This window comes from Prevotella corporis DSM 18810 = JCM 8529 (assembly GCF_000430525.1).
In the GTDB taxonomy this organism is placed as follows: Bacteria; Bacteroidota; Bacteroidia; order Bacteroidales; family Bacteroidaceae; genus Prevotella; species Prevotella corporis.
Map to the genome: position 1 here is coordinate 30,185 of NZ_KE387157.1, position 96,353 is coordinate 126,537.

At 48.2% G+C, this 96,353-nt stretch carries 75 protein-coding genes and 3 pseudogenes; 32 read left to right on the forward strand and 46 right to left on the reverse strand.

Annotated elements, in window-relative coordinates; genetic code table 11:
- Window positions 1-1,955, reverse strand: a 1,955-nt coding sequence (locus tag H515_RS0111530; protein WP_036891932.1) for a RelA/SpoT family protein, incomplete at its 3' end; no start/stop codon positions are given.
- 109 nt (window positions 1,956-2,064) lie between these two features.
- Between H515_RS0111530 and H515_RS0111535 the strand changes: the two genes are divergently transcribed.
- A complete protein-coding gene (locus H515_RS0111535) occupies window positions 2,065-3,582 on the forward strand; it encodes a DUF4301 family protein (RefSeq protein WP_028901979.1) in 1,518 nt (505 codons plus the stop codon).
- Between the two features lie 625 nt (window positions 3,583-4,207).
- Here H515_RS0111535 and H515_RS14650 read toward each other — a convergent pair.
- Window positions 4,208-4,360: a hypothetical protein gene (locus H515_RS14650; protein ID WP_154653706.1), complete on the reverse strand. Its 153-nt coding sequence runs from the start codon at window positions 4,358-4,360 to the stop codon at window positions 4,208-4,210.
- A 221-nt stretch (window positions 4,361-4,581) separates the two neighbouring features.
- Between H515_RS14650 and H515_RS0111545 the strand changes: the two genes are divergently transcribed.
- The gene (locus tag H515_RS0111545; protein WP_025874917.1) at window positions 4,582-5,790 is read left to right on the forward strand and encodes an L-serine ammonia-lyase; all 1,209 of its coding nucleotides are present in this window, start codon (window positions 4,582-4,584) and stop codon (window positions 5,788-5,790) included.
- Between the two features lie 147 nt (window positions 5,791-5,937).
- Here H515_RS0111545 and H515_RS0111550 read toward each other — a convergent pair whose 3' ends face one another.
- Window positions 5,938-6,696, reverse strand: coding sequence for an SDR family NAD(P)-dependent oxidoreductase (locus H515_RS0111550; protein WP_025874919.1), 759 nt, complete (start codon window positions 6,694-6,696; stop codon window positions 5,938-5,940).
- Window positions 6,697-7,116: 420 nt separating this feature from the next.
- On the opposite strand from H515_RS0111550, the gene H515_RS0111555 reads away from it, so the two are divergent.
- Entirely contained in the window at window positions 7,117-7,338 is a 222-nt protein-coding gene (locus H515_RS0111555) for a hypothetical protein (RefSeq protein ID WP_154653707.1), read from the forward strand.
- Between the two features lie 22 nt (window positions 7,339-7,360).
- Here H515_RS0111555 and H515_RS0111560 read toward each other — a convergent pair whose 3' ends face one another.
- The 3 genes from H515_RS0111560 to H515_RS0111570 form a co-directional block, all read right to left on the reverse strand.
- Window positions 7,361-7,729: a MarR family winged helix-turn-helix transcriptional regulator gene (locus H515_RS0111560; RefSeq protein WP_025874922.1), complete on the reverse strand. Its 369-nt coding sequence runs from the start codon at window positions 7,727-7,729 to the stop codon at window positions 7,361-7,363.
- A gap of 42 nt (window positions 7,730-7,771) precedes the next feature.
- On the reverse strand, window positions 7,772-8,272 hold the full coding sequence (gene trxA, locus H515_RS0111565) for a thioredoxin (protein ID WP_028901980.1): 501 nt from the start codon (window positions 8,270-8,272) through the stop codon (window positions 7,772-7,774).
- Window positions 8,273-8,529: 257 nt separating this feature from the next.
- Window positions 8,530-9,759, reverse strand: a complete 1,230-nt coding sequence (locus H515_RS0111570; RefSeq protein ID WP_025874924.1) for a BaiN/RdsA family NAD(P)/FAD-dependent oxidoreductase — start codon at window positions 9,757-9,759, stop codon at window positions 8,530-8,532.
- A gap of 35 nt (window positions 9,760-9,794) precedes the next feature.
- On the opposite strand from H515_RS0111570, the gene H515_RS0111575 reads away from it, so the two are divergent.
- Window positions 9,795-10,013: a hypothetical protein gene (locus tag H515_RS0111575; RefSeq protein WP_025874926.1), complete on the forward strand. Its 219-nt coding sequence runs from the start codon at window positions 9,795-9,797 to the stop codon at window positions 10,011-10,013.
- Window positions 10,014-10,184: 171 nt separating this feature from the next.
- Window positions 10,185-11,141: a glucosaminidase domain-containing protein gene (locus H515_RS0111580; RefSeq protein ID WP_025874928.1), complete on the forward strand. Its 957-nt coding sequence runs from the start codon at window positions 10,185-10,187 to the stop codon at window positions 11,139-11,141.
- A 487-nt stretch (window positions 11,142-11,628) separates the two neighbouring features.
- Here the strand turns inward: H515_RS0111580 and H515_RS0111585 are convergent, their stop codons facing one another.
- Complete coding sequence (locus H515_RS0111585) at window positions 11,629-12,315, reverse strand: peptidylprolyl isomerase (RefSeq protein ID WP_028901981.1); 687 nt, start codon at window positions 12,313-12,315, stop codon at window positions 11,629-11,631.
- Between the two features lie 345 nt (window positions 12,316-12,660).
- On the opposite strand from H515_RS0111585, the gene H515_RS0111590 reads away from it, so the two are divergent.
- Window positions 12,661-13,155, forward strand: coding sequence for a gamma carbonic anhydrase family protein (locus H515_RS0111590; RefSeq protein ID WP_025874930.1), 495 nt, complete (start codon window positions 12,661-12,663; stop codon window positions 13,153-13,155).
- 172 nt (window positions 13,156-13,327) lie between these two features.
- Here the strand turns inward: H515_RS0111590 and ahpF are convergent, their stop codons facing one another.
- The 3 genes from ahpF to H515_RS0111605 all read right to left on the reverse strand — a co-directional run bounded on the left by ahpF (window position 13,328) and on the right by H515_RS0111605 (window position 19,315).
- Window positions 13,328-14,887, reverse strand: a complete 1,560-nt coding sequence (gene ahpF / locus H515_RS0111595) for an alkyl hydroperoxide reductase subunit F (protein WP_025874932.1) — start codon at window positions 14,885-14,887, stop codon at window positions 13,328-13,330.
- 66 nt (window positions 14,888-14,953) lie between these two features.
- The gene (gene ahpC, locus H515_RS0111600) at window positions 14,954-15,520 is read right to left on the reverse strand and encodes an alkyl hydroperoxide reductase subunit C (protein WP_025874934.1); all 567 of its coding nucleotides are present in this window, start codon (window positions 15,518-15,520) and stop codon (window positions 14,954-14,956) included.
- A 684-nt stretch (window positions 15,521-16,204) separates the two neighbouring features.
- Window positions 16,205-19,315 (reverse strand): C10 family peptidase, encoded by a 3,111-nt coding sequence (locus H515_RS0111605; RefSeq protein ID WP_028901982.1) that lies wholly within the window; start codon window positions 19,313-19,315, stop codon window positions 16,205-16,207.
- A gap of 399 nt (window positions 19,316-19,714) precedes the next feature.
- Between H515_RS0111605 and H515_RS14655 the strand changes: the two genes are divergently transcribed.
- Window positions 19,715-19,882 (forward strand): hypothetical protein, encoded by a 168-nt coding sequence (locus tag H515_RS14655; protein WP_154653708.1) that lies wholly within the window; start codon window positions 19,715-19,717, stop codon window positions 19,880-19,882.
- Between the two features lie 47 nt (window positions 19,883-19,929).
- Here H515_RS14655 and H515_RS0111615 read toward each other — a convergent pair whose 3' ends face one another.
- The gene (locus H515_RS0111615) at window positions 19,930-20,631 is read right to left on the reverse strand and encodes an SIMPL domain-containing protein (protein WP_028901983.1); all 702 of its coding nucleotides are present in this window, start codon (window positions 20,629-20,631) and stop codon (window positions 19,930-19,932) included.
- Window positions 20,632-21,050: 419 nt separating this feature from the next.
- Here H515_RS0111615 and H515_RS0111620 point away from each other — a divergent pair, with 419 nt between their 5' ends.
- The 3 genes from H515_RS0111620 (at window position 21,051) to H515_RS14660 (ending at window position 23,283) form a co-directional block, all read left to right on the forward strand.
- On the forward strand, window positions 21,051-22,034 hold the full coding sequence (locus H515_RS0111620) for an aminodeoxychorismate synthase component I (RefSeq protein ID WP_028901984.1): 984 nt from the start codon (window positions 21,051-21,053) through the stop codon (window positions 22,032-22,034).
- The gene (locus H515_RS0111625) at window positions 22,018-22,620 is read left to right on the forward strand and encodes an aminotransferase class IV (protein WP_028901985.1); all 603 of its coding nucleotides are present in this window, start codon (window positions 22,018-22,020) and stop codon (window positions 22,618-22,620) included. Before H515_RS0111620 ends, H515_RS0111625 begins: the two co-directional genes overlap by 17 nt.
- Before the next feature lie 522 nt (window positions 22,621-23,142).
- Entirely contained in the window at window positions 23,143-23,283 is a 141-nt protein-coding gene (locus H515_RS14660; protein ID WP_154653709.1) for a hypothetical protein, read from the forward strand.
- Window positions 23,284-23,660: 377 nt separating this feature from the next.
- Here H515_RS14660 and H515_RS0111640 read toward each other — a convergent pair whose 3' ends face one another.
- Both H515_RS0111640 and H515_RS13575 read right to left on the reverse strand, forming a co-directional pair.
- The gene (locus H515_RS0111640; RefSeq protein ID WP_025874942.1) at window positions 23,661-24,725 is read right to left on the reverse strand and encodes a relaxase/mobilization nuclease domain-containing protein; all 1,065 of its coding nucleotides are present in this window, start codon (window positions 24,723-24,725) and stop codon (window positions 23,661-23,663) included.
- Window positions 24,715-24,967: pseudogene (locus H515_RS13575) on the reverse strand (plasmid mobilization protein); the annotation flags it as partial. The gene H515_RS0111640 and the pseudogene H515_RS13575, both read right to left, overlap by 11 nt.
- A gap of 72 nt (window positions 24,968-25,039) precedes the next feature.
- Between H515_RS13575 and H515_RS0111650 the strand changes: the two are divergent.
- The gene (locus tag H515_RS0111650) at window positions 25,040-26,215 is read left to right on the forward strand and encodes an IS256 family transposase (protein WP_028901986.1); all 1,176 of its coding nucleotides are present in this window, start codon (window positions 25,040-25,042) and stop codon (window positions 26,213-26,215) included.
- 86 nt (window positions 26,216-26,301) lie between these two features.
- Here the strand turns inward: H515_RS0111650 and H515_RS0111655 are convergent, their stop codons facing one another.
- From H515_RS0111655 to H515_RS0111735, 17 genes are all read right to left on the reverse strand, one after another.
- Window positions 26,302-27,000, reverse strand: a complete 699-nt coding sequence (locus H515_RS0111655) for a Sir2 family NAD-dependent protein deacetylase (protein ID WP_025874944.1) — start codon at window positions 26,998-27,000, stop codon at window positions 26,302-26,304.
- Window positions 27,001-27,006: 6 nt separating this feature from the next.
- Entirely contained in the window at window positions 27,007-27,360 is a 354-nt protein-coding gene (locus tag H515_RS0111660) for a hypothetical protein (RefSeq protein ID WP_025874946.1), read from the reverse strand.
- 21 nt (window positions 27,361-27,381) lie between these two features.
- Window positions 27,382-30,714, reverse strand: a complete 3,333-nt coding sequence (locus H515_RS15255; protein WP_081410173.1) for an ADP-ribosylglycohydrolase family protein — start codon at window positions 30,712-30,714, stop codon at window positions 27,382-27,384.
- 11 nt (window positions 30,715-30,725) lie between these two features.
- Complete coding sequence (locus H515_RS0111670; RefSeq protein WP_025874955.1) at window positions 30,726-33,710, reverse strand: helicase-related protein; 2,985 nt, start codon at window positions 33,708-33,710, stop codon at window positions 30,726-30,728.
- 8 nt (window positions 33,711-33,718) lie between these two features.
- The gene (locus H515_RS0111675; protein ID WP_025874957.1) at window positions 33,719-35,464 is read right to left on the reverse strand and encodes a phospholipase D-like domain-containing protein; all 1,746 of its coding nucleotides are present in this window, start codon (window positions 35,462-35,464) and stop codon (window positions 33,719-33,721) included.
- Window positions 35,465-35,467: 3 nt separating this feature from the next.
- A complete protein-coding gene (locus H515_RS0111680) occupies window positions 35,468-36,697 on the reverse strand; it encodes a DUF6361 family protein (RefSeq protein ID WP_025874959.1) in 1,230 nt (409 codons plus the stop codon).
- A 270-nt stretch (window positions 36,698-36,967) separates the two neighbouring features.
- On the reverse strand, window positions 36,968-37,435 hold the full coding sequence (locus tag H515_RS15160; protein WP_051274784.1) for a phage integrase SAM-like domain and Arm DNA-binding domain-containing protein: 468 nt from the start codon (window positions 37,433-37,435) through the stop codon (window positions 36,968-36,970).
- Window positions 37,436-37,608: 173 nt separating this feature from the next.
- Complete coding sequence (gene mnmE, locus H515_RS0111690; RefSeq protein ID WP_025874960.1) at window positions 37,609-39,000, reverse strand: tRNA uridine-5-carboxymethylaminomethyl(34) synthesis GTPase MnmE; 1,392 nt, start codon at window positions 38,998-39,000, stop codon at window positions 37,609-37,611.
- Window positions 39,001-39,876, reverse strand: a complete 876-nt coding sequence (locus H515_RS0111695) for a nucleoside phosphorylase (protein ID WP_036890522.1) — start codon at window positions 39,874-39,876, stop codon at window positions 39,001-39,003.
- 146 nt (window positions 39,877-40,022) lie between these two features.
- Window positions 40,023-40,889: a hypothetical protein gene (locus tag H515_RS0111700; protein ID WP_028901988.1), complete on the reverse strand. Its 867-nt coding sequence runs from the start codon at window positions 40,887-40,889 to the stop codon at window positions 40,023-40,025.
- Window positions 40,890-41,110: 221 nt separating this feature from the next.
- Entirely contained in the window at window positions 41,111-42,034 is a 924-nt protein-coding gene (locus tag H515_RS13600) for a DMT family transporter (RefSeq protein ID WP_025874970.1), read from the reverse strand.
- Between the two features lies 1 nt (window position 42,035).
- Window positions 42,036-42,308, reverse strand: coding sequence for a zinc ribbon domain-containing protein (locus tag H515_RS0111710; protein WP_025874972.1), 273 nt, complete (start codon window positions 42,306-42,308; stop codon window positions 42,036-42,038).
- 21 nt (window positions 42,309-42,329) lie between these two features.
- Window positions 42,330-43,037, reverse strand: a complete 708-nt coding sequence (locus H515_RS15165) for a hypothetical protein (RefSeq protein WP_238300063.1) — start codon at window positions 43,035-43,037, stop codon at window positions 42,330-42,332.
- Window positions 43,038-43,419: 382 nt separating this feature from the next.
- A complete protein-coding gene (locus tag H515_RS0111720) occupies window positions 43,420-44,385 on the reverse strand; it encodes a bifunctional methionine sulfoxide reductase B/A protein (protein WP_231728353.1) in 966 nt (321 codons plus the stop codon).
- A gap of 197 nt (window positions 44,386-44,582) precedes the next feature.
- Window positions 44,583-45,524 carry a thioredoxin-disulfide reductase gene (gene trxB, locus H515_RS0111725; RefSeq protein WP_028901990.1) on the reverse strand — a complete coding sequence of 314 codons (942 nt, stop codon included), beginning with the start codon at window positions 45,522-45,524 and terminating at the stop codon, window positions 44,583-44,585.
- Between the two features lie 56 nt (window positions 45,525-45,580).
- Window positions 45,581-46,201: a deoxynucleoside kinase gene (locus tag H515_RS0111730; RefSeq protein WP_025874976.1), complete on the reverse strand. Its 621-nt coding sequence runs from the start codon at window positions 46,199-46,201 to the stop codon at window positions 45,581-45,583.
- Between the two features lie 34 nt (window positions 46,202-46,235).
- Entirely contained in the window at window positions 46,236-46,850 is a 615-nt protein-coding gene (locus tag H515_RS0111735) for a deoxynucleoside kinase (RefSeq protein WP_028901991.1), read from the reverse strand.
- On the opposite strand from H515_RS0111735, the gene H515_RS14665 reads away from it, so the two are divergent.
- On the forward strand, window positions 46,845-47,018 hold the full coding sequence (locus H515_RS14665; RefSeq protein ID WP_154653710.1) for a hypothetical protein: 174 nt from the start codon (window positions 46,845-46,847) through the stop codon (window positions 47,016-47,018). The genes H515_RS0111735 and H515_RS14665 overlap by 6 nt on opposite strands.
- A gap of 15 nt (window positions 47,019-47,033) precedes the next feature.
- On the opposite strand, the gene H515_RS0111740 is transcribed toward H515_RS14665, so the two are convergent.
- The 6 genes from H515_RS0111740 to H515_RS0111765 all read right to left on the reverse strand — a co-directional run bounded on the left by H515_RS0111740 (window position 47,034) and on the right by H515_RS0111765 (window position 57,699).
- Window positions 47,034-48,500: an alkaline phosphatase family protein gene (locus H515_RS0111740; protein ID WP_025874978.1), complete on the reverse strand. Its 1,467-nt coding sequence runs from the start codon at window positions 48,498-48,500 to the stop codon at window positions 47,034-47,036.
- A gap of 106 nt (window positions 48,501-48,606) precedes the next feature.
- On the reverse strand, window positions 48,607-48,861 hold the full coding sequence (locus H515_RS0111745; RefSeq protein ID WP_025874980.1) for a hypothetical protein: 255 nt from the start codon (window positions 48,859-48,861) through the stop codon (window positions 48,607-48,609).
- A gap of 46 nt (window positions 48,862-48,907) precedes the next feature.
- Entirely contained in the window at window positions 48,908-51,355 is a 2,448-nt protein-coding gene (tamL, locus tag H515_RS0111750; protein WP_028901992.1) for a translocation and assembly module lipoprotein TamL, read from the reverse strand.
- Window positions 51,352-56,466, reverse strand: coding sequence for a translocation/assembly module TamB domain-containing protein (locus H515_RS0111755; RefSeq protein ID WP_028901993.1), 5,115 nt, complete (start codon window positions 56,464-56,466; stop codon window positions 51,352-51,354). Before H515_RS0111755 ends, tamL begins: the two co-directional genes overlap by 4 nt.
- 196 nt (window positions 56,467-56,662) lie before the next feature.
- On the reverse strand, window positions 56,663-57,262 hold the full coding sequence (locus tag H515_RS0111760) for a nitroreductase family protein (RefSeq protein ID WP_025874984.1): 600 nt from the start codon (window positions 57,260-57,262) through the stop codon (window positions 56,663-56,665).
- 143 nt (window positions 57,263-57,405) lie between these two features.
- Window positions 57,406-57,699, reverse strand: a complete 294-nt coding sequence (locus H515_RS0111765; RefSeq protein ID WP_025874986.1) for a hypothetical protein — start codon at window positions 57,697-57,699, stop codon at window positions 57,406-57,408.
- Between the two features lie 405 nt (window positions 57,700-58,104).
- Between H515_RS0111765 and H515_RS0111770 the strand changes: the two genes are divergently transcribed.
- Window positions 58,105-58,593, forward strand: coding sequence for a ferritin (locus H515_RS0111770; RefSeq protein ID WP_025874988.1), 489 nt, complete (start codon window positions 58,105-58,107; stop codon window positions 58,591-58,593).
- Window positions 58,594-58,795: 202 nt separating this feature from the next.
- Here the strand turns inward: H515_RS0111770 and H515_RS0111775 are convergent, their stop codons facing one another.
- Entirely contained in the window at window positions 58,796-59,716 is a 921-nt protein-coding gene (locus H515_RS0111775) for an IS982 family transposase (protein WP_025874990.1), read from the reverse strand.
- Window positions 59,717-59,944: 228 nt separating this feature from the next.
- Between H515_RS0111775 and H515_RS0111780 the strand changes: the two genes are divergently transcribed.
- Genes H515_RS0111780 through H515_RS0111790 form a run of 3 tightly spaced genes read left to right on the forward strand, consistent with a single transcriptional unit; the run spans window position 59,945 to window position 64,760 of the window.
- Window positions 59,945-62,068, forward strand: coding sequence for an outer membrane beta-barrel protein (locus H515_RS0111780; RefSeq protein ID WP_025874992.1), 2,124 nt, complete (start codon window positions 59,945-59,947; stop codon window positions 62,066-62,068).
- Window positions 62,069-62,103: 35 nt separating this feature from the next.
- Window positions 62,104-64,263, forward strand: coding sequence for a peptidase domain-containing ABC transporter (locus H515_RS0111785; protein WP_407635966.1), 2,160 nt, complete (start codon window positions 62,104-62,106; stop codon window positions 64,261-64,263).
- A gap of 17 nt (window positions 64,264-64,280) precedes the next feature.
- Window positions 64,281-64,760 (forward strand): hypothetical protein, encoded by a 480-nt coding sequence (locus H515_RS0111790; protein WP_025874996.1) that lies wholly within the window; start codon window positions 64,281-64,283, stop codon window positions 64,758-64,760.
- Window positions 64,761-64,994: 234 nt separating this feature from the next.
- Here H515_RS0111790 and H515_RS15170 read toward each other — a convergent pair.
- Together H515_RS15170 and H515_RS0111795 are read right to left on the reverse strand one after the other, a co-directional pair.
- Window positions 64,995-65,141: pseudogene (locus H515_RS15170) on the reverse strand (IS982 family transposase); the annotation flags it as partial.
- A 172-nt stretch (window positions 65,142-65,313) separates the two neighbouring features.
- Entirely contained in the window at window positions 65,314-66,504 is a 1,191-nt protein-coding gene (locus H515_RS0111795; protein ID WP_028901994.1) for a CobW family GTP-binding protein, read from the reverse strand.
- A gap of 240 nt (window positions 66,505-66,744) precedes the next feature.
- Here H515_RS0111795 and H515_RS14960 point away from each other — a divergent pair, with 240 nt between their 5' ends.
- The 4 genes from H515_RS14960 to H515_RS0111820 all read left to right on the forward strand — a co-directional run bounded on the left by H515_RS14960 (window position 66,745) and on the right by H515_RS0111820 (window position 70,853).
- Complete coding sequence (locus tag H515_RS14960; RefSeq protein WP_211231993.1) at window positions 66,745-66,996, forward strand: hypothetical protein; 252 nt, start codon at window positions 66,745-66,747, stop codon at window positions 66,994-66,996.
- A 121-nt stretch (window positions 66,997-67,117) separates the two neighbouring features.
- A complete protein-coding gene (locus H515_RS0111810; protein ID WP_028901996.1) occupies window positions 67,118-68,494 on the forward strand; it encodes a DUF5687 family protein in 1,377 nt (458 codons plus the stop codon).
- 58 nt (window positions 68,495-68,552) lie between these two features.
- Window positions 68,553-69,257, forward strand: a complete 705-nt coding sequence (locus H515_RS0111815) for an ABC transporter ATP-binding protein (RefSeq protein ID WP_028901997.1) — start codon at window positions 68,553-68,555, stop codon at window positions 69,255-69,257.
- A gap of 240 nt (window positions 69,258-69,497) precedes the next feature.
- Window positions 69,498-70,853, forward strand: a complete 1,356-nt coding sequence (locus H515_RS0111820) for a DUF389 domain-containing protein (protein ID WP_028901998.1) — start codon at window positions 69,498-69,500, stop codon at window positions 70,851-70,853.
- A 406-nt stretch (window positions 70,854-71,259) separates the two neighbouring features.
- Here H515_RS0111820 and radA read toward each other — a convergent pair whose 3' ends face one another.
- Window positions 71,260-72,639 (reverse strand): DNA repair protein RadA, encoded by a 1,380-nt coding sequence (gene radA, locus H515_RS0111825; protein ID WP_025875000.1) that lies wholly within the window; start codon window positions 72,637-72,639, stop codon window positions 71,260-71,262.
- A gap of 61 nt (window positions 72,640-72,700) precedes the next feature.
- Here radA and H515_RS0111830 point away from each other — a divergent pair, with 61 nt between their 5' ends.
- The 8 genes from H515_RS0111830 to H515_RS13615 all read left to right on the forward strand — a co-directional run bounded on the left by H515_RS0111830 (window position 72,701) and on the right by H515_RS13615 (window position 80,555).
- Window positions 72,701-73,594, forward strand: coding sequence for an ABC transporter substrate-binding protein (locus tag H515_RS0111830; protein ID WP_028901999.1), 894 nt, complete (start codon window positions 72,701-72,703; stop codon window positions 73,592-73,594).
- Between the two features lie 61 nt (window positions 73,595-73,655).
- Window positions 73,656-75,848 (forward strand): tetratricopeptide repeat protein, encoded by a 2,193-nt coding sequence (locus H515_RS13605; RefSeq protein ID WP_051274788.1) that lies wholly within the window; start codon window positions 73,656-73,658, stop codon window positions 75,846-75,848.
- Between the two features lie 185 nt (window positions 75,849-76,033).
- Window positions 76,034-76,657, forward strand: a complete 624-nt coding sequence (locus H515_RS0111840) for a DUF2284 domain-containing protein (protein ID WP_025875002.1) — start codon at window positions 76,034-76,036, stop codon at window positions 76,655-76,657.
- A gap of 11 nt (window positions 76,658-76,668) precedes the next feature.
- Window positions 76,669-77,019 (forward strand): MGMT family protein, encoded by a 351-nt coding sequence (locus tag H515_RS13610; RefSeq protein ID WP_025875004.1) that lies wholly within the window; start codon window positions 76,669-76,671, stop codon window positions 77,017-77,019.
- A 114-nt stretch (window positions 77,020-77,133) separates the two neighbouring features.
- Entirely contained in the window at window positions 77,134-78,168 is a 1,035-nt protein-coding gene (locus tag H515_RS0111850) for a hypothetical protein (protein ID WP_025875005.1), read from the forward strand.
- A gap of 27 nt (window positions 78,169-78,195) precedes the next feature.
- Window positions 78,196-78,906: a hypothetical protein gene (locus tag H515_RS0111855; RefSeq protein WP_025875006.1), complete on the forward strand. Its 711-nt coding sequence runs from the start codon at window positions 78,196-78,198 to the stop codon at window positions 78,904-78,906.
- 84 nt (window positions 78,907-78,990) lie between these two features.
- Window positions 78,991-79,362: a hypothetical protein gene (locus H515_RS0111860; protein WP_025875007.1), complete on the forward strand. Its 372-nt coding sequence runs from the start codon at window positions 78,991-78,993 to the stop codon at window positions 79,360-79,362.
- A 446-nt stretch (window positions 79,363-79,808) separates the two neighbouring features.
- The gene (locus tag H515_RS13615) at window positions 79,809-80,555 is read left to right on the forward strand and encodes a YczE/YyaS/YitT family protein (protein ID WP_025875008.1); all 747 of its coding nucleotides are present in this window, start codon (window positions 79,809-79,811) and stop codon (window positions 80,553-80,555) included.
- Between the two features lie 11 nt (window positions 80,556-80,566).
- Here the strand turns inward: H515_RS13615 and H515_RS0111870 are convergent, their stop codons facing one another.
- From H515_RS0111870 to H515_RS0111895, 6 genes are all read right to left on the reverse strand, one after another.
- Window positions 80,567-81,019, reverse strand: a complete 453-nt coding sequence (locus H515_RS0111870; protein ID WP_025875009.1) for a YqaA family protein — start codon at window positions 81,017-81,019, stop codon at window positions 80,567-80,569.
- Window positions 80,992-81,936 carry a hypothetical protein gene (locus H515_RS0111875; RefSeq protein WP_028902000.1) on the reverse strand — a complete coding sequence of 315 codons (945 nt, stop codon included), beginning with the start codon at window positions 81,934-81,936 and terminating at the stop codon, window positions 80,992-80,994. Before H515_RS0111875 ends, H515_RS0111870 begins: the two co-directional genes overlap by 28 nt.
- A gap of 66 nt (window positions 81,937-82,002) precedes the next feature.
- Complete coding sequence (gene purD, locus H515_RS0111880; RefSeq protein WP_025875010.1) at window positions 82,003-83,271, reverse strand: phosphoribosylamine--glycine ligase; 1,269 nt, start codon at window positions 83,269-83,271, stop codon at window positions 82,003-82,005.
- A 292-nt stretch (window positions 83,272-83,563) separates the two neighbouring features.
- Window positions 83,564-85,774: a S9 family peptidase gene (locus H515_RS0111885; RefSeq protein ID WP_028902001.1), complete on the reverse strand. Its 2,211-nt coding sequence runs from the start codon at window positions 85,772-85,774 to the stop codon at window positions 83,564-83,566.
- A complete protein-coding gene (locus tag H515_RS0111890) occupies window positions 85,764-87,299 on the reverse strand; it encodes a THUMP domain-containing class I SAM-dependent RNA methyltransferase (RefSeq protein ID WP_025875012.1) in 1,536 nt (511 codons plus the stop codon). The genes H515_RS0111885 and H515_RS0111890 overlap by 11 nt, the downstream gene beginning before the upstream one ends.
- A gap of 1,045 nt (window positions 87,300-88,344) precedes the next feature.
- Window positions 88,345-91,272, reverse strand: a complete 2,928-nt coding sequence (locus tag H515_RS0111895; RefSeq protein ID WP_028902002.1) for a thiol protease/hemagglutinin PrtT — start codon at window positions 91,270-91,272, stop codon at window positions 88,345-88,347.
- A 358-nt stretch (window positions 91,273-91,630) separates the two neighbouring features.
- Between H515_RS0111895 and H515_RS0111900 the strand changes: the two genes are divergently transcribed.
- The 4 genes and pseudogenes from H515_RS0111900 (at window position 91,631) to buk (ending at window position 95,788) form a co-directional block, all read left to right on the forward strand.
- Window positions 91,631-92,734: an Mrp/NBP35 family ATP-binding protein gene (locus H515_RS0111900; protein WP_025875014.1), complete on the forward strand. Its 1,104-nt coding sequence runs from the start codon at window positions 91,631-91,633 to the stop codon at window positions 92,732-92,734.
- A 596-nt stretch (window positions 92,735-93,330) separates the two neighbouring features.
- Window positions 93,331-93,445, forward strand: a pseudogene (locus H515_RS14675) (polyphosphate kinase 2 family protein); the annotation flags it as partial.
- A gap of 361 nt (window positions 93,446-93,806) precedes the next feature.
- Window positions 93,807-94,718, forward strand: a complete 912-nt coding sequence (locus H515_RS0111910) for a phosphate acyltransferase (RefSeq protein WP_025875016.1) — start codon at window positions 93,807-93,809, stop codon at window positions 94,716-94,718.
- Between the two features lie 8 nt (window positions 94,719-94,726).
- Window positions 94,727-95,788, forward strand: coding sequence for a butyrate kinase (buk, locus tag H515_RS0111915; RefSeq protein WP_028902003.1), 1,062 nt, complete (start codon window positions 94,727-94,729; stop codon window positions 95,786-95,788).
- Window positions 95,789-96,353: the final 565 nt, after the last annotated feature.

The following is a 96,353-nucleotide window of genomic DNA, read 5'->3' on the forward strand; positions in this document are numbered from 1 at the left end:
CGTGCTTTCACGATGCGATAGCCGAAGCGTTTGAGCATTTCGGGGGCGTTGGGGCAGTCCTTGCGGTGAATCCTGATGCCACCGTTGACCGTGACGAAGCCGAAGACGGGGTCGCCGTAGATGGGGTGGCAGCATTTCGACAGTGAGAACTCTATGCCCTTGAGGTTCTGGTCAATGACGAGTACGTCGTCGTTGTTCTTCAGCAATTCCTCGGTACCGCTTTCGAATTCGAAGTTCTCGGCGCTCTCGGTCTCGCGTGGCTCGTTCAGGTTGTGGTCGCGGTTGAATATCTTTTGGTATTCGTCGATGACGTAGTTCAGGTCGAGTTTCTCCTCGGCAATCTGTCGGTAGAAATCGGATGTCTCTTTGAATCCGAGGTGTTTTACAAGGTGAGCCATCACCTGTTCCTCGATTTCTATCTTCTTGTTCTTGAACCTACGTTCGAGCATTTCCTTTGCATAGAGGCCTTCTTTTATCTGCGTTTCCTTGAGAGCCTGTCTGATTTTTGCTTTCGCACGGGCCGACTTGACTATCTTGAGCCATTCCTGTTTGGGGCTTTGGTTGGCCGATGTCATGATTTCTACAGTGTCACCACTGTGCAGTTCGGTCTTGATGGAGGCATTCTTGCCGTTTATTTTTCCGCCGACACACTGGTTTCCGACTTTCGAATGGATGTGATACGCGAAATCGAGGAGCGTGGCTCCCTTGGGAAACTTCAGCAAGTCGCCCTTGGGTGTGAACACATAGATTTCCTTGTCGTAGAGGTCAAGCTTGAATTGGTCCATGACTTCGAGGTTGTCGCCAGCCTCAAGCGCCGAGCGGATGGATGCCAGCCAGTTGTCCATGCCTCCTTCGGCCTTCACTCCCTTGTAACGCCAGTGGGCTGCCAGTCCGTGTTCGGCTATTTCGTCCATTCTCTCGGTGCGTATCTGCACCTCCACCCATTTCTTCGCTGGTCCAAGTACGGTGATGTGCAGACACTCGTAGCCGTTCGACTTAGGCACTGATATCCAGTCGCGCAGTCGTTTGGGGTTGGGCTGGTACATATCGGTGACGATGGAGTAGGCCTGCCAGCATTGCATCTTCTCCTTGGCTTCGGGAGAGTCAAGAATGATACGGATGGCGAATAGATCGTAGATTCCCTCGAATCCGCATTTCTGCTTCTTCATCTTCTGCCAGATGGAGTGGATGGACTTGGTCCGGCCCTTGATGTGAAAGCGCAGCCCTGCCTTTTGCAGCTCTTTGCTCACAGGTTCGATGAACTCCTTTATGTAGGCGTCGCGCGCTGCCTTTGTCTCGTTGAGCTTTTCCTTAATGAGATAGTAGGCATCGTGCTCCAGATATTTGAGTGACAGGTCTTCCAGCTCGCTCTTCAGCTGATAGAGGCCGAGCTTGTGGGCGAGCGGGGCATAGAGATAGATGGCCTCCTCCGACACTTCGCGCTGCGCTTCCTTGTTGGGCGTGTCTCGAATCTGCCGCATGAGGTTCACGCGGTCGGCTATCATGACGAGAATGACGCGCATATCCTCGGCAAACGACAGCAATAGATTGCGGAAGTTCTCGCTTTCTATGATGGGATTCTTCTTGTAAAGGTTCTGAATGCGCGAAAGTCCCTGAATAATCTTTGCAACGCCAGTCCCGTAGTCTTTCTCTATGGACGGCAACGACGACACTCCAGCCTCGTAACTGCTGTAAAGCAGAATGGCGATGACCGAGTCGCGCTTCAGACCGATGTTCTCTACTGCTATCATCGCTGTCTGAAGCGAGCACAACAGTGAGTTGAGGCCGAACACATTCCGCTCGATGGCATTCCGTTCCTCAAGCATCTTTATATGGTCGGTTATTTTCTGCTGATCCTCTGCCGTCAGCAGATCGCCCAATGCCAGCTTCAGCTTGCCGGTCAGTTCGTGAAAGGTTTCCCTCTCTTCATCGCTAAAAATAATATTTGCATCCATAGGTTGTTAATATAACATGACAAAGATACAAAAAAATAGACAAACGTTCCCCAAATTAAGAAAAAGTATGTATTTTTGCCGTATGGAGAAACTCAAAACCTTTATCTCTATGCTAACACAACATGATGAAACTCAGCTAAGCAATAAGGGAATCAGTGTATCGGAGCTCAACAAACAGCTCGATAATTTCAAGAATGGATTCCCTTTTCTAAGACTCGAAAGTGCAGCAACGGTCGGCAATGGTATCATTCAACTTGATGAGGAGGATTGCCGAATGTATTCCGGCATCTGGGAGAGCTACCTCAACAACGGTAACAAAGTAGTTAAGTTCGTGCCAGCGTCGGGTGCTGCCAGCCGTATGTTCAAGAACCTGTTTGCCTTCATTGACGCACCGTACAGCCAACCCACAACCGACTTTGAGAAGGACTTCTTCGACGGCATAGGCAAATTCGCCTTCTACACTGCGTTGAATGAGCAGTGCAAGACCAACAACGGCCTTACTATCGACGAACTCATAGCCAAGGGCGATTATAAGGCAGTGGTGAGAAATCTTCTGCAAGCCGACGGGCTCAACTACGGACAGTTGCCGAAGGGGCTGCTCGACTTTCACCGTTACGGTGATGACGTGCGGACGGCCATGGAGGAGCATCTCGTCGAGGCGGCTCTGTATGCTGCAAGCGATGGCTTAGCTAATGTTCACTTCACCGTGTCGCACGACCATTTGGAGCTCTTCAAAGCGAAGGTGGAGGCGAAGAAAACTCAATACGAAGAACGTTTCAGCGTAAAATTCAACATATCTTTTTCCGAACAGAAGGAAAGCACCGACACCGTTGCGGCCAATCCCGACAACACGCCGTTCCGCAACGACGACGGCACACTGCTCTTCCGACCTGGTGGTCATGGAGCACTGATACAGAATCTCAATGATATTCAGACAGATGTGGTATTCATCAAGAATATCGACAATATTATTCCCGACAAATTGAAACCAACCACTACCAAGTGGAAGAAGGCTATTGCTGGCGTCTTGGTTTCGCTTCAAAATCATACTTTCTACTTTATCAAGCGTCTGACGACCAGCCAACCTGACAGAGGCGAGCTGCTTGAGATGCTCCGTTTCCTTGAGACGTCGCTGTGTTGTCGCAATTCTTCGGCGGCATCGCTCAACGACGAGCAACTGTCGGCTTATCTGTTGTCCAAGTTCAATCGTCCGATGCGTGTCTGCGGTATGGTACGAAACAGTGGTGAGCCTGGTGGCGGTCCGTTCTTTGCCTACAATGCCGATGGCACGGTGAGCCTTCAGATATTGGAAAGCTCGCAGATAGACAAGGCGAACCCCGACTATGTGCGGATGTTCAATGAGGGTACTCACTTCAATCCTGTCGATTTGGTGTGCGCCATCAATGATTATCAGCACCGTCCGTTCCAGCTTCCCCAGTTTGTTGATTCGTCAACGGGATTCATCAGCACCAAGTCGAAGAACGGCAAGGAACTCAAGGCGCTGGAATTGCCCGGCCTTTGGAACGGTGCGATGAGCGACTGGAACACCGTGTTCGTAGAAGTGCCGGCCATTACTTTCAATCCAGTCAAGACCATCAACGACCTGCTTCGCAAGGAGCACCAGTAAGTGGTCAGACAACATTCCATAGGGAGGATGAGGCGTCATGCCTTATCCTCCCTTTTTTTTATTTTTCCAAACCACGGCTCACCAACCGTAATGGGGAAGGTGAGTGTTGACGATGCGATAGGTAGGTTTTCCCATGACGAATATTATCTATCTTTTTCTGATAATAATATTTTGAAAATCAGTACTTTATCATTTTCTGTTCGTTCGCTGGTTGATGTCGTGCCTGCTGTTGTCAAAAAACAGAAAAATAGCTGCGGGAAAGCCCTTTGACAGGCAATCCCGCAGCGAAGTTTATCTATTCAGAGTTTTTTAGAATAACAATGGTTATTGATATTCAAGTTTCTCTTTTAATCACCAGACGGAGCTGAAATCAGTTGTACCAAATATCTCCGCCTAAAACGTTCGTTCTCGATTCCGTTTCTTGTAGGTTCTCATCCTTAGGCGAGTAATCCTGATAAATCTGTAAGGTTTGTGAATCAGTCATTTTGAACTCCTTTCTTTTAATACTATATTCTGGATAGTGGCTATGACAAAGTTAACTGTTTTTTCGCAAAAATGCAAATTAATTGACACGAAAACTGAAAAATTAATGTTTTTTGTGCAAACGATTGCCTAATTTTACATTTCAACATGCTTCATCTATAATTATTTTAAAGTCAGTGAGTTGAACGGTATTAGCCAATCGTATGAGAGCGGTCAGTGCAGCCTTTATCGCTGCTTCCGAGTAGTTGACTGGGCTACTGTCGCACGTGCCGTCAGGCTTTTTGCCACGAGCCATTGTCGAAGCATTGGCAGGTGTTTTGTATCTATTAATGACTCGGTGGTGGAATTGTTAGTATTTTTCACTAAATAAAATGTTGTTTGTCTAAATTATTGACTAATTTTGCAACATCTTTGCCAGCAATGTCGTCTGGTGGGGCGTCCGTCGGCTGTCGCACCGCAGAAAAGTAGGACAGTAGCAAGGTGACGGAGGCTTAGGCATTTTAGTATTAACATGATATGGAGTCTATAAAAAATATATTCAGAATAGGGAAAGGACCTTCGAGTAGTCACACCATGGGGCCGCAGAGGGCTGCCCTTGTGTTTTTGGACCGTCATCCCGATGCTAAGGCATTCGAGGTGACTCTTTACGGAAGTCTGGCCGCAACGGGCAAAGGCCACTTGACAGATCAGGCCATTGTCGAGGTGCTGAGTCAAGTTGCGCCCGTCGAGATTGTGTGGAAAGCCAACGAGGTGTTGCCCTTCCACACCAATGGGATGCTCTTCAAGTCGTTCAACGAGAGTGGTGAGACCACCGACGAGTGGAAAGTCTATAGCGTTGGCGGCGGAGCGCTCTCCGAAGGGAAAGGCAAGGACGACTTTTTCTACACCCCACCAATCTATGAGCTCAAGTCTATCAGGGAAATTCAGCAGTGGTGCGAGAAGAATGGCCGTGGTTACTGGGAATATGTGGAGATGTGCGAGGATCGCGATATATGGGATTATCTGCGGGAGGTATGGCACACGATGCAGCAATCCGTGGAGAACGGGCTCGACAACGAGGGTGCGCTCCCTGGTCCGCTGAATTTGAGGTGCAAGGCGTCCACCTATTACATCAAGGCACGTGGCTACAAGGCCTCACTTCAGAGCCGAGGATTCGTCTATGCCTATGCCCTTGCAGTGAGCGAGGAGAACGCTTCGGGTGGCACCATTGTCACTGCGCCCACCTGTGGCTCGTGCGGTGTTATGCCGGCCGTGCTCCATCATATTGCGAATGTACACGATTTTTCTGAAAACAAGATAATCCACGCACTGGCGACCGCTGGCATTTTCGGCAACATCGTCAAGCGCAACGCCTCCATTTCGGGTGCCGAGGTGGGCTGTCAGGGTGAGGTCGGCGTGGCCTGTGCTATGGCTTCGGCAGCTGCCTGCCAACTCTTCGGTGGCAGTCCGTCGCAGATTGAGTATGCTGCCGAAATGGGATTGGAGCATCACTTGGGCATGACGTGCGACCCTGTCTGCGGGCTTGTTCAGATTCCCTGTATCGAACGCAATGCCTTTGCAGCCTGTCGTGCGCTCGATGCGCAGCTCTATTCGACCTTCAGTGATGGTCTCCACCTTGTTTCGTTCGACAATGTCGTACAGGTGATGAAGCAAACGGGGCACGACTTGCCATCGCTCTACAAAGAAACAAGCGAGGGCGGACTGGCCAAAGGTTACGTACTATAAATCTATGGAACGCTAACGACCGACTCTGGTCAACCCAATATCATGAAGCGGAGATGCCACAACCTTGTGACATCTCCGCTTTTTTCATGCGTGACATAGCCACCGCTCATCTTCTCGCCATGTTTCGGGCGGCAGTGGCTGACGTTACTATTTCCTGACGATGACCGAACCGTTGGCTTGGTGAGTCGCCAGCACGAGCACCTCGGCTATCTGCACATGCGCAGGTGCACTGGCTGCGTAGAAAGCCACGTCGGCGATGTCGTCGCCCGTGAGTGGCTTGATGCCCTTATACACGTTCTCCGCCTTTGCATCGTCGCCGTGGAAGCGCACGTTGGAGAAGTTGGTCTGCACCAGACCTGGCTTGATGTTGGTCACCCGCACAGCCGACTCTGCCACGTCGATGCGCAAACCGTCGGTGATGGCTTTCACTGCGGCCTTCGTGGCACAATAGACGTTGCCGTTGGCATAGGCAGCGTCGCCCGCCACCGATCCGATGTTGATGACATGGCCACGGTTTCGCTTCACCATTCCCGGCACGATGAACCGTGTCATGTTGAGCAATCCTTTGACATTGGTGTCGATCATCGTGTCCCAGTCGTTGAAATCGCCCTCGTATTCCTTGTCGAGGCCCAGTGCGAGGCCAGCGTTGTTGACCAGCACGTCGATGTCGGCCCATTCGCCGTCGATACTCTCCACGGCCTTCCGTGCAACCTCACGCTCCCGAACGTCGAACGTCAGCGCCAGAACTCTTGCCCCTTGGGCTTCGAGCTGTGTCTTGAGCGCCTCCAGCTTGTCGTGCCTTCTGCCGGTGATGATTACGTTGTATCCGCCGTTTGCAAACTTCTTGGCGCATGCTTCGCCAATACCACTGGTGGCACCTGTCACCATTACAATTTTCTTTTCCATTGTTTTGTATTTTGATTCTTCAGTCTTTTGTCTTTATTGCTGAGCTGACGGTTGTCGCTAAGGGCATCTCGTAACTTTTACCAGCTAAGGATGACCGTTCGCATCGACTGGTTTCGCAGTCCGTCAGATGGTTTACGGCATCAAAATTAGTAAAAATCATCGAACTCTCAAAGCGCATTCTCCGATTTTTCCTTCACAATGTCATTATTTTATGGTCGATGTGCGAGAACTCTTCGGTAGGCCTTTCGCATTCTCTCATTTGGCTTTTGCCGACAGGTTGTCAGCGGTTTTCTTCCAACGGTGTAGCAATGGTTGTGCGATAGCTCACCTTTCGCCGTGCCGAAGCTGACCTTTTATGCACCGAAAGCTAACCTTTTGAGCATCCATTTCTATGCTATTGATAATCAGGCAGTTACAAATATGATTCTAAAGGGTGTTTTCTGTGGCTTCATTGGCTTGGTGTTGAGTGGCATTTTGGGGGATGGCGACGCTCGGCCAACGAGCCTTTGGCTACACGTATCTGAATGCCCATCACTCTGTAGGATTGCCATTTACAGCCGTCTGCCTACCGAAAAAGCCATGTCGCTGCCCTTGTTGCGGGTGTTGACATGGCTTTTGTCTTATGGTGGTTCTGCCGGCTGATGATGGGCACGGTCCGACGGCATCAAATTGTCTCAATGCTCAGCAGACCTTCGAGGTTGGTCGGCACGTGGAAGCTGTCGCAGTTGATGCGTTTCATCTGTTCTGTGCCCTTTCGTGTGATGTGGAATCGCTGGCATCGGCTGTCGTGCTCGCATGCCTTCCGTCTGATGTAGCCTTTCTTTTCGAGCGAGGCTATCACCTTGGAGGCATTCGAACGCGTCAGGTTCAGTGCATCGGCAATTTCTCCGGAGAGCAGGTTTTCGCACTCCGAGAGGACGCAAAGCAGCATCACCTCGTTGATGTTCATGCCGAAAGCGTCTTCCAATTTCAGTTCAAAGGCACCGATGGCACGATAGATGTTCCTGATTTTACAGATACATTGATTGTCCATGATTTCCTGTTGTTGTAGGGCCGTTCTATTTTCCGCTCAGGCCTATTTCAGCAAATGTTGCTTGACCATCTCCTCAAGTTCGGGCTTCATCTTTGCACCGACCGATGTGACGGGCTTTCCTTCCATGGGAATGAAGAGCAGGGTGGGGATGGTCTGAATGCCAAACATGGCTGCCAGCTCCTCGTTTTTGTCAACATCCACCTTATAGACGTCTATCTTGCCGTCGTAGTCGTTGGCTATCTCCTCAACGATGGGGGCGATCATCTTGCACGGTCCGCACCATGTAGCGTAGAAATCGATGATGGCGGGCTTGTCGCCCTTGAACTCCCATTTGTCAGACATCTTCCCAAAGTCCATCACTCTATCCTTAAACATTGCCGTTGTCATTTCTGTTGTCTTCATTTTCTTGTTCTCCTTCTTGTTGTTTTGTGCTACAGTCTCCTGTGCATTCTGTTGTTTAACTTCTTGTTTCTTGTTGGTCTTTGCGCAGCTTCCCAGCATGAGGGAAACGATGGCAAGACCGATAAAAACTATTTTCTTCATTTTTGTGTCTCGGTTTTTGTCTGTTGATGTTTGTTCCACTGCTTGGTTGACTTCCCGTCAGTCAGTGGGTGTTAATGTTTCCTATGGAAAACATTACAAATATAGTGTTTATCTGTATATAAAACAAATTTCCAATAGAAACAATGTGTAGTTGTAACAGGATTTAACGTTAAGCAGTGGTGGCTTAACGGTTATTGTATAAATTCCAAACTTTCAATCCTTACACGGCAATCAATCGTCGTCTGTTGGTCGGTGGGTCATGTTCGGCTGCTCCGTCCGGCAACGAATCCCGTCGTCCACGCAGCTTGCAAGTTGAAACCGCCCGTGATGGCATCGACGTCGAGCAGCTCTCCGGCAAAGAACAGTCCGGGGCAGACTTTGCTTTCGAGTGTGTTGGGGTTGACACTTTTCAGGCTCACGCCGCCGCAGGTGACGAACTCATCGCGGAAAACTCCCTTTCCGCTTACGTGGTGGACATCGTTGGTGAGCGTTTCGATGAGCTTGTTGAGCCCCTTTTTCCCCAATTCGTCCCACGGTTTCTCCTTGTCGATGCCCGTCCGCTCAAGCAAGTAGTGCCACACTCTGGCCGTCAGCTCACCGGGATGCACGTTTGCCGTCAGCTTCTTGGGGTTCTGCCGTGCTATTTGCCTGATTTGCTCCTCCGCCAGCTGTGCGTTGGTCTCGCCGAGCCAGTTGATAGCCACTTCGAAATGGTAGTCGTGGTCGCTGATGTAGCGTGCCGCCACCGACGACAGCTTCAGTGTCGCCGGACCGCTCATGCCCCAGTGGGTGATGAGTAGTGGCCCGTTGGCGCGGAACTTTGTGCCGGGGATGCCCAATACCACAGGTTCGACCACTGCCCCCATGAGGTCGCGGAAGTTCTTGTCGGCGATATTGAACGTGAAGAGCGACGGAACGGGCGGCTCAATCCTGTGTCCCGTCTCCTGAAGGTAGGCCAGTCCTGCCATGCGTGGCGAACCGCCGGTAGTTAGTACGACCTTGTCGAAGGTGCGGGAGGGCCTGTCCTTGAAGTCCACCTCCAAGCGTCCGTCCGCCCGTGGCGCAACCTTCACGAGTTGATGGCGCAGGCACACCGTCACGCCAGCTTTGGCTGCGGTGCGTGTCAGGCAGTCGATTACGGTCTGGGAGCTTTGCGATCGTGGGAACACACATTGGTCATCTTGTGTCGTCAGCTCAACTCCGTGCTGTTCAAACCATTGACAGGCGTCGTTGTTGTCGAACGAGTTGAAAAGCCTTTTCATCAGTTTGTCGCCCCGTGGATAGACGCTCTTCAGATCGTTGATGCCGAGGAACGAGTTGGTGAGGTTGCATCTGCCTCCTCCCGACACGCTAACCTTGGCCAACACACGGCCGCTCTTCTCGAAGATGGTCACCGTGTCGGCCGGATGGCGTTCCTTTGACTGGATGGCGGCAAAGAATCCGGCAGCTCCTCCGCCAATGATGGCAACGTGTTTCCTGTCTGACATATATATAATAAGGTCTCTTTTCAGGGGCGAAGTTAATGAAAAAGCCTGAATTGGGCAAGTTCTATGCCTTTTTTAGTGGGGCGAACGCCGTATGGTTAGTTACGGCTAAGAAAACGAGTGGAAAGAAAATGCTCGTTTGTGGGCGTATCATAGAGAGGATAATCCAAGGAACAGCACACGGAAAAGGCAAGAATATAACAAGAAACACGAGCAAAGCGGAAAATCATTCTTGCCAGAATTTTAGATCATATTGACAGCCTAGAGATACGATAGGTGGCAGAAGCTACTCCCCATCGCCGACCAACAGAAGGAGTTGACGGAACAACCATTTGTAGATGTTAAATAATTTTAAACCGATAGATTATTTTGCCTATTACGACAAATTATGTATTTTTGCAAAAGAATACGCTTATCCCACGTGCATAATGAAACGATTTTTCCTCTTGTTCCTTACTTCCGTTCTGTTTTTGGGTAGCGCCGTTGCGTCTCCCCGAATCAAATGGAATCAAACCTATCAGAATTATTTTAACCGATATAAGGACTTGGCCATCCGTGAGATGCTCCGTTATGGCATTCCGGCCAGCATAACACTGGCGCAGGGGGTACTTGAGAGTGGGGCGGGGCAGAGCCGTTTGGCCACCTTGGGCAACAATCATTTCGGAATAAAGTGCCACGGGTGGACGGGACGGACCATCTCGCACGACGACGACCTTAACGGCGAGTGCTTCAGAGCCTACGACACGCCTCTCGAAAGCTACGAGGACCATTCACTGTTCCTCACCAGGCGTCAGCGCTACAGCAGTCTTTTTCAACTCTCGTGCAAGGATTATCGTGGCTGGGCTCATGGACTGAAGCAGGCAGGATATGCCACCAACCCAAGTTATGCCTACAAGCTCATCGAAATCATAGAACTCTACCAGCTCTACCAGTACGACAATGCCACGAGCTACGCCTTCAACGACGAGCCGAAGCAGAAAGAGACACGTCCGAAGGCCACCACCACCGAGCGTAGGAAAGGATTCGATGTCAACAGCGTCATTCATCAGTTGCGTCCTTACAACCAAAACTTCTATCTTGTAGCCCGTAGCGGCGACACCTTCAAGAGTCTGGCAAAGGAAATCGGTATGAGTGCCCACAAACTGGCGCGAATCAATGAACGAAGCACGAAAGACATCATCTGCGACGGTGAAATCATCTGGACCTGCAAGAAACAAAAGCGTGCCCCACGAGAGTTCAAGAAGCGTCCGCACATCGTTAGAAGTTCAGAGAGCCTCTACGACATCGCCCAAAAATACGGCATCAGGCTGAAAAGCCTCGTCAAGAAAAACCGACGGCTGGCAGAACAGGGAGTCAAGGTGGGCGACGAGGTGAGAATCTATTGATTAATAACTCGTTCGGTGCAAACGTTTGCGCAACAAAAAGAGTAGAAAAGCACAATTTTTTTTGGCTTCCTTCTGCAGTAAGTCGTATCTTTGCATCGTATTTAAGACATTAAAAACTTAGTCAATAAGGTAATAGATTGTAGGGATATCTAACTTTAAAAATAACTTTTTTCATTTCAATGAATTAAAAGGTATTTTAGCTCTAATAGGTAAAATAGATTGGTAGTTTGAAAATTAGTTTTTGTTGATTTGGTAAACCCCCATTCGCTGTTGAAGCAAGTGGGGTTTTTTATGACCGTTCCCGTAAGGAGCGGTTACGTCTTATCATATTGGTAGCCATCGATTGATGATTATTCAGTCATCGTGGGGCCCACAACGAGAGCGAATGGCAGTAAGGTAGCCGACAACCGAACAGTAATCAGTTCTACCCTGATGCCCCGTTCAGTTTACAGTTACGACCATTCACACAGCTCCCAAAAGTGACTGCTTATTCTACTACTATCGAAGCCTTGCGGATGCGAATGTCAGCAAGAGGCCTGTCGTTGTCATCGACGACGGCTTGTTCAATGCGGTTGACGATTTCGAGCCCCTCCACTACTTCACCGAAAACCGTGTAAGTACCGTCCAGATGGGGAGTTCCGCCCACTGTCTTGTAGAGCTCGCGTGTTTCGGGCGACATCTGCACAGTGCTGTCAGTGTAGTGGTTGAGCCGACTTTGCGCCCAGTCCAGTTGTTTGTCGGAGAACTTGATGCCCCAGACGATGTAGAACTGTGTCGATGACGATGCCCGTTGAGGATTCACCTCGTCAGACTCACGTGCTGCTGCCACGGCGCCACGCTTATGGAGCAGTTGTGGGTAATGTATCTCTGCGGGAATGGTGTATTCCTCCGGAGTGTCGCCCAGCATCTGTCCGGGCTTGGCTGTCTTTGAACCCAAATCTCCCGTCTGAATCATGAAGTCTTTGATGACGCGGTGAAAGAGCACACCGTCGTATGCGCCCGCCTTCACTTGCTTAATGAAGTTGTCGCGATGCTTCGGCGTCTCATTGTAGAGCTGGATTCGTATGTTTCCGCTGTCGGTTTCGAGTAGTATTTCCGGTCGTTTGTCTGCCGTTTGTGCGTGCGTTGTCAACGCTGCCACAGCGAACAATAGGATAGTGATGGTCTTTTTCATTCGGATAATGTGTTGATTTCAGATTATTGCCTGTGCCACGGGACGTGAGTACCGATGCACTATTGGCAACAAATTTACTAAAAATCTTTCAAAAGCTCATTATCTTTTTCGTATCTTTGTGGTGAAATATACTGAAGGTGGATTGTATAGATTACCACCGCAGCAGAAAATTAGTTGGTTACGGGTTACGTCTTGCCTTCTTTTCTGTTCTTTTCAGCCCAAATGGCAAGTAGGTTGAGGTGCAAAAGATATAGATGCGGATAAGCATTCTTACACTTTGACATTGGAAAGAATCAGGAAACCTGACAAGAACAATTTATAGAACCCACGTTAATTTTGAGCTTTATGTTACTGATAAAATCTGTGAGAGGAAAGAAGCCTACATGGGGCGAGCGGTGTTTCATAGCCGAAAACGCCACATTGGCAGGCGATATAACAATGGGCGATGACTGTTCGGTGTGGTTTGGTGCGGTGATTCGGGCCGATGTCGCTGGTGTGACCATCGGCAACGAGGTAAACATACAGGATTTGGCTTGTGTTCACCAGACGGCTGGTAGGCCAGTGACTATCGAGGACGGTGTGAGCATCGGTCATGGGGCTGTGGTTCATGCGGCGACCATCCGCAGCGGTGCGCTCATCGGCATGAATGCCACTGTGCTCGACCTTGCAGAAGTGGGTGAGAACGCTGTGGTGGCGGCTGGATCCGTAGTGCTGGCCGGCACGAAGATACCTCCTTGCGAGATTTGGGGCGGCATTCCTGCGCACAAGCTGAAGGATGCCGAGCCTGGCTTTGCACGAGCGTATGCCGATAGTTATCTCGAAACCAAGAAATGGTATTGAATCGCCGACGCGTTGTTACGACTATTGGCTTTTGATTTCTGATTGATGATTCCCTTTTCCTTATATACTGGTAAGCGGAGAGTATGACTCCAATGAGGCATACTCTCCGCTTATTGTTTGTCGAAGGCCTTGATTTGCCGACAGAAGATAGGCTGTTGCCTTCCGCCGTTCGTCAGATGATGCCTCGCAGACGGTCGTCAAATGCCGACAAAGCGGCCTTTGCTCCCTCGCCCATGGCGATAACGATTTGCTTGTAGGGCACGTTGGTGACGTCGCCCGCCGCATAGACGCCCTCAATGGTTGTGCGACAGAATTCATCGACTTTGATTTCGTGTCGTGGGGTCATATCGAGTTGCTCCTTGAAGGGCTCGCTGTTGGCCGCAAGACCTATCTGAACGAACACACCGTCGATACCGATGCTGCGCTCTTCGTCGTTCGTTCGGTCCTTGACGGTTATCGCCGTCAGCCTCGTACCGTCGCCCTCCACCTTTGTCACCTGTGAGTTGGTGAAAATCTGCAGGTTGTCGAGCGTGGCAGCCTTCTGCTGCAGCACGGTGTCGGCTTTCGGATGGTCGCTGAATTCATAAACGCTCACGCTGTTGCAGATGCCCGACAGGTCGATGGCTGCTTCGAGACCAGAGTTGCCCGCGCCAATAACTGCCACGTTCTTGCCCTTATAGAAGGGCCCGTCGCAGTGCTGACAGAAGTGGATTCCGTGTCCGATGTATTTCTCTTCATCAGCCACGCCGAGTCGTCGCCAACTGGCGCCTGTGGCGATGATGACCGCAGGTGCGAAGAATGTCTCTCTTCCTTTCACGCCGATCGACTTTTCCTTTCCGCTGAAGTCAACATGTGTCAGCTTTCGGTGCTCGAAAATGTCGATGGGATAGGTGCCGATGTGAGCTTTAAGGTCAGCGGCGAGCTGCGTTCCGTTGGTCTGCGGTACGGAGATGAGGTTCTCTATGCCTGTGGTGTCGTTCACCTGACCGCCAATGCGTTCTGCCACGACTGCCACGCGGAGTCCTTTTCGTGCCGAATAGATGGCTGCCGACGCACCGGCAGGACCGCCTCCCACTACGATTACGTCGTGATGGTGTTCCACCGGCTCAGCGTTGTCGTCTGTTTCGCTACCCACCATGTCCTCCAACTTTTGGAGAAGGATTCCAAGGTCGCCCCGTCCGATGTGCAACGACTCACCGTTGCAGTAAACTGCGGGCACGCCCTGGATGCCTAATTCGCTCACCTCCTGCTGAAAGAGACCACCGTCTATCATTTCATGCCTGATGTTAGGATTGATGAGCGACATGAGATTGAGTGCCTGAACCACGTCCGGACAATTAGTACATGTCAGCGATACGTAGGTTTTTAGTGCTATGTTACCCTTGAGTGCCTTGATGCGCCGTTGCGTTGTCTCATCGGGGAAATTCTTTCCCTGACCATCTGCATTGAGAACGGCGAGCAGCAGCGACGTGAACTCGTGTCCGTTGGGAATGCCCCTGAAGCTGATGCCTGTCGGTTGGCCGTCTCTGACCAAACCGAAGCGGAGTTCCTGTCCTTCCACCTCGTTGTACTCAGCCTTCAGCCGATCGGAAACCGACGTGAACTCGTCGATGAACTGACGCATTTCTGCCGTCTTTTCGTTTTCTTTGGCTAAGGCTACGTTGAGCGTTATCTCCGACTTCAGCGAGGCGAAGATGCCCTTCACTTGTTCTAAAATGCTTTGGTCTAACATAAGCAGCTAAGATTTAAAAGACTCCTCCCATGGTGAGGAGGAGCAGTTGTCAAAGTATTTTTTCTCTTAAAGTTTACCCACGAGGTCGATGCTGGGTTTCAAAGTGTCAGCACCCTCGTTCCATTTTGCTGGACAAACCTCACCTGGGTGTGATTCAACGAACTGTGCTGCCTTCACCTTGCGCACCAATTCGTCGGCGTTACGCCCGATACTGTTATCTTGCATCTCCACCAGCTTGATGAGTCCCTGTGGGTTTACGACGAATGTGCCACGGTAAGCCACTCCCTCGTCTTCCTTATAGACACCGAAACCTTTGGCCAGTACGCCCAATGGGTCGGCAAGCATGGTGTAGTTGATTTTCTTAATGCTGTCGGAAGTGTCGAACCATGCCTTGTGTACGAAGTGTGTGTCGCAGCTCACTGAGAAAACCTCAACTCCCATCTTCTTCAACTCCTCGTACTTGCCTGCCAAATCAACCAACTCGGTTGGGCAAACGAATGTGAAGTCGGCTGGATAGAAGAAGAAAATCGCCCACTTGCCTTTGATGTCGTCACTTGAAACTGTCTTAAACTCACCGTTCTGGAATGCCTGAACCTTAAATTCAGGAGCTTGTGCATTGATTATTGTCTGCATAATTCTTTACTGTTTTAAATTTGTTTATTGCAAAGTTAGCTATATTCTACTCTCGCTCCAAATGATAAAATCAATGAGTTAATAGATTAAATCTATAATTATGTATAACCCATTGATTTACAGTCGCTTTGTGACCGAAAACAAATTTTCATCTCACTTGTTTTTTATCGCCAGACGGTCATGCTTCCCCAATCGCTCATTCGACCTCGTGCTCACAATGAATTGATGGGCTGATGGTTTCCCGACTGCTCTCATTCGTTTGTCGGTATCTTTACTGCCGTTCTTTCTTTGCGTAGCCCGCTATTTTTTTAAAGAACGATCAACAAACTGAACGGCAATCAAACAATAGCAGAAGTGACGTTGATGACAGAATAGGGATGAAGCGTTTGTGAGACGGTGGGAGGACTTATCAGGCCTAAAAAACGTGGGAACGAGTGGTTGGCTGTAAGTTGTTGATTTTCAATCAGATATATTTTACCATTCAAAAGGTGAGCTATTACCGTGCAAAAGGTGAGCTTTTGCATTGCGAAAGATGAGCTTTTGCCATGCGTTGGCTTAGATATGGTTGGTGATGGGCGAGGATGGGGCATGAAAAAGGGCTGAAACCCATGTTCGGATTTCAGTCCTTAGTCTGTTATGGATTACCCGTCAGTATTGAGACGGTAATCGGAATCGGTCCGTTGGCTACCTCACAACGACCTTCTTTCCGTTCATCATGTAGATGCCCTTAGGCAGACTGTTGACGGTCTGTCCGGCATTGAGTCTTGCCACCTTGCGTCCCTGAAGGTCGAACACGTTGGCTGGCTGTGTGACAACAGCTTCGTCGATGGCCTGGATGCCATCTGTCGTTGTGCCGATGATTCTGATCAGGAGTGAGTTGGTGGTTGCGTCAGCCATTTCATTGGCAGCAAAGAATGCACGGAAGGAGGCAGGAGCGAAGGCCGACTGATAGTCGAATTGAGAGCCTTGCTCGTTGATGCCGAATGCACGGCTGCTGTTCAGGTTGGTCGCTGAACTGTAGTAGGTGTAGCGTGGCGAGCTTGTCATGCATGGGTTGTCAGCTGTGATTTCCGCATCCTCGGCACTGAATCTTACTTGCTTGTTCACCAGTGCGGCGGGAACTCCGATGAGGTAGGGCAGATCCTTGCTCATTTCAGGTGCATGGCTGAAATAGACGATGTTGTCCTTCTGCTCGCTGAAGCTCATCAGCCAGAATTGCTTACCCTTGTCGGTAGCCGACTTGTACCAGTCGATGTCGTTTCCGTCAGCCGTTATCTTGGTTGCGTCGAACGGTAGCGACAGTGTCTCCCATCCCTTGTTGTTGCTCAGCGCCTGTTTCAAGATGCGGGTGTAGGCTATTTTCTCGGCCTTGAACGAAACTGGGCAGTAGAATGCCTTGCCGTCGGTCAGCTCAATGTTGGCCGCTACCCCGTTGACGATCACGTTTTTGTTCTCCAAGCCCTTGGTGCTGCCGTAGCGCGAGACGTAGTAAAGTGTGTTGGGATTGCTGTTGGGCTTAACGCTCGTATAAACAGCGCTGCTCAAATCGACTGCCGCTGCTGCCTCGTTAACCACGATATTGCTGGTGGCGGGCTGCGTAAGCTCGGTTCCGTCGGCCATATAGCTGATAATTCCCCGCTTGAGGGTCACTATCTTGTAATCCCTCATCTCCTGATAGCCCTTGAATGCGACTAGCATGTATTGTCCGTCGGAGAGGCCGCCGAACGCGAAATCTACGTCGATGCTCTCCCCGTTCTTGATTTTGGCATTGACAGAAGTCAGATTGAGGGGATATTGACTTGATGAATCGAAGATGCCGACGTTGATGTTTCCATTGTAATCGCCTGCCGTACTTGTGATGTGGGCTTTGCCGCTGATTTTGTTGCCATAGACCGTGCCAGCCTGTTCGCCGTTGATGGTGAAGGTAGAGCCCAGTATCACAGAGCTGCTGTTAGTAGATGTGATGGTCACATCTCCTTGTTTGAGCACGTCCTTGCCCTCATCGTCGGACGTTACGTAAAGGGTATGTTTGCCAGTGGATGCCGGAGTGAACTGCATTTCCACCTCGATGGTCTGACCTTCCTTGACAGTGGGCGATATGAGTGCCACCTCTTCGCGAGTGGTTGATGCGGGTTCGGTGACGAACAGATAGAGTGTGCCGTAAAATTCGTGAGTGCCGTTGTTCTTGATGCTGAACTTCACGGGCTGGGGGGTGCGTGTCGTCTTGTCGCCGATGAACTGCAAATCGCCCAACTCAAGCTTGTCGGTACGGGTTATCGGGTCGAACTCGTTGGTTATCTGACCGTTCGCATCAACATGAACGATGACATACATGCTGGGGTCGAACGTCCAGTCGGTCGTGCCATAGACACGGCTCACTGGAGTCAGCTTATAGGTCTTGTTGCGCTCAAGTTTCGAGAGATAGAGTCTGTGTGAATAGGAATACATAAACTTGAGAGTCTTGTTTCTCTCGATGCTGGTCGCCTCGCCTGAGATGTTGCCTTGGTCGTCGATGATTCCGACTGCGTAGTCGAATGTGCCGTCAATGCCTGCGCCATTGCTGAACTCCAACGAGATCAACCTGTTCTCCACGTCCGTGATACCCATTTTAAGACCGTCTTTTGGCAGATTGGCGGGAGCTCCCGGCTGAATGCCGATGACTGCTTGCTGGTCGATGGCATAACCATCGTTGGTCGTACTTGCGCCGATGCCTGACGTGTTGTCCGGGTTCAGTACGGAAATGAGGAAGTATCCGTTGCTCATGCCGCCCCAACCCCAATTGACGTGGTAGAGACCTTGACCATCGTAGCCGTCGATGACGAAGCAATGGCCGCCGCCAGTTGATGCGCCGCAGAAAACTACTGGTCTGTGCGCTTTCATTTCCTTGTAGAGAGCGTTGTCAAAGTCAACGGAAGTCATGTTCTTTCGGTCGATACAGTAGGCGGAATAGTCGAAATACTTGTAGAGAGCAGGTGCGATTGACTCGGTGATAGCTCCCGAACCACCAGCTGCGCTCACGTTGTAGTCCATCTTCACCGCAGCTCCCACCCATGCCATCAGGTCGGCCACGGCATCGACGTTGGCCTTCGGATCGCTTGTTCCGGTGTATTCAGGCAACATATCCTTCCAGCTCAGTGTTGAATTGGCGGGAATTTCTGGTACGGTAACATTCTTCGTGAACGTTGTATAGGTAGGGATGGTCGCCGTGGTCTTCTCCGGCCACTGGTGGTAGTACATCGTCTGTGCCATGGCAGTGGCTACACAGCCCGTGACAAATCGTTTGCTACTGGGCAATTTGCCCGACTTCGGACAGTGTTGGTTATAAGCGCCGTCCTGATTCCAGTTGCATTTGAGCAGCGGGCGTATGGGATTGCGCGTGGCATCGCCCTGTCCAGGAACGGTGGTTGACATATCTGCGTTCTGTTTGTCGAGTTGGTTGATCTGATCAGCGTAACTCTGCAGGAAACTCCTCATGTTCTCAGGAACGGAGGATAGGTTGAATGAGCCCGTATCGCTGTAACCGAGCACTTTTTCGGTGCGGTCGTCGCCCGATACGACAACGAATCCCTGTTCGCTGCCAGCATTGAATACGTAGTAGGCCGACGGTGTTTCGGTTTTAGCATTGCTTTGCTTGCGCGGCGCTGCATAGGCCATGCGCGGTGTTTTCATCTTGATGCCCTTTGTCTGTAGGAATCGCTTTGCCGTACGAAGTGCATCTGATTTTGTTACTGGTGCCGCGAATACTATTTGTGTCGTAAAGAGCAACAGTAACAGTAGGTAATTTTTATTCGCCATAATGAAGATAATATTTAATAGTGTAATTTAGATTATTTGAAATTCGGCCACAAAGATAATGAAAAAGGATGTTATTCTGTGTGAAAGGTAAGATTTTTTTCTCTTTTAGTTGCAAATTGTTTTTTCATTGGTGCATTTCCCCATCTTTTTCGGCATGTTTGGACGGGCGAGAAGGGTGGGGAGAAGTGCGCGGAGCTGTTCTCTTCGTTGTGAATTATTCAGCAACGGTTTCCCGTTGACTATGCCCCTGAATGTGAAAGCTCACCTTTCGAATTCCAAAAGCTCACCTTTTATCGTCCAAAAGCTCACCTTTTAGGCTGCGATAGGTGAGCTTTAGAGAGCAAAAGCGCATCTTCCTGATTATCAGTTTCTTATAAGTGTGGTTGGAAAGGTTTTTTAATGATTGCTATTCCTATGCTTTCTTGGTGGTGGTCTTTCGTGCACAATCGGCCGTTGGGCAGCCATTCGGTGGCAGATGTTGCCCTCATGCCGTTCATATCAGCATCAGCGGCCTATCGGGAGTTGCCCCGATGGGGAATGTTGGACGAAAAAGCCATCCAGCCATGATGAACGGCTGGATGGCAATGCAAAAAGATTGAAACATATTTAGGGAATTAATCCCTCAAAGAGTAGGTTACTGTCGTCACGACTCGCACCTTCTTTATATATGGTGTGTTAGAGTCACGGTCGTCGATGGAGAACTGTCCCTGGTCGGCACTTACTATCTTGTTGAGCGTGCTGTGGCTGTTTTCGGCGAATTGCTTGGCCGTGAGCTCGGCATTCTCTATCGCTTCTTGCATCATCTTGGGCTTCATGGCCTTGAAATTGGTAAATTCGTACTTGATGGGGTTGGCATATCCGCCATCGACGATGGCTACTCCCTGTTTGAGAAGCTCGCCTTGACGCGCTATGATGCCTCGGACGAGTTTCACTTGGTTGCTCGTCACGGTGATGATGCTGGTGATGTTGTAGCGGTAGCCCTTGTTGTTCTCGCTGTATTGCTCGGCATTCAGGTCGATGACAACGGGCGCATTGACCTCAATTTCATTGGGTTTGACACCGTTGCTGATGAGGAAACTGCGTATTTTCTGTTGTGTCTGTCCGATGCTTCCGTAGAGTTCGGGCAGACTGTTGCCGAGTTCTTTCGACAGGATGGGCCATGTTACCTTGTCGGCGGCTACCTCTTTCTCGGCGAGTCCCTTCACACTCACCTTACGATCCTTGTTGGCAAAATTGTCGATTCCGGCCTTGATGCAGAAGCCCAGCACAGCGATGCCGAGAGCAGTGATGAGCGATGAGATGATTCTTTCTTTCATAAGTCTGGGGATTTAGTAGTTACAAGGCGGATCTGCGATGTCTTTCCGCACGAGCAGGTCTGCGATGTCAGATGCCGCTTCCTCTGCCTTTATGTTGACAAAGATAAGAAACAATTATCGAAAAAATATAAATTTTCGTTTAAAAAATGTTTAATCGTGTCGAAGAATTAAGAAATATCGCTGCGCTCGTTGATTCTCCGCACCGCCATAGATCATCATCCTACTCCAATTCCACACGTTTATATGGTTTTCCCGTCTGTCTTGCTGCGCCCGTCATGGACCTCAATAGTCGGCTTTTCATATAAAAGATGTTTAATGATGGGGCGAATTGTCATTAAATAAGAAAATATATGTAATTTTGTGTGTTATTTTTGAAGATGAATAATCCCTGAAATGAACAACTGACACACAGTTAATCAATGAGAACATACAACCAGCGACAGGCCGAACAACGAATGAACGAACTCGCAAGCGAAGGAAAGGAGTTTGTTTTCGTCATCAGTTACGACATGCAACATTCTTATATAGAGGAAGTTGGCAGTGTTAACGACCAAGAGATGCTCTACGCTTTCCCACACATCAACAATCTACCAGAAGGCGAGAGCCCAGCCACCACCCCCGTCAGATGGACGTTTGACGCCCCTGACAGGGCAAAGTATGAGCGGAGCATCAACCATGTGAAGCAGAACCAGTGCGAAGGGAACTGCTATCTGGCCAATCTGACGTGCCGTGTGCCCGTGGAAACCAACCTCACCATGCGTGAGATTTTCCTCCGTTCGGAAGCGAAATACCGCTGTTGGATGAAGAATCGGTTTGTCTGTTTCTCACCAGAGATTTTCGTGCGAGTAGCGAACGGTAAAATCAGCTCATTTCCCATGAAGGGAACTATCGACGCTACGCTCCCCAATGCAGAGGAAACACTGATGAATAACTCGAAAGAGGCGGCGGAACACGCTACTATAGTGGACCTTATACGCAACGACTTGAGTATGGTGGCTGACCATGTGGAGGTGGAACGCTATCGGTATGTTGACCATCTGACGACGAACAAGGGCGAGATACTTCAGACAAGTTCGGAGATTACCGGACGACTGTTGCCCTACTACATGAGCCATGTCGGCGAGATGATTTTCAAACTCCTGCCCGCTGGTTCCATAACGGGCGCTCCTAAGCCCAAGACGGTGGAGATTATCGCCGAGGCTGAGGGCTACGAACGAGGCTTTTACACGGGAATCATGGGCCATTGGGCAGACGGAAGACTCGACAGTGCGGTGATGATACGCTTCATCGACTGCGAGAAGGGCCAACTCTACTACAAGGCTGGTGGAGGAATAACGGCAAGGAGCAACAACGACGACGAATACAACGAGGTAATTGAGAAGATTTATGTGCCGATTTATTGAAACCATACGTGTGGAAAGGGGAGTGGTGAGCAATGCAGCGTATCATCTGCGGCGCATGAACGCCACGCGGAAGCACTTCTGGGGCGATGCCAGAGAACTGCGGATGGAGGACTTCGCCACGGCCATCGACCCTCGGATGGACTGCGCTAAGCTGCGGTTCGAGTATGATGGCACCGACATTTACAACCTCAGCTGCACTCCTTACTCACGGCGCACCGTCCGTTCGCTAAGGCTTGTCACCGACAATGGGATAGATTATTCATACAAGAGTGCCGACCGGTCGGCACTCGACAGACTGAAGGCTATGCGAGACGGCAGCGACGAGGTAATCATAGTGAGAAACGGACTGCTCACCGACACGTCATACACCAACATAGCACTGTTTGACGGCTGCGAATGGCTGACTCCCAAGTTGCCGTTGCTGGCCGGAACACAACGGGCGAGCCTCATTGACCGTCAGCGGTTGAGAGAAGCCGACATCAGGGCTGACGACTTGTGGTCGTTCGACTACATTGCTCTGTTCAATGCCATGATGAATCTCGGTGAAATGATTCTGCCTGTGAGGACGTCCGTCAAACGAAAATAGGGCGGAGGATGGTTACAAAAAAGGCAACCCATGAGAGTTGCCTTTTATTTTCAGACTGTTTCAAATCGCTGACACTGAACAGTTTATGTTTCTTTTCTGATTTTTTTGTCACTCGTCAGCAATCTTTCTGAACAAGCCTATATAGCTTCCGATTACTTATTTCTCTAAATCGATTTTCCCTAATATAATGAGTGCTTCGGCAACGATAGCCGCAACGGTGGTTAAAATTCCGAATGTAAACATAATTTTTTTCCTTTCTTTTCGTTGTGCATGCCCCTTTGGCACGCGGTTATTATTCTTTTCACTTGTTAAAACGCTGCAAAGTTAGGAAGAAAAGTCCATCTGAACAAGCAAAAGCCTGATTTACAGCCCACAAACAGACCTTTTGTTGACGTAGGTCAACTGTCTTGACATGGGTCAAAAAATAAAGGATGAACCATCGAAAATAGCTCCGAAAGGTTGCAGGGTCATTGCGCTAAACTTAACTTTGCGGTGGAAACAAAGATTTAAAACAGAAACATTATGGACGAGTTAATTACTAAGAATCAGGCAGTTGAAACGACTTTCGACTTGCGATTTAAGCAAATTCAAGCCAGTCGCAGAGCGGCTCTTGCCCGTAAGGAAGATCATCAGGGTGCCCCCGATCATCGAAAGCTTGACTGAACCTTGCTGACGGAATGCCGAAGCAGGTTGAAGGGTGACAGAAGCAGTACGGAAATCAACTGAAACCAACGTCAGAAAAGATGGTTAGTAACTTGTTGATATTCAGTGAAATATATTTCCGTTTGCAAAAGCTCACCTATCGCTATACCAAGACAATGATTAAAATGTATCTAATTGAAAATAAAGAAGTTGCATTGTTAGTGAAACTAAACAGGTAACGATTTAGAAACGAGCGAGCTACTTGGCTTCGCTGTTTTCTGCCTAACAAAGAACGCTTGTTATTCTGTTTGCAAAGATAAGACTTTGTTACCGAATAACAAGCGTTTTTGATGAAATATTCTTCATTCTGCATTTTTGATTGATTGTCTGGTTGTGGGTTATATTCCTCTTCCTCGTCTTTTCTTTCTGTTGGCTTTGTATCTGATTTTACGCTGCCATGCTGTTTCTGCATAGTCATCACCATGTGCGGATGGTGTAATCAAATCGACCAATCCTTCCACTGCTTCATCGGCTGCGCTAATGGCTGCATCTGCCATTGTATCGATAGCCTGTGCAATCTGCGGAGTTTCTTTTGATGCTTGTGGTATGTATGAACGGCTTTTAGGTACAAGTCGGTAGCCTTTATCAGGTTGTTCTTCCTTTTCTATTGGCTCTTTTATCGTTTGGCGTGATTTCTTCTGTTCTTCCTTGTTGGTTGCTTCAAAGTTCTTTTGCAAGGAACGGTAGCCGAACTCCCTGCCAATTTCAGAAGCCTTGAAGGATTGCCCTGCGTATGAGAACTTCAAGCCATAGACCTTGCCCTGCTTGTTCTTCATGCGCTCTATAGTAATGCTCTTCTTGTTCAACTCGTTTAGGAACATGGAGTGTCCCGTGATACCTGTTCCTTTGTACTTGTCAAGCAGGGAATAACAGATTTGCTGCACCTCTTTCTTGGTTTGCTCTCTCGTTGGACTTGCTTTTGTCTTTTGATATTGCTTTTCTGCCTTGACCTCCTTTGCAATGGTCAAGCCTTTCTCTCTGCTTATTTCCTCCGCCACTTTTGCTGCCCTATTGCTCACAAAGGTGGTGTCATAGACTTCTCCATACAGACTGATACGGTTAGCGATGATGTGAATGTGCCTGTTGTTGGTTTCCTTGTGCGTTACTGCCACCCATTGGTGGTTGTCAAGTCCCATTCGCTTGGCAAACAAATGGGTTATCCGCATAAGTTCGGACACAGGCAGATTTTTCTCGTCATGCGGTGCGATACCGATTTCGATACGGAGAAACTTGTTCCTGCAACGACTGTTGTAGTTACTGACCACTTTCATTTCCTCATAGATAGTCTTTGGATCTCTGCTGCAAAGATTGTGGAAGGCAAGCCGACTACCGAGTTTGCCTTCCCTGAAAATATAGTCCAAAGCTGTGCTTCCGTGCGCTATCGCCTTGCATTTACCTATCATTTCTTGTTAGATTTAAGACCTTATATATTTCATCATCCACCCGAAAATGCGGGTCGTAAAACCGCTTAAATGCTTCTTTGGCACATAGCGAGAGGTTCTTTGTGATATGTAGCCAATCCTCGTCCTTGAAGCTTGATGAGATTGGAAATCTGCCCATAGAACCTTCCTGTATGTTGGAGAATGGCAATGGCTTCCCTCTCAATGTCTGTCATCTTGGGAACGGCTGCTACTTCTCCGTTAAGGGTACTGTCCTATAAAAGTGTGTAAGTCCATATTTTTATTATCTTTGTGTTTGGATATAAAATAAGAAAAAAATGGAACTTACACAATTACAAATTTCGGAAATTATTTCTAATTACACAAGCAGTAGTGAGGGTTTTGTTACTCTTCAGTCTTTAATCATGAACTCATTGATGTTTCACGAGCGTGAATTATTCGTCAATGATAATAAAGCTGAACAATGCAATGGCTTTCGTAGTCGTCGCTGGTATAGTCATGGCTTTGAGTTTTCTCTTCGTATTCCCCGTAGCCGTAGTGGTAATTTCTATCCAGTCCTTCTTGGACTGATACGTAACGAGAGCGAGGAACGCGCGCGTCTGTTCAATCTTCTTTACACTAAGGGGCTCACAACAGAGCAGATAGGCGAGATTTCTGAATGTGTCTATGGTCGTTCTTACAGCAAACAACAGGTTTCCTATTTGGCAAATGGTTGTCGTGATGATGTTGAGCAATGGCTTTGCCGTGATCTTTCCTCTCACTATTTGGCAGTCTATATCGATGCAACTTTTATCTCCACCCGTAGGGACAGACAAGTGTCAAAAGAAGCCTATTATACGATATTAGGCGTACTTGAGGACGGCAGCAGGGAGGTGCTTTCAGTGGTCAACCATCCCACCGAGGGCGCTCTATGTTGGAAAGACGAACTTGATACTCTGAAAGAAAGAGGCGTTGAGGAAATAGACCTGGTTATCTCTGATGCACTAACAGGCATAGAGAACGCCGTCTGTGCAGCTTTCCCTTGTGCTGCGCATCAGTTCTGTGTGGCACACCTCAAGCGTCAGGTTATCAACAGTGTTGCTCACAAGGATAAACCCACCATTGCTAGTAAACTCTCAGAAGTCTTCCGTATGGAAGATAACAGTGTGGATTCCTTGTGGGGATACGAACATTTAGACAGATGGGAAAAGAAGTATCCAACCCTTAGGAAATATAAGGCAGAAAGAAATATGGCATACTTTACCTATATGGACTTCCCAAAAGAAGTGCAAAGATGTATATACACGACAAACTGGATTGAAAGACTCAACAGAAAGTATAAGAGGACTATCAACATGAGAACATCTATGCTATCAGCACAAACGGTCATATTTCTATTGGGGTCAGTGGCAATGGAGGAGACTAAAAGTGCTTACAAAAGGAAAATATACCAATTTAAAAGTTGGAAGAAAATAAAGAAAAATGGAAATAGCAAGGATAAAAGAGAAGAATAGCTTACACACTTTTAAGGACAGTACCTACCTTCTTTTTAATTGCTGCCAGTATTTCACTCTTATTCATATTGCCAATATTATTTTATCTATAATTCCTTGAACGCCTCCAGAAGCATCTTCATGCCCGCTGTGGCTGTAGTCTTGAAATGAGTGAAGCCCAGTTGTGTGCATTGATCCATTTCCCCTGGGTCAATCACGAACTTAGGAACCTCGTGGTGAGCGTAGTTGATGAATCCCGCTGCCGGATAGACCTTCAGCGAGGTGCCGATTACCACAAAGATGTCAGCCTTGCTAACATAATCGATGGCCACATTCATACTGTCGATATATTCACCGAACATCACGATATAGGGTCGCAGTTGTGACCCATCCTCTGCCTTATCACCCACTTTGATAGGCGTTGTCAGCGGATATTCCTTCACGCATGTCGTTTGATTCTCTATCGAGCAGACCTTGTTCAGTTCCCCATGCAAATGAATGACATGAGAGGAACCGGCCCGCTCATGCAGGTTATCAACGTTCTGTGTGATAACAGTCACTTCATGCTCTTTCTCCAGCTCTGCTATCATTCTATGAGCATCATTCGGCTCCACTTCTGCAAGTTGTTTACGTCGAATATTATAGAAATCCAAACATTTCTGGGTGTCATTGTATAGTGCATCGGTGCTGGCAAGATATGCCCATTCCTCATTCGTCCACAATCCGTTCTTTCCACGGAATGTACTTAAACCGCTTTCAACACTTACACCAGCACCTGTCAGGAACACTATATGTTGTCTTGTCATAATCAATCAAAAAACAGTAATTGTATATTCTATATCGTCATCTTCAGCCATGTTGTACATTTCCATATGTGAAGCTTCAGGACAATCTTCCATATAGGTGGCTCCCCATGGAAGTCTCTTCTCTTTCTTTCCGTCATCAGGGTTCAGTCCTTCTTCCTGCATATTCTCACGGATGGCCTTTAGGATTTTTCTGTGAATACCGGGCATTTCTTCAGAGATGTAATCAGAATCCAAATACGCTCCATCTTCTTCAGCATTCTGCAGTTTGTAGTATAGGTTATCGGAAACATCCATGTCAAATGATGTTTCTCCTGCTTCGTCAAAGCCAAAGACCGTGTAGGTGACTTCTATTTCATTCATAGGTTGTTGTTGATTTTGAATTTAGAAACAAATACCGCAGTTGTACTCATAGAGCACTTCTTCTTTAATTCTCTTGATGGAAATAATGCTTTCGTTGGCATAGGTCACTTTCAGGGTTTCGCGTACGAGACCCTGCCATTCACTCCAATAGCAACACTCAATAGTTCCTTCTGTACCTCTCATTTTCACCTTTGGCGAGACCATATCTTTGATACCATATAGTGGAGCTTTTTCGTGTGGGTACAGAGCATGAATCGTTTCAAGGTCTTTATGACTGAATATATATGTACGTCTGATATATCCGCCATGCCAGAATGTTGGAAGGACAGTGGGAGCGATGTCGTACAGATAGGCTTGCCATATTCCCATTGCATTCCGATTGACCTTAATGTGATTAAAAGTGTCATCTTTTGATAGGGTGAGCGGTTCTGGCATGTCATCCAGATTGTTCTCCTTCTTTTCCTTGTCTATGGGGTATGTATAGAAACTGGATTCGTCACCCATACCCACATTAGTAGGAAGTTTCAGTCCAAGCGCATATCCCTTTTCAAGGCTCATGGCATCCAGCGTCTTGAAAAGATATGATTTGTCTTCATTCCTCTTGTCCTCCACAAGTTTGCTGATAGCCTTCAAAAAAGCATATCCAACTTTGGAAAACTCATTTTGCTGTTCCTCTTCTAACATCTGTTCAATATGGTATTTCATTGCGAGGTTTTCTTGTCCAAGAGCCTTTTTCAGTTTCTTGACAATGAGTTTGCTTCGTTTGTGGACAAAAGACTCCATGAACGTGCAATAGTCATCAACGGCTTTGAAATAGACATCTCGTTTTATGAACTTCATCAGGCACCATATCTGTGGAAGTACATCGGTAGGCTTGCCGTAATAGTCAAGGTAGTCATCCAGGAATAACCCTCTTGCCATTTTGTCGAAACCTTCAGAACCCTGTAGATGCCCCATCTGTTTACGCGCATTATACAGAGTTCCCTTTAATGACGGGTCAACCTTACCTTTGCCTGTCATCACATTATACACAGCTTTCAAGAACAGGTCAGTATATCCATGATAGTGGTAGGTGTCCTTGTCTGTATCTATGCTTTTCGGGAGAATCCACAAGTTTCCGATAGTGTCAAGCAAATGACTCACTTTGACTGCCCGTTTGTGTTGTTCCTCCGTAGGGTGGAAGTTCTGCATGCCCTTGAAGTATTGGTCCAAGATATTGGCACCGAACAGGTAGTGCATGTGATTCACATGAGTGACATTGTAGGTGTAATCCTCAATGCTGGCTAAATTCAACCCTGGCCACAGGTCTCCAAATGTTACAGACATGATAGCCTGTACGATATTGCATTTGTCAACACTGAAGGCGAACCCTTTACTGTCGCCAAAGATTTGGTCATCTTTTAGCGTGTTAAAGTCAAAATCAATTATCCTGTCAATGTCGCCATCCAACTTCTGGCCAATAAAATCACGAATCAGCTTTCTCTCGTATGTGCCGTCTTGCTTGTCAAGTTTCAGCAGTCGCTGTTCCTTGCGATATAGTCTCAGTCTTTCCTCTTCCTCCCTACGTTTCTTTTCCAAAGCCTCTTCTTTTCGCATTTTTTCAAATGCAGAGGGAATGAACAAGTCAATCTTCTTATACTCGCATTCACCAGATGTGTATCTTTGCCGGAAGCTGTTATAGCCCAGTCTTCCACACCCCATGATGCCGCTGTAAGGATCATCTGCCCATCGCCTTATGCCATTCGCATAAATACAAACTTCGCAGACATGATTCTCATATCCGACATACCAGATATCTTGTTGTCTCTTAATCTTTGTGGTTGTTCTTTTTTCCTGTGTGGGAGAAAACGATGGTTCAATAATCTCACGTTCCTCATAGATGTCATCCAAGGTAACATCGTCCTTGTCGTCGTTGGATTCTATACTCTCTGTCTGGGTTTCTTGTTTGGATTGATTTGCATACTTGAAATAAGTTTCCTCCCATTTCTTTAAGTAAGCATCCCATTGTTGAGTCGCATCAGCACCTGTTTCTGCTGTCAACAGATATACGAAAAGATACTCACTTGGCTCATCACCATTTACGCCAAACTCCCCAAGGGCATGGTTTACAGTAAGCCTGTCAATGTGCCAATGGTCATCTTTCCGTGTATAATGAGCCTCATAAGCACACATGCCCGTCCAACTGCGGTAGTAGCGTATAAACTCTTTGTCGCAGTACATGAACCAGTGGTCTTCTTGTGCTTCGGGAATATGTCCTCGACGGATTATTCTCATGTCTTTATCCGACAGGTTGATGTCTGTCAGTAATTTTGAGACATCTTTTTCCGGCATTGTCTCTATCTTCCAGCTATGTTCCGTGGCTAATCTTTCTTTATCAGGCAGAGGATTCTCCCCGTTAAAGAACCTGCCCATGTGACCCAAGCCAAGTTTCCAAAGCATGATGGCTTGAAACTCTTTCATAGGAGTGGAGTTTGGATTCTGCTGTTCTTTTTCTCGCAGTTCTTCTTCTTTTAATATATCCTCAGCAGCACTCTCATCACCATAACCTCTTAGGATGCTGTTTGGTACGTATCTGCTATAAAAACGTAGATCCACTGTCTTCATTTCATCAGGCAGATAATCGAGTGCATCCATCATCATATCTTCAGGAATTCCCCATATAGCTTCAGCTATGCTGCCAACGATTGCCCCTAAGGTGTCTGCATCAGCACCAAGACTTACAGCCCTGCGGACAGCATCTTCAAAGCTGTTACTCTGTGTTATAGTCCATAGCGCGACTGGTACAGTACCTTGACAAGTTTCATCGAATTTATTCTGTACATCCTCCTTGCGTAGGTTGATATTATAGCCAGAGAATCTGAGGCACTCGTCCATTAAAGCTTTCATCTGCTCCTTTCCGAATTGTGGAAAGCAGTTGTTTAGTTCGATGGCTTTATGGATGGCAAGTGCCACCGTCTGTGCACCCTTAATTCCTTCTGGATGATTGTGAGTACATTCTGCGCTTTTAGCAGCCATTGGCAACATTCCAAAGGCATTGAGTTTCGCCCATGCCACAGGACTGACACGCATTGCCGCACCATTACCGAAACTGTTGTATGGCTTTGGTTCAAGACTACAGACCCATTGTTCAAAGCGACCCCCATAGCCACCCATGGGATCTGGATAGCGGCGGCACCATTCATGAATGGTCTTTCCAAAATCTTCGTCACGCAGGATGGCGTCCATAACAGCAACTGTACAGATTGTGTCATCCGTAAAGTCACTACCTGGTGCGAATATTTCAAAATTATAGTCGTTTGTCGGATTAAACTCAAAACGGCTACCTGCTATATCACCTATGATTGCTCCTAACATAATTCCTTATTCTATTTTGTATTTCGGCTATATGGACTTAAATCGAACAATAGTTCTTTCATCTGTTCTTTTGTAACCTTACCTTTAAGTAATTGAAGCAGTTCTTCTTGTCGTGGCTGCCCCATTGTCAGTCGGTATAACGACAGGATGCCTATCAAACGTTGGTATCTTTCGTTCTCCTCGCTCATTGGGTAGATTGGTATAATACGTTCAATAAACTCAATGTCATTTCTGTCTCTGAATAGCTCATTATCCAATGGCAAGAACCAGAAAGGAACCATTTCCGGATAATCTTGTTTCAGAACCTGACTTGCTTCATCAAACATTTCATCCCAGGCAAACTTCTCAGAGAAAGCCTTTGCAATATTTCTTCTGACGGAAAGGCACTTGTACCTGTTGATACGACCTTCTCTTTGTTCAAGATTCTGAGGGTTCGAAGGCAGGTTCCAGTGAATCATTTTCCGACAATACCAATGGAAGTCCAGCCCTTCCTGGCCGATTGATGTTGAAGCGAGCAGGAAAGGACGGAACGGGCTGTTGAATGCGGAACGGACGCTTGTTGCATGAGTCACCGCTTGCTCCGTCTGCTTAGTATTGCCAAAATCTACCGCGAAATGCTTTCTCATACGTATCTTATCATCTTCCGAGAATCCTTGTAAGGTTCCTACTGGCTGTGGATAAGCAGACACGAGTGATTCCTTGATCCTTTTATTTACTTGTGTCAATGGCTTGTTCTCTCCAATCATATGGACAAACTCGTCAAGTGTTGCTTGGAGGTTGCCTAAAGCGCAGTATTCCAGCACTCTCAGGAAATAATCATCTTTCGTCTTGCATGTCAGTTTAACGGCTGCAATGCCATATCGATTGTTAAAGATACCCACAAGTTCCTTTGCGGCATCTTCAGCCAGGCTCTTGACCAAATCGCTATTCTCTTTTGAAATCTGTCTAAATGCTCTATATAGGCATGATGCTGGCGATGCTATTGCTATGTCTGCCAGCACATTGGCAGCATCTGTATAGATTTTTCCGGTTGTATCAGTCCCGTTATCCAGGGCTTGCATTAATAGCATGATGTCCACGGAACTGACTCTGTTTGTCCGTTCTGCCTCCATATCTGAAAGCCTTTTCTCTATCTTCTCCTTGATAGACTCCCGTATTTCGGCAAGACTTATTCCGTAGGTGGCTTTTGGTTCATAGAGACTAGATAAGTAAGTTGATACAGTATTGAATATGGACTCACCTTTGGTTTTGTTGTCATCGCGAAGTAGCCTCTTTACGTCATCTGAATATGTTGCGCCATGATATGCTCTTTTGTACAAGCGACGTTCTGATTCGTAGGAAATTAGCGAAGCCAGCATTTTAGGTACCATTCCCCATGAGGAGAATACAAGATATTTTGAGAAGTCTTTGTTTCTTGTAAATATACTCTCACCAGTCGTATAATATGGATGAGAGGGGGGTATCCATAGCAACTGCTCTACATGTGTTGGGTGCTTCTTGTCGCCAAATATGTCTTCAATGACAAAGTTCAGCCTGGCATTATTATATTGGGACAGGCTGTAGTTCTCAATGATATTTTTGTCGAGTAACAGGCAGTCAACTTTTGATTTCCTTTTTGCACCGGCTTTCCAACCATTTTGGATTTCCTCTTTTAACTTGTAGTTTTCCATAAAAGATAGCTGGAAGGCTGCCGATTTAGTATAATCCGTAGGAGCTGTGAAGACTCTCCGACCATAGCTACGGCAATGGTCTATCAGCTGCTGCATTTGGATGTAGGAGCGTATGTCACCTTCGGTCAGACAATGGCTGAGGTCGGGCATAACCTCCTTGATAATGCCGGTGTTCTGCCTTTCTGTTCTGCCCATTACGTGATATAGCATGTCTTCTGCCGCATGATGTTTTTGAACAAGCTCTCCGAAATCTGTATTGCCAAGATGGGGTAGTGCTGAAGAGTAGTTCTGCCAGATAATCTTGATGTCAGGAGCCGCGTCTGAGTTTTCATAAAGGAAGTTCAGTAATCGATGGAAGTCTTTGTATTGCTCATCGTTTTTGTTCTCGTTCAGTTCCTCAATGGTCGTATATGGTTTGTAGGGAGTTGCCGAAAGCAGTAAAATGAATGTGTCCCTGTTTGCAAAGAACTTTCTTGCCACCATATTTTCCTCGGAGTCCTTGGAAGAGTTCAGTTCTGTGGTAATCAGGGAGCTGAACTTTTGGAACTCATCCATTATGACCAGGTCTGGCTTCAGTACTTCTAGACTGATGTTGGCGAACATCTTTCTGAGAGCGATAATAAGATAATAGCCAGCATTGCTGCGATTCTCCATTTCCTCACCAGATGTCAGTCGCATCAGCTCATCTTTGATGGTTTTACCATTTTTGTATGTGCTGCTAAGATGTGAAAGCATCGCTTTTTTAATGACCATTCTATAGTCATCCATGTCTGGCTCTTGAACATATCCAACATAGCGGTCCCGAACCCCTATCCATCCCTTATAGGCATCTCTTTGCAACATTTCAGATAACGCTGTCATCCTGTTTCCGTCTTTGAATTCACATAGAAGTGTCAGACAAGCATATATCAGAGCACGTTCATCTGCGCTACCAGTTCCAAATGTCATTTGAAATGAAGTGGCTGGAGTCAGGGACAATACCAAGGTGTCTTTTTGGTTCTTCAGAAGATCCGTTTTCATCCTGTGATAAACGTAGTGTTGCATTGACAAACGGCTTTGAGCCAGGTCAACAGTCTCTCCCTCGTCAGAAAGCGTGTCAATGTTCTGTTGAGCGATCTGAAGGTTGCAGCACACATAGACGATGCAGTATATGTTATCATCCAATACACCATCCAGGCCTTTCACCTGCCTTACCACCTCAGATGCCACAGTCGTCTTTCCGAGGCCCGCCTCGTCAGCCACCAGCACCCTTCTCTGGCCATTTCGGAAAGCGTTAAGCACATGACATGCTGTTGCCCTTTGAAAGTCCAATGGATTATTCTTCATACGCCTGACTACTTTATAGCGTTAGCAAATTGTTTGAATATCTGGCTGAACTCTTTGGGAACAGTCTCAGAGTCGAGTTTTCTCAGTATTTTTTCTACTTGGAATATCTGTCCTGGGTTTACAGCTGCTACCCGGAGCATCTTTTCATAGACCTGTGGAAAGGCATGGCTGTCTTCCGCAGAACCGCCCTGACCAAAATCTTTAAAGATGCTTTCGTTTGACAGATATTGTACTGGAGTATCACTCAGCATCAGTTCAAGGAACCTAATGAAGTCATGCCTATTCTTGATAATGCTTTTGTAGATAGCTGTATCACGTTCATTTGGCATCCCTTCTGTATATATCCGGATGATTGCTTCATGATGTGTGCCTTCTTCTGACTGAGCGCTAATAATGTAAAACTCGGAGAGTTCATCTGCCGTTAGCCCTTTGAACACGGCTCTGCCTTTCCACTCCATAAGCATGTCACGTTTCTGTAACGGGGCAATAGAAACGGCATTCTCCAGCTTTTTTAGCGATGAGGAAACAATAACAGAAAAACTTCCGTCGCGATGCTTGGTAATCTTTGCTGTCAGGTCATCAGAGCACATCAGCTCTTTCATGGCCAATTCTGCCTTATCCCATCTGATGACTGTCGATGCATTCTCTGTCGGCTCATTCAGCCGCACAAACTTACTGTCCTTGTTGTCCTTCTCATAGAAATCCTTCAAGAATTGGTAGTATTTGCTATTACCATATTCGAATTTCAGACGCAACAAGAATTCCCCGTTTCGCTCAAATGCAGATTTCGTGGCATTGGCAGACCCCAGATACAAGTAGTGTTTGTCCCTGCCCATCCAAACGAGGTACATTTTAGCATGAAGATCCATACCACGGCTGGCTAAGTCATCTAATGCAATGAACACACCACCTTTTGAATCAAATGAATTGAAGATTTCGGGTATAACATATTCTTTTCTCGTGATAAGTGCCCGATGGTCTTTTCTATTGGGGTTGATTTTGTCTAATAATGACTTATCAATGAAGGGGGATATGATGATGCTCTCTGTTCCGCAAAGGTATTCCTCTACCTTGCCAAGGCCAAAATCTTCTTCGAATAGATAAGGATAGAAGTCATAATCTTCAAATGGACTGCTAATGTCGAATTTTTCTATACGTTCAATGTCTCTAGCAAGGGCTTTTACCTGCTTGGCTTTTTCCTCACTGATATTGGAATATGAAATGACCTTCTCGACGAACGTGCGAAGCCTCTTGTGCTTTGGATTGTCAATAGTGTTGCTTCCCACCTTTCCTGTCAGTGCCACAACGCAGTCGATAGCGTCAGAGTAAGCCATGTTTCTGCTTGAAACAATGAGTTTCATCAGTATATCCTTTCTATTGTCATTGTTGATTTCCCTGATGAGCCACATCTTAGGATGGAAATTGGCAGTCTTGTTCTTGGGGTCGAACACTTCAAAGATGTTCTTTTCCAAGAGCGAATACACGTTCCTGATTGTAGGAGGAACGGCAATGCCTCCTTTGTTGCAGAAAATCACCATCTTGTCACTGTTCTTCAGGATGGCTTCAAGCAATAGATGTGGGGCTTGCATGGCTTTTTCATCCGTATCCCCAAGCATCCCGAAAGCGAGGTGTGCTGTCAGCAGTGTATCAAAGCCAAGTGAATAGGTCATTCCCATGGCAAAGTCGGTGTGATAGTCCAGTGTAGGGGCTAACAAATCACCATACAAATGTTCTTGCATTATATTTTGTGCCATACTCTACTTGGGGTTTCTTATTTCATCAACCATAGTCCTAACGGTATTCCACCTGAACTCGTTATAGCCAGGATTACCTCTTTTGATGTTGTGATAGGCTTTATTTCCTATTTTGCTCCTTTCACGCTGGACGCTCCTTTCTCTGCTGGTAACAAGTGCATCAAGGCGGCTCAGTGCATTTATCCCTTCTTCGATTAGTGCTTTATGGCAATTCTCACAGAAGTCTGTCAGCATCGGGTCTTTCTCCCTTGTATAGTCGAATAGTGACGAATAGGTAGCTTGGTTTTTTATTGTCACTTTGTGAATTTCATACTGCTTTTCAAATGCAAGCTTGCATGCCTTTTCACCTTCTTCATTGTTAAAGCTGCTATAATAGGCATGATTAAAGCTCCAGTCCACAAGATTTATCAGTTTTGAGAACAAAACAGATTTCTCATATACATCCCTAATGTCTTCATCGAGTCCATCGAGTTGTTCTGAAAGGTCGTAATAGCTTACATCTTCTGTCAGAGTTAGTCTGGCTTTTTTCAGCAGATATGCAAGTAGCGTTCCCTTACAATATGGAGATTCAAGTATCTTGTCTTTTACGAATTTTGCTTCTGTAGCTGTCAGTGACAACGGCATGGAAGTTCCGCTCATGAAGTTGTATTGTTCGCCAGAAGTGAGTATTAGCTGTTTTTCGCCAGTCATTTCTTGTGCATCTCCCGTGTTGTCTTCTCCCTTCAATCGACGCTTGTTGTACGGTTCCTCAGCATCGATTTTGCTGATTTCCTTAATCAGCTGGTAAATGCTGGTGTCGGGAATCATGCCGTATGTGGCCATTCCGCTCCCATAGATATAGGTCGGGTTATACTTAACGAATTTTGTATAGTCAGACAGTGCATCTTTATATGTGTTGATGCCAGTAATACCTTTCTTTGAACTCCCGTCATCATGTTCTGCCAACTGACGAGTTATTTGTATTTCCCTCTCAATTATGAACCGCTCCACTTCGCGTACACTATTGAATTTCCTGCCGCAGTGGGCAGCATGATAGTATAAAGAGGGCAAGACGGCAAAGTACTTGGCATGATGCTGAAGCGTTGATGTGCCAGGGAACAAGGTGTCGGAAAAGTGGTCACGCACCCTTCCAATCCCCAATTCCTCAATTGCTCCCGGTTCAGACAGCAACTGCATCATCTTGGAAATACGTTTTTTCTCTTCTGTATTGAAGTTTACAAATCCCAACTGCATAGATTCTTCCTAATTATATTTATTAAAAGCCTCTTTTCCAAGCTGCCACAAATATTTGTCAATCTGTTTGACAGAGAAAGCTTGCAACCCATAGAAAGACTTAAAGGACTGGATAATATTGTAATAACTACTGTATTCTTTCAAGTTTGATTCTTTAAAAGCCATGAAGCCATCTCTATTACGGAAGTACTTCAGCAATTTGTTGAAATATGACACCTTACTATTGCGGGCAAGCGGGTTATCCTTTATCCTCTTTCGGTAGTCATGCCCTCAAGCGACAGCCTCGTTTTCGAGATAGTCCTTGAACCCCTGCACCCATTCGGGCGTTATGTCGGAAAAAGTTATATTTTCCCGCTTTTCATATTTCTTCAAATGGTGTAGGCAAGAATACCAATTACCCCAATTACCTCTGCTCTCCGTCCCAAGACGCTTTTCGCATAACGAACGGTAGTAATCGAAGAAACGGGTATTGGAGGCAAACTGTGATTGAAAGCCATATTGTCCGTTACGGAGTTCCACGACACGCTTTGCTCGGATAGCGTCGGCGAGCAGGAGCGTTTGCTTGTTTTTCTCTTTGTCCGCCCGTGTCCGTTCAGGAACAAGATACATTTTCAAATACTCATACGACTGCTTACCATTCAGGTATATGTCGAGATAAGGCTTATCAACCCCGATGATGTGCGCCTTTGACGTAAGCGAATAGGCTCTTTTGATTTCCCCATAATTTTTGTTGCGCATTTTGTTGTTTTATCATTTCAAGCAACAAAGTAATAACAAATAAACGACAAAACCAATACAATTATCGCGAAATTACGATTTATTTTCTGATTTTATATCTCATTGGTTTATAATAGTATATTTCGCAATAATTGTATTGGTTTTGTGTTTGAATTGCTCGTGAATCTATATGCTTACTTACCGATGCAGAAGTGCTTGAAGATATTTCCTAAGACTTCGTGAGGAGTGATTTGGCCGCCAGTGATTTCTGCCAATTGCTCAAGACAGATGCGGAGATCTTCGGCTATGAGGTCGCCAGAAAGACCGTGGTGCATGGCATCGATGATGCGGACGAGGGTGTCGTGGGCGGCTGTCAAAGCAGCGTAGTGGCGGGCAGAAGTGATGATGACGTCGTTCTCGGTTATTTCCGGAATTTCGGCCGCGTCATACACACGCTGCTCCAGTTGAGAGATGCCAGTTCTGTGCTTTGCGCTGATTGTCTGTTGGGCAAAGGGCTCGCAGTTGGTGAGAATTATGGGGCTTGCTGTGGGGCTGAGGTCTATTTTATTCTGTACGACGATTATTTTTTTGTCCGCCGCATACTGTTTCATCTCTTCCGTTTCTTGCTGTGAAGGCTGTTCATCGAGAAGCCAAAGGACGATGGCGGCCTCGTTCAGCTTCTGATAGGTGCGTTCGATTCCGAGATTTTCAATGGTGTCGTCGGTCTTACGGATGCCTGCTGTGTCGATGAAGCGGAAGGTGATGCCGTTGATTTGCGTTGTGTCCTCTATGACGTCGCGGGTGGTTCCGTGGATATCAGACACGATGGCTTTGTCTTCGTGCAACAGGGCATTGAGTAAGGTGCTCTTGCCTACGTTTGTTTTTCCGATGATTGCTACGGGAATGCCTTGCTTAATGGCATTTCCCGTCTCGAAGGAGTGGGCGAGGGTGGTGATGCGGTTGTCAATTCGCTGTGCGAGTTCTAATAGTTCGGATCGATCGGCAAACTCCAATTCCTCGTGATCGGAGAAGTCGAGCTCCAGTTCGAGCAGCGATGTCATTTTGAGCAGTTGTTCTCTCAGTGTGGTCAGTTCAGATGAGAAGTGCCCTTTGAGCTGACTTATGGCCATTTTGTGTGTGGCCTTGTTGGTGGATGCTATCAGGTCAGCCACGGCTTCAGCCTGACTGAGGTCCATTTTCCCGTTCATGTATGCCCGCATGGTGTATTCTCCGGGTTCGGCCTGTCGGCATCCGTTGGCAATGAGGGTTTGAATGATTTGCGTAACGATATACTGTGAGCCGTGGCATGCTATCTCAACGGAATCCTCTCCTGTGTAGCTGTGTGGCGCGCGGTAAATGCTCACCATGACATCGTCTATCGTCTCTTGTCCATTGTTGAGCAACTGCCCATAATGAAGTGAGTATCCCTTGGCCTTGTTGAGCGGTTTGTTGCTTTGGGGGTTGAAAACCGAGTCAACGATGTCTATTGCTTTTTCCCCCGAAACTCTGATAACGGCAATTGCGCCCCCGACTGGTGTTGCGAGGGCGCAAATGGTATTGTTATCTTGCGATATAAGTTTGTTCATTTAGATTCTGTCCAAAACAGTCTTGATGAGTCCGTCGATGGAGTTCTTATATCCGGTATTGGCTTCCTTTGCCCGACGGTTGGCAATCACCATGCAACAGGTGAGCGCACGGTGTCCCATGAGTTTCGCCAGTCCTGCCAATGCCGACGACTCCATTTCAAAGTTAGTGATGCGGTGTCCGTTATATTCGAATGCCTCGACCTTGACGTTCTGTGTTGGATCGGCCAGCGGAATGCGTAGCTCTCGTCCCTGTGGGCCGAAGAAACCTCCGCAAGCGATGGTCACACCTCTGACCATGTCGTCGGCAGCGATGCGGTCGAGTGTCTCCTTGTCTGCGTCGATGACGTAGGGTGCGCCCTTTTGTGGATTCCAGTCCATGTGTTTCTTGAATGCTTCCTCAAAATCGAGGTCGCATGCCTCATTTCTGCCAGCATAGAAGTTGAGCAATCCGTCGAATCCGATGCTCTTCTCGCTTGCGATGTATGTTCCTACTGGTGTGTATTCCTGTAGTCCGCCACATGTTCCGATACGGACGAGTGTGAGAGAGCGCAGTGGCGATTTCTGGTGTCTTGTCTTGAAGTCGATGTTGGCCAGTGCGTCGAGTTCGTTGACTACGATGTCTATGTTGTCGCAACCAATTCCCGTGCTCACTACCGTGATTCGTTTTCCTTTGTATGTACCTGTTATGGTGCGGAATTCGCGGCTTTCCACCTCGCATTCCTTTGTCTCGAAGTGTGAAGCGACCAACGAAACTCTTCCTGGGTCGCCAACCAGTATCACCTTGTCGGCAAGAAATTCTGGTTTCAGGTGTAGGTGGAAAATACTTCCATCCTCATTGATGATTAGCTCTGATGGAGCAAAAAATTTTTCTTCCATAATGATTAATTATTTGATTGACTCGTACTGTTATCCCACAAAGTTAGTCGTTTGGGGTGAGACTGACGAATATGGTCTCGTTTTTCTTGTCTTTTGCCTTGCCTTTTGGTGTCAGCTTGTGTTGTCTGCTCAAAGCTGCGAACCCGTCAGGACTGTGCGCCTTTTCTTGCTGTGTTGGCTGTTGCTGGCTGGTAGCTGTAATCCTGGTTGGTCATCAGTTTCCTAAGCATCCTGTAGTTGGCATTTCTCGTGGAACGGTGGCGCATGGTGTCGATGCGTGATCTGTCGATTTGGCATGTGGTTTTCCGTCTTTGCGTCGCCTTTTTCTCTACATTGAAATCCTTGACCTGCTGTATGAGCGGTTTGACGATATCCTTGAACTTCTCAGGATATGTCAGGCGTGCTGTGTACCATGTGTCGTTCACGAGCAGCGCCTTGGTATAGTAGAGTGTTTCCTCGTCTTCGTGTCCTGCCAGCACATAGTAGTTGCCGTGAACCTTGGTGTATGTGCTGTTTTCCTTCATCATCTTCATGGCCGTTTCCACATCCCATTCCAGATTGTTGTTGCTTCCCCACACCGAGAGTGTGATGCCGTTGTAGCTGAAGTCCTTTCCCTCGCCACTTTCAGCCTCTTCCTGTGGCACGAGCACATTGAGGTATTTCATCTTGTAGCCATATCGCAGGTTGTGATAGGTGCTTACTTTTGCATGGTCGATTTTGTCCTTCATGCTCTTCAGCTCCATCTTTTCCTCTGGTCCCAGCTCTTCGGGCGTCATGGCTTTGATGCTGTTGATAGGATCGGTCTCGTAGGAATATTGTTCTTTCTCGTTGCCGTTGAAGCGTGGTATCTCCCGTTCGTCCGCATCACGTTCGATGTTTGCCTGTGCGTCAGACTTCTTGCCGCCCTGTTGGCACGCTGTTCCTACGAACAGCATGACGAAGAGCAAGATGATGTTTCGCATCTTTTTAGCCGGTATTCCCATTGCTGGTTGATAGTCATTTAGGTGCTTCATACTCACGTTTGCATTGCCGACGCATGCGGTTGTCTGTTTCTTGTAATTGTAACAGTGCTACAAAGATAATAAAAAAACGCAGACAAATCTCTTATTCTTTTGCTTTTTTAGCATTTCCGACACGGCAATTCGGCTGATTTTTCCGCTTCTTTGCCTTCGATGTTCATGACCGCAGTGCCTGTGCAGCGTCGCTTCTCACTTTTCAGTTCAGGCGAGGCGGCCTATCGTTTGTGTTGAAACAGTGTCGTTGCCAGTACGCCGATGATGACAAGTGCAGCACCGATGAAATGGTAAGGATGGAGCTGTTCGCCCAGAATCATGATGCCTCCCATGACCGAAATCACAGGCGTGAGGTTGTTGAGCACGGCAACCTGCGACGCTGGGATGTGGGCCAGTGCGTAGTTGTTGAAAAGCGAGGTGACCAACGACGACAAGACGCCGAGGTAGAGGATGGCATAGATGAATTGTAGGTCGAAAACCGGTGCGAAATAGTCCGCCACAGTGCCGTCGGCCATGTGATAGCCCAAGGCAATAACGTTGAAAACCACGTCTGCCAGTATAATCATCACGACGGTGATGTCCATCGAACGGTAGTTGTGGTTGATTTTCCTGCCGAAGATATAATAGAAAACTATCGACAGAACACTCAGCAGAATGAGGATGTTGCCCAGCATACTGTCGCCCTGTATGGCCGTTCCGCTCATCAGGAAGATGTAGCACGTGCCGCCAATCGACACGATGACGCCCACAATCTGCCCGAAAGAACTGCGTTCCTTGAGCATGACCGATGCCAGAATGAGCGTCATCACTGGTGTGATGGCCGACAGAATGCCCGCCTCCGATGCAGTGGTGTATTGCAGTCCGATGGCCTGCAGTGCGAAGAACAGCAACGGATAGAACACCGACACTGACAACAACTGCCACAGTTGCCTTCGGTTGAGTTGTGGTTTCTCGACATAGCCGAGCATGAACACCACGAAAAGGGCGATTGTTGCCGCATTGAAGCGGTGGGCGAGCAGGTCGAGTGGGGAGGAGACACGCAGCGCTATCTTCACGAAAACAAACGACAGTCCGATGATGAGCGTTGACAGTGCCATGCCAATATAGGCCTTTGTGTTACTCTCGTGTGTGGTTATTTTCTTCATTTTACGCCTTTTCCCCTTCTTTCCAACGTTTCAACCGCTTCATGCCACGTGTGAACAGCCAGGCCATGATTCGGTTGTGTCCGCCCTTCATCATTATCTGACGGCAATGTTCCTGAAATTCGCGCACATCGTTGCATTCATCTGTGAACTTGCCTTCTGCATAACAGTAGCTGCAATAGACGTCGCTCCTGCTTCCGTCGGCATTCGTTCCGCCTTGTTGCGGGTCGTGTTTGAGTGGCATTCCGCAACTCTGGCAAATCTTATTCTTTTTCATTATATGTAGTTATGTAAAAAGTCACTCCTTGATATTCGCCACATTCGGCTCCAATCCGTTGAGATAGCGCCATGCATGCAGATATTTGTTCAGTCGGCTGAGGTCGTTTTCCTTCAGATCGGTCAAGCGGGTGAGGGTCATATTGTCCTCCAAGTCGGCTATTTTCACCTCATGCGCCGTGGCATTCCGTTCGCATCGTCTGATGAACTCGGCATAAGTTTCACCCTTTTTGCGTGTCAATGCAACCACGGCCTCTACCGTTTCAGCTGAGAAACCGAGTCGGCGCAGTTCTTCCTCGGTGGTATCAGTGTCCTCAAGAACATCGTGGAGCAGGGCAGCCATCTTCTTTTCGCACACGCATCGTGCCGAAACGCGTACGGGATGGAAATAATAGTCCATGCCAGCCTTGTCTTTCTGTCCGTAGTGCTTGTGCATCAGTAGGTTGAGTGCCTTGAGATAAAGCTCGTGGTTCTCACCTTCCCAATTGTCCATAAAGCGGCATTCGGGCACGAATGTCAGGCGCAAGCCCTCCAATCGCGCAACGGTGGCTGGTTCGTTCCAACCCCAGTGGGTCATGCAATCGGCCATCCCAAGCAGCTGTTTCTCAATGGTTTCGATGTAGTTCTTGCCACATGCGAAGTCAATCACGTCGGCCAGCTCGTCGCACTGTGTGCGATAAACCCCGTTATCCTCGTCGTAGAGCAGACGAAAAGTATAATCTCTGTTCATAGTCTCTTTGCGGTTTGTTTCCGAATACCACTACAAAATTACTCATTTTGTCATGAAAGGACAATAATATGTCAGATTTTCTTCTTCTTTTATTTCCTTCATGGTGGATAGTGGCTGCCCTTGCGTTTTTTTTGAGTGGTCAAAAATATTGACAAAAATCCATTTTTCTCACCTCGTCTGCAACGGTTTGTCTCGCAGTGTGTTAGCGTGTCACTGGCGATAGGTCAGGAATTGTCGTGCAAAACCTGACCTATTGACGTGCAAAACCTGACCTATTGTCGGTTGAAAGCTGACCTTTCACCTTGCGATTGGTGAGCAATGGCAGTGCGATGCTGAAAATATTTTACAATCATCTGGTTGTCATCCCAATGGATGGCTCGACCTATTTTTTCATTTTTGCCTTGCGTGCGTACTCGAAAAGCGACCTTGGCAAGTGGCAGTAGCCCGTCGGATTCTTGTCGAGATAGTCCTGATGATATTCCTCGGCTCTGTAGAAGTTTTTCAGCGGTAGCAGTTCCACTTCGAGAGGAACGGAGTGTTTTCGCTCCTCCTTGTCGAATACCTTGCGGATGATGTCCTTGTCGGCCTTGTCGGTGAAGTAAACGCCGGTGCGGTACTGTGTTCCGTGGTCGTTTCCCTGTCGGTTGAGACTCGTTGGGTCGATGGAGTCGAAGTAAAGGCCGATGAGGAACTCAAGGCTGACTACCGACGGGTCGTAAACGATGTGCACGGCCTCGGCAAAGCCCGTGCGGTCGGTGCAGACTTCCTCGTAGGTGGGATTCTTGGTCGTGCCGTTGGCATAGCCCACCTCTGTGGAGACGACTCCCTCTATCTGCTTGATGTAGTGTTCGGTACCCCAGAAGCAGCCGCCGGCAACATATATTTCCTTCTCTTGCCGTAGGAGTTTCATGTATTTTCCGTATCCTTCCTTTTCCATATCCTCGATTGGTATGAACTTCAGCGATGCGCTGTTGATGCAATAGCGCAGCCCTCCCTTGTCCTTCGGGCCATCGTTGAAAACGTGTCCCAAGTGGGCATTGCCCGTCTTGCTTCTGACTTCGGTGCGCTGCATGCCGTGCGAATTGTCGGCATGCTTGTCGATGAGGTCATCGCTGATGGGTTTCGTGAATGCGGGCCACCCGCATCCGGAGTCGTATTTGTCGGTCGATAGGAACAGTGGCTCGCCCGTTGTCACATCGACGTAGATGCCCTTTCTGAACTCATCGTCGTACTCGTTGGTAAAAGGCCGTTCGGTGGCAGCGTGTTGGGTCACCTCGTACTGTTCGGGAGTGAGCCTTGCACGTAGCGTTGCGTCGTCGGGCCTTGTGAATTTAGTCTTTTCTTCCATGTTTTGTCCTTTCGTTTTCGGGTTGGTTGTTGATGCACGCTGCTGACTGCAAGCAGCAAGCAAAAAGGCCATCACGAGGAGTGACAGGCTTAGGATGATAGTTTTCCCCATCTCCAACGTGATACTGTTGTTCGCTGTTGGTTTTCTCACAGGCTGATGGTTATGATAGTAAACTGATTGGGGATGCTTTCTGACGGTTATTTCTCGCCCTTATCCTGAAGGAATCGCTCTGCCTCGATGGCGGCCATTGCGCCAGTGCCAGCGGCTACCACACCTTGGCGGTAGATTGGGTCGGCAACGTCGCCGGCTGCATAGACTCCTTCGATGTTGGTGGCTGTCGAGCGAGGCTTGGTAATGATGAATCCCTGCTGGTCGAGTTCGAGTTGTCCTTTGAATAGCTCAGTGTTCGGTGTGTGACCGATGGCGAGGAAGAAACCGTCGATGGCGATGTCGTAGTTCTCCTCGTTCTGTTCGCCCTTGTTCCTTACCAAATGAGCGCCCTCAACACCCTGTTCGCCGAAGAGACCGACTGTGTTGGTGTTGAAGAGAATCTCTATGTTCTCCTGTTCCATGACGCGCTTCTGCATGATTTCGGCAGCACGGAGGAACGGTTTGCGTACAATCATATACACTTTCTTGGCCAGTCCCGACAGGTACATGGCCTCCTCGCAGGCTGTGTCGCCACCGCCGACGACGGCCACCGTGCGCTTGCGGTAGAAGAAACCGTCGCATGTGGCGCATGCACTGACACCCTGTCCGCGGTATTTCTCCTCGTCGGGAAGTCCAAGGTACTTGGCACTTGCTCCCGTTGCTATGATTACGGTGCTGGCCTCAATGACGTTGCCTCGCTCATCCTCGCAAATGAACGGGCGCTTGCTGAGGTCGGCCTTGACGATAGCTCCGTCGCGCACGTCGGCGCCTACGTTGACGGCCTGCTGGTTCATCTCCATCATGAGCTGGTTGGCGTCGATGCCGTCCTTGAAACCGGGGAAGTTTTCAATGATAGTCGTAGTTGTCAACTGTCCACCGGGCTGGATGCCACGGTAGAGTACTGGCTGCAAGTTAGATCGGCTTGCATATATGGCAGCTGTATAGCCCGCCGGGCCGCTGCCGATGATGAGTGTTTTTACCTTTTCCATATAGTTGTTATTGCAAAAATTGTTATGTAATTTCGTCGGTGGCTCACCGTCGGTGTCTATTTTATGGGGAATAGGCCGAAGAGACGGTCGTCGATCATGTCTGTAACCTTCTGAAAGTCTTGCGAATTGTTAGCAAAGTCGATGTTGTCGCCATCGACAATCATCAGGTGTCCGTCGTAGGACTTGATCCATTCCTCATATCTCTCGTTGAGACCCCGGAGGTAGTCGATGCGCATGGTTTGCTCATACTCGCGTCCGCGCATCTGTATGTGGTCGATGAGGTGGGGAACGCTGCACCTTATGTAGATGAGCAGGTCGGGGAGCTTGACGAGGCTGAGCATGAGGTCGAACAAATGGGTGTAGTTGTCGAAGTCACGGTCGCTCATGAGTCCCATATCGTGCAGATTGGGGGCAAATATCCTTGCGTCCTCGAATATCGTACGGTCTTGGATGACGGTGTCGGCCGATCGCGATATCTCCACTACGTCGCGGAATCGCTTGTTGAGGAAGTAGATTTGCAGGTTGAATGCCCAGCGGTTCATATCCTCATAGTAGTCAGCCAGATAGGGGTTGTTATCGACGGGCTCGAAATGTGCCTTCCATCCGTATCTTTTTGCGAGCATGGTGGTGAGTGTTGTTTTTCCAGCTCCTATGTTTCCAGCTATTGCTATATGCATATTCGTTATTGTTTTACTTGTTTTTGAAACGTTATTAGAATAGTCCGAAGAGCACACGGTCGATCTTGTCGGTGATGAAACCAAAGTCCTTGGGCTCATGTTCGTAATCAAGCTCGTCAACATCAATGGTCAGCACACGTCCTTTATACTGGCAGTTGATGAAATCCTCGTAGCGCTTGTTGATGTTCTCAAGGTAATCGAGTGGCATTTTCTGCTCATAGTCGCGTCCTCGCTTCTCTATGTTGGCTACAAGGTGACTCACCGGTGCCCGTAGATAAATCATCAGGTCGGGATAGCGCACGATGTCGGTCATGTCCTCGAAGAGTTCCATGTAGGTTTGGTAGTCGCGCTCGTCGAGATTGCCCATGGCGTAGTTGCTGGCGGTGAACACATAGACGCCTTCGTAGATGGAACGGTCTTGGATGATGTCGTCTTTGCTTTCGCTTATTTCAATTAGGTCCTTGAAACGCTCCTTGAGGAAAAATACCTCCATGGGGAACGACCAGCGCTTGATGTCCTTGTAATAGTCGTCGAGATACGGATTGAAGTCCACCGACTCAAACCTTGGCTTCCAGCCGTAACGCTTGGAGAGCATTTTGGTGAGCGTTGTCTTTCCGCTTCCTATGTTTCCTGCTATTGCGATGTGCATTGTCGTATTGTATGGCCACGTCCCGCCACATGGAACGGTGTGAACAACCGTCGGGTGGGTGAGCGGTGGCCGCTTTGTTGTGTGATTACTATTGTTGTTGTGGTCTGTCGTAGCTCGTTGTCAGCTGGCGGAGGGGAGGATGATGCCTCGGCTTGCCGCATGACGTGAGGCAGACACTGCTTGTCAGTGGATTCTTGGTTTGCCGATACAACCGTTGGGCATCTGTATCTTCAGCATGCTGCAGACGGTCGCTGCGATGTCGTTGACGGTCGTTTCGATGGACGATTCGCCGGGGTTGACATGCCAACCATACATGATCCATGGCAGATGGGTGTCGTAGGGGTAAGGCTGGCCGTGCTGAGTGCCAGTGTATGACGGTGAGTCCTTGGCTCCGAAGAATTGCGGACGGGTCACTACGCCTATTGCTCCCGACCGATTGCGGAAATAACCGTTCTGCATGCGTACCTTAAAGAAGTCGGGCATGGTCTGCGTTGCCACTTTCTCCTCATCGAACACATAGAGGTATTGAGGGTCGGACTTGAGGAAATCGATGGCCTCATCAATCACTTCCTGCTTCTCTACTCCGGCTTGCATAATCATTTTGTCGTTGAAGTAGAACTGGTAGTTGTCCTCTCCGAAGACAGGGGCTATGCCGAACTTCGACTGTAGATGGGCATTGAGCTCCCGAACGGCTTTGTTGTACTCGAAAGCACCTGCAGGGATGCGGTGACTCTTCAGGTAATTGTAGTTGTGGGCAGCCCCGTGGTCGGCTGTGAGGAAGAGAAGGTAGTTTCCTTTCCCTACTTTCGCATCGAGGGTGTTGAGGAAATGGGCCAAATCCTTGTCGAGTTGCATATAGACGTCGTGGTTTTCAGCTCCCCTCGTTCCGTATTTGTGTCCGATAGCATCGGTCGATGAGACGCTGACGGTGAGCATGTCGGTGGCATCGCCTTGTCCGAGTTTCTCGTTCTCTAAAGCTGCCTCGGCCATTCGGAAGGTCATCGTGACGCCAAGGTTGGAGGTCTTGATGTTGAAATTAGCTGCTGTGTGGTTCTTCTTGTTGAACTCCTGTACCCAAGAGGGCAGCTCTTTCATGTAGTAGGTTGAGGTGATGAAATGCCCTGCTGAGGTATCCCACCAATAAGCCGCATCTGCCGAGTGACCAGCGGGAAGGATGGAGGCACGGTCCTTAAGGGATATGCCGATGACCTTTGAGCAGAAATTGGACGCTAACTTAAGCTGGTCGCCAATAGTGGTGGTCAGCATGCGCCGTGGGCTCATCTTTCCTTCCTTACTGGTTGAGCCGACGGTCATAACGGTTGAGTCATCGCAGCAATAGACAAACTTGTTGTTATCTGAAAAATAGTTGCCCGCAATGCCGTGGATTGCCGGTATTGAACCAGAAAATATGGATGAATGGCCCACTGCCGTTATGGTGGGGGCGTAGTTGATGTGGGTATTCTCGAAAGAGAACCCGTCGGCAAGAAGTCGTTTCAGACCATCGCTGCCGAACTCGTCATTATACAAATAGAGATAGTCCCAGCGCATTTGATCGACAACGAGGCCAACGATGAGCTTCGGACGTGAAACTTGTGCCTGTGAGACAATGGCCAAAGCCAGCAGCACGATGATTGTGGATAATTTTTTCATCTTAGTGATATGATTACTTTGATTATTGAAAACTGATTGAAATTCGTTTGACCTGCCACAAAGGTACAACTTTATTATGGAATAGATAGCAACGGGGACAGTTAAATCATTTTTTTCGCCTCACTTCCCGCACCATCGCCAGCCGCTCCTCGTAGATGGGTTTCCATTTGTCGATCATGACCTGTAGGTTCTGACTTTGCTGTTGGAGTGTCAGATACTCTTCGGACGATTCGTCGCCAGCCCGTGAGAGTTCGAGCATCCGTGAGAGGAAGAGCTGTTGCTGACTGGCGGCACGCTGTAGCTGGTCGCCGAGCTTCTCAAGATTGTCGAGAAAGTCGATAGCTTTGTCGATATGGTCCATTTTTTGTTAGTGCGTTGGGATGTTGATGATGAGTTGATAGCGGGGGTTAGAACGGCAGACCAATGGCCAGATGCAATGTCTGGGCATCCTTGAAATGGTCGATATTGTAGAATCCGCTCCGTCTTGTATCGTAAGGAACATGCAGACCGATGCCCCAATCGACACGAATCATGAAGAAACCGAGATCGTAGCGTAGGCCGACACCTGTGCCGAGGGCTATCTGTCGGAAGAAACTGTTGAACTTAAACTCTGATTCGGGACGCCCTTCGTCGGCCTTCATCGTCCAAACGTTGCCCGCATCGAGGAATATCGCTCCGTAGAGGTTGCCCAAAATATGAGGACGGTATTCGAGGTTGGCCTGCAACTTTATCTCGCCAGTTTGCTCAACGAATGACCGCATCCGAGAGGTGGAACGATATTTCCCCGGTCCTATTTCACGGGCATTGAAGGCACGGATGCTGTTGGCACCACCAACAAAGAACTGTTCAGTGTAGGGCGCCACGCTGCTGTTGCCGTATGCCCACACCACACCTGCATTGATGCGGGCCGCCACAGAACTCTTTTTGGGCAGCGACCACAGTTTGGTGAAGTTGGTCTCCACCTTTAGGAACTGGGCAAAGGGATTTTTGAACATCGTCTTTTGCTTCTCGTTCCATTTCTGCCCGAAGATGGCGTAGCCGCCGGCGAGGATGTTCGATGCCTCGCTGACCGTTGTCCACCAGTTGATGGGGTTGGCGTAGTTTAATGGACTTTGATAGGTGTATTGGAAACTTGCCTTGGGGATGAATTGGTCGGCCATCGACACTTCGAGGTAAGGCATACTATCGACGAGCGACAAGAAACGGTCGGTCACACTGTGCATGTACTCATACGAAAGGGACAGCGGTTTGAACACGAAAGAATGACGCTCGTTGGGTCGCCAGCTGTAAACAATCTCGCTGGAAACGACGTGCCGCTTGAAGTATTTGGAGCGGTTGATGACATTGGCTGATGCGCTAATGGTGGTCATTGGGGTCTCAAAGTACTGTCGGCGTGGCTTGGGGGCAGGAGGGGTCTCGCCACGGGCAATGGCCGCTGCCAGTTTCTTGCGCCTTCGCTCACGTCTTATGCGTGGGGGAGTCTGGAACGGGTTGAGGATGCGAGGGAACTGAAGGCTCGCCTCGGCACCATATTCGTAATCGTTGATGCCCGAATGCTCCTCGTCGTCACTACGACGGGTCACCCATTCGTAGGCACCGTGAAGGCGGACGTTCAGCAATTCAGCACCGCGGAATGCATTGCGCTTGGTCACACCGACAATCAGCTCCGGTCCGTACTTGCCGCTTGTCTTGCCACGGCCGTATGCTTCGACATAGAAATCATAGGGTTTGTCGAACAAACAGTCGATATCGAGGTCGAGAATGCTGCACGTGTCGCTGTCGTCGTGGGGTGTAAAGTTGAAATTGGTTGAGGTGAAAAGTCCGGTGGCATTGAGTTTCTCCTGACTTTCCTGATGTTTCTCAAGACTGTACAGGTCTCCCTTGCGCAGAAGCAAATCGTTGGAGATGACACGGCTGCGCAATGGGGTGCGTTTGCCGTTGTAGTTGATGGTGTAACGTCGCGACTTGCGCTGATTGGCCAGCTCTTCCATGAATCGTTTCTGAAAGTTGATGGTGATATTGCCGATGCGCCACTTGCGGATGGAGCGCTCTCCCACGGAATCGGCCATCTGTAGGCGCATGATGGCTTTGCCATGAACAACCGTTGTGTCGGCCAAGTAACTGGCGTTGTTGTTCTGATAGTAATAGTAGCCGTTGTCACGGAAAAGGGTAGTGATGCGTTGGCGTTCCTGTTCGAGAGTAGCCACGTCGAATGGGTCACCATTGTGGATGACTGCGTTCACGCTATCGGCATGGATGAGACTGTCGGCTTCAGTCGGGAAGTTGGTGTATTGCAGACTGTCGATGGTCCACAGGCGCCCCATGTTGACGAAATACTGGATTTTCATCTTCTTCGGATTGGGCTGCGGTATGAGTTCGTGGCGTATTTTGCCATCGAAGTAGCCACGTTTGTAGAGCAAATTTTCGCCGACGGTGGCATGCAGATCTGGATTGACATAGCTCATGAGCACGGGCTTTGAGCCAAAGACGCGTACCATCCATCGACTGAAAGCTGAAGTGTCGGGGGAAAAGGCGTTCCATATCCACAAACCGACAGGGAAAGGTGAGCGAAGCGACGGACTTCCGAAAAGAGCGGCATTGGGTTTGGTGGCCAACACTACGTTCAATTCTTCCTGAACGGAGGTGAAATGCTCATTACGGTCGTAGTTTTCGTATTTCGTTCCCTTCATACCGGTATAGAGTTGTTCGCCTTCGGGTATGGCGCTGGTTGTGCTGCAAGAGGCAAGCCAAGAGCATGCGAGGCATAACGCAATTCCAATGATGAGGAAATTGCGGACATGGCTCAGTGCCGGCTGCTGGTTACTGACTTCTTTCTGCTGATTACTTCTTCTCATTTGGTGAAATTGATTAGGCTATCGCGCTTGGGCTTGCTGGATGGCTGTACGACACTTGCATCATCAGTATTCTTGAAGCGGAAGATGTCCTTGAAATTGCGGAGCTTTCGTCGCCACATGAAACCGATTCCGAACTCTTCCTGTTCACCTTCGAGCCAGTCGTAGGCCTCTCGCTCATAATAGATTTTGAGGTATTTCGTCTCCTTCTTGTTGAGTCGGTACTCCAGAGACAAGTTGTCGAAGAATGCTCCGTTTCGTTCTGAAAATTCTGAGCCAGTAGAGACACGTCCGCCCATGATGATGCGCAGTCGGTTGTCCCACAACCGTTTCGAGAATTTGAAGGTGTAATCAGTGTGAAGGCTGCCATTGGCATCAGCTGCGCTCTCCATGTTGGCCGAAATGTCGAGTCCCATTGAGCTGAGTGCTCGCCCAGTGATGGAGTTCACTTGTGTTTGGAGGAATCCTGCTAAAGCACTGTTCATCGCAGCGTTGGCATTCGAGTTGATCGTACCATCGAAATACATTCCCGATGCCAGCATGGTCACGGCAAGTTTAGAGCGTTCCTCGTCACTCTTCGTACTGAGAGTGTTCTGCATTTCCTGATCCTCCGGTGCGTCGATGATGAACTCTACTCCAGGCTTTGGGAATCTCTTGGTGAGCCGTACACCACAAGCGAAATCGACAAGTCTGCTCTGTCCTGAACCATCGGTTACACTGGTCTTGACGTCTTCGGTAGCCACGATACTAAGAAGTGGCTGCATCGGATTGCCCAAAAACTCGATATAGCTTCCATCCTGTATATTGAAGGTGCGCAGTGGTATAATCGGCAGTGAGTATTTCATCACCCCGTCGTTGAGCGTATAACGTCCTCTGAGCTGTAAGTTGTTGGTCGGATCGTGGCTGAGCGACAGCGAACCGCCTCCGAAGAGGTCGATGTAGTTCGATTTATCGGGATTGAGCGCACAGACGATGTGTGCTTGCTCATCGATATCCAAGCCCAGTTTCATGCTGAAACCAGTCAGGTCAGGCCGACGAACGACATCGGTAATAGAGTCGTTCAGGTTGGTGAACTGTACGAGATCGTTGAGCTCCGTGTCGGTTGTCAGTATGGCGTCGCGCATGACATACGTCATATCGGTTGTCCCTAGTACATCGAGTTTGCCGATAAGGTTGAGGTTAGAAACAGGACCGTGCATCCGTCCCATGAAATTGACGAATGCCTTGCCATAGACTTCAGAGCGTGGGTTTTCCCTTGCGTCGATGATTTCAAAGTTATTAGCCCTCATCCGCACATCCATATTCATGCGGTCGAGCTCTGAGAAGTCGAGATACCCCGACATATTCAGTGGAGAATCGTTGTTGGCGAACATCTCAAAGTTCTCAAATTCTATCCTGCTGTTCTTGACGAGTACGGGGTCGTCGGCAAATCGCATGTCAATGCCGTAAGGAACGCTGACCAGATGTGCCGAGTCGAGATATATCTCACCGTTGATATCGAGCTTGTTGAGCGGTCCTTGAACTGAAAGCACTCCGTCGCCCTCACCTTGTAGTCCCACAATCTGATCGGGCACGAACCCATTGATATAGTTGAGTGGGAAACGGTCCATGTTGAGTGTTGCGTCGAGTGATCCGCCGCCTTCGCTCCTGTAGCTTCCCGACAATTCGCCCACGTTCCTTTCGTTGTGGGTAATCATAGCATTGACGAAGTGGGTGCCGTCTTCAAGCGGCATATAGACGAGTTGTGTGCCCACATTTCCCAATCGGCTGCCTTCGAAAACCATGTCCTGCACGTTCATGTCGCCCGACACGGTGATGTCCTTCGATGTCTGAACCACGTGGTAGTCGCCATCGAGCACACCCGTTATATTCGGTGCGAACGGCAGGACTGACAGGAGTTGTCCGACCTCGAACCTATGCACCGACAGGGTAAAGTTCTGTAGCGAAGTCGAGTCGCTGTCTTCTGTTTTCAACTGCAGACCGGCACCATCGGTTGCCTGCATCTGCAAGTCGGCAGAGAGTCGTCTGTCTCTACCTATATATAAGAAGTTGTCTTGGTTCACCTGATACTCCTTGTATCCGAGTATAGCCTTCGGCGATGTGAGGCTTACCCGCATTCCATTGTCTGCCATACCTGCCTTCATGGAGAGTGCCAGTGCTGTTTTATCCGTCATGTCGAATATGGCGAGTGACGATTCTATTCCATGTTCGTAGAACGAGCCGTGCAGATAGCCGCGGTAGGGGTATTTACTTTCGGAATTGTTGAGTACCTCCATCTCATAATTCAACCCGTTGTTGCTATTGCTAAGCGTGATTCTCATGGTATCGACCTTCAAGCTGTCGTAGGCGAGTTGGTCAACGATGATTTTCCCGTTCAGACCGTCCACGGGTGACGTGGTTATATCGACGTTGGCCGTAGTGAACTGATAGCCTTGCTCAGCGAGTAACTGGCTAAAGATGTTGTCTGTACCAGTCTGCAACGTGATGTGTCCCGTGGGCAACTGTCGGCGCAGTGCTGGTTGGTCGATATATTTGCTGGCTATCTGCCGTTGCAAGTCGCTGTAGATGCCTTGTCCGATGTTCATCACCTGTTTGTAGCTGCCATTGAGTTTGGTATTGAGCAAGAAGTCACCGCCTTTGATGACGGCATGCGTACTGTCGCGCTGGCTCAGCACATTGAGCGTCACGTCCCCCGAACTGTAAATCGTGTCTCTGGTCTGTACTTGTACATTGCCAATCAATCCTTTGGCCATCAAATCGTCCTTCCCCTTCATCGCAAAGTCAATGTCGGCTGAGAAATTGGTATTGAAAGGCTGGTCAACAATTCCGAGCTGATAAAGGTCGGCCCGTGGGAACAAACCTTTCAGACTGCCTTTGATGTCGTTTCCGTTCATGATGGCATTCACATCGAAGCTGCCGGCCACGAGTGGAACGTTGTCTTTTCCCCTTATTTCGTTCAGTCTCATGTCGCCCACATAGCCTTTCACGTGATAGTAGTTGTTCATGTTCGACCTGAAGTCGATGTCAGCGTCAGTTGCCACTACGTAGGGCTTGTCAACCATTCCCAATGCCTTGAGGTTAGCCTGTGCGAGATGTCCCTTGAGATGCGAGTCGAGGTTTGTTCCCCTCACTGTCGCCACCACATCGAAATCGCCTTTGACGAGTTGTGTGGTGTGTTTTCGTCCCTCGTTGTTGAGCACCAGATGCCGCAACGGGCCTTTGATGAAATGCCTGTCCTTGAGGTTCGATTTCAAATCGACGTCAGCCCAGGTTGTCAGCACATACGGATCGCGCATCACTCCCAGCCGACGGAAGTCGAGTCGTTGAATCATGCCTTTCAGATGTCCGTCCACCATCTTGTCGGTGAACTTGCCATGATATTTGAAGTTGCCGGCGATCATTTTGTTACTACTCTGAATATGGGCATTGGTGATGCCGTTTTTCATCGTGATTTTACCGCCGATGCCATCCAATTTGTATTGGCCATACTGGAATTTATCGATTTTCGCGGTCAGGTTGACCGCCGATTTCGGATTGAGGAAGTCCATGCCGTGTCCGTTGGCAGCAATTATTCCTGTGAACGGATGTACGTCCATGTTGGGCAGGAAGTGCCGCAGTTGCAGGTTGTCGGCCTTTGCCAGTAGGTTATAGGCATCGCTGGCTGTATTGTAGTTGCCTTTCACGTGCACTTTCCCCTTGCTTTCGGTCAGGAAAATGTCGCCCGTATATCGGCTCTTGCGTATCTTCACCTTACCGTGCAACCCTATGCCACGGGGAATGCGCACGTCCTTCGATACGCTTTTGGGCAGAATCTTGTTGACGAAGTCGATGTCTTCGGCCGTCCCTTTGATGGCAAGGTCGGAGCGCATGTTTTTTGAATCTGTCGGATTGGCTATCCATCCCGTACCTTTGAGGTCGAAGTGTCCAGGCATCTTCAGGTGCAGTTGCTTGAAGGTGGCATATTTCATGTTGCCCTGCAGCTGTCCTTGGACGGTCAGGGGCTTGTTCGGAATCGAATTGTAGAGCCGTGGTTCGAGCGAGGTGAGGAAAGGCTTGAGGTCGCTCTTGGTGACATGTCCGCTCAGTTGGGCATAGAGTCGGCCAGGGGCATTGTCATCAAAGGCATTCATCTCCATCTGAAAACTTCCAGCGAGTTCCGTCCCCGGCATTTTCAGATACATATTGGGCAGGTACAGACTGGTCGAATCGAGGCGGAACGGACCCCGAAAGTCCTCAACCAACAGTCCGCTCTTCTCCTTCATGTTGGCCGTCCTCACATTGGCGCTGATGTTCGGTTTGGCATAGACGAACGAGTCGAGCCCGATGTTCACGTCGGTCATGGCTATATGGCTGCCATCGAACCCTGATTTGGCGTGCGGCTTGTAGTTTTGGTCGTAATAGAACTGTCCTCCCTGCCAGTCGAGCGACCCCACTTTATAGATGTCGTCGTGCAAAAGCAGCTCCGTGGCCTTCGCCGTGGCCTTGTCGAAGTTGGCGCGGACGCTCATCGTATCGCCAGGCATGTGAAGCCGAAAGTCAGTCTTTGTGAGGTTCAGCTGGTCAATGTTGATGCGCCACAGCGTCTTTTCCTTCGTAGTGTCTTCAGGAACGGTGTCGCCCAGGGCAATATCGAGCCAGCCACCTTGGATTTCGGCCACGTTGAGCCTGACGGAATCGCCTTTGAGATCGATGCCATGACTAATGAGATGCAGCCGTTCGAGGTCACCCTTGATGCGCAAATCGCCGATGAAATTGGTTGTATTGGCCTTGAGTTGCTTGAATGTCAGCTCGTCTATTTCCACCTTATTATTCAAGAGTGGCAACAGTTGCACCTTGGCAATGAGCTGTTTCACATCGGCTACGGTGTCTTTCTGTTGGGGAATAGAGTCGTTGGGCTTGAGCATTTTCAGTCCGTCGAGCTGCAAGTCGAGTGGAAACGACAGGTTGACGCGCTCCAAGGTTATCTCCATGCCGGTTTTTTCGGAGGCAGACGACGCAACTTGCCTTACTGCCCAGTTCTGAACGGGTGGGAAGTAAAGCAGCAACGTTAGTATCAGAAACAGCAGAATGGGTGCTAACACTATGGCTACCAACCATTTTAGGGCTTTATTCATTCGTAATTGCCTTTGTTTTTGCTCCATCAAGCAATGTTATCATTGCAAAGTAACATAAAAAAACTCAAAAACACGAACTTCTACGGCATAATTTATAGCTATTGATATTTAATCCAAATCTGTCTTTCGGCCGACAAGCTGGAATTTAATATCAATGATATTGTTGACCGACTGATATTGCTCGCCCTACCGTTCGCTATGGAACAAGTACGCGATCGGCGAGTGGCTGGTAGTCTTTCTCGCCTGGTTCGCCAGCAGGAGCGCCGAATGGCATCTGTGCGATGAGCGTCCACTCAGTAGGGATATTGAATTCCTTTGCCACCAACTCGTCGATAAGTGGATTATAGTGCTGCACGCTCACACCGAAACCGGCGTCTTCGAGCATCGTCCATATTGCGAACTGGTGCATAGCGTTGGTGTGTTGCGACCAAATGGGGAAATTGTCTGCGTAGCGAGGGAACTGTTCCTGAAGAGCCTTCACCGGACGTTGGTCTTCATAGAAGAGGAGAGTGCCGTAACCGCTCTGGAAGGACGATTCAATCTTGTTTTTTGTGTTGCCGAAAGCCTCTGCCGATACTACTTTCCGAAGTACGTCCTTTGTGATTTCCCACACTCGCTGATGCTTGTCGTGGAGCAATACCACAACACGGGTTGACTGGCTGTTGAAAGCCGACGGAACGTGCTTGACCGCCGAATGGACTATGTCGATGATTTCGTTGTCTGTGATGGGCGACTCATTCTTTAATGCGTAGTAAGAGCGGCGATGAGCCATAGCCTCCTGAAAAGTCTTAGTCATAATTTGCCTTTGTTTTATGTTGTTTTTATCTAAAAGATAAAATAAATGCGGTGCTATCTTTCCCAGCCTGTCACGGGCCGTTGACCCAAGTGCGGCTCACTGCAACCTTGGCCAAGCCACCGGCTTACCTATTCTATTAAAGCCTACTGGTCGATGAACGGGATGGGCTTGAGGTCATCATCGTCGAGTTCTTCGGTCTGTTGACCGAATTTGTAGGGCCGTTTCCGGAGGGCCCAACTCGTCCATTCGTCTATCTCGTCTTCGCCTCCGTCATCCGAATAGTCGTCGTTGCTGTAGATGACGGTTGCCTCCTCCGGTTCTTCGTAGGCCGCTCCAAAATCGTGGGGTACATCATCGTAGAGCATGCGCCTGAAAGCCGTACCGACATCGCACGATGTCAGCAGCAAAAGGGCGAATAAAGCGTATAACGGTTTCATTTCTATCGCAATGTGCTGAAGTTGTCTTTGTTTCTGAATGGAACGGTCATCACGTTTACAGATTGATGTTTCCCGTGAGCATTATATTGCGCAAAGATAGCAAATTTTTCCTTTATAAAAAAGAATTTAGGAACAAAATAGGTTGTAATAATGCCTGTCCGCAACTTTCCCGATGCGTGTCGGCATACTAACCAGTGTATGAAAAATCATGTTGCGACGAGCAGTGCGACCAGTCGCAATGAGCGTTTGAAACACGAAGGCTATGATGTGTTGTGCTTGGCTGTCAAATTATTAACACTTTATAAAATTAATGTTCTGTATTTGGGCATATCAAAATAATGTGTTATTTTTGCAGTAGAAGTTCGAGCACTTTGCCTGAACAATCAATTTAAAAAACTATAGATTATGGATATCAGTGTAAAAATGCAGAAAGCATTCAACGACCAGATTATCGCTGAATTGTGGTCGTCAAACCTCTATTTAGGCATGGCATTCTGGTTCCGCAAGGAAGGCTGGAAAGGCTTCGCTGGATGGATGTATAAGCAGGCTCAGGAAGAAAACGAGCACGCTCTCGATATGGCAAATTTCGTTCTCGACCGTGGCGGTGAGGTGAAGGTAGGCGCCATCGATGCCGTTCCTTCTAACTGGACCGACCCAAAGAACGTGTTTGAGGAGACGTTGAAACACGAGCAGTATGTGACCGAGTTGATTAACAAGTTGGCTGACGTGGCTGACGAAGAGAAAGACCGCGCATCGCAGAACTTCATCGCCAAGTACATCGATGAGCAGGTTGAGGAAGAGAGTAGCGTGAAGGACATTCTCTCCATGTTCAGCAAGTTGGCATGTCACACTATCGCTCACATCGACAAGCACCTCGCCAACATGCAGAAATAATCGGCTGATCGTGGCTCCCGACGGCTCGAACAGGGGTTTGTGGGGGAGTCAATTATGGGCAAAACCATATAAAAGGGGTTGTTCTGGTATCCTACTGGAACAGCCCCTTTTCTGTTTTCAGAAAGCGGAGGAGCAGCCACGGAAAAACGAAAGGTGAGCTATCACCGACCAAAAGGTACGCGAGTTCGGGATAAGAAAATCTTTAGAAAAGTTTCAATTGCTTTGATTTCTCTACGTGTACCGGCAGTGCTTCCGGCTTATTGTCAAAGAAACAATAGGCTGTAAGAGCAGAACACAAGATCATGATGAAATTATGTATTGACCTATGCCGTGAATGTACAAGGTTAGCCTTGTTCTTGAGCAACTCGTTGATACATTCGATGATGTATCTCTTTCTAAGCATGATTCTGTCATACATAGGCATAAGTTTGTTCTTCATGTTCGCTTTCAGACCATGTACGAGATGTATGCCTTGGTCGAACAATGTTTCAAAGAGTTCCTTTTTGATATATCCTCTGTCAGCGAACACTTTTCCATACAAGACTTTTGTAAATACGCTCCACACACGTTCATCCCTGTCATCAACATTTGCCCCTGTAAGACAGAAGGTTATAACCTCGCCAGAGTCATTACAGAGCAGGTGCAGTTTGAAGCCGTGGCACCAACCCATAGTACCTTTTCCGTTCTTCGCGAAACCGGCAAACACCTTGTTGAAATAACGCCGTACATTATGACATACAGGTATCATGGTACTGTCGATAAACGTTATCCCTGTACATTTGCCAAAGGCATAAAGCTTCATAAACATCATCATCTGGAAGAAAACACGTGGCATGAGTTCCACGAAACGATTGTAGGATACAGCATCGGGAAACTCCTGCTTGAGTTGTCCGCGAATGCAGTTGAGGTAATACTCCTTGAAGTTACGGTATGTACCGAAATGATAGCACACAAGAATAGTCATAATTTCGCTTTCAGAAAGACGACCTTTACGATTTCTATAACGTTTTCCTTTACCGTTATTAGTAGGTAGAAAAAGGTTATTTTCGAGTTCAGAATTCAAATTTCTGTTAAATACATCTATAATACAGAATATTTCAGTAACTTTGTCCTTGGTAATCATCGCTTTAACTCTATTTGTAACTTATTGATTATCACCTATAAAGATACAAATAATAAGCGAGATTACCAACTTTTTAAGTGCTTTTCTTATCCCGAACTCGCGTACTTCTGTGCTATTTGTCATACCTGAAATGTCAAAAACAAGTCTTCTTTATAAAATAACATATATATTCTTGCATATTTCTGTAGATTTTGTATCTTTGCAACGTATCAATTAAAAACAATATTTATGAAAAAGATATTAACTTTATTAGCCTTTTTTGTAAACTTTTCCTTTTGTTTCGGTCAAGACGAAATAAAAGACAGTACTTTTCTTACAACCATAGAATTAGACAATGTTGTGGTGAAAGGACATATGCCACGTGTGAAAACCAAAGGGAGCGTTTCCAAGATTCAGGTTGCCAATACTGTGCTATCGAAAATGGGTACGGCAATGAGAATGTTGTCGCATACACCGGGTCTGCATTCGGTTAATGACAATATAGAAGTGAATGGATTGGGCGAACCTGTTTATGTTTTGGACGGACGACTTTTGTCCGACGCAAAGGTTCTGTCCACGCTGCAAGCCGACAATATCAAGAGTATAGAGATAGAAAGAGCCCCCTCTGTAAAGTACAGTTCCAACGGACAACCCGTTATTACCATTACAACCATTAAGCATATTAATGATTTTATATTTCTTAGCGTTGGCAACTACTTGAAACAAACAAGAATGTTTTCAGATGTAGGCATTCTCAATGTGATGGGACAATATAAGAACTTTTCTGCTAACCTATCCTATATGGGTGGCAAAGATGGTAACAAGAATAAGGAAACATATTTTCGCAACATCTATCGTGATGACATATTCTCCATTGAGCAAAAGCGAGAAACGCCTATAACAACCTTAGCGCATAAGGTAAACTTCTCCGCGGATTATCAGTTGAATGCCAAAAGCAGATTAGGACTTTATTATTTCTATCAATTCAGCGATGAGGATAATAAGGCATTTGGCACAAATTTGACGAGCTGGCAGCAGCAACAAAAGCAATGGAGGAACATAGATAGACAAGGCAGAAACTTAGAGAACATACATAGCGGAACGTTGCAATATGTTTATGCAAGCAATAATTATAATCTTGACATTTCTCAGGAAATAGCTTCCACGAATATTAATCATCATCTGCAAACTTTGGAAAGCGATGCAAGCTTGTCTTCGCTTACCAAGAGTCATGGCAATCGCCGTTATACTGTCTATACAACAAGTATTGACAATGGATTTAAACTTCCATGGAACATCAGTGCTATGGCGGGAGTTCTATATAATTATGTGGATTCAAAGTCCAAAACAAATTCAGAAATACCATATTTGAATGTGCAGAGTTATATCAACGATATCAATGTAAAAGAATCAAATCCGCAAGCCTATTCGTCATTCGCTAAAAGTTTTGGCAAATGGACAGTCATGCCTGCGGTGCGCTATCAGTATGTGCATAGAACCATTAGCAATGTTTCGGGAACAAACACGGTGGCAAATCAATTCAAACAACACTTTTCTACACTCTGCCCCGTAATCACTATAAAGTATCGACCGAATGATAATTGGTTCTTCCAGTTTAATTATAGAAGAAATCTTACACAACCTAAATTTGCCCAACTAAACTCTGGACTTGTTTATCAGGATTCACTTCTGTACAGCAAGGGAAATACAAATCTTGAAAATGAAACTATGGATCGCTACACACTTAGTTCTACATGGAAAGATTTAACCCTTTCATTGCGCTATACTTATAGAAAGAATCCGCTTGTGAGTGTGCTTGAACAGATAGATGCAACGAGCCATATCCTCTCTTCTTATTCCATGAATATGAAGAAAGCAAGCGACTTCAGGGTGATATTGAATTATTCTAAAGCCATTGGTAATATTGAACTCTCATGCGAGGGTGAAGTGGTGTTCCCACATGGAGAATATGTGTTTAAAGAACAAGAATACAGAAATGACAAAGTCGCTTTCAATGGGCAGATGAATATCAATTATGCTCTGACACCAAGTATTTATTTGTTTACAGATTATACTTATCAAGGCAGAAATGAGTATTTGTTGTATAATCAGAAGAGTATTCATAGTTGGAATATGGGTGTTGCAGCATCATTGCTGAAGAACAGGCTGAATATCAATTTAGCTGTAAATGATATTTTGGGAAAGGCTAATTACAACAACATTCTGTATCATTTCAATTATATAGATTGGGGAACGAGAGGTAAAAATGATATGCGAGGCGTGGAACTCACAATATCTTACACAATCTTCAATAAAGAAGTGAGTGTCAGGACAAGCAGGAAGAATGAAAGTATTATACAACGTACCATGTAATGAATGAGATACAATATGTAAGACAGCATGACTCAATGGAATGTGGTATATCTTGCTTATCAATGGTGTGTAAAAAATTTGATAAAGAATACGACACTTCCGAACTTTATAAAATTTGCAAAGCAACCAAGGAAGGTGTTTCATTAAAAGCTATTGCGGAAACGGCACGATCTATAGGACTTGATTCTGTTTCTGTTCAAATAACATTAGACGAATTGATTTCCAATAAATTATGTTCAATTTTGCATTGGAATCAAAATCATTTTGTTGTATTATATAAAGTTAATCATAAAAAAGAATTTTATATTGCCGACCCTGCAAAAGGACTTGTAAAATACAATCTTGAGGAATTCAAGAAGCATTGGATCAGCACCCAATTTGGCGGTGAGGAGAAAGGCATTGCGATGTTTTTGGAACCCACACCAGCATTTTATGAAAAGCAGAAGGAGGAACAGCCCAAAAAGGAACGCTCGTTTAAGTTCCTCTTTGGCTACATCAAGCAATATCGCAAGTACTTCGGGCAGATTGTCTTAGGTTTGCTCGTGGGTAGCCTGCTACAACTCATTCTGCCTTTCCTCACTCAATCTATTGTGGACGTGGGCATCAAAAACCAGAACATCGGCTTTATTTGGCTGATACTCTTAGGGCAACTGATGCTCACGGTTAGCCGTACAGCCATAGACTTTATTCGCCGTTGGCTGTTGCTGCACATCTCACTGCGCATCAACATATCATTGGTGAGCGACTTCTTCATCAAACTTTTGAAGCTACCCATGTCGTTCTTCGACACCAAGTTGATGGGCGACCTTATGCAGCGTATGGGCGACCATAGTAGAGTGAACACGTTCTTAACCCAACAGACGCTCAGCATCGTGTTCTCGCTCTTTACCTTTGTGGTGTTCAGCATTGTGTTGCTATCCTATAACTGGCTTGTCTTTGCTATCTTTATGCTCGGCAGTCTGCTTTATGGTGGTTGGCTTGCCCTCTTCCTCAGGCGCAGAAAAGTACTTGACTACGAACTCTTTGAGCAGCAAGCTATCAACAACAACAAGACTTACGAATTTATCACCTCCATGCAGGAGATAAAGCTGCAAGACTGTGAGCAGCGCAGACGCTGGGAATGGGAAGATGTACAAGCCGACCTCTTCGGAGTGCAGATGAAATCGCTGAAACTACAACAGACACAAGAGGCAGGCAGCATTTTTATCAACGAACTGAAAAACATTGTTATCACCGTGGTGGCAGCAACAGCTGTCATTCACGGACAGCTCACACTGGGTATGATGCTTGCCGTGCAATACATCATCGGACAACTCAACTCACCTGTCGAGCAGTTAATGAGTTTCTTCTACTCCGTACAAGATGTAAAGATAAGCCTTGAGCGTATCAACGAAATCCATCGTATGGACGATGAGAACGGAAAGCAAGGATTGGAAACCTCAGTGAAAGAAGAAAACAAAGGCATAGAACTTGAAAGTGTAAACTTCAAGTACGACCCTCACGCACTGAAAACTATCATAGATGATGTTAGCCTTACAATCCCCAAAGGTAAGGTAACAGCCATTGTTGGCGCTTCAGGCAGCGGTAAGACCACCCTCATCAAACTGATGTTAGGCTATTATCCCGTATTGGGAGGACAAATCACCATTGGCGGAACAGGTGTAAATACGCTAAATAAGAAGTGGTGGCGCAGACAATGTGGTGTGGTTATGCAAGACGGTGTAATATTCTCCGAGAGCATTGCAAGGAATATTGCCGTAGATGACGAAGAGATAGACAAAGAGCGATTGCAGAGGTCTGCCGAAATAGCCTGTATTCACGATTATGTAATGGGACTGCCATTAAAATATAATACCAAAATAGGTCGCGATGGCGTTGGTTTGAGTCAAGGACAGAAACAGCGTATCTTGATAGCAAGAGCTGTGTACAAGAACCCCGATTATATTTTCCTTGATGAAGCCACAAACTCGCTCGATGCCAATAACGAGCGAATGATTGTGGAGCATCTGGATGAGTTCTACAAAGGCAAGACGGTAGTTATCGTGGCGCACCGACTAAGCACGGTGAAGAATGCTGACCAAATAGTGGTATTGGATAAAGGCAAGGTGGTAGAATTTGGCAACCACGAAGCACTCACAGCAAAGAGAGGCGCATATTATAACCTCGTGAAGAATCAATTGGAATTGGGCAACTAACAGCAGGAAGGAATATTATGGTAGACAATAAGATAGAACTCCGCAGCGAGAAGGTAAGGCATATTATTGGCGAGATACCATCAAGGATTGTTCGTTATGGTATCACGATTATCACCATTGTGATATTGGGACTGCTGACAGGTGCATACTTTATCCCTTATCCTGAGACCATCAGTGCAAGGATTGAGATGGCAGACGAACATCAAGGAACAATAGACATTCCCTATAAATATGTGAATTGGGTAACAAAAGGAATGACGGCAAACATAGAATTTGAGGGCTACGATGCAGAAACCTATGGAGTTGCTAATGGTGTAATAACAGCCACATCGCATTTGCCCCTACAAACGGCAGAAGGTAGCGTGTTCACGGTACAGGTAAGGATAACGGCTTGCAGGTATAAACTCGTCAGTGGGATGACAGGCACTGCTTCTGTACTTGTAAGCAATGAAAGCATACTTCAAAAGATTATCCAAAGAATAACAAACATCATATAACTTCCTTTTTAATCGTAATAAAGCGGTGAAAAAAGGAAGGCAGATTTAGTTTATTGCTGTCCGCTAAAACTCAAAAGAGCATAAATATTCCGCCCGAAGTCCTTTTAATTGGTACTTCGGGCTTGTTTTTCAAATATTACTGTCCGCTAAACTTTTGGGTAAGATACAAATTTAGGGCCGACAGTTCTCACGAAGTATCAGCCCTTTTTACGCGAGTTCGGGATAAGAAAATCTTTAGAAAAGTTCCATTTGCCTTGATTTCTCTATGTGTACCGGCAGGGCTTCCGGCTTATTGTCAAAGAAACAATAGGTTGTAAGAGCAGAACACAAATTCATGATGAAATTATGTATTGATCGATGCCGTGAATGTACAAGGTCAGCCTATTACCAACTTTTTAAGATTTTTTTTATCTCGAACTCGCGTAAAAGGTCAGCTATGGGCATGCAAAAGGTCAGCTATGACGATGTCATAGCTGACCTTTTGATTACCGTTGGCTATCTTGTTGATTCACAACACGATAGGCGATTCGTCCCAAGCGTTGTCCGTCAGCCCTTATTTCAGGCATTTATCGAGGTCGGCAGTTATGGCCTCACGGTCGAGGTCCTGACCGATGAAAACGAGTTTCTGCATCCGGTCGCCGTAGGGTTCTTCCCAATCCTTTTGCAATCCAGGGTTCTTTTTCATGAACTCGCGCAGCTCAAACTCCGGCATGGTTGCGTACCATTGTCCCGCATTGCGCATGCTCACCTGTTTTCCGGCCTGTTCGAAAACGTAACAGATGTCTTGTTCGCTGTCGAAGTAGGTCAGTCCCTTGCAGCGGATGACGTTCTTGGGCCACTTTCGTGCCACGAAGTCATCGAAGAGGTTGATGTCGAACGGGCGTCGGCGATAATAGACAAACGTTTGGATGTTGTATTCCAGCGCCTCGCCACTTTCTTCGTTGTGCAGGTGGTCGTGGTCGTGGTCCCCGTCATGGTCGTGATGGTGGTGGTGTTCGTGGTGATGGTTCTCCTCTCCCTCGATGGCCGCAATCCATGAGGCTGATGTGGCCACGTCGTCGAAGTCGAATATTCCCGTGCCGATGATTCTTTCGATTTCGACATCACCGTAGTTGCACTCTATAATCTCCGCCTTCGGCTGCAATGCCCTGATGATGGCCTTCACTTTGCCCAGTTCCTCGGCAGTCACGTCAGCCGCCTTGTTGAGCAATATGATGTTGCAGAATTCTATTTGCTGGATGAGCAGGTTCTCAATGTCGTCCTCCTCAAGGTTCTTGTTCAGCAAATCGTTGCCGGCTGAGAACTCGTCGCACATCCGTCGTGCATCCACCACCGTCACGATGGCATCGAGCTTGGCCCGTCCCTCCTTGGCCATGTCGGGATACATCTGCGGATAGACGTTGATGGTCTGCGCAATGGGGGCTGGTTCACAAATGCCGCTGGCCTCGATGACAATGTAGTCGAACTTGTTCATGCTCACTATGTCGCTGAGTTGTTTCACAAGGTCAACCTTCAGCGTACAACAGATGCAACCATTCTGCAAGGCCACGAGCGAGTCGTCGCTCTGATCGACCACCCCTCCTTTCTCAATGAGGCTGGCATCGATGTTCACCTCGCCAATATCGTTGACTATCACTGCGAATTTCAGTCCTTTTTCGTTGGCCAGAATCTTGTTTACCAGTGTTGTTTTGCCACTTCCCAAATAGCCCGTCAGCAAGAGTACGGGTGTTTCTTTATCATTCATTGTTGTCTGTTTTTAAATTGATGGACCTGCGATGATGTGATAACCATTCGGCTATCGTGCAAGTCTTTTCAGATGTACAAAGATACAATAATTATGCCAAATGATGCATGGCAGAAAGATTGTTTTTTTACTTTTTGGCAAAATATGTTCGTTATTTCCCGATTTGGCAGCAAATTTGCAGACAGAGCATGACTATCGTGCGAACGGAAGTCATGCTGCGGACGGGCGGATAGCCGTTGAATGTGCCATTTTGGATATCAAATCAAACTCTCAACAAATACTAAACAACGAGCCAATCCTGTTTTAGGAACAACAGATGAATACAATTTTTATAAAAATAAGACCATAATGATGGCGGCGACGCTCACAGCAACGACACTGACATCGTGCGGTACAATCGGCAACATCTTGGGTTCGGTAATCGGTTTCGTAAAGGTGGCGCAGCTAATTATCATCGGAATGTGGCGCCATCAGGACCCAGTCATGGAATAAACAATTTTTCTTCACTTTTCTTTGGAGTTTGTTTTTCATGTATTAACTTTGCAGTTGGCAAACAAAGTCGCATAGTCCACATGGCGAAGCTAATGCCCCACATCGACTTTAAACACACCTCATGCTGAAATTGCTCATCAAGCTATGGCTCATACAGAAGCGCCGCAACTTCAAGTGGCGGTCTTTCTTCCTCGCATTATACGTCTATGCGATGCTTGGGCTTGTCGTTCTCATGACGGTGATTGAGTCAGGAATCAACCTTGGCGGAGAGATGGACCGAGTGGAGTGGACTCTTGTCGTGCCAGTCATGGCGGCGATAATCATGCCGGTTGACGTTTTCGGAAAACTTCTCTTCAAGCACGACACGGCATTGATGGACGCATTCCTGAAAACAAGGCCGATCGACAACAAGTCTTGGAACCGTTTCATCCTCGTTTCCAACTTTTTCAGTTTCTGGAATCTCTGCTGGGCGCTGCCACTGGGCATCGCCGGCTTCTTCGTCATGCCACACTTGCAAGCCCTTTTGTCAGCCATGCTCTTCCTGATGGTATCGATGGTGAACGGATTGACGGTCACAGCATTGCGGAAAGCACAGGGATGGTCGCCGAAACTGCCCCTCATCGGCGCATGGCTGGTGTGGTTGTTCGTGGCGTGGGGCTATGCTCTCAACCCGATGGGGTGGGTATGGCTGGTCCATCTCACCATTTTCATCGTGCTTTGCATCGCCTCTCTCACGGGACTCATGGGCTATATGGGCTCTCTTCGCAGTTATAACGAACAGAAAACGCACAACGGCGACGTGTCGGGAAAAAGCCTTCGCTCGCTCTACGCACTCGAATTCCGAGCCTTCTTGCGCACAAAGAGACTGCGAAAGCATGCCCTCCTGTCGTTGGGATTTGTCCTTCAGGCCTATATTTATGCACTGGACTATCCCTCATCTCACCACGAACTGGCGCATTGCATCATGATTCCGCTATCCATCATCAGCCTATCGGTGTTCTATCTGCAATTCACTTTCGCCATAGAGGGCAACTTCTTCGACGGATTGTGGACCAAACCCGTTGCCGTGTGCGACATTCTTTACCGCAAGTACTATGCCGCCATGCCGCTGACGCTCGCCGGAACGCTGTCGATGCTGCCCACTTGCATTTTCTTCGGTGTCCCACTGCTGCTGATTCTTAGCTCGACACTGTTCGGTATCGGACTGGGCAACCTCATTATGCTCACCTATTGCTTCAACACAAAGCGCATCGACCTCTTCGACGGTGGCTTTATCAACACACAAGGGAGTAAATTCTCGGCCAGTGCCTTTGCCGTCGCCATGTGTACGATGCTTCTTCCACTTGTCCCACTTTACTTCTTGGAGGCCGACATCATCTATATCATCTATTCGGTGTGCGGAATTGTCGGACTGATGGGCCACCGAAACGCCATCAGATGGATGGCACGGCGATACGAAAGCAGACGTTACGCACACTTTGAGCGCTACCGCGAATGACGGTCAGTGAGCTACAGTCCGTCAATCATTCAACCCTTTACATGCAAAACCTGACCCTATGGAAATCAAAATCGAAAGTCTCAAGAAAATCTACGGAGACAACACCGTGATAGACATCCCCGACCTCACACTGAAATCAGGCGAACTCATCGGTCTTGTGGGAAACAACGGCGCAGGAAAGACGACCCTCATGCGGCTTATTCTTGACCTGATAAAGGCCGACGATGGGCGAGTGCTCTCCGATGGCAAAGCGGTGACCGACGATTACTCATGGAAAACATACACTGGCTCGTTCATCGACAAGCGATTCCTCATCGACTTCTACTCGCCGGAGGAGTTTTTCGACTTCATCGCTGAGGTATATGGCATCGACAGCAACGCTTTGTCGCACCGTCTCGAAGCATTCATGCCGCTGATGCGCGATGAAATCATGGGAACGGGCAAGTATATTCGCAACTTTTCGGAAGGAAACCGACAGAAAATAGGCATCATCGGCGCCATGCTCATTCATCCAAAGATTCTAATCCTTGACGAACCGTTCAACTATCTCGACCCTTCGTCGCAGATAAACATATCCCGTCTCATCCAAAAAGTCAACAAAGAGCACGGCACTACAGTACTTATCTCAAGCCATAACCTGAACTTCATCAGTGAGATATGTGACCGAATCCTCCTCATGGAGAAGGGAATCATCGTGAAAGACTTAGAAAACAACGACGGCTCGGCAGAGAAGGAACTGCAAGACTACTTCGAGCGTGGCTGACAGATCACCCCTCGGCATTCCATTTCTCAAATACCAGTATTTTATTCCCCCACAAACAACATTCCATATCTCCAGCCTCAGACACCATTGTCATTGCCTCTACCTCCTGCCACCTAATCCCTGACGATGTCGCCACCGAGCGACCACAAATCAAGAATAATCATAAATAGGATGGAAGCAGAGTTGCACGATAAATTTTTATTTATTATATTTGCAAACTGTACGAACTTTAAAAAGATTATGACAGACAAACAACTCTCGCTTTGGAAAGATATCAAAGCCTATTTCGACATGTCGAACGACAAGGATCGTGAAGCAGCAATCATAGAAGGCATTACGGCCACCATCTCTTTCAGGGGCGCCAACCTGTGGATTCTCATCTTTGCGATATTCATAGCCTCGCTCGGGCTGAACATCAACTCAACGGCTGTCATCATCGGCGCCATGCTCATATCACCGCTGATGGGCCCTATCCTCGGAATAGGTCTGGCAGTGGGCATCAACGACCTGCCACTGTTGAAGAGGGCAGGCAAAAACCTGTTCATCGCCTCCATGATCGGCATCATAACGGCCACCATCTACTTCTTTCTCACCCCGTTCAAAGACACCCAGTCTGAGCTCTTGGCTCGCACTGCGCCAACTATCTATGACGTTCTCATAGCCCTCTTTGGCGGTGCCGCCGGCATCACGGCGCAATGTGCCAAGGACAAGGGCAACGTCATTCCCGGAGTGGCCATCGCAACGGCACTCATGCCACCGCTCTGTACGGCCGGTTACGGATTGGCAACTGGCAATCTGGCTTACTTTGCCGGAGCTTTCTTCCTTTATTTCATCAATACCGTTTTCATTACCGTGGCCACCTACATCGGGGTACGCCTCATGCGCTTCCACCAAACTGAGTTTGCGGATGCTGCCCGACGAAAGTTCGTTCACCGAGTGATAGCCGCCATCGTCATACTAACCATGATACCGGCCGGAATGATGACCCTAAACTTGCTGAAAGACAGCCTGTTTGAGCGCCAGCTTGGACTTTTCGTAAAAGAAAACCTGAGGTTCAAGGGAACGGAAATCGTGGCTAAGGACGTCATCAACGATAGTACACTCAAGGTAGTTGCAGTAGGAAACGCCATCAGCGAAGAGCAGATAGCCAAGGCACAGACGCAAATGAACAAGTACAGTGGCCTAAAGGGCATCCATCTTGAGATAATACAAGGCATGCAGCCAGACAGTCTGATTGCATTGGAGGAAGAAATGGGATTCATTCGGCCTAATACGCAGGACAAGGTGTCACTCATTCAAGAACAATCACTTGAGATTGAGAAACTCAAGGAGGCGGTAACGAACTACCAGCGCTACGACAAAGCCACCAAGGTGCTGCGCCCTGAAATAAAGACGCTCTATCCGAATGTGCGCTCACTGACGCTAACACCTGTCAAGGAGATGCCAATCGACACTCTGCCGCCACGAAAATACGTGCTGGCACTGGTGAAATTCGCACCGAAATACAAGCAGTCGGAAAGCGAGCGGCAACGAATGAAGGAATGGTTGAGAGCCCGCACCAATAGCGACAGTCTTGTTTTGGTGACAACCAAATAATGACGGGTATATTATGGATATGGAAAGACTTTTTAAATAGCAGTTTACAGATTACGGTTTAAGTGATGATTTAGATTGATAAACCAGCTGTTATTGCAAAATATTTTCGGATTAGCATTGCGACAAGCAAGCTATCACAATGTAAAAGGTCATGTATTACCACACGAAAGGTAAGCTTTCGCAAGGCAATAGGTGACCTTTTATAGTGCCATCTATAATCATTTGATATTCAATACTTTGCCAACAGAGCTCCAAAAGCCGAACTTGTCAATATTTTTTACTCCGTTGTTCAAATCTATACGACAATCGTTTGTTCAACAGTAGATAAGATTCTGATCTGCAAGTACCCAGCCTCGTCATTCGGATGAGTACCCAAGATGTGAGAAAAGCCCATTTCATCGAGACATCAACCGAAGAGCAGACGGAGCGCTTCCTCAACTTTCGCAACAGGATGGATGCCAATCTGGAACTTTCCCTTGAGTCCTTGCGCATTGTTGCGTGGTATGATAATATGCTGAAAGCCAAGTTTTTCGGCTTCAGAGATACGCTGTTCTATGCGGTTCACCGGCCGCACCTCGCCACTCAGTCCCACTTCGCCGGCCATACACCAGCCCGCCTCGATGGGAGTATCGACATTCGAGGAGAGAACGGCCGAAATAACGCTCAAATCCATGGCCATATCGGTGATGCGTAGTCCGCCAGCAATGTTGAGAAACACGTCTTTCTGCATCAGTTTGAAGCCCACACGCTTCTCAAGCACGGCCAACAGCATGTTCAGACGTCGCTGGTCGAAGCCCGTGGCCGACCTCTGGGGTGTTCCGTAGGCAGCAGACGACACCAAAGCCTGCGTTTCGACGAGGAAAGGGCGCACTCCTTCGATGGCACTCGATATGGCCACCCCCGACAGATTGTCGTGCCAGTCGGTGAGAAGCAGTTCAGATGGGTTGCTCACTTGTCGCAAACCATTCTGTTGCATCTCATAAATGCCCAGTTCAGAGGTCGAGCCGAAGCGATTTTTGATGCTCCTTAAAATGCGGTACATATAATGTTGGTCGCCCTCAAACTGTATAACGGTGTCCACAATGTGCTCCAACACCTTCGGTCCGGCTATCGACCCCTCCTTGTTGATATGGCCTATCAGCAACACCGGTATGCCACTTGCCTTCGCCAGTTGAAGCAACGCAGCCGCACACTCACGTATTTGAGCAATACTTCCAGCACTACTCGCAACGGTTTCTGTAGCAACGGTTTGTATTGAGTCAACTATGAGCAATTCAGGCTGAACTTCCTTGATGCTGTCGAATATCTTTTCAAGCGAGGTCTCTGACAGGATGATGATGTTTTCGGCGATATGGTCTGCAAGTCGCTCCGCTCTCATTTTTATCTGCTGAGGACTTTCCTCGCCACTGACGTAGAGCACACGGCGATCGATGTGGAGAATGGTCTGAAGGGTCAGCGTACTCTTTCCGATTCCGGGCTCGCCGCCGATGAGCACCATGCTTCCGGCCACCAGTCCGCCACCAAGCACACGGTTCAGCTCGGCATCACGCATGTCGATACGCGACTCCTCATGATAGGAAACTTTGCTGAGCGGCTGCGGAGCGTTCTTTCTGGCTACTCCAAAGGTGCCCCGTGTCAGTTTTTCGCCGATGTTTCGCCCCGTGTCGGCCTTGATACGAAACTCCTTAAACGTGTTCCACTGTCCGCAATTCGGACATTTGCCAATCCATTTCGTACTTTCCTGTCCGCAGTTGTCGCAGACGTATGCTATCTTATCCTTCGCCATAATACGACAAAAGTAAGAATAATTTTCTTGGTTACAAAATTTATCATTAATTTTGCATGATATGAGAAGATATAAATACTTGTTGCTCGTTGCCGTTGTGTTGCTGTCTGCATGCGGAAAGTCAGAACAGGAGAAGGCATTGCAGAGGCAAAAACAGGTGCGCGCTGACCATGAAGCCTACGAAGCCGCCTTTAAGGTGGGCGTTATGCCCACGATGGACTGTCTGCCTATTTATCTATTGAAAGACAGTTTGTTATACGATACGACTAAAGTAGATATTAGACTACTATATTATACTGCGCAGATGGATTGCGACACAGCCATGCTGCGGCGTCGGGTGCAAGCATCGACAACCGATTTGTTTCGTGCCGAGAGGCTGAAACGCAGGTATCACGTGCCGTTGGTGTACCTGACGGAGACCAATGCCACATGGCAGCTGATCGCTAACCGTAAGTCGAAAATCAAAAAGCTCGCCGATCTGAGCGACAAGATTGTGGCCATGACCCGCAACTCCATAACCGCCTATCTGACTTCGAAGGTCATCAAAGAGGGAAAGCCTAAGTATCAGGTGTATAAAGCTCAAATCAACGACGTCTTCGTGCGGCTGAAGATGTTGCAGAACGATGAGATTGATGCCATTTGGGCCACCGAACCACAGGCGACACAGGCCTTGGTATGGGAGAATAATGTGCTTTACAACTCCGCAGAGGATGCTTTCGCACCCGGAGTGATAGTTTTCGTCGGCGAATCGGACATTAACAAGCAAGAAGAGTTTCAGAAAGCCTATAACAAAGCTGTTGACTTAATCAATAAGAACGGCGCGAAGTATTATTCGGCGCTGATTTGCAAGTATATGAAAGTCGATGAGAGGGTGGTGAAATCATTGCCTAAACTGACTTACAAGCGCATCATTTCGCCACGACCGGCAGACATTATGAAGGCACAAGGTAAATGAATGTAAAACAAAGCAATAGATTTATACATTAAAGTAGTAAAACAACAAAAACGATAACAGATTGAACGCAGAACAAACCATCAACGAGACACTGGAAAAACTCGACATGTCGCGACTGGGAGAGGCAATATCGCTTCTCAAAAACTTGTATTACGGGAAGGCTTCGCTCATCGGACACGAAGAGTTTCTTGCCATTGCCCACGACTACGACCTCATGTGCGACTATCATCTCCGTGGTTTCGTCGATCCACAACGAGAGACGCTCTACAAATCCTTACTGCAGCGACTTTATCGGGTGGTCGCCGACCTCGACATTAGTTGGCGATGCAAGAATAAAACCACTTATGTGAATGCCTTTCGCTCAGCCGACAGACTCAATATGGCGCACGGCTTCCTGCGTTCGGTACTCGAAAATTTTGTCTCTGAAGTGGCTTTACTCTCCCTTGAGCCAGAAACGGTTAGACAGACGAAGATGGAAGAAATCTACGCACGTCACCAGACGTTCGTCGATCGCTTGTTCAATTCCATCCTCGTGTCATGCCAATGGACCAACTCTGACGCTGATTTCTATGCTGAATTGCTCACCTCACCGACCATCGATGCCAATGACCAGCAGGTGATTGTCAGTGCCATCACGTTGTCGGCGATGAATGTCTATGACCTGAACAAGCTACGGGTGCTTGTCGATGTCTATGCGAAAGCCAGTGAGGAGGGTGTCCGCCAGCGGTCGTTGGTGGGCTGGGTGCTTGCGTTGGGCGACCATCCGATGTTCGGAGATGAGCAATCGGCCCTCATTGAGGGATTTTTCCATCAGGAAGAAGTGCTCCACGAGCTTGTGAGTCTGCAGATGCAGTTCTTCCATTGTATGGATGCAGAGCGCGATAATGACAAAATACAACGCGATATCATGCCCAACCTTGTCCAAAACTCAGGTTTGGACATCAGTAGGTTCGGCATCAGCGAGAAGGAAGACGACCCAATGGAGAGCATTATGCACCCCGACGCCGACGAACAGAAGATGGAAATCATGGAGGAGAACATCCAAAAGATGATGAAAATGCAGGAACAGGGGTCCGATATCTATTTCGGCGGATTCCGACAGATGAAGCGTTTCCCGTTCTTCAATGACCTTTCCAACTGGTTTGCGCCATTTTTCGTGCAGCATCCCGGACTGATGGAGGTCACAAGGAAGCTCGGCGACACGCAGTTTCTTGAACTTCTGCTTGAAAAAGGTCACTTTTGCGAGTCCGATAAGTATTCGCTGGCGCTCGCCATGTCATCAGTTATCAGCAAATTGCCCGCCAACATGCTTGAGGTACTGAAGTCTGGCGACACGATAGGTTTCGGAGACAACAAGGAAGTATCGGATAAGCCGACCTACTTGCGCAGAATGTATCTGCAAGACCTCTACCGCTTCTTCCGCATCAATCAGCAACAACGCAACGATTTGTCAGATCCCTTCACGGAATCCATGAACAGTAAGTCATTTTTCTTTGTGAATGAGGCATTTAATCCCTTTCTCATTGAGAAGCAAATGTTGAGCGTCGCCCTCTTTCTGAACAAGTATAAGCATTACGATCATCTGCATTCGCTCCTCGCTTGCTTTGATTCGGAAAGCGTGAACTTCAAGATTTTGAAAGCCTACGATGCAGTTCGGAACGACGATCTCACAACGGCCTACGAATGTTTCGACTGTGTTTTGGACAAGGAACCTTACAACGAGTGGGCGTTGAAGGGCATGGCGAATCTCAATATGCAGACAAAAGCATTCTCAGAGGCCATCGAACATTACGAGAAGCTCATGGAACTGCAGCCCGAAAAGAAGTTCTATGCCATCAATTACAGCCTTTGCCTGATGTTTTCAGACCGCAACAAGGAGGCATTGAACAAGCTTTACGAGCTGAACCTGAACCATCCAGACGACAAAAGCATACTAAGGGTGCTGGCATGGGTGCTCCTCTGCGACAAGAATGCCGTGAAAGCGCAAGCGATTTATGGTCAGTTGCTGGCCGACGGTCCCGTTTCGGAGGATTATCTCAATGCCGCCTATGCGCAATGGATAAGCCGAAACATCGCCGAAGCTCGCGATTATTTCAGGAAATGGCAGGAGCTGGAGCCCCAGAAGGACATCATGATCGAGTTTTTCAATGACAATTCCATGCTCATCGCTAACGGAATCACACCCACTGACCAACAGTTGATGCTCGGCTTGGTGAACGACCGTCGTAACAGCGGTGAGGAATTGTTGTCGTGAAGATGAGACATGCCGCGCCGTTGCTGACCGTTTTCACGACAGCCGATGGGTGATGGCCGAGGCATTGACAAGCCATTGCGCCCTTTTCACGGGCCACCCAGTTTGATTTTCCTGACTTTCCGCCCCTCATTTCAGAGCCACTGTACATTAATATCGCAACTTTCCATACATAAACATACAATTATATGAACATAAGGACTTTAACTTCGGTAGGCGAAGCCGAAGGAATGGGATTCAGTTTGTCGCACGTTGTCACCACGATTCCTGTGTCGGATTATGCAAAAGGGTACAGAGACGTAGAGCGGTTCCTGAGCTTATGCAAGCAATGCCATAAGTTCGGACAGTCTTGGACCTGTCCGCCTTGCGAGTTTGACGTGGCCTATTACGTTGACAAATACAAGTATGCACACATCCTCGGCTCAAAGATGACATTCGACAAGGCCACCCTTGAGCAGACGACGACCGAGGAATCGGTGAGAAAGGTGTGCGATGACGCGATGCGTTTCGGACTCACCAAGGCATCGGCCTATCTGCGAAAATACGAGCGTCGGTCGCCCGGCAGCATCTGTTTTCTGGGCTCTCGCTGTCTGCTTTGTGGCACAAAACCGTGCACAAGGTTGGAAAACAAGCCCTGTCGGCACCCCGACGACGTGCGGGTATCGCTCGAAGCGGTGGGATTCGACCTCGGAAAGACCACCCAAGACTTACTGGGCATAGAGCTGAAGTGGGGCAAACGCGACCGGTTGCCTGAGTACATAACCCTCGTGACGGCCCTACTGACCAACGACAGCACACTAATTTTGGAATAAACACTCAACCGATGACTCTGACGACGGATTCTTTTCAGGACGATGTCTATAACATCGTGGCGCAAGTGCCCTACGGAAGGGTAATCACCTATGGCCAAATAGCCACGCTCATTGGCCGTCCGCAAAACGCAAGGCTGGTAGGCTACGTCCTTCACGGAGCAGCCGAAGCGTCAGGGCTGCCCTGTCATCGGGTCGTCAATGCGCAAGGGCGGCTCGTACCTGGCTGGACGGCTCAGCGCGGTCTGCTTGAGAGCGAGGGCATTGAGTTTCGGCTGAGCGGTTGCGTTGATTTGCATCGCTATGGGGTGATGGACGACTGGCTGGGCAATGGCGCATCGGCTCGTTTTCCCCTGCAAAAGTAGGGATATCCCCACAACTATTTAGGATTCCTCCCTTGCCGTTGTGGAATAATACCCTTACATTTGCATACAGAAAACAAGAGAAGAAGAAGTTGAACACATTAAATATATAAAGTTATGAAACGTCACTATATCATTCTATCAGCAGCCCTCGCAACGACAATGGGACTTACATCGTGCGGAACAATGTACCTTGAAGGGGGCGGATCAGCACCTATCTACTCTTCAAGCACAGTCTATGATGCTGGCTACGGCGTCGGTTACGATGCGAACTACGGTTATCCGGGAATAGCTTACGAGGATGCACGGCAACAGGCATACTTCCTTTCGGACAAAATGGCCTACGAACTCGGACTCTCCGACGCACAATTCGAGGCCATCTATGAGATAAACCTCGACTATTTGCTCAACATGCGGGGCGAAAGCTCAATCTACGGCGACTACTGGGCTCGACGAAACAGCGACATTTTCTATGTGCTTAATGCAAGCCAGTACAATTATTTCGTGAACATAGACTATTTCTATCGTCCGATTTACTGGTACGACAACAGCTTTGCGTTCAGCGTTTACGACCGATACAACAACCCACGCTACTACTACCGCTCACGCCCCGTCTATTACGACACCTACCGTGGCGGTCGCAACCGTCACCGTAACAGCTACTATGCTGGACGATTTGGCGAGCGTAGGGGACAACCCGTGGTGACAAACCGTGGCAGAAGCTGGGGAAACGGCAGCAGGCGCAACGTGGTGAAGACGCCTGTCAACGGCAACAACAACGGACGGCGCACCTATGGCAACCAGAAGAGAAGCTCATTCGACAACAGTCGCTCTTTCGGAAATGCCAATGACAACACCAACCGTAAGCCTGTCACCGTTCGTCCTGGACAACGCATACAGCCGAGCAACAGCGACAGCCGGTTCGGAGGTTCAAGAGGCGGAACGGTGAACCGACCGACGACTACGACAACGACGACCAATCGTCCGAAGAACAACAACAATAACTCGACGTTCGGTGCCGGAACGACTCGTCCATCCACAAACAGAACGGGCAGCAACAGCTCATTCGGCAACGGTACCACAAGAACCACCACGCCACAGCCAAGACCATCGACGCCAAAGAACAACGGTAGCTTCGGCGGACACAGATAAGAAGATAAACATAGCGAAACAAAGACAATGCGATTAACAACCATCAGCCGGTTCAAGGTGGTGGCAGCCATGTGCAAAGGATTCTTCAACGGATTCATATCGGGACAGATTGATGCACGGATGCCTGGCAAAACCAACCCTGAGCCACGAGAGATAAAACAGATAACAGCCGACAACTATAACACGTTGTCGGCTCATTTTGTGAACGTACTTTTTCCGATTCTCATCCGTCTGAACTATGACGACGCCGAAGCCGTTGCCGAAGACATGCGCAAACGGCGGTTCTCCGACTCGACATCGCCGAAGATTCTGCTGCGCTATGCCTGCGGATCGAGGCCTCTCTACGATGCTCTGACAGGCGAATACAGGCGGCAAATGGGGTCGTTGCTCAACGGACGGCTGCAACCTGTGTCGGCTTTCTTCGCCGAATACGATCGGGGTGACGGGCCGACAGACGAGATTCCCGTTGCGTTAGCCATCCGATCGGTGGTGAGAACCCTGATGCAGGCCTATGCCAGCGGACTGACGGCTGGCCGTTCGGAACTTCAGGCTCTCCACCAGACCACCGTTTACAGGCTGATGCTTCACGGAATGGTGGCCTTGCTTCACGACGAGCCTGTAGAGATTGAGGGAGACAACCTTGAGATGATATTCAGGCGCGTGGCAATGAACTCCGACAACTTTGAAACGCTCATGAACGAAATGAGCATGGCTCACCAAGACTTGTCGATGCTCTGACTGAACATCGTGCGACGGCTCACCGAACGGAGGGGACGACGGACAAAAACGCATCTGACAACTCACACATGAAAGAATAAAAGCATGGGAAGAAATAAATTTTCGGAAAAGGAAATACAAGAGATAGCGAAGTTGCTGCGACGCAAAAGTTCTGCCAACCGCTATCAGCAGAAGCTCATCCGCCACGACTTACGGGTGGATTACGAATTCAACATATCCGATTTCAATGAGCCGGGCAAGGCTTTTGGCGATGTGGAACTGCACGAGGCGGTAGCCCGTGGCGCAATAGAGATTCTCGACGAGGCGACCATTGCCGACATGAAAGCCAAGCGGGCGCGCGACAAGGCACGTGACGCGGCAGCCAGAGAGAAAGAGGCCATCGACAAGGGCGAGGCCACCGACTGGAAAGAAGCCATGAAAGAGTGGAAGAAGTGGGAGGACTCGGCGGCTGAATAAGTCCCAAATAACATCCAATATCCATCGTTTAAACTCATAGATACAAGCCTCTGATTATCAACATGATAGGGATTTGTTTTTAAAAGGTGAGCTTTCGCATGCCAAAAGGTGAGCTATGACCGTGCAAAAGGTGACCTTTTGCATGGCCGTTGATGAGCGAACGGAAACCGACGGTGAATTTTCATCGCCAATCTGTCATTAGTTGCACGTTCACGATTGGATGATAACAATATGGTTCACAGTCTTGTAGCATTCGTCTGTAGGCCGTTTCCCAGTCGTTCCCTCTTGGAAGAACGACAAAGATCTGTCCGTCAGTCAGATAAAACCACTAAAGGCACTCATGACCCGTTAAGGTTTATTTAACAAGAGATGCGATAAAGAAGGAATTTATTTAGGTGGTTATCGAAAAAAGTCATAACTTTGCACCCAGTTTTTCAACATCAATCATGAGCAGAGAATACAGAAGCAGACGGGAATGGACCCGTCGCTACATCAGTTTCGTTTTTATTCTTTTTATCATCGCATTCGGAACATCGCTCTCTATCAGGGCCAATCTGGGTTCGTCGCCCATCTCTGCTCCGCCCTACGTGCTGTCGTTAGTACCTGGAATGCCACTGACAATGGGCCAGTTGACCATCTGCATGCACGTGTTTTTCATCACTACACAGATAGTTTTGCTCCGCAAAGACTACGACAAGTTGCAGTTGACACAGATTCTCGTCAGCTTTCTCTTCGGATTCTATACCGACCTGACCATGTGGATGACAAGTTTCCTGCAAGTTCCCTTCACCATGAACCCCCTCATCGGCTATCCGCTCCGACTGGCCGAGCTGCTATTGGGCGGCGGACTGCTTGCTTTCGGAATCGCTTGCGAAGTGCGCTGCGACTCGTTGATGCTCGCCGGCGAGGGATTTCCACTCGCAATCGCTCAGTTCCTCAAGAAAGAGTTCGGCAAAGTTAAGATTTGCTCCGACACAAGTCTTGTCACCATCGGCGTTGTCTTCATGTTCGTGTTCTTTGGCTTCTGGGACTGGAAGCTAATCGGCATCGGCACGCTGATTTCGATGTTCTATGTGGGCTTCATGGTGCGGTTCTTCGCCCGACACATCTCATGGATCGACTACATTTTCATTCCTCATAGCGACAATTTGGCTTTGCAACGCCAACACGTTTACAAAGCCGATAAGCGGTAACACTTTGTTTTTCAAGCAATAAGCCCGACTCCCCAGAGCAAGACGGCATAGCGCAGGATCTTCCCGAATGAGATACTGAAGATGCTGATGGGCAGATTGGCGCGCGTTAGCCCAAGCACGATGGTGATGGCGCTACCGATGATGGGGAGAAAGGCGAAGAATCCCATCCACGCACCTCGTCCGGCCATGAACCGTCGGGCCTTGTCGAGCGACTCCTGCTTAACATGCAGGTATCGTTCAATCCATTCAAGGTTGCCAAGACGTCCCACTCCGTAGTTGAACATCGAGCCGAGGATATTGCCGATGCTGCCATAAACGACGAGCGGAGTGGGGTGGAGTCCGCCCGCCAGCAAACCGAGCATGACCGCCTCGCTGCTGAAAGGGAAGAAACTGCCTGCCAAAAAGGCGGCTATCAGCATTCCCCAATAACCGTAATCTAAAAGAAAATGGGTGATGATGTCCATAGGTTGAAAAGCAAAATGGCAATGGTTCCGAGGCCCAACACTTTGAAAGTGAGGTTACTCCATTTGGTATAGGTGAGTGCGAGGAAATGTCCGATGATGGGAGAGGTCGTCACGGTGATGATGCCCAGTAAGGGCTCATAGTGTTGGGGCTGAACGATTAGGAAAGCAATGGCCATCCAATCGACGTTGATAAGAAAATTATAAAGCAGCCGTGTACGGATACTGTCACTGCGTTTCTGCCGTACACAATGCACCGTACCAATGGCAGCGCAGACGATTAACCAGACTACAGTGATGATTTGATTAAGGGAAAGAATCTTATAGTCAAGCACTTGTCCGAATTGTCCAAGCGACTGAAAATGGCTGATGACCCTTTCTGGCTGGTTTGTCCAGATGAAATAGCCTATTAGAACAAGGTGGGGGAATACAATGCCGAAGAGTGAGGAAACGAAACTGCGAAGGCTCATCGCCAGAAGGTTCTTGCCGACCATCAGCCACAGAAGTGGCACGAAGTAAAGCGTCTGCACCCACACGACGCTGCTGCACCCCACACATAGGAAAGCATAGAAAATCCATCCCGGAGAACGGTTGTCTTGATAGCATCGGAAAGAGCAGGTGTAGAAACCGACGGTGCAAAGCACCACGATGGCCGCACGAAGATGGACGAAATGATACATGGCCATCGTTGCCAACAGTAGGAATGTGCACGAGATGATGCGGCTATAGATGCGGATGAGTGCATTCGCATTGTTCAGTTCCATCATCAAATAGGTGGAGAAAACCACACAGAGGAGCGAGGGTATCACCGAGATGTCGGTCAGACAGGCCATGACCCAAATGGAAATAGCCAACGGCGCTATGACAGGCAGCGACCATCGGCTTTCTGAAATCTTGTTTTGTATGCGCTTTCTTTGCATAATCACTCGCACCCGGCTGACCAAAAGCCAGGTAAAAACGTAGGGATGGGTGGGCGTTGGCTCATCCTAAAGGTCTTGTCCGATGTCCCTACGATAGTATTTGTCCTGAAATTCAATCTTCGCAGCTTCGGTAAAACTCTTCCGAAGTGCCTCTTCCTTGTCCTTTCCGTACGACGAAACCGCTATGACACGTCCGCCACTGGTCACAATCGAACCATCTTTCACGACCGTTCCGCTGTGGAATACAACGGAATCCTCAACCTTTTCAAGGCCCGAAATCTCATAACCTTTGACGTATTTCTCAGGATATCCGCCACTGACAAGCATCACACAGACTGCCGCACGCTCGTCGAACGCAATCGGTCGCTGGTCGAGGTCGCCTTGATCGACACCTTCAAACAGGTCAACGATGTCGCTCTTGAGACGGAGCATCACGCTTTCGGTCTCCGGATCGCCCATGCGGCAGTTGTATTCGATGACCATCGGATCGCCGTCAACATTGATTAATCCGAAGAAGATGAAGCCCTTATAGTCTATTCGCTCCGTCTTCAGTCCCTCAACGGTAGGACGGATGATGCGATTCTCCACTTTCTGCATCCACTCCGCTGTGGCAAAGGGAACCGGACTGACACTGCCCATTCCACCGGTGTTGAGCCCCGTGTCGTGCTCGCCGATGCGTTTGTAGTCCTTTGCTTCGGGGAGGATTTTGTAGTGCTCGCCATCGGTGAGCACAAAGACGGAGCATTCGATGCCGGAGAGGAACTCTTCGACCACCACTCTTGCGGAAGCGTTACCGAACAGGCCACCCAACATTTCGCGCAACTCCTTCTTCGCCTCTTCGAGAGTTGGCAGAATAAGCACCCCTTTGCCAGCTGCGAGTCCGTCGGCCTTCAGCACATAGGGCGCTTTGAGGGTCTCTAAGAATGCCAGACCTTCGGCAAGACTCTTGCTATCAAAGGTTTTGTAGGCGGCTGTGGGGATATGGTGTCGCTGCATGAAAGCCTTGGCGAAATCTTTGCTGCCCTCCAGTACGGCACCGGCTTTCGATGGCCCGATGATGGCAATCCTCTCGGTGCGCGAATCGTCCTTGAACGTGTCGTAAATGCCATTCACCAGTGGGTCTTCAGGGCCTACTACCACCATGTCAATTTGCCTTTCAATGGCAAAGTCTTTCAGTTTGTCGAATTCGTTGACGCCGATAGCAACGTTCTCGCCACAGTTTTCTGTGCCTGCATTGCCTGGTGCGATGTACAGTTTCTCACATTTCTTGCTTTGAGCAATCTTCCATGCGAGGGCGTGTTCTCTGCCGCCGCTTCCAAGAAGTAGTATTTTCATAAGTCGTTGACCACTGTTCAGCTGACCGTTGTTCAATGGCTGGCTGATGGTTGGTGGTTTATTGGTTGTTATTATATGATGATTCTGCGCACAAGTGATGACGGGTGAGGCAATTATTTTGCAGCCTCCAACTGTCCTCCGCTCCTATATCATGAACCAAGCGGTCAGCTCTCGCCATCCCGTTGTTCACCTATCATGAAGTAAAAGGTCAGCTTTTACCATCCCATAGGTCACCTATTATGAAGTAAAAGGTAAGCTTTCACCATCCCGTTGGTCATCTATCGCACAACGATTACTGAATGGGCTTCAGGTAATCCTCGAAATATTGCGTAATTCTTTCATGCAAATGGACACTCTGATGTCCGCGCATATTGTGCGGTTCGCCAGGATAGACGAAGAAATCGGGCTGTGTTCCGGCACCGATGCAGGCCTTCAGGAAAGTGAAACAGTGCTGAGGCAGCACGACAGGGTCGTTAAGGCCCTGAATGATCTGAAGTTTGCCTTTCAGGTCCTTGGCTTTGGCGAGAAGAGAGGTCTGCCGATAGCCCTCAGGGTTGGTCTGTGGCGTGTCCATATATCGTTCGCCGTACATAGCTTCATACCATTTCCAGTCGATTACGGGACCTCCGGCCACTCCGACCTTGAACGTTTCGGGGTAGTTGGTTATCAAAGAGATGGTCATAAAGCCACCAAACGACCAGCCGTGGACGCCGATTCGGTTTGCATCGACATAGGGGAGCGACTTCAGATACTTAACTCCTTCCATCTGATCCTTCATCTCCACCTGGCCCAAATATCTGAAAGTAGCCTGTTCAAACTCCTTTCCGCGGTTCTCACTGCCGCGGTTATCGATGATAAACAGTAAGTAACCTTTCTGCGCCATGTATGTTTCCCACGAGCGAGAGCCGTAGTGCCAGCTTGCGTCAACGTTGTGAGCGTGTGGCCCTCCATAGACATAGACTACTGTTGGGTATTTCTTGGTTGGGTCGAAGCCTATCGGTTTGACCATTCTCCAATAGAGATCGGTGGTTCCGTCGGCAGCCTTCACCGTTCCGCTGGTGTATTCTGGCACGTTGTAACCTTTCCATGGGTCGGCTGCCGTGAGCCAATTGTAGCGTGATGGCTTGCCCGTCGTAGCTGTAAGGTCGATCTTCCGTGGCACATCGGGTTCGGAATAGGTATCAACAAGGTAGCTACCGCTCGCACTCAGGTTGCCATAGTGGTATCCTTTGCCATTGTCGAGCAGTGTGCGCTTACCGTTGGAGACGCTGACGCTCCACAAATTGCGTTGGATGGGTGAGCACTCGTTCGACGCATAGATAATGGTCTTCTGCTTGGAGTTGAAGCCCAGCACTTCCATCACTACCCATTTGCCACTCGTGAGCTGCTTGATTTTCTTTCCGTCCTTGGTGCAAAGGTAGATGTGGTTGTAGCCATCTTTCTGCGATTGCATGATGAACCGGTTGCCATCCCATGGCAAAAACAGGATAGGATGGGTGGGTTCGACGTATTTTTCGTCAGTTTCGTGATAAAGTTCGGCTATCTTCCGTCCTGTGGCAGCTTCGTATGACACGAGCTTACAGTCGTTTTGGTCGCGGTTGAGCTCAAACATGTAGATGGTTTTGCTGTCGGGACTCCAGGCGATGTTAGTGAAATAGCGGTCGGTCGGGTCGCCTGCGTCGAGATAAACGGTCTGCCCCGACTTGAGATCATAGACGCCTACCGTCACCTTGTGCGATGTCTCGCCCGCCATGGGATACTTCGTCGGTTCTGGTGTGGCGATGCGCGATTCGCCCTTTTTGGGCGTCCAGTCAACCTCTTGAATATTGATCAGGGGGAAGTCGGTCACCATACTTTGATCCATTCTGTAGAAAGCGAGCCGCTCACCTGAAGGACTCCAGTACAATCCGCCACTGATGCCGAACTCATCGCGATGAACTGCCTGTCCATAGACGATGTTTCGCGATCCGTCGGTGGTCAGTTGCTTTGTATTTCCTTTGCTGTCAGCTACATATAGCTGATTGTCGAGCACGTAGGCCGTAGCTCCCGACACTTTGTTCCAATCCCTTGCCTGTGTATTCTGTATGCGATTCCAGCGCTTTTCGAGTTGCTTGGTCTTGAAATTGACGAGCATATTCTCACGTCCGTTCATCACCAGCACGCAAGGCCTGTCTGCAAAGGGGAAGGATGCTGAGTAAAGGTGGCGTACTTTCTCAGCCGACTCTTTGAGACCAGCCCACGAATTGATGTCGGCGAGGGTGAAAAGCTGTTCCTCCTTGCCGTTTTTCGGGTCAACTTTCGCACAGTATTCCGATTCCGTGCGTATGAGTTGGTCGCCCCACCAAGCTGTGTATCGGCTTTCGGGACGCATGTTGTGATAGTTTTTACCTCCGAAATTCAAGTCTTCCAGTGTAAATGTCTTCTGTGCCATGATGGTTGTCGGAGTGGTAATGCCCATGAGACCAGCCAGTCCCACGAGGCATAATAATGTTTTAGTCTTCATCTGTATAATTTCCTTTCTTGCGGAATCCTCCGCCTTTTCCTCCTTTATCGAACTTGCGTCCGCCTGGTTTGCGGTCGCCTCCATATCTCTTTCCTGACTTGAAGCCTCTTCTGTCGTTGAAGTCATCATCGTCGAAGTCGAACGATTTTCTGCGTCCTCCGCCACGGTTGTCGTTCTTGTCACGACGGCGACGGTCGTTGTTGAACCTGCCGTTGCCGAACGTGTCGTGCTCGAAGCTGTGGAAAGTGAACGACCTGATGTCACCTTCCTCGTTCTCTTCGGTGGCGTCGAGGCGCTTCTTGAACTCACGGTTTTTCTTGAAACGGTGCTTTTGTGCCATTTCAGCTTTCTCCTCTTCGGTCTTCACAATGCCACCTCCGGCTCGGAATTCGTCGAGTCTGCCGTCGAACAGCTGATATCTTCGGAACTCACATTCGAGCGATCCGTTATAGACAGGTATCTTGATGCTTGGCTTGAGTGCGATTTCGCGGAAGCATTCCTCACGATAGGAGAGTATCCACGCCTCGTTGCCCTTGAATTCGTGCTTGAGTCGTTCGCCAATCATTTTGTAAGTGCCGAGCAGATTGGGAGTGGAGATGCGCTCGCCATAGGGCGGATTCATCACAATCACACTCTTCTCTGACGGTTGGGTGAAGTCCTTGAAGTCCTTGTTCTCAATGGTGATGATGCGTGAGAAGCCGCTTGCCGCCACGTTGTGCCTTGCTGTGTTGACCGCTTTCATATCGACGTCGTAGCCATAGATGTGGTGAGTGAACTCACGCTCGGCCGAATCGTCGTTGTAGATGGTGTCGAAAAGCTCCTGATCGAAGTCGGGCCACTTCTCGAAGGCATATTCCTTGCGGAACACACCGGGTGAGATGTTGCGTGCGATGAGAGCTGCCTCGATAGGAAGTGTTCCCGAACCGCACATCGGGTCGATGAAATCGGTCTCTCCCTTCCAACCCGTCATGAGTATCATGCCAGCTGCGAGTACCTCGTTGAGGGGCGCTTCGACGCTCTCCTGACGGTAACCACGGCGGTGAAGCGACTCTCCGCTGGAGTCGAGCGACAGCGTCGCCTTGTCTTCGGCTATGTGTATGTTGAGTCGTATGTCAGGATTGCTGACCGATATATTAGGTCGCTCGCCTGTCAATTCACGGAACTGATCGACGATGGCGTCCTTCACCTTGTAGGTGACGAAGCGCGAGTTTTTGAACTCTTCGGAATAGACCACCGAGTCAACAGAGAATGTCTTTCCTTTGAGGATATATTTGCTCCAATCAATCTTCTTCACCTCGTCGTACATGTCCTCTGCACTCTTCGCCTTGAAGTGGGCAATGGGCTTCAGCACACGGATGGCGGTGTGTAACTGGAAGTTAGCGCGATACATTAATTCCTTATCGCCAGTGAACGATACCATTCTGCGTCCTATCTGTACGTTGTTGGCACCCAGTTGGGTGAGCTCCTGCGCCAAGACTTGTTCAAGTCCCATAAAAGTCTTGGCAATGAGTTCAAATTCTTCCATTAATCTTTAATCAATAAAATTTCCGGTCTCGGCCTTAATGCGTTGATTTTTCGGGCTGCGAGAGGGGGAGTTTCTGTTGTTTATATTGTTGTTTTTATTTATGATTTCTCAATTTTCCATAGTCTGAAAAGCAATGGAAGAGCATATGTACACGCGCCACAGGCCATCGCTCTCAGCGTCACTATCAGGCATCTGACACCTCCTGCGGGCATCGAACTCCAGCTACCACGGCTGGCGACTCCTTTCTTCGCTTATATGTCATGACTGCTCATTATCTGTTACCAAATAAAATAACTTTGCAAAGATAATCAATTCTGTTGGAAAAACAATCCTCGTGCCTTCTTTTTTCTACTGACGCCAACTAAATTGTACCACTGACGGAAATCGGTTGGCAATCAATACCAAACTGGCCGTAAACCAGCGCACGGCCGAAAGCAGTCCACCGAAGTCGGTCAGATGGTCCATGCCGATGCCACGGTGCGGCGGTCGTGCCTCGTTGCTGATGCGGAAGCCATGTGGGAATCCATCTTCGGCGACCGTTCGATGAGCGAGGGCGATTTCATGGAACGAGTAAAAAAACTTTACACCTAAGTCTTTTTCGCAATTCGCCTAACCATCTGTGTTTCAGCCGAATAACAATGACGCTGTAAAAGCTCACCTTTTACTGGGCAAAAGCTGACCTCTCGCACTGCGTTAGCTGACCTTTTGCACTGTGAAAGCTCATTTTTCGTTCGGATAATTTTGAAATAATTTTACAATTATCCTGACTGTCGTATTCGGAATTGACCAAATGATTGAAAGTCCATAAGAACGTGCAAAGCGATGATCTCAAATCGGTCATTCGACCAAACGTTCACTATCAGATGATGACAATATGGCGTCCCGCCTGATTTCATTTGCATTCTTTAGAAATCTCTGTGCGATTATCAATTAATCTAGCAACACTGTGGCTCATCTTACTTTGACTTGCCAGTCTGATTGCTCAAAACAAAAAGGCTGAACCCCGGTGGGAGTTCAGCCTAACACAAAATTAATACGAGCAATTTTATTTCAATACAATCTTCTTTGTCACTGTTCCATCAACCGTTGCCACACGCAATACGTAGATTCCGTTTGCCAATGGCAAGCTGACGGTTGAACTTACGGCTGACGTTGAGAACACCTTAGCACCTGAAATGCTGTAAACGGCGATGTTACGGATGTTCTTAATGTCGCCGAAGTAGATGTTACGGCCGTCGAAAGTGAAATCGGCTGCTGATGCTCCGGTGGTATTTACATCGTCGATGCCTGCCGTAATGCCCAAGTAAATAACCTTCGTGTTTTCGCCACTCACGGTGATTTCTTCGCCACTCTTCTTGCCTTGCGGACGATATTCCATATAGAGGAGGTAAGCTCCGTTAGCGAGTGTAGTGGAAGGCTTATAATTGAAGACAAAGTCCTTTGACTCTCCTGCTGCCAAGCTGACAGCCTTCATGTAGGCAAGTGTACCTGCTCGGTAGGAAGCCGGACGGAAACGGATGTAGAACATTCCCTTAGTGGCTTCGCTTGCTTTCAGCGTAAACTTGATGTTCTTCACGCTTGTTCCTTGTTTCCACTCTATACTCGGAACTTCGAATGCGGTTGCGGTGAGTGGAAGGGCATTGTTCGCTTTCACTTCAATGATGCAATCCTCAAAAGTGCCTTCCATCGGGTATTCCGTGTCCTTATATACGAAATAGGGCAACAACTTGTATTTGCCCGGATTCAAATCCGTACGGACATAATACATTGGATCTTTACGTTCCTGTTGTTTGAATGTTTGTGCATCGAGACGGATGAAGTCGCGAGTTTCCTCCTCGTTCTCTACATTCTGCACCTTGAGCAAGAGGTTCACCGTTCCTTCCAATCCATAGTTGCGAACAGGGTGTGTGAAGAGCACTTTGTCGCCCTGCACAATTTCGTTCTCGTTTGCACCGCTGCTGAGCCATGCAAAGTTCCCCAATTGGCGGATAACCGGTATTTGGGCCGCTTTCTTGACTTCAAGGATAGTTTCGCCCACGAGGTCTTCCTTGAATGGATATTGTTCGAAGTCGGCACCTGCCGGAGCTTTTGGCTTTGCTTTATCGAAAGCGATTACTTTATACTTGCCTTCGGGCATGTCTGCCGGAAGATTGATGAGCAGGCTGAGTTCTTTTTCGCTACTGTCATAGACGTTATTGAGTTTCTCATCAGCCTCGTGCAGATAGTAAACCTTCGAGGGGTCGTCGATGGAAGTGAACTTCAGCCATACGCGTGTAACGTAATAATCGGTTGAATTGTTGCGGATGTGCACTTTGAAACAGCCACTTCCTCCGGCATAAAGCGTTCCATCGGGTGTTATCTTATCAAGCAATGTCACGTCAGGTATCGGCTTATGCTGGTCAACGGCGATGATTTTGCCGTCCTTCACCGTTGCGATGGCATAGTTGGGGAGGCTGTTCGGTGCGAGGACAATGTTCCAATCCTCCGTTCCTTTGGCTTTCACCGCATAGATAATCTTATAGTCATTGCCGTCAGCCACACCGGGTACATTGACCGAGCAATCCTGCATCTTAGCCCAATCGCCATTGGTCAGCGGCTTCTTGTCGAGGTTCACGCCCTTTACGTTCAGGGGTTGCTCCTTAAGATTGGCAACAATCTTTCCATCTTTGTTAATGAGCACTGCGGCGATGACACCGTCGAAGTCGTCGCAATCGTGGTTGCTGATGATGGACATGCACTGTATGCCGGTGGAAAGGAGTGTTGCTGTGAAGCGCGTATCGCAATAGATGTCCCATGAGCGTTTGCTGCCTTCCACGGGTTTCTGTATGCCCGTGATGATTTCCTGTTGCAGATTGTAACCTCCGCCGTTGGCACCGATGCCGAGGTCGTAGGGGTTCAGCGCGTTCACGAGGAAGTAGCCGTTGCTCTTGCCATACCATCCCCAGTTGATGTGCACGTAGTCTTGGTCGTCGTAACCATCGCAAACGTAGGCGTGTCCGCCCTGTCCGTCCTCATTTGAGGCACTGTAGAACACGGGGCGTTTTGCGTTGAGTTCTGCCTTAATCATGTCCATCCACTCTTTGGTGCTGAAATATTCGCGTTTCTTGTAGGCAATGGCTTTGTCGTAGCCGAAGTAATTGACGAGCGCACCTGTAACAGCTTGCGAGAAAGCGCCACTGCCTGCAGGTGCGAACGACATGTGAACCGATACGGCAGCCTGATAACTGAGCGTTGCCACCTGTTTGTTCTGTTCGGCATTGGCATTGTCTTTTTCGAGCCATCCTGGCATATTGTTCCAATCATAGGTGGTTGTGCCAAAGTTAGCGGTGAGGTCTTGTCCGATATTACTCGTATAAGTTAGTTCGCCAATGCCTTGTGCGGGCCAACGATGGTAGCGCATAATTTGTGCCATTGCCGTTGCCACGCAACCCACGAAATAATGCTTTGTCTTCGCTTCGGCGGTGTAGGTGGGCATCATGCCGTTGAAGGGCGCATCCTGTCCCCATTGTATTCCTTCCTCGTCGAGGAGCGGAGAAACAACGACATTTCCCTTTGTCGGGTTGGCATCTGGGATGTGGGGAGCACGGCGCGCAGCGTTGGCTGGTGCATTCTCAACAAGGCGGGCAAACATCTGAAGCATTGTCACGATGTTGCTGGGCGCATTCTCCATTTCAAATGAGCCAGTGTCGCTGTAACCGATGATCTGTCCGATTGCATCGTCACCAGATACGATGACAAAGCCTTGGCTGTTGTCAGCATTATAAACATAGAAAGGAGCAAATTCCTTATCGGTGCTCTTACTAAGTCTGAGTTTTGCTGGAATGGCGGCAAAGCGTGCTTTCGCACTTCGGTGCATCTGTCTTGTCATGAACTTCTGCGCTATTTGCTGTGCCTCTGTCTTTGACACCTTGCCGGCAAATGAAGGTACGGCCAGTATCAAGAACAACAGTAATAGATTTAATGTTCTTTTCATTGCTTGGTTTATATTAAAGTTTAACTTGTGTCATGTCTGTCATGTTCAGAAATAGGTCTTCAGGCTGAGGTTTTTCACCTTAATAGATTACTTAATTGCACAAATTTAGAGTTTTTATTCATGACTTACCCTATATTTTGAGTATTTTTTACGCTAATAACGTATTTTAACGAAGCCGTTCCCTATTCCTTATGCACGTCCTTTGAGGTTGAAACATATCTCATCAGCCTGATTTTATGTACCATAGATGCCTCTTCTTGCAAGATTGCATCATATAATATACGGTTTAAACATAGAAATCTCATAGTTTTTGCGTAACTTTGCAACAGTTCTGTACAAACAAAGCAATATTGAAATGATGACATTATATCCAAAACTGATTACCGACGCACTGGCGAAGGTGGTCTATCCAGGAACAAAGAAGAACCTCGTTGATAGCGAAATGGTGGGTGATGACATCCGTATTGACGGGATGAAGGTTAGCTTCACGCTGATTTTCCCACGCGAGACCGACCCATTCATGAAGTCAACGCTCAAGGCCGCCGAGGCACAGATACATTATTCTATAAGCAAAGATGTGGAAGTAACGATTCAAACCGAGTTCAAGTCGGCACCAAGGCCAGAGGTCGGCAAGTTGTTGCCACAGGTGAAGAACGTCATCGCTGTGAGTTCAGGCAAGGGCGGTGTGGGAAAGAGCACCGTTTCGGCCAATCTGGCCATCGCTCTGGCACGTCTGGGCTACAAAGTCGGACTTCTCGACACCGATATCTTCGGTCCGAGCATGCCGAAGATGTTCGGTGTGGAGGGCGAACGTCCGTATGGCGTCGAAAAAGATGGGCGACAGCTGATCGAACCCATCGAGAAGTATGGTGTGAAGTTGCTTTCCGTAGGCTTCTTCGTCAACCCCGATACGGCGACACTGTGGCGAGGGGGAATGGCTTCTAATGCTTTGAAACAGCTGATAGCAGATGCCAACTGGGGAGAGCTCGACTATTTCATCCTCGACACTCCGCCAGGAACGAGCGACATTCACCTCACGCTCCTTCAGACCCTTGCCATCACCGGCGCAGTAATTGTCTCCACACCGCAGAAGGTGGCCCTTGCCGATGCAAGAAAGGGCATAGACATGTACCGAAACGAGAAAGTCAACGTGCCTATACTCGGCCTTGTGGAGAACATGGCTTGGTTTACGCCAGCCGAGTTGCCAGAGAACAAGTACTATATCTTCGGAAAGGATGGGGCAAAGAAACTCGCCGAGGAGATGGATTGTCCGCTTTTGGCACAGATTCCCATTGTTCAGAGCATTTGTGAGAACGGAGATAATGGGGAACCGTCAGCCACCCACATCGAAACGGCGACCGGACAGGCCTTCATCAGTCTGGCACAGGCTGTGGTGACTGTCGTAAACCGCCGCAATAAGGAGAAAGCTCCGACTAAAATCGTGCATGTGAGCCAAAAATAACTGCGCTTTCCGAGTCCGATAACCGAGCATTCACTCCTGTGAGCTGAAGTAACCATATATATAAGGTGGCAAAAACGATGCCGTCAGCTGACAAACCGACTGCTGACATTGTAGGAATGATGCGGTGATTCAGGACTTATCGGGAAAAGTCAAGTGATGATTTTTCATCGAATATTCCAGTTCCCATATTATAATAAGGTGTAAACAACAAAGTTTCAGATTTGAAATCATGAGGCGACCGCTCCCCCTTCACAGTCCGAGAAGGAGGAGCGATCGCCTTATTTATTAGTCATTTCATCGTCGTTGAGCGTCATTCAACCACGATTGTCCGATGAATATCAACTCAACGAACACTCATTCCGACACCCTAGCTGCCCAAAGCCACTCCGTCTTACCATTTGTAAGCCATTCAAACCTTAGTCTATCAATCTGTTTTCTTGTGTTAAATAAACTTGACAGAATGCATTACTCATTATCTTTTTATCTATATTTGCAGTAATCTATTCGCTACGAAACAAGAAAAAGCGTGTTTTGTAAAAGTGGAACCATAAAAATAGGACATTATGAAGAAAGACCTGTTGAGAAAATTGCTGGCCGCCGCCAGCAAGGACGGCACCATCGAGCACGTCATATCGGGGCATCAATCCACAGGGCTGCCAAGTGTTATCGTTCAAACGGCCGACCTCCGAGGAGCGCAACCATGACTATTTGTGACGACTACAGAAGAACGTGCCCGAAAGAGCTCGCATAGGCATCCTCAACCGCCCAACTTTCCCTGCGACAGACAACCCGTCTGTTCCCGTCAATGATGGATCGACGAAGTGCCATGATACGATTTTCAGCATTTTCAGGGTGATTCACCGTTATTCGTTATCTCATCCATGTGGGCGGAAACAGACTGCAATGCTGTCAGCACAACCGTACTTTCATCGCCAACCAGTAGCTGGACGGGCAAGAAATGATGAAAAATCAATCAGAAAATCAAAAAAATCTTTGTGAAATAAATACCTTTTTGTAACTTTGCGTTTACTTAAAAAATCTGTATTCCATTATAAATCTAACATAAGCATCAATGACAAGACCAACCAAACCCATTGAAGATTTCAACCAGTTGGTGGAATATCTGAATGAGAAAAAGATTCAAAAGAATGTTGCTGTGGCATGGCCCGAAGACGAACACACACGCGAAGCCGTTGAAATGGCGGGCAAAACTGGTTTCCTGAAACCTATTCTCGTAGGTTCAAAACAGACACAAGAAAAATACGAAGGCCAGTTCGAGACCATCTTAGCCGACGACCCAGCCGACGCTTCGGCAAAAGCCGTGGAGTTGGTGCGCAACGGACGCACACAAGTGCTTATGAAGGGTTTTGTCAACACCGACGTACTCCTGCGTGCCGTGCTCAACAAGGAGACGGGTATCCTGCCAAAAGGCCGGATTCTCACCCACGTAACGGCAGCCAAAATATCAACCTACCACAAACTGCTCTTCTTCACCGACCCAGCAGTCATCCCATATCCTACACAAGAACAGCGCATGGCGCAGATTGAATACATCGCCGACATGTGCCACAAATTCCACATTCCACAACCCAAAATTTCGCTTATCCACTGCACAGAGAAGGTTGACGAGCGCCATTTCCCGTTCACCGAGGGCTACATGGAACTCAAACAGATGGCCAAAGACGGCAAATTCGGCAACTGTATCGTAGATGGGCCGCTTGATCTCAAGACTTCCTGCTCGGCGGAGGCCCTCAACGCCAAGAAACTGGAATCGCCAATAGGAGGCGAGGCCGATGCACTCATATTCCCAGACATCGAGGCTGGCAACGTATTCTACAAGGCTATTACGCTCTTTGCTCAGACAGAGACGGCAGCCGTTCTACAAGGAACCCTCGCTCCCGTAGTATTGCCGAGTCGAGGCGACACCGTCAAGTCGAAGTTCTATAGTCTGGCACTCGCCACAATGATATCAACCGAAAAATGACATATACGATGTACAAGGTATTAGCTATTAACCCAGGCTCTACATCAACAAAGATTTCCGTTGCACACAATGACAAACTGCTTTTCGTTGAGGACATCAAGCACTCAAGAGACGAGCTGAGCCAGTTCGAGAAAATATCAGACCAGTATGAATTTCGCAAGCAACACATTCTCAGTGAGCTTGAGAAGCGTGGCATTCCATTGGATTTCGACGCCACAGTAGGCCGCGGTGGACTGTCGAAGGCCGTTCCAAGCGGTGTGTTCCGTGTCAACCTGCAGATGATTGAGGACCAGAAGAAAGCCGTTCATCAGCACGCTTGCGACCTTGGCTGCATGCTGGCTTACGAGATTGCAGAGCTCATTCCTGGCTGCCCCAGTTTCGTGGCCGATCCGGGCGTGGTTGACGAGATGGCACCAGAGGCTCACATCACCGGTCTGCCAGAGATTCCGCGCATCTGTATATGGCACGCGCTCAACCAGAAAGCCATCGCACGACGCTACGCAAGCGAAATAGGCACCACTTACGACAAACTGAACCTCATTATCTGCCATCTTGGTGGCGGAATCTCCATTGCGGCTCACGAACAGGGAAAGGCGATAGATGCCAACAACGCACTCGACGGTGACGGACCTTTCTCACCAGAACGCACTGGCACACTGCCCATGTCGGACATCATACACCTTTGTTTCAGCAGTGGCATGAAAGAGGAAGAGCTACTCCGACTGGTCAGCGCTCGCGGCGGACTGCTGGCTCATCTGGGCACCAACGATATGCGCATGATAGTTAAACAAATAGAAGAAGGTGACAAGCATGCGGAGCTGATTGTTTCAGCAATGATATGGAATGTGGCCAAGGCCATCGCAGCAGAGGGGGCCGTTCTCTGCGGAAAAATTGACGCTGTGTTGCTCACGGGTGGCCTATGCTACAGCGACTACATCGTCAACTTGCTCAAGAAACGCATCGAATTCCTCGCCCCAGTAGTGGTTTATCCTGGTCAGGACGAAATGCTCGCCCTCACGGAGAACGCCATTGCTGCCTTGAGTGGCCAGCGCGAGGTGTTTGAATATTGATTTACGGAACGTCCGAGGGATAGCCCTCCCTTCGCCTACAACGAATCATCCCCAACCAATCGTCGGAGATAAAGCACATTTGCTATTATGGATTTCCGATTGAAAGGTTGGGGATGATTGTATCTAATTTTTCCAATCACAAACTCATTCGTGAGCTTTGGCATTGCGAAAGGTCATGTTTCGCACCGCAATAGGTAAGCTTTTGGAGAGTGAAAGGTGAGCTTTCGCAAACCAATTCATAAAACAGTGTCTTTTCCTGAATTCACTTGTCAGATCTGACGATTTATTTCTGTTTTACTTGTCAAATATTTTCCTGTTTACTGAATGACTTGACATTAACATTATATAGGTTAAATTTGAAGTCAGTGCACTTGTATAAAAGAAGATGGACAACACCTAAGTTCCGTCATATTTTCGGCAAGGTCTTAGGGGGCTCGATGCCCCCTGGGACCTTTGGTGAAGATGGCATAAGACCGTCGTTCGCCATATTTTCGGCGTTCCAAAGATACGTTATATTTTTCTTTTTTGCAAGCATTTATCTCTTTTTCCAAAGATTTCTCCCGGG

What these genes read in the sequence shown, in the direction of transcription:
- H515_RS13610 (WP_025875004.1), top strand. Translation starts at nt 76,669, where the DNA reads ATGACTCTGACGACGGATTCTTTTCAGGACGATGTCTATAACATCGTG.
- H515_RS0111830 (WP_028901999.1), top strand. Translation starts at nt 72,701, where the DNA reads ATGAGAAGATATAAATACTTGTTGCTCGTTGCCGTTGTGTTGCTGTCT.
- H515_RS0111590 (WP_025874930.1), top strand. Translation starts at nt 12,661, where the DNA reads ATGTTACTGATAAAATCTGTGAGAGGAAAGAAGCCTACATGGGGCGAG.
- H515_RS14655 (WP_154653708.1), top strand. Translation starts at nt 19,715, where the DNA reads ATGATTGCTATTCCTATGCTTTCTTGGTGGTGGTCTTTCGTGCACAAT.
- H515_RS13600 (WP_025874970.1), bottom strand. Translation starts at nt 42,034, where the DNA reads ATGAAGAAAATAACCACACACGAGAGTAACACAAAGGCCTATATTGGC.
- H515_RS0111820 (WP_028901998.1), top strand. Translation starts at nt 69,498, where the DNA reads ATGACAGACAAACAACTCTCGCTTTGGAAAGATATCAAAGCCTATTTC.
- H515_RS0111895 (WP_028902002.1), bottom strand. Translation starts at nt 91,272, where the DNA reads ATGAAAAGAACATTAAATCTATTACTGTTGTTCTTGATACTGGCCGTA.
- tamL (WP_028901992.1), bottom strand. Translation starts at nt 51,355, where the DNA reads ATGAGAAGAAGTAATCAGCAGAAAGAAGTCAGTAACCAGCAGCCGGCA.
- trxB (WP_028901990.1), bottom strand. Translation starts at nt 45,524, where the DNA reads ATGGAAAAGGTAAAAACACTCATCATCGGCAGCGGCCCGGCGGGCTAT.
- H515_RS0111560 (WP_025874922.1), bottom strand. Translation starts at nt 7,729, where the DNA reads ATGGACAATCAATGTATCTGTAAAATCAGGAACATCTATCGTGCCATC.
- H515_RS0111775 (WP_025874990.1), bottom strand. Translation starts at nt 59,716, where the DNA reads ATGATTACCAAGGACAAAGTTACTGAAATATTCTGTATTATAGATGTA.
- mnmE (WP_025874960.1), bottom strand. Translation starts at nt 39,000, where the DNA reads ATGAACAAACTTATATCGCAAGATAACAATACCATTTGCGCCCTCGCA.
- H515_RS0111650 (WP_028901986.1), top strand. Translation starts at nt 25,040, where the DNA reads ATGGAACTTACACAATTACAAATTTCGGAAATTATTTCTAATTACACA.
- purD (WP_025875010.1), bottom strand. Translation starts at nt 83,271, where the DNA reads ATGAAAATACTACTTCTTGGAAGCGGCGGCAGAGAACACGCCCTCGCA.
- H515_RS0111910 (WP_025875016.1), top strand. Translation starts at nt 93,807, where the DNA reads ATGACAAGACCAACCAAACCCATTGAAGATTTCAACCAGTTGGTGGAA.
- H515_RS0111720 (WP_231728353.1), bottom strand. Translation starts at nt 44,385, where the DNA reads ATGGAAGAAAAGACTAAATTCACAAGGCCCGACGACGCAACGCTACGT.
- H515_RS0111620 (WP_028901984.1), top strand. Translation starts at nt 21,051, where the DNA reads ATGAGAACATACAACCAGCGACAGGCCGAACAACGAATGAACGAACTC.
- H515_RS0111585 (WP_028901981.1), bottom strand. Translation starts at nt 12,315, where the DNA reads ATGAAAAAGACCATCACTATCCTATTGTTCGCTGTGGCAGCGTTGACA.
- trxA (WP_028901980.1), bottom strand. Translation starts at nt 8,272, where the DNA reads ATGAAGAAAATAGTTTTTATCGGTCTTGCCATCGTTTCCCTCATGCTG.
- H515_RS0111730 (WP_025874976.1), bottom strand. Translation starts at nt 46,201, where the DNA reads ATGCATATAGCAATAGCTGGAAACATAGGAGCTGGAAAAACAACACTC.
- radA (WP_025875000.1), bottom strand. Translation starts at nt 72,639, where the DNA reads ATGGCGAAGGATAAGATAGCATACGTCTGCGACAACTGCGGACAGGAA.
- H515_RS0111545 (WP_025874917.1), top strand. Translation starts at nt 4,582, where the DNA reads ATGGAGTCTATAAAAAATATATTCAGAATAGGGAAAGGACCTTCGAGT.
- H515_RS15255 (WP_081410173.1), bottom strand. Translation starts at nt 30,714, where the DNA reads ATGTTAGGAGCAATCATAGGTGATATAGCAGGTAGCCGTTTTGAGTTT.
- buk (WP_028902003.1), top strand. Translation starts at nt 94,727, where the DNA reads ATGTACAAGGTATTAGCTATTAACCCAGGCTCTACATCAACAAAGATT.
- H515_RS0111670 (WP_025874955.1), bottom strand. Translation starts at nt 33,710, where the DNA reads ATGAAGAATAATCCATTGGACTTTCAAAGGGCAACAGCATGTCATGTG.
- H515_RS0111580 (WP_025874928.1), top strand. Translation starts at nt 10,185, where the DNA reads ATGAAACGATTTTTCCTCTTGTTCCTTACTTCCGTTCTGTTTTTGGGT.
- H515_RS0111700 (WP_028901988.1), bottom strand. Translation starts at nt 40,889, where the DNA reads ATGAAGCACCTAAATGACTATCAACCAGCAATGGGAATACCGGCTAAA.
- H515_RS0111555 (WP_154653707.1), top strand. Translation starts at nt 7,117, where the DNA reads ATGATTCTAAAGGGTGTTTTCTGTGGCTTCATTGGCTTGGTGTTGAGT.
- H515_RS0111550 (WP_025874919.1), bottom strand. Translation starts at nt 6,696, where the DNA reads ATGGAAAAGAAAATTGTAATGGTGACAGGTGCCACCAGTGGTATTGGC.
- H515_RS0111890 (WP_025875012.1), bottom strand. Translation starts at nt 87,299, where the DNA reads ATGGAAGAATTTGAACTCATTGCCAAGACTTTTATGGGACTTGAACAA.
- H515_RS0111900 (WP_025875014.1), top strand. Translation starts at nt 91,631, where the DNA reads ATGACATTATATCCAAAACTGATTACCGACGCACTGGCGAAGGTGGTC.
- H515_RS14650 (WP_154653706.1), bottom strand. Translation starts at nt 4,360, where the DNA reads ATGGCTCGTGGCAAAAAGCCTGACGGCACGTGCGACAGTAGCCCAGTC.
- H515_RS0111625 (WP_028901985.1), top strand. Translation starts at nt 22,018, where the DNA reads ATGTGCCGATTTATTGAAACCATACGTGTGGAAAGGGGAGTGGTGAGC.
- H515_RS0111640 (WP_025874942.1), bottom strand. Translation starts at nt 24,725, where the DNA reads ATGATAGGTAAATGCAAGGCGATAGCGCACGGAAGCACAGCTTTGGAC.
- H515_RS0111790 (WP_025874996.1), top strand. Translation starts at nt 64,281, where the DNA reads ATGGTAGACAATAAGATAGAACTCCGCAGCGAGAAGGTAAGGCATATT.
- H515_RS0111535 (WP_028901979.1), top strand. Translation starts at nt 2,065, where the DNA reads ATGCTAACACAACATGATGAAACTCAGCTAAGCAATAAGGGAATCAGT.
- H515_RS13615 (WP_025875008.1), top strand. Translation starts at nt 79,809, where the DNA reads ATGAGCAGAGAATACAGAAGCAGACGGGAATGGACCCGTCGCTACATC.
- H515_RS15165 (WP_238300063.1), bottom strand. Translation starts at nt 43,037, where the DNA reads ATGAACAGAGATTATACTTTTCGTCTGCTCTACGACGAGGATAACGGG.
- H515_RS0111710 (WP_025874972.1), bottom strand. Translation starts at nt 42,308, where the DNA reads ATGAAAAAGAATAAGATTTGCCAGAGTTGCGGAATGCCACTCAAACAC.
- H515_RS0111660 (WP_025874946.1), bottom strand. Translation starts at nt 27,360, where the DNA reads ATGAATGAAATAGAAGTCACCTACACGGTCTTTGGCTTTGACGAAGCA.
- H515_RS0111815 (WP_028901997.1), top strand. Translation starts at nt 68,553, where the DNA reads ATGGAAATCAAAATCGAAAGTCTCAAGAAAATCTACGGAGACAACACC.
- H515_RS0111675 (WP_025874957.1), bottom strand. Translation starts at nt 35,464, where the DNA reads ATGGCACAAAATATAATGCAAGAACATTTGTATGGTGATTTGTTAGCC.
- H515_RS14960 (WP_211231993.1), top strand. Translation starts at nt 66,745, where the DNA reads ATGTGCCATTTTGGATATCAAATCAAACTCTCAACAAATACTAAACAA.
- H515_RS0111875 (WP_028902000.1), bottom strand. Translation starts at nt 81,936, where the DNA reads ATGCAAAGAAAGCGCATACAAAACAAGATTTCAGAAAGCCGATGGTCG.
- H515_RS0111780 (WP_025874992.1), top strand. Translation starts at nt 59,945, where the DNA reads ATGAAAAAGATATTAACTTTATTAGCCTTTTTTGTAAACTTTTCCTTT.
- H515_RS14660 (WP_154653709.1), top strand. Translation starts at nt 23,143, where the DNA reads ATGGACGAGTTAATTACTAAGAATCAGGCAGTTGAAACGACTTTCGAC.
- H515_RS0111695 (WP_036890522.1), bottom strand. Translation starts at nt 39,876, where the DNA reads ATGGAAGAAAAATTTTTTGCTCCATCAGAGCTAATCATCAATGAGGAT.
- H515_RS0111840 (WP_025875002.1), top strand. Translation starts at nt 76,034, where the DNA reads ATGAACATAAGGACTTTAACTTCGGTAGGCGAAGCCGAAGGAATGGGA.
- H515_RS0111570 (WP_025874924.1), bottom strand. Translation starts at nt 9,759, where the DNA reads ATGTCAGACAGGAAACACGTTGCCATCATTGGCGGAGGAGCTGCCGGA.
- H515_RS15160 (WP_051274784.1), bottom strand. Translation starts at nt 37,435, where the DNA reads ATGCGCAACAAAAATTATGGGGAAATCAAAAGAGCCTATTCGCTTACG.
- ahpC (WP_025874934.1), bottom strand. Translation starts at nt 15,520, where the DNA reads ATGCAGACAATAATCAATGCACAAGCTCCTGAATTTAAGGTTCAGGCA.
- H515_RS0111810 (WP_028901996.1), top strand. Translation starts at nt 67,118, where the DNA reads ATGCTGAAATTGCTCATCAAGCTATGGCTCATACAGAAGCGCCGCAAC.
- H515_RS0111760 (WP_025874984.1), bottom strand. Translation starts at nt 57,262, where the DNA reads ATGACTAAGACTTTTCAGGAGGCTATGGCTCATCGCCGCTCTTACTAC.
- H515_RS0111885 (WP_028902001.1), bottom strand. Translation starts at nt 85,774, where the DNA reads ATGAAGACTAAAACATTATTATGCCTCGTGGGACTGGCTGGTCTCATG.
- H515_RS0111745 (WP_025874980.1), bottom strand. Translation starts at nt 48,861, where the DNA reads ATGGACCATATCGACAAAGCTATCGACTTTCTCGACAATCTTGAGAAG.
- H515_RS0111615 (WP_028901983.1), bottom strand. Translation starts at nt 20,631, where the DNA reads ATGAAAGAAAGAATCATCTCATCGCTCATCACTGCTCTCGGCATCGCT.
- H515_RS0111655 (WP_025874944.1), bottom strand. Translation starts at nt 27,000, where the DNA reads ATGACAAGACAACATATAGTGTTCCTGACAGGTGCTGGTGTAAGTGTT.
- H515_RS0111740 (WP_025874978.1), bottom strand. Translation starts at nt 48,500, where the DNA reads ATGAAAAAATTATCCACAATCATCGTGCTGCTGGCTTTGGCCATTGTC.
- H515_RS0111850 (WP_025875005.1), top strand. Translation starts at nt 77,134, where the DNA reads ATGAAACGTCACTATATCATTCTATCAGCAGCCCTCGCAACGACAATG.
- H515_RS0111605 (WP_028901982.1), bottom strand. Translation starts at nt 19,315, where the DNA reads ATGGCGAATAAAAATTACCTACTGTTACTGTTGCTCTTTACGACACAA.
- H515_RS0111795 (WP_028901994.1), bottom strand. Translation starts at nt 66,504, where the DNA reads ATGAATGATAAAGAAACACCCGTACTCTTGCTGACGGGCTATTTGGGA.
- H515_RS0111575 (WP_025874926.1), top strand. Translation starts at nt 9,795, where the DNA reads ATGAAAAAGCCTGAATTGGGCAAGTTCTATGCCTTTTTTAGTGGGGCG.
- H515_RS0111860 (WP_025875007.1), top strand. Translation starts at nt 78,991, where the DNA reads ATGGGAAGAAATAAATTTTCGGAAAAGGAAATACAAGAGATAGCGAAG.
- ahpF (WP_025874932.1), bottom strand. Translation starts at nt 14,887, where the DNA reads ATGTTAGACCAAAGCATTTTAGAACAAGTGAAGGGCATCTTCGCCTCG.
- H515_RS0111765 (WP_025874986.1), bottom strand. Translation starts at nt 57,699, where the DNA reads ATGAAACCGTTATACGCTTTATTCGCCCTTTTGCTGCTGACATCGTGC.
- H515_RS0111680 (WP_025874959.1), bottom strand. Translation starts at nt 36,697, where the DNA reads ATGCAGTTGGGATTTGTAAACTTCAATACAGAAGAGAAAAAACGTATT.
- H515_RS0111785 (WP_407635966.1), top strand. Translation starts at nt 62,104, where the DNA reads ATGGAATGTGGTATATCTTGCTTATCAATGGTGTGTAAAAAATTTGAT.
- H515_RS0111855 (WP_025875006.1), top strand. Translation starts at nt 78,196, where the DNA reads ATGCGATTAACAACCATCAGCCGGTTCAAGGTGGTGGCAGCCATGTGC.
- H515_RS0111770 (WP_025874988.1), top strand. Translation starts at nt 58,105, where the DNA reads ATGGATATCAGTGTAAAAATGCAGAAAGCATTCAACGACCAGATTATC.
- H515_RS0111755 (WP_028901993.1), bottom strand. Translation starts at nt 56,466, where the DNA reads ATGAATAAAGCCCTAAAATGGTTGGTAGCCATAGTGTTAGCACCCATT.
- H515_RS0111870 (WP_025875009.1), bottom strand. Translation starts at nt 81,019, where the DNA reads ATGGACATCATCACCCATTTTCTTTTAGATTACGGTTATTGGGGAATG.
- H515_RS0111735 (WP_028901991.1), bottom strand. Translation starts at nt 46,850, where the DNA reads ATGCACATCGCAATAGCAGGAAACATAGGAAGCGGAAAGACAACGCTC.